This window comes from Helicobacter pylori SA221C (genome assembly GCF_000476855.1).
Lineage (GTDB): Bacteria > Campylobacterota > Campylobacteria > Campylobacterales > Helicobacteraceae > Helicobacter > Helicobacter pylori_DK.
Genome location: NZ_CBPT010000002.1, coordinates 1 through 115,343 on the forward strand (window position 1 = coordinate 1; position 115,343 = coordinate 115,343).

The 115,343-nt window shown below is 39.0% G+C and carries 109 protein-coding genes, 1 tRNA gene, 1 other RNA gene and 6 pseudogenes; 75 read left to right on the plus strand and 42 right to left on the minus strand.

From position 1 onward, the window contains the following. Positions 1–276: 276 nt before the first annotated feature. The 3 genes from QU01_RS01460 (at position 277) to QU01_RS01470 (ending at position 3,114) form a co-directional block, all read left to right on the plus strand. The gene (locus tag QU01_RS01460) at positions 277–1,794 is read left to right on the plus strand and encodes a catalase (RefSeq protein WP_033761859.1); all 1,518 of its coding nucleotides are present in this window, start codon (positions 277–279) and stop codon (positions 1,792–1,794) included. 144 nt (positions 1,795–1,938) lie between these two features. Further along, complete coding sequence (locus tag QU01_RS01465) at positions 1,939–2,814, plus strand: twin-arginine translocation signal domain-containing protein (protein WP_033761857.1); 876 nt, start codon at positions 1,939–1,941, stop codon at positions 2,812–2,814. A gap of 84 nt (positions 2,815–2,898) precedes the next feature. After that, on the plus strand, positions 2,899–3,114 hold the full coding sequence (locus tag QU01_RS01470; protein ID WP_001206523.1) for a hypothetical protein: 216 nt from the start codon (positions 2,899–2,901) through the stop codon (positions 3,112–3,114). Between the two features lie 57 nt (positions 3,115–3,171). Here QU01_RS01470 and QU01_RS01475 read toward each other — a convergent pair whose 3' ends face one another. Continuing rightward, positions 3,172–3,501, minus strand: a complete 330-nt coding sequence (locus tag QU01_RS01475; RefSeq protein WP_033761855.1) for a zinc ribbon domain-containing protein YjdM — start codon at positions 3,499–3,501, stop codon at positions 3,172–3,174. Positions 3,502–3,768: 267 nt separating this feature from the next. Between QU01_RS01475 and cdh the strand changes: the two are divergent. The 15 genes and pseudogenes from cdh (at position 3,769) to gmhA (ending at position 17,029) form a co-directional block, all read left to right on the plus strand. After that, a pseudogene (gene cdh, locus QU01_RS01480) lies at positions 3,769–4,586 on the plus strand (CDP-diacylglycerol diphosphatase). A gap of 201 nt (positions 4,587–4,787) precedes the next feature. Then, positions 4,788–6,944, plus strand: a complete 2,157-nt coding sequence (gene flgE, locus QU01_RS01485; protein WP_033621383.1) for a flagellar hook protein FlgE — start codon at positions 4,788–4,790, stop codon at positions 6,942–6,944. A gap of 58 nt (positions 6,945–7,002) precedes the next feature. Beyond that, positions 7,003–7,356, plus strand: a complete 354-nt coding sequence (gene hypA, locus QU01_RS01490; protein ID WP_000545280.1) for a hydrogenase/urease nickel incorporation protein HypA — start codon at positions 7,003–7,005, stop codon at positions 7,354–7,356. 6 nt (positions 7,357–7,362) lie between these two features. Further along, positions 7,363–7,824: a nickel-binding protein Mua gene (gene mua, locus QU01_RS01495; protein WP_033761851.1), complete on the plus strand. Its 462-nt coding sequence runs from the start codon at positions 7,363–7,365 to the stop codon at positions 7,822–7,824. Then, entirely contained in the window at positions 7,824–8,906 is a 1,083-nt protein-coding gene (gene lpxB / locus QU01_RS01500) for a lipid-A-disaccharide synthase (protein WP_033761849.1), read from the plus strand. Before mua ends, lpxB begins: the two co-directional genes overlap by 1 nt. A gap of 40 nt (positions 8,907–8,946) precedes the next feature. After that, a complete protein-coding gene (gene greA, locus QU01_RS01505) occupies positions 8,947–9,441 on the plus strand; it encodes a transcription elongation factor GreA (RefSeq protein WP_001031343.1) in 495 nt (164 codons plus the stop codon). Continuing rightward, positions 9,431–9,868: a dUTP diphosphatase gene (gene dut / locus QU01_RS01510; protein WP_000694129.1), complete on the plus strand. Its 438-nt coding sequence runs from the start codon at positions 9,431–9,433 to the stop codon at positions 9,866–9,868. The genes greA and dut overlap by 11 nt, the downstream gene beginning before the upstream one ends. Further along, entirely contained in the window at positions 9,865–10,521 is a 657-nt protein-coding gene (locus QU01_RS01515) for a hypothetical protein (protein WP_033761847.1), read from the plus strand. The genes dut and QU01_RS01515 overlap by 4 nt, the downstream gene beginning before the upstream one ends. 4 nt (positions 10,522–10,525) lie before the next feature. Further along, complete coding sequence (gene pgbB / locus QU01_RS01520; RefSeq protein WP_033761845.1) at positions 10,526–12,151, plus strand: plasminogen-binding protein PgbB; 1,626 nt, start codon at positions 10,526–10,528, stop codon at positions 12,149–12,151. Positions 12,152–12,155: 4 nt separating this feature from the next. Next, a complete protein-coding gene (locus tag QU01_RS01525) occupies positions 12,156–12,827 on the plus strand; it encodes a type III pantothenate kinase (protein ID WP_033761844.1) in 672 nt (223 codons plus the stop codon). After that, positions 12,818–13,558, plus strand: a complete 741-nt coding sequence (locus QU01_RS01530) for a sulfite exporter TauE/SafE family protein (RefSeq protein WP_033761841.1) — start codon at positions 12,818–12,820, stop codon at positions 13,556–13,558. The genes QU01_RS01525 and QU01_RS01530 overlap by 10 nt, the downstream gene beginning before the upstream one ends. Continuing rightward, positions 13,548–14,069: a D-glycero-beta-D-manno-heptose 1,7-bisphosphate 7-phosphatase gene (gene gmhB / locus QU01_RS01535; protein WP_033761839.1), complete on the plus strand. Its 522-nt coding sequence runs from the start codon at positions 13,548–13,550 to the stop codon at positions 14,067–14,069. The genes QU01_RS01530 and gmhB overlap by 11 nt, the downstream gene beginning before the upstream one ends. Before the next feature lie 8 nt (positions 14,070–14,077). Beyond that, on the plus strand, positions 14,078–15,070 hold the full coding sequence (rfaD, locus tag QU01_RS01540; protein WP_033761836.1) for an ADP-glyceromanno-heptose 6-epimerase: 993 nt from the start codon (positions 14,078–14,080) through the stop codon (positions 15,068–15,070). Beyond that, the gene (rfaE1, locus tag QU01_RS01545) at positions 15,067–16,458 is read left to right on the plus strand and encodes a D-glycero-beta-D-manno-heptose-7-phosphate kinase (RefSeq protein ID WP_033763522.1); all 1,392 of its coding nucleotides are present in this window, start codon (positions 15,067–15,069) and stop codon (positions 16,456–16,458) included. The genes rfaD and rfaE1 overlap by 4 nt, the downstream gene beginning before the upstream one ends. Next, the gene (gmhA, locus tag QU01_RS01550) at positions 16,451–17,029 is read left to right on the plus strand and encodes a D-sedoheptulose 7-phosphate isomerase (RefSeq protein ID WP_033761831.1); all 579 of its coding nucleotides are present in this window, start codon (positions 16,451–16,453) and stop codon (positions 17,027–17,029) included. Before rfaE1 ends, gmhA begins: the two co-directional genes overlap by 8 nt. A 2-nt stretch (positions 17,030–17,031) precedes the next feature. Here gmhA and QU01_RS01555 read toward each other — a convergent pair whose 3' ends face one another. The 3 genes from QU01_RS01555 to guaC form a co-directional block, all read right to left on the minus strand. Continuing rightward, entirely contained in the window at positions 17,032–18,126 is a 1,095-nt protein-coding gene (locus QU01_RS01555) for a hypothetical protein (protein WP_033761829.1), read from the minus strand. Positions 18,127–18,135: 9 nt separating this feature from the next. After that, complete coding sequence (gene patA / locus QU01_RS01560) at positions 18,136–19,674, minus strand: MBOAT family peptidoglycan O-acetyltransferase PatA (protein ID WP_033761906.1); 1,539 nt, start codon at positions 19,672–19,674, stop codon at positions 18,136–18,138. Positions 19,675–19,819: 145 nt separating this feature from the next. Continuing rightward, on the minus strand, positions 19,820–20,797 hold the full coding sequence (gene guaC, locus QU01_RS01565) for a GMP reductase (RefSeq protein WP_033761827.1): 978 nt from the start codon (positions 20,795–20,797) through the stop codon (positions 19,820–19,822). Positions 20,798–20,999: 202 nt separating this feature from the next. Between guaC and QU01_RS01570 the strand changes: the two genes are divergently transcribed. After that, positions 21,000–22,601, plus strand: a complete 1,602-nt coding sequence (locus tag QU01_RS01570; RefSeq protein ID WP_033761825.1) for an ABC-F family ATP-binding cassette domain-containing protein — start codon at positions 21,000–21,002, stop codon at positions 22,599–22,601. After that, positions 22,598–23,539, plus strand: a complete 942-nt coding sequence (locus tag QU01_RS01575; protein WP_033761823.1) for a COG2958 family protein — start codon at positions 22,598–22,600, stop codon at positions 23,537–23,539. Before QU01_RS01570 ends, QU01_RS01575 begins: the two co-directional genes overlap by 4 nt. A 23-nt stretch (positions 23,540–23,562) precedes the next feature. Here QU01_RS01575 and QU01_RS01580 read toward each other — a convergent pair whose 3' ends face one another. Further along, entirely contained in the window at positions 23,563–24,249 is a 687-nt protein-coding gene (locus QU01_RS01580; protein ID WP_033761820.1) for a phosphatase PAP2 family protein, read from the minus strand. A 178-nt stretch (positions 24,250–24,427) separates the two neighbouring features. On the opposite strand from QU01_RS01580, the gene QU01_RS01585 reads away from it, so the two are divergent. The 6 genes and pseudogenes from QU01_RS01585 (at position 24,428) to thiE (ending at position 32,649) form a co-directional block, all read left to right on the plus strand. Continuing rightward, positions 24,428–26,026 carry a type I restriction-modification system subunit M gene (locus QU01_RS01585; RefSeq protein ID WP_033761904.1) on the plus strand — a complete coding sequence of 533 codons (1,599 nt, stop codon included), beginning with the start codon at positions 24,428–24,430 and terminating at the stop codon, positions 26,024–26,026. 11 nt (positions 26,027–26,037) lie between these two features. Further along, positions 26,038–27,315, plus strand: coding sequence for a restriction endonuclease subunit S (locus tag QU01_RS01590; protein ID WP_033761818.1), 1,278 nt, complete (start codon positions 26,038–26,040; stop codon positions 27,313–27,315). 1 nt (position 27,316) lies between these two features. Further along, positions 27,317–30,316, plus strand: a complete 3,000-nt coding sequence (locus tag QU01_RS01595; RefSeq protein WP_033761816.1) for an HsdR family type I site-specific deoxyribonuclease — start codon at positions 27,317–27,319, stop codon at positions 30,314–30,316. Positions 30,317–30,412: 96 nt separating this feature from the next. Continuing rightward, positions 30,413–31,191 (plus strand): annotated as a pseudogene (gene thiM, locus QU01_RS01600) (hydroxyethylthiazole kinase). Continuing rightward, complete coding sequence (gene thiD / locus QU01_RS01605; protein WP_033761813.1) at positions 31,188–31,997, plus strand: bifunctional hydroxymethylpyrimidine kinase/phosphomethylpyrimidine kinase; 810 nt, start codon at positions 31,188–31,190, stop codon at positions 31,995–31,997. The pseudogene thiM and the gene thiD overlap by 4 nt, the downstream one beginning before the upstream one ends. Next, positions 31,990–32,649 carry a thiamine phosphate synthase gene (gene thiE, locus QU01_RS01610; protein ID WP_033761812.1) on the plus strand — a complete coding sequence of 220 codons (660 nt, stop codon included), beginning with the start codon at positions 31,990–31,992 and terminating at the stop codon, positions 32,647–32,649. Before thiD ends, thiE begins: the two co-directional genes overlap by 8 nt. Before the next feature lie 8 nt (positions 32,650–32,657). Here thiE and QU01_RS01615 read toward each other — a convergent pair whose 3' ends face one another. The 9 genes from QU01_RS01615 to der all read right to left on the minus strand — a co-directional run bounded on the left by QU01_RS01615 (position 32,658) and on the right by der (position 41,153). Next, positions 32,658–33,395 (minus strand): hypothetical protein, encoded by a 738-nt coding sequence (locus QU01_RS01615; protein WP_033761810.1) that lies wholly within the window; start codon positions 33,393–33,395, stop codon positions 32,658–32,660. Then, complete coding sequence (gene coaBC / locus QU01_RS01620; protein ID WP_033761807.1) at positions 33,395–34,672, minus strand: bifunctional phosphopantothenoylcysteine decarboxylase/phosphopantothenate--cysteine ligase CoaBC; 1,278 nt, start codon at positions 34,670–34,672, stop codon at positions 33,395–33,397. The genes QU01_RS01615 and coaBC overlap by 1 nt, the downstream gene beginning before the upstream one ends. Next, the gene (gene pseB, locus QU01_RS01625) at positions 34,669–35,652 is read right to left on the minus strand and encodes a UDP-N-acetylglucosamine 4,6-dehydratase (inverting) (protein WP_033761902.1); all 984 of its coding nucleotides are present in this window, start codon (positions 35,650–35,652) and stop codon (positions 34,669–34,671) included. Before pseB ends, coaBC begins: the two co-directional genes overlap by 4 nt. A gap of 21 nt (positions 35,653–35,673) precedes the next feature. Then, positions 35,674–37,437, minus strand: coding sequence for an OmpP1/FadL family transporter (locus tag QU01_RS01630; RefSeq protein ID WP_033761805.1), 1,764 nt, complete (start codon positions 37,435–37,437; stop codon positions 35,674–35,676). Continuing rightward, positions 37,434–38,051, minus strand: a complete 618-nt coding sequence (locus QU01_RS01635; RefSeq protein ID WP_033761802.1) for an HP0838 family lipoprotein — start codon at positions 38,049–38,051, stop codon at positions 37,434–37,436. Before QU01_RS01635 ends, QU01_RS01630 begins: the two co-directional genes overlap by 4 nt. Before the next feature lie 19 nt (positions 38,052–38,070). Further along, positions 38,071–38,676 carry an LPP20 family lipoprotein gene (locus QU01_RS01640; protein ID WP_001236623.1) on the minus strand — a complete coding sequence of 202 codons (606 nt, stop codon included), beginning with the start codon at positions 38,674–38,676 and terminating at the stop codon, positions 38,071–38,073. 534 nt (positions 38,677–39,210) lie between these two features. Further along, a tRNA-Arg gene (locus QU01_RS01645) sits at positions 39,211–39,287 on the minus strand. A gap of 51 nt (positions 39,288–39,338) precedes the next feature. Then, positions 39,339–39,623 carry an HU family DNA-binding protein gene (locus QU01_RS01650; protein WP_001029077.1) on the minus strand — a complete coding sequence of 95 codons (285 nt, stop codon included), beginning with the start codon at positions 39,621–39,623 and terminating at the stop codon, positions 39,339–39,341. Between the two features lie 141 nt (positions 39,624–39,764). Then, complete coding sequence (gene der, locus QU01_RS01655; RefSeq protein ID WP_033761800.1) at positions 39,765–41,153, minus strand: ribosome biogenesis GTPase Der; 1,389 nt, start codon at positions 41,151–41,153, stop codon at positions 39,765–39,767. A gap of 76 nt (positions 41,154–41,229) precedes the next feature. Between der and QU01_RS01660 the strand changes: the two genes are divergently transcribed. The 7 genes from QU01_RS01660 to QU01_RS01690 all read left to right on the plus strand — a co-directional run bounded on the left by QU01_RS01660 (position 41,230) and on the right by QU01_RS01690 (position 48,195). After that, on the plus strand, positions 41,230–42,099 hold the full coding sequence (locus QU01_RS01660) for a hypothetical protein (RefSeq protein WP_033761798.1): 870 nt from the start codon (positions 41,230–41,232) through the stop codon (positions 42,097–42,099). 86 nt (positions 42,100–42,185) lie between these two features. Continuing rightward, positions 42,186–42,974 (plus strand): spermidine synthase, encoded by a 789-nt coding sequence (locus QU01_RS01665; RefSeq protein ID WP_033761795.1) that lies wholly within the window; start codon positions 42,186–42,188, stop codon positions 42,972–42,974. Between the two features lies 1 nt (position 42,975). After that, entirely contained in the window at positions 42,976–43,566 is a 591-nt protein-coding gene (gene coaE, locus QU01_RS01670) for a dephospho-CoA kinase (RefSeq protein WP_033761792.1), read from the plus strand. Positions 43,567–43,623: 57 nt separating this feature from the next. Further along, positions 43,624–44,985, plus strand: coding sequence for an Asp-tRNA(Asn)/Glu-tRNA(Gln) amidotransferase subunit GatA (gene gatA, locus QU01_RS01675; RefSeq protein ID WP_033761789.1), 1,362 nt, complete (start codon positions 43,624–43,626; stop codon positions 44,983–44,985). Positions 44,986–44,995: 10 nt separating this feature from the next. Then, complete coding sequence (gene guaB, locus QU01_RS01680; RefSeq protein WP_020972460.1) at positions 44,996–46,441, plus strand: IMP dehydrogenase; 1,446 nt, start codon at positions 44,996–44,998, stop codon at positions 46,439–46,441. 121 nt (positions 46,442–46,562) lie between these two features. Next, positions 46,563–47,243 carry a F0F1 ATP synthase subunit A gene (locus QU01_RS01685; RefSeq protein WP_033603697.1) on the plus strand — a complete coding sequence of 227 codons (681 nt, stop codon included), beginning with the start codon at positions 46,563–46,565 and terminating at the stop codon, positions 47,241–47,243. Between the two features lie 703 nt (positions 47,244–47,946). Then, entirely contained in the window at positions 47,947–48,195 is a 249-nt protein-coding gene (locus QU01_RS01690) for an RNA-binding protein (RefSeq protein ID WP_000790557.1), read from the plus strand. 218 nt (positions 48,196–48,413) lie between these two features. Here QU01_RS01690 and QU01_RS01695 read toward each other — a convergent pair. The 7 genes and pseudogenes from QU01_RS01695 to QU01_RS01730 form a co-directional block, all read right to left on the minus strand. Beyond that, positions 48,414–49,234 (minus strand): annotated as a pseudogene (locus tag QU01_RS01695) (glycosyltransferase family 25 protein). 352 nt (positions 49,235–49,586) lie between these two features. After that, entirely contained in the window at positions 49,587–50,522 is a 936-nt protein-coding gene (gene trxB / locus QU01_RS01705; protein ID WP_000564447.1) for a thioredoxin-disulfide reductase, read from the minus strand. A gap of 5 nt (positions 50,523–50,527) precedes the next feature. Then, positions 50,528–50,848, minus strand: coding sequence for a thioredoxin (trxA, locus tag QU01_RS01710; RefSeq protein WP_000020199.1), 321 nt, complete (start codon positions 50,846–50,848; stop codon positions 50,528–50,530). Between the two features lie 91 nt (positions 50,849–50,939). Then, complete coding sequence (locus tag QU01_RS01715) at positions 50,940–51,284, minus strand: YraN family protein (protein ID WP_033603698.1); 345 nt, start codon at positions 51,282–51,284, stop codon at positions 50,940–50,942. Then, positions 51,285–52,550, minus strand: coding sequence for a homoserine dehydrogenase (locus QU01_RS01720; RefSeq protein WP_033761783.1), 1,266 nt, complete (start codon positions 52,548–52,550; stop codon positions 51,285–51,287). A 10-nt stretch (positions 52,551–52,560) separates the two neighbouring features. Continuing rightward, entirely contained in the window at positions 52,561–54,345 is a 1,785-nt protein-coding gene (gene uvrC / locus QU01_RS01725; RefSeq protein ID WP_033761780.1) for an excinuclease ABC subunit UvrC, read from the minus strand. Further along, complete coding sequence (locus QU01_RS01730; RefSeq protein ID WP_024114939.1) at positions 54,346–54,807, minus strand: hypothetical protein; 462 nt, start codon at positions 54,805–54,807, stop codon at positions 54,346–54,348. Between QU01_RS01730 and QU01_RS01735 the strand changes: the two genes are divergently transcribed. Next, the gene (locus QU01_RS01735; RefSeq protein ID WP_000468791.1) at positions 54,799–54,978 is read left to right on the plus strand and encodes a hypothetical protein; all 180 of its coding nucleotides are present in this window, start codon (positions 54,799–54,801) and stop codon (positions 54,976–54,978) included. The two genes, QU01_RS01730 and QU01_RS01735, sit on opposite strands and share 9 nt — an antisense overlap. An 11-nt stretch (positions 54,979–54,989) precedes the next feature. Here QU01_RS01735 and egtV read toward each other — a convergent pair whose 3' ends face one another. The 7 genes from egtV to QU01_RS01770 all read right to left on the minus strand — a co-directional run bounded on the left by egtV (position 54,990) and on the right by QU01_RS01770 (position 60,801). After that, the gene (gene egtV / locus QU01_RS01740; RefSeq protein ID WP_033761777.1) at positions 54,990–55,631 is read right to left on the minus strand and encodes an ergothioneine transport ATP-binding protein EgtV; all 642 of its coding nucleotides are present in this window, start codon (positions 55,629–55,631) and stop codon (positions 54,990–54,992) included. Position 55,632: 1 nt separating this feature from the next. Beyond that, a complete protein-coding gene (gene egtU / locus QU01_RS01745) occupies positions 55,633–57,294 on the minus strand; it encodes an ergothioneine transport permease/ergothioneine binding protein EgtU (RefSeq protein ID WP_033761774.1) in 1,662 nt (553 codons plus the stop codon). A 113-nt stretch (positions 57,295–57,407) separates the two neighbouring features. Then, on the minus strand, positions 57,408–57,854 hold the full coding sequence (locus QU01_RS01750; RefSeq protein WP_001081239.1) for a hypothetical protein: 447 nt from the start codon (positions 57,852–57,854) through the stop codon (positions 57,408–57,410). Then, complete coding sequence (motB, locus tag QU01_RS01755; protein ID WP_001085355.1) at positions 57,851–58,624, minus strand: flagellar motor protein MotB; 774 nt, start codon at positions 58,622–58,624, stop codon at positions 57,851–57,853. Before motB ends, QU01_RS01750 begins: the two co-directional genes overlap by 4 nt. Positions 58,625–58,626: 2 nt before the next feature. Beyond that, on the minus strand, positions 58,627–59,400 hold the full coding sequence (gene motA / locus QU01_RS01760; RefSeq protein WP_000366184.1) for a flagellar motor stator protein MotA: 774 nt from the start codon (positions 59,398–59,400) through the stop codon (positions 58,627–58,629). 15 nt (positions 59,401–59,415) lie between these two features. Continuing rightward, positions 59,416–60,183, minus strand: coding sequence for a HesA/MoeB/ThiF family protein (locus QU01_RS01765; RefSeq protein ID WP_033761771.1), 768 nt, complete (start codon positions 60,181–60,183; stop codon positions 59,416–59,418). After that, a complete protein-coding gene (locus tag QU01_RS01770) occupies positions 60,184–60,801 on the minus strand; it encodes an MBL fold metallo-hydrolase (RefSeq protein WP_033761769.1) in 618 nt (205 codons plus the stop codon). A gap of 126 nt (positions 60,802–60,927) precedes the next feature. Between QU01_RS01770 and QU01_RS01775 the strand changes: the two genes are divergently transcribed. The 6 genes from QU01_RS01775 to QU01_RS01800 all read left to right on the plus strand — a co-directional run bounded on the left by QU01_RS01775 (position 60,928) and on the right by QU01_RS01800 (position 66,795). After that, positions 60,928–61,932 carry a class I SAM-dependent methyltransferase gene (locus QU01_RS01775; protein ID WP_033761899.1) on the plus strand — a complete coding sequence of 335 codons (1,005 nt, stop codon included), beginning with the start codon at positions 60,928–60,930 and terminating at the stop codon, positions 61,930–61,932. A gap of 460 nt (positions 61,933–62,392) precedes the next feature. Then, complete coding sequence (locus QU01_RS01780) at positions 62,393–62,719, plus strand: hypothetical protein (protein WP_033761896.1); 327 nt, start codon at positions 62,393–62,395, stop codon at positions 62,717–62,719. After that, positions 62,698–63,300 (plus strand): 16S rRNA (guanine(966)-N(2))-methyltransferase RsmD, encoded by a 603-nt coding sequence (gene rsmD, locus QU01_RS01785; RefSeq protein WP_033761766.1) that lies wholly within the window; start codon positions 62,698–62,700, stop codon positions 63,298–63,300. Before QU01_RS01780 ends, rsmD begins: the two co-directional genes overlap by 22 nt. An 8-nt stretch (positions 63,301–63,308) precedes the next feature. Continuing rightward, on the plus strand, positions 63,309–63,860 hold the full coding sequence (fliL, locus tag QU01_RS01790; RefSeq protein WP_000797017.1) for a flagellar basal body-associated protein FliL: 552 nt from the start codon (positions 63,309–63,311) through the stop codon (positions 63,858–63,860). A 6-nt stretch (positions 63,861–63,866) separates the two neighbouring features. Continuing rightward, entirely contained in the window at positions 63,867–64,226 is a 360-nt protein-coding gene (acpS, locus tag QU01_RS01795; RefSeq protein ID WP_033761764.1) for a holo-ACP synthase, read from the plus strand. 193 nt (positions 64,227–64,419) lie between these two features. Continuing rightward, positions 64,420–66,795 (plus strand): TonB-dependent receptor family protein, encoded by a 2,376-nt coding sequence (locus QU01_RS01800; protein WP_033761761.1) that lies wholly within the window; start codon positions 64,420–64,422, stop codon positions 66,793–66,795. A 3-nt stretch (positions 66,796–66,798) separates the two neighbouring features. On the opposite strand, the gene QU01_RS01805 is transcribed toward QU01_RS01800, so the two are convergent. Further along, positions 66,799–67,419: a M48 family metallopeptidase gene (locus QU01_RS01805; protein ID WP_033761758.1), complete on the minus strand. Its 621-nt coding sequence runs from the start codon at positions 67,417–67,419 to the stop codon at positions 66,799–66,801. An 81-nt stretch (positions 67,420–67,500) separates the two neighbouring features. Here QU01_RS01805 and QU01_RS01810 point away from each other — a divergent pair, with 81 nt between their 5' ends. The 16 genes and pseudogenes from QU01_RS01810 to QU01_RS01885 form a co-directional block, all read left to right on the plus strand. Continuing rightward, positions 67,501–68,334, plus strand: coding sequence for a glycosyltransferase family 25 protein (locus QU01_RS01810; protein ID WP_033761756.1), 834 nt, complete (start codon positions 67,501–67,503; stop codon positions 68,332–68,334). An 85-nt stretch (positions 68,335–68,419) separates the two neighbouring features. After that, a complete protein-coding gene (locus QU01_RS01815; protein WP_033761755.1) occupies positions 68,420–69,454 on the plus strand; it encodes a bifunctional 3,4-dihydroxy-2-butanone 4-phosphate synthase/GTP cyclohydrolase II in 1,035 nt (344 codons plus the stop codon). A gap of 188 nt (positions 69,455–69,642) precedes the next feature. Continuing rightward, positions 69,643–70,380: a DUF3943 domain-containing protein gene (locus QU01_RS01820; protein WP_229260230.1), complete on the plus strand. Its 738-nt coding sequence runs from the start codon at positions 69,643–69,645 to the stop codon at positions 70,378–70,380. An 88-nt stretch (positions 70,381–70,468) separates the two neighbouring features. Then, entirely contained in the window at positions 70,469–71,047 is a 579-nt protein-coding gene (gene ribA / locus QU01_RS01825) for a GTP cyclohydrolase II (protein WP_000825060.1), read from the plus strand. A gap of 77 nt (positions 71,048–71,124) precedes the next feature. Beyond that, a complete protein-coding gene (locus QU01_RS01830) occupies positions 71,125–71,346 on the plus strand; it encodes a MoaD/ThiS family protein (RefSeq protein WP_001922515.1) in 222 nt (73 codons plus the stop codon). Next, positions 71,347–71,784, plus strand: coding sequence for a molybdopterin synthase catalytic subunit (locus QU01_RS01835; protein WP_033761749.1), 438 nt, complete (start codon positions 71,347–71,349; stop codon positions 71,782–71,784). It begins immediately after the preceding gene. A gap of 12 nt (positions 71,785–71,796) precedes the next feature. Beyond that, the gene (gene mog, locus QU01_RS01840) at positions 71,797–72,327 is read left to right on the plus strand and encodes a molybdopterin adenylyltransferase (RefSeq protein WP_021173737.1); all 531 of its coding nucleotides are present in this window, start codon (positions 71,797–71,799) and stop codon (positions 72,325–72,327) included. 8 nt (positions 72,328–72,335) lie between these two features. After that, complete coding sequence (moaC, locus tag QU01_RS01845) at positions 72,336–72,812, plus strand: cyclic pyranopterin monophosphate synthase MoaC (RefSeq protein ID WP_033761745.1); 477 nt, start codon at positions 72,336–72,338, stop codon at positions 72,810–72,812. A 118-nt stretch (positions 72,813–72,930) separates the two neighbouring features. After that, a complete protein-coding gene (hpaA, locus tag QU01_RS01850) occupies positions 72,931–73,713 on the plus strand; it encodes a flagellar sheath lipoprotein HpaA (protein WP_033761743.1) in 783 nt (260 codons plus the stop codon). A 29-nt stretch (positions 73,714–73,742) separates the two neighbouring features. Further along, entirely contained in the window at positions 73,743–74,579 is an 837-nt protein-coding gene (locus QU01_RS01855) for an outer membrane protein (RefSeq protein ID WP_033761741.1), read from the plus strand. A gap of 111 nt (positions 74,580–74,690) precedes the next feature. Continuing rightward, positions 74,691–76,046, plus strand: coding sequence for a trigger factor (gene tig, locus QU01_RS01860; RefSeq protein ID WP_033761739.1), 1,356 nt, complete (start codon positions 74,691–74,693; stop codon positions 76,044–76,046). A gap of 20 nt (positions 76,047–76,066) precedes the next feature. After that, positions 76,067–76,654, plus strand: coding sequence for an ATP-dependent Clp endopeptidase proteolytic subunit ClpP (gene clpP, locus QU01_RS01865; RefSeq protein ID WP_000540573.1), 588 nt, complete (start codon positions 76,067–76,069; stop codon positions 76,652–76,654). A gap of 4 nt (positions 76,655–76,658) precedes the next feature. Next, positions 76,659–77,183, plus strand: coding sequence for a peptide deformylase (gene def, locus QU01_RS01870; protein WP_033761738.1), 525 nt, complete (start codon positions 76,659–76,661; stop codon positions 77,181–77,183). Positions 77,184–77,188: 5 nt separating this feature from the next. Further along, positions 77,189–78,709, plus strand: a complete 1,521-nt coding sequence (locus QU01_RS01875; RefSeq protein WP_033761737.1) for a YifB family Mg chelatase-like AAA ATPase — start codon at positions 77,189–77,191, stop codon at positions 78,707–78,709. Positions 78,710–78,733: 24 nt separating this feature from the next. Beyond that, positions 78,734–80,794 carry a heavy metal translocating P-type ATPase gene (locus QU01_RS01880; RefSeq protein ID WP_033761735.1) on the plus strand — a complete coding sequence of 687 codons (2,061 nt, stop codon included), beginning with the start codon at positions 78,734–78,736 and terminating at the stop codon, positions 80,792–80,794. A gap of 51 nt (positions 80,795–80,845) precedes the next feature. Then, positions 80,846–81,448 (plus strand): annotated as a pseudogene (locus QU01_RS01885) (restriction endonuclease subunit S); the annotation flags it as partial. Positions 81,449–81,723: 275 nt separating this feature from the next. Here the strand turns inward: QU01_RS01885 and hofF are convergent. The 3 genes from hofF to secA form a co-directional block, all read right to left on the minus strand. Continuing rightward, positions 81,724–83,223 carry an outer membrane beta-barrel protein HofF gene (gene hofF / locus QU01_RS01890; RefSeq protein WP_033761731.1) on the minus strand — a complete coding sequence of 500 codons (1,500 nt, stop codon included), beginning with the start codon at positions 83,221–83,223 and terminating at the stop codon, positions 81,724–81,726. A 280-nt stretch (positions 83,224–83,503) separates the two neighbouring features. After that, positions 83,504–84,736: an ABC transporter permease gene (locus QU01_RS01895; RefSeq protein WP_033761729.1), complete on the minus strand. Its 1,233-nt coding sequence runs from the start codon at positions 84,734–84,736 to the stop codon at positions 83,504–83,506. Beyond that, positions 84,726–87,323 (minus strand): preprotein translocase subunit SecA, encoded by a 2,598-nt coding sequence (gene secA, locus QU01_RS01900; protein WP_033761727.1) that lies wholly within the window; start codon positions 87,321–87,323, stop codon positions 84,726–84,728. Before secA ends, QU01_RS01895 begins: the two co-directional genes overlap by 11 nt. A gap of 145 nt (positions 87,324–87,468) precedes the next feature. Here secA and lolA point away from each other — a divergent pair, with 145 nt between their 5' ends. From lolA to QU01_RS01915, 3 genes are all read left to right on the plus strand, one after another. Beyond that, positions 87,469–88,023, plus strand: a complete 555-nt coding sequence (gene lolA / locus QU01_RS01905; RefSeq protein WP_033753322.1) for a LolA-like outer membrane lipoprotein chaperone — start codon at positions 87,469–87,471, stop codon at positions 88,021–88,023. A 66-nt stretch (positions 88,024–88,089) separates the two neighbouring features. Further along, positions 88,090–88,475: a transfer-messenger RNA gene (ssrA, locus tag QU01_RS07930) on the plus strand. 42 nt (positions 88,476–88,517) lie between these two features. After that, positions 88,518–89,045, plus strand: a complete 528-nt coding sequence (locus tag QU01_RS01915; protein ID WP_001168786.1) for a hypothetical protein — start codon at positions 88,518–88,520, stop codon at positions 89,043–89,045. A gap of 6 nt (positions 89,046–89,051) precedes the next feature. Here QU01_RS01915 and hofE read toward each other — a convergent pair whose 3' ends face one another. The 4 genes from hofE to acnB all read right to left on the minus strand — a co-directional run bounded on the left by hofE (position 89,052) and on the right by acnB (position 94,974). Beyond that, positions 89,052–90,419 (minus strand): outer membrane beta-barrel protein HofE, encoded by a 1,368-nt coding sequence (gene hofE / locus QU01_RS01920; RefSeq protein ID WP_033761725.1) that lies wholly within the window; start codon positions 90,417–90,419, stop codon positions 89,052–89,054. Between the two features lie 92 nt (positions 90,420–90,511). Continuing rightward, on the minus strand, positions 90,512–91,801 hold the full coding sequence (locus QU01_RS01925; RefSeq protein WP_033761723.1) for a DDE transposase: 1,290 nt from the start codon (positions 91,799–91,801) through the stop codon (positions 90,512–90,514). Positions 91,802–92,068: 267 nt separating this feature from the next. Beyond that, complete coding sequence (locus QU01_RS01930) at positions 92,069–92,335, minus strand: hypothetical protein (protein WP_033761721.1); 267 nt, start codon at positions 92,333–92,335, stop codon at positions 92,069–92,071. Between the two features lie 80 nt (positions 92,336–92,415). Further along, the gene (gene acnB / locus QU01_RS01935) at positions 92,416–94,974 is read right to left on the minus strand and encodes a bifunctional aconitate hydratase 2/2-methylisocitrate dehydratase (protein WP_033761719.1); all 2,559 of its coding nucleotides are present in this window, start codon (positions 94,972–94,974) and stop codon (positions 92,416–92,418) included. A 130-nt stretch (positions 94,975–95,104) separates the two neighbouring features. On the opposite strand from acnB, the gene QU01_RS01940 reads away from it, so the two are divergent. From QU01_RS01940 to QU01_RS01980, 8 genes and pseudogenes are all read left to right on the plus strand, one after another. Then, complete coding sequence (locus QU01_RS01940) at positions 95,105–95,788, plus strand: MqnA/MqnD/SBP family protein (RefSeq protein WP_033761717.1); 684 nt, start codon at positions 95,105–95,107, stop codon at positions 95,786–95,788. A gap of 116 nt (positions 95,789–95,904) precedes the next feature. Continuing rightward, positions 95,905–96,627: a UMP kinase gene (gene pyrH, locus QU01_RS01945; RefSeq protein ID WP_001148049.1), complete on the plus strand. Its 723-nt coding sequence runs from the start codon at positions 95,905–95,907 to the stop codon at positions 96,625–96,627. Positions 96,628–96,668: 41 nt separating this feature from the next. After that, positions 96,669–96,893: a DNA-directed RNA polymerase subunit omega gene (locus QU01_RS01950; protein ID WP_000712202.1), complete on the plus strand. Its 225-nt coding sequence runs from the start codon at positions 96,669–96,671 to the stop codon at positions 96,891–96,893. Next, positions 96,880–99,207: a RelA/SpoT family protein gene (locus tag QU01_RS01955; protein WP_033761715.1), complete on the plus strand. Its 2,328-nt coding sequence runs from the start codon at positions 96,880–96,882 to the stop codon at positions 99,205–99,207. Before QU01_RS01950 ends, QU01_RS01955 begins: the two co-directional genes overlap by 14 nt. A gap of 23 nt (positions 99,208–99,230) precedes the next feature. Then, positions 99,231–100,439: a tyrosine--tRNA ligase gene (tyrS, locus tag QU01_RS01960; protein WP_033761713.1), complete on the plus strand. Its 1,209-nt coding sequence runs from the start codon at positions 99,231–99,233 to the stop codon at positions 100,437–100,439. A gap of 16 nt (positions 100,440–100,455) precedes the next feature. Then, the gene (fabX, locus tag QU01_RS01965; RefSeq protein ID WP_000255245.1) at positions 100,456–101,547 is read left to right on the plus strand and encodes a decanoate oxidase/trans-2-decenoyl-[acyl-carrier protein] isomerase FabX; all 1,092 of its coding nucleotides are present in this window, start codon (positions 100,456–100,458) and stop codon (positions 101,545–101,547) included. Between the two features lie 6 nt (positions 101,548–101,553). Continuing rightward, positions 101,554–103,022, plus strand: a pseudogene (locus QU01_RS08355) (N-acetylmuramoyl-L-alanine amidase family protein). Positions 103,023–103,040: 18 nt separating this feature from the next. After that, entirely contained in the window at positions 103,041–103,778 is a 738-nt protein-coding gene (locus QU01_RS01980; RefSeq protein WP_033761711.1) for a hypothetical protein, read from the plus strand. A gap of 87 nt (positions 103,779–103,865) precedes the next feature. Here QU01_RS01980 and flhB read toward each other — a convergent pair whose 3' ends face one another. Both flhB and mobA read right to left on the minus strand, forming a co-directional pair. Continuing rightward, positions 103,866–104,942, minus strand: coding sequence for a flagellar biosynthesis protein FlhB (gene flhB / locus QU01_RS01985; protein WP_033761710.1), 1,077 nt, complete (start codon positions 104,940–104,942; stop codon positions 103,866–103,868). Beyond that, positions 104,935–105,540 (minus strand): molybdenum cofactor guanylyltransferase MobA, encoded by a 606-nt coding sequence (mobA, locus tag QU01_RS01990; protein ID WP_033761709.1) that lies wholly within the window; start codon positions 105,538–105,540, stop codon positions 104,935–104,937. The genes flhB and mobA overlap by 8 nt, the downstream gene beginning before the upstream one ends. Positions 105,541–105,625: 85 nt before the next feature. Between mobA and moaA the strand changes: the two genes are divergently transcribed. The 6 genes and pseudogenes from moaA (at position 105,626) to QU01_RS02020 (ending at position 108,924) form a co-directional block, all read left to right on the plus strand. Continuing rightward, the gene (moaA, locus tag QU01_RS01995; RefSeq protein ID WP_033761706.1) at positions 105,626–106,591 is read left to right on the plus strand and encodes a GTP 3',8-cyclase MoaA; all 966 of its coding nucleotides are present in this window, start codon (positions 105,626–105,628) and stop codon (positions 106,589–106,591) included. 211 nt (positions 106,592–106,802) lie between these two features. After that, positions 106,803–106,937, plus strand: coding sequence for a hypothetical protein (locus QU01_RS08425; RefSeq protein WP_267864687.1), 135 nt, complete (start codon positions 106,803–106,805; stop codon positions 106,935–106,937). Positions 106,938–107,007: 70 nt separating this feature from the next. Further along, positions 107,008–107,253, plus strand: a pseudogene (locus QU01_RS08360) (hypothetical protein); the annotation flags it as partial. Between the two features lie 57 nt (positions 107,254–107,310). Beyond that, on the plus strand, positions 107,311–107,574 hold the full coding sequence (locus tag QU01_RS02010; RefSeq protein ID WP_033761892.1) for a hypothetical protein: 264 nt from the start codon (positions 107,311–107,313) through the stop codon (positions 107,572–107,574). 144 nt (positions 107,575–107,718) lie between these two features. Beyond that, on the plus strand, positions 107,719–108,543 hold the full coding sequence (locus tag QU01_RS02015) for a hypothetical protein (RefSeq protein ID WP_033761704.1): 825 nt from the start codon (positions 107,719–107,721) through the stop codon (positions 108,541–108,543). Positions 108,544–108,603: 60 nt separating this feature from the next. Beyond that, positions 108,604–108,924, plus strand: coding sequence for a YkgJ family cysteine cluster protein (locus QU01_RS02020; protein WP_033761703.1), 321 nt, complete (start codon positions 108,604–108,606; stop codon positions 108,922–108,924). Positions 108,925–108,932: 8 nt separating this feature from the next. On the opposite strand, the gene ftsY is transcribed toward QU01_RS02020, so the two are convergent. Both ftsY and QU01_RS02030 read right to left on the minus strand, forming a co-directional pair. Then, on the minus strand, positions 108,933–109,811 hold the full coding sequence (ftsY, locus tag QU01_RS02025; protein ID WP_033761701.1) for a signal recognition particle-docking protein FtsY: 879 nt from the start codon (positions 109,809–109,811) through the stop codon (positions 108,933–108,935). A 5-nt stretch (positions 109,812–109,816) separates the two neighbouring features. After that, a complete protein-coding gene (locus QU01_RS02030; protein WP_033761699.1) occupies positions 109,817–110,374 on the minus strand; it encodes a hypothetical protein in 558 nt (185 codons plus the stop codon). A 97-nt stretch (positions 110,375–110,471) separates the two neighbouring features. On the opposite strand from QU01_RS02030, the gene QU01_RS02035 reads away from it, so the two are divergent. Next, positions 110,472–111,140 (plus strand): 5-formyltetrahydrofolate cyclo-ligase, encoded by a 669-nt coding sequence (locus QU01_RS02035; protein WP_080248321.1) that lies wholly within the window; start codon positions 110,472–110,474, stop codon positions 111,138–111,140. Further along, positions 111,118–112,629: a ribonuclease Y gene (gene rny, locus QU01_RS02040; RefSeq protein ID WP_033761890.1), complete on the plus strand. Its 1,512-nt coding sequence runs from the start codon at positions 111,118–111,120 to the stop codon at positions 112,627–112,629. The genes QU01_RS02035 and rny overlap by 23 nt, the downstream gene beginning before the upstream one ends. Here the strand turns inward: rny and QU01_RS02045 are convergent, their stop codons facing one another. Together QU01_RS02045 and QU01_RS02050 are read right to left on the minus strand one after the other, a co-directional pair. After that, positions 112,630–113,946, minus strand: coding sequence for an MATE family efflux transporter (locus QU01_RS02045; RefSeq protein ID WP_240444956.1), 1,317 nt, complete (start codon positions 113,944–113,946; stop codon positions 112,630–112,632). Beyond that, on the minus strand, positions 113,946–115,259 hold the full coding sequence (locus tag QU01_RS02050) for a Na+/H+ antiporter family protein (protein ID WP_033761693.1): 1,314 nt from the start codon (positions 115,257–115,259) through the stop codon (positions 113,946–113,948). Before QU01_RS02050 ends, QU01_RS02045 begins: the two co-directional genes overlap by 1 nt. Between the last annotated feature and the right edge of the window lie 84 nt (positions 115,260–115,343).

Consider the following 115,343-nt stretch of genomic DNA (forward strand, 5'->3'; position numbering starts at 1 on the left):
AAAAAAAAAAAAACAAATCCGTCAATGCATTGAGATAGAATAGTATGATAATTATTATTAAAACCAGATTAAAATAAAATTTTGTTTTTAATCTTTATTATTTTCATTAATTGTTACAAATAGAAATACTTAAGGGGGTTTTTTATTCTTAAAAAAAAGATTTTTTAAGGAAATTGAATCTTGTTAGTCTTTGTATAACAAATTATGTAATAATCACCACAAGTAATTGGCTTAGTGTCAGATTACGAAGATTTAAGATCAAACAAAGGAAAAAAGATGGTTAATAAAGATGTGAAACAAACCACTGCTTTTGGCGCTCCCGTTTGGGATGACAACAATGTGATTACGGCCGGCCCTAGAGGTCCTGTTTTATTACAAAGCACTTGGTTTTTGGAAAAGTTAGCGGCATTTGACAGAGAAAGGATCCCTGAAAGGGTAGTGCATGCTAAAGGAAGCGGGGCTTATGGCACTTTCACTGTGACTAAAGACATCACTAAATACACTAAAGCGAAAATTTTCTCTAAAGTGGGCAAAAAAACAGAATGCTTCTTCAGATTTTCCACTGTGGCTGGTGAAAGAGGCAGTGCGGATGCGGTAAGAGACCCTAGAGGTTTTGCGATGAAGTATTACACTGAAGAAGGTAACTGGGATTTAGTAGGGAACAACACGCCCGTTTTCTTTATCCGTGATGCGATCAAATTCCCTGATTTCATCCACACTCAAAAACGAGATCCTCAAACCAATTTGCCTAACCACGACATGGTGTGGGATTTTTGGAGTAATGTTCCTGAAAGCTTATACCAAGTAACATGGGTTATGAGCGATAGAGGGATCCCTAAATCTTTCCGCCACATGGATGGTTTTGGCAGCCACACTTTCAGTCTTATCAACGCTAAAGGCGAACGCTTTTGGGTGAAATTCCACTTTCACACCATGCAAGGCGTTAAGCATTTGACTAATGAAGAAGCCGCAGAAATCAGAAAGCATGATCCCGATTCCAATCAAAGGGATTTATTCGATGCGATCGCTAGAGGGGATTTCCCAAAATGGAAATTAAGCATTCAAGTGATGCCAGAAGAAGATGCTAAGAAGTATCGATTCCATCCGTTTGATGTAACTAAAATTTGGTATACCCAAGATTATCCATTAATGGAAGTGGGCATTGTAGAGTTGAATAAAAATCCTGAAAACTATTTCGCAGAAGTGGAGCAAGCGGCATTCACTCCGGCTAATGTCGTTCCTGGAATTGGCTATAGCCCTGATAGGATGTTACAAGGGCGCTTGTTCTCTTATGGGGACACACACCGCTACCGCTTAGGGGTTAATTACTCTCAAATACCGGTCAATAAACCAAGGTGTCCGTTCCACTCTTCTAGCAGAGATGGTTACATGCAAAACGGATACTACGGCTCTTTGCAAAACTATACGCCTAGCTCATTGCCTGGCTATAAAGAAGATAAGAGTGCGAGAGATCCTAAGTTCAACTTAGCTCATATTGAGAAAGAGTTTGAAGTGTGGAATTGGGATTACAGAGCTGATGATAGCGATTACTACACCCAACCAGGTGATTACTACCGCTCATTGCCAGCTGATGAAAAAGAAAGGTTGCATGACACTATTGGAGAGTCTTTGGCTCATGTTACCCATAAGGAAATTGTGGATAAACAATTGGAGCATTTCAAGAAAGCTGACCCCAAATACGCTGAGGGAGTTAAAAAAGCTCTTGAAAAACACCAAAAAATGATGAAAGACATGCATGGAAAAGACATGCACCACACAAAAAAGAAAAAGTAACCCTTTTCTTTAAGCGTTCTTATTTTTTAGGAACGCTTTGTCTTTCAAAATTTAGGTTTTTGGATACTCATCAATCCTTTGGTGGTGTGTCCTACTTTTTCATTCATTCAACGAATTTAAAAATTACAATAAAGAGTTATAGTTATGAAACGAAGGGATTTTATTAAAACGACTGCTTTAGGTGCTACAGGTGCTGTTTTAGGAGCACAGATTTTGCAGGCAGAAGAAAGCAAAGGGAGTGTTGCAAAATATAAAATAGAAGCTCAATACAGCATTGATTTTGATTCTGCAGAACACACTTCGCTTTTCATTCCCATGCCGAGTGTTGTAGCGAGCAATGTGCATTTACAAGGCAACCATGCCAGCTATAAAAGCATGCTCAATTTTGGAGTGCCTTATTTGCAAGTGGATTTTTTAAAAAGCGCTCAAAAAAAGCAAGTCCATTTGTCTTATGAGATCGCTAGCTATCAATTGAATGAGCGTTTGTTTGAAACGAGCGATTTTGTAGCAATGGGGCGTTATGAAAGAGACGATGCGAGCGTGGCTAACATTGCCAATCAGCTCAAGGGAACAACCCCTAAAGAAAGCGTCCATAACTTTTATGCGTTCATCAAGCATGAGATGCCCAAGAGACAAAAGGCTCTAGAGGGTAAAGAAAATTTGCCTAAACGAGATAGTTTGCCTTGGTTTGCAACCATTTCACAAGAGAGCATGTTTGTGTCCTTATGCCATGCGTGTGGGATTAAAAGCGCTGAAGTGCAAGGCTTGAAACTGGGTCAAAACAGCGTAGTGAAAAACGCTCCTAGAGTGGAAGTGTATTTGAAAGATTCATTTCTAGCGTTTGATTTTCAAAATAATCACAAGGAAGTCTTTATCCCGTTGAATCGCCATAAAGACATGCAGTTAGATTCTGCCTTATTGGCGACTTTTGGCGATGCCTTTGCCCTTGTAGATGGTAGGGATTTAGGCAATTACGAGAGTAAACTTTTTGAAAAAAGAGTGTCCTATACGATTGTCTAAAGGCATGAAATTTAGGAATATTCCTTGATAGCGGGCTTTCCTTTTTAGGGAGAGTTTGCAAAAAGGGTTTAAAGGGTTGTCTTTATGCGAGAATTTTTTAAGAAACTTGGCACAGAATACGCTTCTAAGTTGTTTTTGGTTTATTGGCTTAGATGGATGTTGAGCGCGTTGGTGATGCTGCCTTTTATGGAGGTTTTTTATTATTTCAATTTTCCGTTGTGGCTCAATCTTTTCTTGGGACAAACCATTGGAGCGGTGATTTTTTTCAAGCTGGATAAGTTGATTTTTTCTAAAAAATGATTTCTACAAGCTTAAAAAGCCACTAAGTTTTTCTTACTCTTAAGCTTTTGTATTTTCCTAAGCTTTTTTGAGGAATTCAGATTTTAAAGACAAACTCTGCCCTTCTATTTTACAATCCACATTGTGATCGCTATTGACAAGTTTGATGTTTTTGATTTTAGTGCCTTTTTTAAGCACTAAAGATGAGCCTTTAACCTTTAAATCCTTAATGAGAATGACCGAGTCCCCATTTTGTAAAAGATTATTATGGCAATCTTTAACGATCAATTCTTCATCATTAGCTTCATTTTCATTCCACTCATACAAACAGCTAGAGCAAATTAGTTGCGTGCCATCATGGTAGGTGTAAGCGTCGTTGCATTTAGGGCATGGAGATAAATCTTGCATGATAATCGTCCTTATTGTGGTATTAGTGTGATGATATTACCTAAATCAAGGTTATAAAACGCTTTATTTTGACAAGCACCAACCCCATAAGATCGCATGGTGAAAAATTATCGCCTGCTTAGTGCAAGCTATTTAATTTTTTAAAAAATTCTTTTAGCTTTTTTAATGTTATCAATTTAAGTTTTTCTCGTTGGTATTCAAAAAGCTCTTTCTAAAAATAGATTACCAAATGTTACTAATAAGTTAAAATTTGTTAAAATAATCATAATGATTAAAGATTTTAACCACTATTGTAGAAAAATAACAAGAGGGTTTGTAAAAACTCTCATTAAAAACAAGGAGCAAAAAAGATGAAAAAAGCGGGCTTTCTTTTTTTAGCGGTGGTAGCTATCGCTGTTATGAGTTTAAACGCTAAAGATCCGAATGTGTTGCGTAAGATTGTTTTTGAGGAATGTCTGCCTAATTATGAGAAAAATCAGAATCCTTCGCCATGCATAGAAGTCAAACCCGATGCCGGCTATGTGGTTTTAAAAGATATTAACGGCCCGTTGCAATATTTGTTGATGCCAACAACTCACATTAGCGGTATTGAAAGCCCTTTGTTGCTTGATCCTTCTACGCCTAACTTTTTTTATTTATCCTGGCAAGCGCGTGATTTTATGAGTAAAAAATACGGCAAACCCATTCCTGATAGCACGATTTCTTTGACGATCAACTCTAAAAAAGGGCGATCGCAAAACCATTTTCACATCCATATCTCTTGCATTAGCCTTGATGCACGCAAACAATTGGATAATCATCTAAAAAAAATCAACAGCCGTTGGTCGCCATTATCAGGTGGCTTGAACGGGCATAAATATTTGGTGCGTCGGGTAACAGAGAGCGAATTAGTGCAAAAAAGCCCCTTTATCATGCTTGCTAAAGAAGTGCCTAACGCGCATAAACGCATGGGAGACTATGGCTTGGCGGTGGTGCAACAAAGCGATAACTCCTTTGTCTTACTAGCGACACGATTTAACCCATTGACTTCCAATCGCGCTTCAGCTGAAGAGATTCAAGATCATGAATGCGCGATTTTGCGTTAAGGTGGGCTAGATTTTGAGCGATAACCTTTAAAAAGCGTTATGGGGGTAGTGTTACAAAACCCCCTATCCCCTTATGAATTTGACCGATCTTTTTGATTAACAAAACTTTAAAATCCGCAATCAATCGTTCTAAAAAGCTATTTAGGAACAACTTTTGCTTTGTTGTGCATAGATTGAATTTCTTTACATTAAAGGATAACCATGCTTAGGTCTTTATGGTCTGGTGTCAATGGGATGCAAGCCCACCAAATCGCTTTGGATATTGAGAGTAATAATATTGCGAACGTGAATACCACTGGTTTTAAGTATTCTAGGGCTTCTTTTGTGGATATGCTCTCTCAAGTCAAACTCATCGCTACCGCACCCTATAAAAACGGGTTGGCAGGGCAGAATGACTTTTCTGTGGGGCTTGGGGTAGGCGTGGATGCGACGACTAAAATCTTTTCACAAGGCAATATCCAAAACACAGATGTCAAAACCGATCTAGCGATTCAAGGCGATGGCTTTTTTATCATTAGCCCTGATAGGGGGATCACGCGCAATTTCACTAGAGATGGGGAGTTTCTTTTTGACTCGCAAGGGAGTTTGGTTACCACCGGCGGTCTTGTGGTGCAAGGGTGGGTGAGAAACGGGAGCGATACCGGTAATAAAGGGAGCGATACGGACGCTTTAAAAGTGGATAACACCGGCCCTTTAGAAAACATCAGAATTGATCCAGGAATGGTGATGCCAGCCAGAGCGAGCAACCGCATTTCTATGAGGGCGAATCTAAACGCTGGAAGGCATGCCGATCAAACAGCGGCGATATTCGCTTTAGATTCTTCAGCCAAAACCCCCTCAGATGGTATTAATCCGGTGTATGATTCAAGCACGAATTTAGCTCAAGTCGCCGAAGACATGGGCTCTTTATACAATGAAGATGGCGACGCTCTTTTATTGAATGAAAATCAAGGGATTTGGGTGAGCTATAAGAGTGCGAAAATGGTCAAAGACATCCTCCCTTCTGCAGAAAACAGCACGCTTGAATTGAATGGGGTTAAGATTTCTTTCACTAACGATTCTGCGGTGAGCAGGACTTCAAGCTTAGTAGCGGCGAAAAATGCGATCAATGCAGTCAAAAGCCAAACAGGGATTGAAGCTTATTTGGACGGCAAGCAATTGCGTTTGGAAAACACCAATGAATTAGACGGCGATGAAAAGCTTAAAAACATTGTGGTCACTCAAGCTGGGACCGGGGCGTTCGCTAACTTTTTAGACGGCGATAAAGATGTAACGGCTTTCAAATATAGTTATACGCATTCTATCAGCCCTAATGCGGATATTGGGCAGTTTAGGACCACTGAAGACTTGCGTGCCTTAATCCAGCATGACGCTAATATCGTTAAAGATCCTAGTTTAGCGGACAATTACCAGGACTCAGCGGCTTCTATAGGGGTTACAATCAACCAATACGGCATGTTTGAAATCAATAATAAAGACAATAAAAATGTCATTAAAGAAAATCTTAATATCTTTGTGAGCGGGTATTCTTCAGACAGCGTAACGAACAATGTTTTGTTTAAAAACGCGATGAAAGGGCTTAATACCGCTTCTTTAATTGAAGGGGGAGCGTCAGCGAGCAGTTCTAAATTCACCCACGCTACGCATGCGACAAGCATTGATGTGATAGACAGCTTAGGCACTAAACACGCCATGCGCATTGAGTTTTATAGGAGTGGGGGGGCGGAATGGAATTTTAGAGTGATCGTGCCTGAGCCTGGGGAATTAGTAGGGGGGTCAGCGGCTAGGCCTAATGTGTTTGAAGGAGGCCGTTTGCACTTCAATAATGACGGATCGCTTGCAGGCATGAACCCGCCTCTTTTGCAATTTGATCCTAAAAATGGCGCTGACGCTCCCCAACGCATCAATTTAGCCTTTGGTTCCTCAGGGAGTTTTGACGGGCTAACGAGCGTGGATAAGATTTCTGAAACTTATGCGATTGAGCAAAACGGCTACCAAGCGGGCGATTTGATGGATGTTCGCTTTGATTCAGACGGGGTGCTTTTAGGAGCGTTCAGTAATGGCAGGACTTTAGCGCTCGCTCAAGTGGCTTTAGCGAATTTCGCTAACGATGCGGGTTTACAGGCTTTAGGCGGGAATGTCTTTTCTCAAACCGGAAACTCAGGGCAAGCCTTAATCGGTGCGGCTAATACGGGGCGTAGGGGTTCGATTTCAGGATCTAAATTAGAGTCTAGTAATGTGGATTTGAGCCGGAGTTTAACGAATTTGATTGTGGTTCAAAGGGGGTTTCAAGCGAACTCTAAAGCGGTAACCACATCCGATCAAATCCTTAATACCCTATTGAATCTTAAGCAATAAACTAAAAGATTACTCTAATACAATATAATAGGGGCTAATTTAAAGATTAAGGTTTAGTATGCATGAATACTCGGTCGTTTCTTCTTTAATCGCTCTTTGCGAAGAGCATGCGAAGAAAAATCAAGCCCATAAGATTGAAAGAGTCGTGGTCGGTATTGGTGAAAGAAGCGCTATGGATAAGAGCTTGTTTGTGAGCGCGTTTGAGACTTTTAGAGAAGAATCTTTGGTGTGTAAGGACGCTATTTTAGACATTGTGGATGAAAAGGTTGAATTAGAGTGCAAGGATTGTTCGCATGTTTTTAAGCCTAATGCGCTAGATTATGGGGTGTGTGAGAAATGCCACAGCAAGAATGTTATTATCACTCAAGGCAACGAAATGCGTTTGTTGTCTTTAGAAATGTTAGCGGAATAAAAGCCGATGCAAGAAGAATTGAACGCTTACCAGCAAGAAATTGAAGACACTAGGGAAGTTTTAAAAAAAATCCGTTTGGAATTGAAGCAAGTCCAAGAAATCTTGCGTAAGAAAAAGAGCGTTTTAAAAGGTTTGAAGCAAGAAATCTATCAAAAAAAATTAGAAAAAGAAAACTCCCGCTTAAACAAAGAAACACAAAACACAGAAGAAGAATGGATTTTCCCTAAATCCCTTGAAGAAGTGGAGGTTTTCACTAGTGATAATCAGGTTATCATGGCAAAACCAAGCAAGCGCGTGTTTGATGAAGGGATTTATTTGCAATACCGCAGCGTTTTGCGCGAAAACAGGCTTTTAAAAAACCACCTCTCTAAAAAAGATTTTGAAAATTCGTTACTCAAAATTGAATTAAGGGATTTGCATAAAGAAATCAAGCTCTATCAAGTCCAAAACCTTTTGAAAGACAAATAATGCCCACGATTTTAGTGAGCGCTTTAGAAGCGAGCTCTAATGCTCATTTAGAGGCATTACGCCAAAATTTGCCTGAAGATTATCGTTTTATTGGCGTGTTTGAAGGGAAAAACGCGCTCTATAGCCCTAGGGAATTTTCTGTCATGGGTTTTAGAGATGTGATAGGCCGTTTGGGGTTTTTACTCAAAGCCCATAAAGAAATGGTCCAATTAGCCAAACAAGCGGATATGGTGCTTTTAATGGATTCTTCTTCTTTCAATATCCCCCTAGCCAAAAAAATCAAAAAACAAGACCCTCATAAAAAAATCATGTATTATATTTTACCGCAAGTTTGGGCATGGAAAAAATGGCGCGCTAAAAGCCTTGAAAAATACTGCGATTTTTTGGGAGCGATTTTGCCTTTTGAAGTGAGCTATTACCAAAAAAAAGCCCAATATGTAGGACACCCTTTATTAGATGAAATTAAATATTATAAAAAAGATATTAAGGGCGAAACTCTAGTGTTCATGCCAGGAAGCCGAAAAAGCGAAATCGCTAAAATGTTCCCTTTGTTTGTCAAAGTAGCTCAAATTTTAGAACAAAACGAAGGGTTTAAAAGGCGTGTGTTAGTGGTGCCGAGTTTCTTTAAAGGGTTGGATTTGAAAGCTCTTTATGGAGAATACATTCAATTATTTGAAATTTCTTATGATGCGCATAAGAGTTTGTTTGAAGCGGAGTTTGCGTTCATTTGCAGCGGCACAGCGACTTTAGAGGCCGCTTTGATTGGCACGCCTTTTGTGTTAGCGTATAGGGCTAAAACGATGGATTTTTTGATCGCTAGAATGTTGGTCAATTTGCATTATATAGGTTTAGCGAACATCTTTTATAACGCCCTAAATAATGAAACTCCAGGGCTTGGGGAGAGCCAATTACACCCAGAATTGATCCAACATTTTTTGAGCGTAGAGGGTTTGTTAAAAGCGTATGAAGAAATGGACAGAGAGCGCTATTTTAAAGAAAGTTTGAGATTAAGGGAATATTTAAAACATGGGAGCGCGAGAAAAGTCGCCGAAGAGATGGCTTTTTTGCTGAATTTAACTTAATTTTTACTATAATCTCTACTGAATAAGCTTAGGAGATTAAATGAATAAAGAACCTATGAGTATGCATGGATACAATAAAATTTGCGCAGAATTGAAGCAATTAAAAGAGGTGGAACGGCCTAATATTGTGAAAGAAATTGATATTGCTAGAGGGCATGGGGACTTGAAAGAAAACGCTGAATACCATGCCGCTAAAGAAAAACAACGCTTCATTGAAGCGAGAATCGTGGATTTAAGCGAAATTGTCGCTAACGCTCAAGTGATTGATCCGAGCGTTTTAGCCCATAATAAAGTGAGTTTTGGCAGCACGATTAAAATCCTTAATTTGGATAACGATAAAGAGTTTTCTTATACGATAGTAGGAAGCGTGGAGAGCGATCCGGCTAAAGGGTTGATCTCTTTTGGTTCGCCGATCGCTAAGAGCTTGATCGGTAAGAGCAAGGGCGATGCGGTGAGTATTCAATTGCCTAATGGCGAGAGCGATTTTGAAATTTTAGACATTTATTATAAAGAGATTTGTTTTGATGAAAATTAAAATCCAAAAAATCCACCCAAACGCCCTTATTCCTGAATACCAAACCGAGGGTTCTTCAGGCTTTGATTTGCACGCTGTAGAAGAAGTAATGATCAAACCTCATAGCGTGGGGTTGGTGAAAATAGGGATTTGTTTGTCTTTAGAAGTGGGGTATGAATTGCAAGTGCGCACCCGTAGCGGTTTGGCTTTGAACCATCAGGTGATGGTGTTGAATTCTCCTGGCACGGTGGATAATGATTATAGGGGTGAAATTAAGGTCATTTTAGCGAATTTGAGCGATAAAGATTTTAAAGTTCAAGTAGGGGATAGGATCGCTCAAGGGGTGGTTCAAAAAACTTATAAAGCCGAATTTATAGAATGCGAACGATTAGATGAAACTTCAAGGGGTAGCGGGGGGTTTGGCAGCACAGGAGTGAGCAAGGCATGAATATTAAGGAAAATTTAGAGCAAGTTAAAAACGAATTCAAAAGCGATGAAAAGCTTTTAGAGGGGGCGTTTAGGTTAGAAAAGTTTTTCAAACGCTACAAGTGGGTGTTGTTGTTTATTGTGGTGGCTTTTATCGCTTATTTAGGGGATACGAAATTGCAAGATTATAAGCATGAGCAAACTAGAGAGCGAATCACTCAAATTTATAATGAAGTGCTAGAGAGCCCTAATAATATAGCCTTGCAAAAAAGATTGAAAGAAGTCGCCCCAGAGTTGTATGACTTGTATCAGTTCGCCAGAGCGAGTGAGAGGAACGATGCAAACGAGTTTAAAAAACTTTCGCAATCTTCTAATGAAATCGTTAAAACTTTTGCAGAGTATTCTTACGCATCGCTCTCTAGAGATAAAAACCTGCTTAAAAAAAGCCCCATCCTTAAAGAAATGAGCGCTTTACAAGAAGTGAACTTGTTGTATGAAGAAAATTCTAAAGACGCAATCAAAAAAGCACATCAAAGTTTATCCACTATCCCTCTAAGTTCTTCACTCTATGCTATAATCTCTGTTTTAAAACACTATGGAATGTTAGAAGATATTCAACAAAACCCTTCCAAACCAACCAATCTAAAGAAAGAAACCATTCAAGGAACGCATTGATTTGATGAATAAACCATTTTTAATCTTACTCATAGCCCTAATTGCCTTTAGCGGCTGTAACATGAGAAAATATTTCAAACCCGCTAAACACCAAGTTAAAGGCGAAGCGTATTTCCCTAACCATTTGCAAGAAAGTATCGTTTCATCTAATCGTTATGGAGCCATTTTGAAAAATGGAGCGGTTATAGGCGATAAAGGTTTAACGCAGCTAAGAATCGGTAAGAACTTCAATTACGAAAGCAGTTTTTTAAATGAGAGTCAAGGGTTTTTCATCCTTGCGCAAGATTGTTTGAACAAGATTGATAAAAAAACAAGCAAAAACAAGGTGGCTAAAAGTGAGGAAACGGAGCTGAAATTAAAGGGCGTTGAAGCGGAAGTCCAAGATAAAGTCTGTCATCAAGTGGAATTGATTAGCAATAACCCTAACGCCAGCCAACAATCTATCGTTATCCCTTTGGAAACTTTTGCCTTGAGCGCGAGCGTTAAAGGGAATCTTTTAGCGGTGGTGTTAGCGGACAATTCAGCGAATTTATACGACATCACTTCTCAAAAATTGCTTTTTAGCGAGAAAGGTTCCCCGAGCACCACGATCAATTCTTTAATGGCGATGCCTATTTTTATGGATACGGTCGTGGTGTTCCCTATGTTAGATGGGCGCTTGTTGGTCGTGGATTATGTGCATGGAAACCCTACGCCTATTAGAAACATTGTTATCAGCAGCGATAAGTTTTTTAACAATATCACTTACCTTATCGTAGATGGCAATAACATGATCGCTTCTACAGGAAAAAGAATACTCTCAGTCGTGAGCGGTCAAGAGTTCAACTATGATGGGGATATTGTGGATTTGCTTTATGATAAGGGGACTTTATACGTGCTCACGCTAGACGGGCAGATTTTGCAAATGGATAAGAGTTTGAGGGAATTAAACAGCGTGAAACTGCCCTTTGCTTCGCTCAATACCATTGTATTAAACCATAATAAATTGTATTCTTTAGAAAAGCGTGGGTATGTGATAGAGGTGGATTTGAATGATTTTGATTCGTATAATGTCTATAAAACGCCGTCTATAGGCAGTTTTAAGTTTTTTTCATCCAATCGTTTGGATAAAGGGGTGTTTTATGATAAAAATCGGGTGTATTACGATCGTTACTATTTAGATTATAACGATTTTAAACCAAAACTTTATCCCGTTGTGGAAAAATCTGCATCTAAAAAATCTCAAAAAGGCGAAAAAGGGAACGCTCCTATTTATTTGCAAGAAAGGCATAAAGCTAAAGAAAAGCCTTTAGAAGAAAACAAAGTTAAGCCAAGAAATAGCGGGTTTGAAGAGGAAGAAGTTAAAACCAGAAGGCCTGAGCCTATTAAGGATCAAAATAACGCTATCCAAAAAGGCATAAAAGAAAATCAAGAAAACAAAAACGCTCCTGCTTTAAAAGAAAACGCCGCTAAAAAAGAAGCGCCAAAACCAAATTCTAAAGAAGAAAAACGCCGCTTGAAAGAAGAAAAGAAAAAAGCCAAAGCCGAACAAAGAGCGAGAGAATTTGAACAAAGAGCGAGAGAGCATCAAGAAAGAGATGAAAAAGAGCTTGAAGAAAGAAGAAAAGCTTTAGAAATGAATAAGAAGTGAGTCTATGCCAGCTAGGCAATCTTTTACAGATTTGAAAAACCTGGTTTTATGCGATATAGGTAATACGCACATCCATTTTGCACAAAACTACCAGCTCTTTTCAAGCACTAAAGAAGATTTAAAGCGTTTGGGTATTCAAAAGGAAATTTTTTACATTAGTGTGAATGAAGAAAATGAAAAAGCCCTTTTGAATTGTTACCCTAACGCTAAAAATATTGCAGGGTTTTTTCATTTAGAAACCGACTATATAGGGCTTGGGATAGACCGGCAAATGGCGTGTTTGGCGGTAAATAATGGCGTGGTGGTGGATGCTGGGAGCGCGATTACGATTGATTTAATCAAAGAGGGCAAGCATTTGGGAGGGTGTATTTTGCCCGGTTTAGCCCAATATATTCATGCGTATAAAAAAAGCGCTAAAATCTTAGATCAACCTTTCAAAGCCTTAGATTCTTTAGAAGTTTTACCTAAAAACACCAGAGACGCTGTGAATTATGGCATGATTTTGAGCGTCATTGCTTGTATCCAGCATTTAGCCAAAAACCAAAAAATCTATCTTTGTGGGGGCGATGCGAAGTATTTGAGCGCGTTTTTATCTCATTCTGTTTGCAAGGAGCGTTTGGTTTTTGACGGGATGGAAATCGCTCTTAAAAAAGCAGGGATACTAGAATGCAAATGATGCAGAATTTGAGTTTTTTGGGCATGTTTTTAGCCGCTTTGAGCATGTCTTTAGGGCATTGTGTGGGCATGTGTGGGGGGATTGTGAGCGCGTTTAGTCAAATAAGATTTTCTAAAGTTACAAGCTTTTCTTACCAGCTCACTTGCCATGCCCTTTATAATATAGGGAGGATCAGCACCTACATGCTCTTAGGGGCTATAACGGCAGGTTTAGGGCATAGTCTTAGTGTGAGCATGGGCTTTAGGGGTGTTTTATTGATGAGTATGGGAGTTGTTTTAATCCTTTTAGCGCTCTTGGGAGCTAAAGCGGAAAAATTAAGCTTTCAAATCCCTTTTATCTCTTTTTTGATGAAAAAAACCTTGCAATCTCAAAACATTCTAGGGCTGTATTTCTTAGGCGTGTTGAACGGGTTTTTACCTTGCATGATGGTGTATTCGTTTTTAGCGAGCGTGATTCTCAGTCATAGTGCGTTTATGGGAGCGATGCTAGGCCTTTCTTTTGGGCTTGGCACTAGCGTGCCGTTGTTTTTAATGGGGATTTTTTTGAGCAAGATTTCCATTTCTTACAGGAAATTTTTCAATCTTTTGTCTAAAGGTTTAATGGGGGTTTTTGGGCTTTATGTCCTTTATATGGGGATCATGCTCATTAATCATAAAATGCCTCATGCGATGCATCATCAAAACAACACCACTCAGCATGATCATAAAGGAGCGCATTCGCATGAACACTAACAAAGCCCTTTTTTTGGATAGAGACGGCATTATCAATATTGATAAAGGCTATGTGAGTCAAAAAGAAGATTTTGAGTTTCAAAAAGGGATTTTTGAATTACTAAAACATGCGAAATCTTTAGGCTACAAACTGCTTTTAATCACCAACCAATCTGGGATCAACCGGGGCTATTACACCCTTAAAGATTTTGAACAACTCACTGAATACCTCCAAGAAAGCTTGCTTAAAGAATTAGGTTTTAATCTAGATGGCATCTATTTTTGCAGGCACGCCCCAGAAGAAAATTGCGCTTGCAGGAAGCCAAAGCCCTCTTTGATTTTACAAGCCGCTAAAGAGCATCAAATTTGCTTGGATCAATCTTTTATGATAGGCGATAAAGAGAGCGACATGTTAGCCGGCTTGAACGCTAAAGTTAAAAATAACCTTTTATTGAGCTCAAATTTTTTAAAAACTCCTCATTCTTGGGTACAATGTAAAGATCTTAAAGAGATGATGGAACTAATCAAATAAGGATAGTAATGCGTTATATTGATGATGGATTAGAAAATCAAACGATTTTAATCACCGGTGGGGCTGGCTTTGTAGGCAGTAATTTGGCCTTTTATTTTCAAGAGAACCACCCTAAAGCTAAAGTAGTCATTTTGGATAAATTCCGCAGTAACACGCTTTTCAGTAATAACCGCCCCAGTTCTCTAGGGCATTTTAAGAATTTAATCGGTTTTAAGGGTGAAGTGATCACGGCTGACATTAATAACCCCTTAGATTTAAGGCGTTTAGAAAAATTGCATTTTGATTATTTGTTCCACCAAGCGGCTGTCTCTGATACGACCATGCTCAATCAAGAATTAGTGATGAAAACCAATTATCAGGCTTTTTTAAACCTTTTAGAAATCGCTCGATCAAAAAAGGCTAAAGTGGTTTACGCTTCTTCAGCGGGCGTTTATGGCAACACCAAAGCCCCCAATGTGGTGGGCAAAAACGAAAGCCCTGAAAATGTTTATGGCTTTTCCAAGCTTTGCATGGACGAATTTGTCCTCTCTCATTCAAATGACAATATTCAAGTGGGCTTAAGGTATTTTAATGTCTATGGGCCCAGAGAATTTTATAAAGAAAAAACCGCTTCCATGGTTTTGCAGCTTGCTTTGCAAGCGATGGCGTTTAAGGAAGTCAAGCTTTTTGAATTTGGCGAGCAATTAAGGGATTTTGTCTATATTGAAGACGTGATCCAAGCGAATGTGAAAGCGATGAAGGCTCAAAAAAGCGGGGTTTATAATGTGGGCTATTCGCAAGCCAGAAGTTATAATGAAATCGTTAGCATTTTAAAAGAGCATTTAGGGGATTTTAAAGTGAGCTATATTAAAAACCCTTATGCTTTCTTCCAAAAGCACACCCAAGCGCACATTGAGCCTACTATTTTGGATTTAGATTACACCCCTTTATATGATTTGGAAAGCGGCATTAAAGATTATTTGCCCCATATCCATGCGATTTTTAAAGGACAGCACGCATGAAAAAAATCTTAGTCGTAGGCGATCTAATCGCTGATTATTACCTGTGGGGGAAGAGCGAACGCCTTTCGCCTGAAGCCCCTGTACCTGTTTTAGAAGTCAAAAAAGAGAGCAAGAATTTAGGCGGAGCGGCCAATGTGGCTAATAACCTCACCTCTTTAAAAGCTAAAGTTTTTTTATGTGGGGTCGTGGGCGATGATTTAGAGGGCGAACATTTTTTGAACGCTCTCAAAGCCAGGAATATTGACACTTCAGGCGTTTTAACAGATAAAACCCGTTGCACCACGCTCAAGACGCGCATCATCGCGCAAAACCAGCAAATCGTGCGCGTGGATAAGGAAATCAAAGACCCCTTAAACGCTGATTTAAGAAAAAAACTTTTAGATTTTTTCACAGAAAAAATTAAAGAAATAGATGGCGTTATCCTTTCAGATTACAATAAGGGCGTGTTGGATTTTGAACTCACTCAAACACTGATCGCTCTAGCCAACCAACACCGCAAGCTTATTTTATGCGACCCTAAAGGGAAGGATTATAGCAAATATTCTCATGCGAGTTTGATCACGCCTAATCGTGCGGAATTAGAGCATGCGCTCCATTTGAAGTTGGACAGCCATGCGAATTTATCAAAAGCGCTCCAAATCTTAAAAGAAACTTATCAAATCGCTATGCCTTTAGTCACTTTGAGCGAACAAGGCATCGCTTTTTTAGAAAAAGGCGAGCTAGTCAATTGCCCCACTATCGCTAAAGAGGTTTATGATGTCACGGGAGCTGGCGATACGGTGATCGCGTCTTTAACGCTCTCTTTATTAGAATCAAAGAGCCTAAAAGATGCTTGCGAGTTTGCCAATGCGGCGGCGGTGGTGGTGGTGGGTAAAATGGGGAGTGCGTTAGCGAGTTTAGAAGAAATCGCTTTGATTTTAAACCAAACGCACCCTAAAATCCTCCCTTTAGAAAAGCTGTTAGAAACTTTAGAACACCATCAGCAAAAAATCGTTTTCACCAATGGCTGTTTTGACCTCCTCCATAAAGGGCATGCGAGTTATTTGCAAAAGGCTAAAGCTTTAGGGGATATTCTCATTGTGGGGTTAAATAGCGATAATTCCATTAAAAGGCTTAAGGGGGATAAACGCCCCATAGTGAGCGAAAAAGACAGAGCGTTTCTTTTAGCGAGTTTGTCTTGCGTGGATTATGTCGTGGTATTTGAAGAAGACACGCCCATCAAATTAATTCAAGCCCTAAAGCCTGATATTTTAGTCAAGGGAGCAGACTATCTCAATAAAGAAATCATAGGGAGCGAGTTTGCTAAAGAAACCCGCTTGATGGAGTTTGAAGAAGGTTATTCCACAAGCACTATCATAGAAAAAATTAAAAGGACATGCAATGATTGATGGTTTGATTCAAAAAGAATTTTTAGCCCATAAGGAAGCGTTAGAAAAAAGTTTAGAAAGTTTGCAAGAAGCGTTAAAACAAAGCGTTCGTCTTTTGATAGAAACTTTAGAAAATCAAGGGAAAATCCTTATTTGCGGTAACGGGGGGAGTGCTAGCGATGCGCAGCATTTTGCCGCTGAATTGACCGGGCGCTATAGACTAGAAAGGAAAGGCTTGAGCGCAATAAGTTTAAGCACGGATACCTCAGCCCTTACCGCCATTGCGAACGATTATGGTTATGAAGAAGTGTTTGCCAGACAAGTGGAAGCGTTGGGGGTAAAAAACGATGTTTTGATAGGGATTTCTACAAGCGGTAATTCCAAAAATGTCCTAAAAGCTTATGAAAAAGCCAAAGATTTAGGGATGAAAACGCTTAGCTTAGTGGGGCGTGATGGGGGGAAAATGAAGCCTTTAAGCGATATGGCTTTGATTGTCCCTAGCGATGACACCCCACGAATCCAAGAAATGCACATTCTTATGATCCACATCTTATGCGATTGCATTGAAAGGCATTTCGCTCATAAAAGTTAGCCCTAATTTTGGATTTCTTTAGGGATTTGATAGTTTTCTATCGTTTGGATGAGTTGTTGCTTGAAGGAATCAATGTTATTGGGAGTGAGTAGGTATTTCTTGCTCGCTATGGCTTGCAAGACTTCTTTGGAACCTATGGGATCATAATGCCCTATATCCTTATAGCGTTTTATCTCTTTAGCTAATGGCATGGTGCGTAGGTCATGGATTTCTACATTAGGGTATTTTAAAAGCGCTTTTAAGGCGTTGTGGATGGCGTTTAAATTGCGCGTTAAAATGGTATGGTTATAAACCTTATATTTTAAAAGCGAGTCCGTTCTTGTCCATAAAATAAAATGTTTATCGCTGTGTTTTTGAATAAAATCCCCTAGCTGTTTGGTGATTTTATAAGCATTTTCTTCATCTATGGCTAATTGATTAGGATTTTTTAACGCTGATAAATAGGATCTTTTCACATTATCCAGCGTATAGTCATAGGGGTTATTATGACCAAACATGAAATTATAATCATAACGATTTAAAACGCTATTGCAAAAATCATATAATTGGAACCAAGAATTGAGTTTGCAAAAAGATTTTTCTTTAATTTTGAGGTAATCTTTAGAAAAGTAGAACAATACGTTTTTAAAGACTCTAAATTTGTATAAATACACAAAACCTCCAGTAAAATAGGGGTATTCAAAAAAGTATTTGGATTCCTTGTTCAAAATAAATTCAAAAAAAGCCAAATCCATGGCAACGGTATTGACTGGTTGGTGCTTGAAAGCAAAAGGAAGCAATGATAATATTTCTCCAATATTCATGCCAGAGACGGTGAGTTTGATAGGATCTTTCAACCCCAACAAGTCATGGATGTCTTTTAAACTAAAATTCAAGCTTATGCTTGTTCCTATTAACAAGCTGTTATAAGGGTAATGCTTGATCACTCCTTCAAAATGCGATAAATTCGCCCCAACTCTTTCATGCCAATCAATGGGGTATTTTGCTTTCCTGAAATACTCAAAAGGATCGATTAGGTAATTAAACAATCCAACGCTTATAAGAAGAGAGAGACAAAAAGAAACAATGATTAAAGTCTGTTTTTTATAAAATTCTATAGCAGTGTCCTAAAAATTAAAATACAAAAATACCGATTGAGAACTGGCAAAAATAAATAAAAAACCTACAGAGAGCAACAAACAAGTGCTTGTTGTTTTAATCCAATCCATTTGATTGGATTGGTATAAATGGGAACTATTCTTTAAACAAAAAGAGATGATTACCATCAAAACACACATTTTGAATGTGGGGGATGCATACATCATGGTGTGCATGATCATGTTATCATTGACACGATTTAAAAACTCTGATGTCTCTTGTGAAAGATGACAAAGCGAAACGCCATTCAAACCAACCATCCCCTTTAAAACCTTCAAAGCGCTTTCTAAATTTTTGGCTCTAAAAAACACCCATGCAAGATTGATGAAATTAAAAGTGATGAGCCATGCTAAAATCTTTGGCATAGTGAAATGGAATTTTCTAGCGGCATGAGAATACGCTCTATGAACGCTCAAAGCAATCCCATGCAATAGCCCCCAAATGATAAAAGTCCAACCAGCCCCATGCCAAAACCCCCCAATCAAAAACACTAAAATTAAATTCCTATACACGATTAATTCTTTCACCCTATTACCCCCTAAAGGGATATACAAATACTCTTTTAAGAAGCGGCTCAAAGTGATATGCCACCTCCTCCAAAAATCTTGGATATTCAAAGCCTTATAGGGGCTATTGAAATTGATAGGGAGTTTGATATTAAAAAAGAGGGCAATGCCTATAGCCATATCACAATAACCGCTAAAATCAAAATACAGCTGGAACGAATAAGATAAAGACGCCATCCATGCTTGAATAAAACTTAAGCTAGCCGCCTTATCAAATCCAAAATCAGCAAAATGAGCGGTATTATCCGCAATCACGACCTTTTTAAACAAACCGATAGAAAAGATAAACAAGCCTAAAGCGATATTTCTGTAATTCAAAAATTGATTGTTTTTATCTTTAAATTGAGGCATCATCTCACTATGATGCACAATGGGTCCTGCAATGAGTTGAGGGAAGAAACTCACAAATAAAGCGTAATCTAAAAAATGCGAAAATGAAAAAAATGAAGTAGGGGGATTTAATAAAATAGGAGCGTTTTCACTCTCTCTCTCTCTCGTTTTGGGCTGCATGATTTGATTTTGCTTATAAGTGTCCATCAAGTAAGCGATTTGTTGCAAAGTGAAAAAGCTGATCGCTAAAGGCAAGATTAAATGCAAGGTTTCAAAATGGCTCTTCCATATTAGATTGAAATTGGTTAAGAAAAAATCAGTGTATTTGAAAAATCCTAAAAGTGAAACATTAGCGATCAAGCCCAAAATAAGCCATAATCTTTTATATGCATTGGGCTGGGTGATTTTCAAAGCCACAAAATAATTAAAAATAATAGAGCCAACCAATAAGGGCAAATACTTCACATTCCAAAAAGCATAAAAAAACAAACTAGCCAATACGAGCCATAGTTTAGGGAACAGGGGATTTTTAGCATAAGCTTGCAAGATAAAATACCCTAAAAAGACAACAGGCAAAAAAGCAAAGATGAATAACGGCGTGTTGAATAACAAAACAAATACCCTTAAGATTGAGATGATGGAAGCTAACATTATATAAAAAAAAAAAAATGATCCAACAAGATGCGATGAAAATAAAGAAAGGATCAAAAAACAACAAAAACCCAAGTCAAAGCAAATCGCTTTTCATTGATCTTTTTTAGATTGTGTCCCCATTGAAAATTGAATTTTTCACAATCACATAATCCACTTTTCGAATCGCTTCAAGGTCTCTCCCACCTGCATAGGAGATTGAAGATTGCAAATCTTGATGCATTTCAACCAGCGTGTCTTTTAATGATCCTTTATGTTGGATCCAAATTTTCTTACCTTCAACATTTTTCCTTTCACCTTTTTGGAACTCTGATGCCGAACCGAAATATTCTTTGTATGCGATACCATTTTCTATTTTTGTTTCTCCAGATGATTCTTCATGCCCTGCAAAAAGCGATCCAATCATCACCATTGTCGCGCCAAAGCGTATGGATTTTGCAATATCCCCATGCGTGCGAATGCCGCCATCTGCAATAATGGGCTTTCTTGCTGCTTTAGCGCACCACCTAAGAGCCGCCAGCTGCCAACCACCCGTGCCAAAGCCTGTTTTGATTTTAGTGATACACACTTTCCCAGGCCCGATGCCAACTTTCGTAGCGTCAGCACCGGCGTTCTCTAATTCACGGACTGCTTCTGGCGTACCAACATTCCCGGCAATCACAAAAGTTTCGGGCAAATGCGTTTTGATGCGTTGGATCATTTCAATGACAGAATTTGAATGGCCATGCGCAATATCGATTGTGATATAGTCTGGCGCTAATCCTTGTTTGGCTAACTCTTCTACAAAAAGATATTCTTCCTTTTTCACCCCAACACTGATGGAACTGATCCACTGGCGTTCTTTCATTTTTTTGACAAACGGGATTCTTGTCGATCCATTAAAGCGGTGCATGATATAGAAATAGCCATTTTCTGCTAGAAATTCTGCGATCGATTCGTTGATGATTGTTTGCATGTTGGCTGGAACTATGGGCATTTTAAACGCATGTTTGCCTAGAATAACAGTCGTATCACACTCTGAACGGCTATTCACGATGCATTTATTAGGAATGAGTTGGACATCTTCGTAATCAAATACTTTCAATGACTTGATCCTTTTTTGCTTTAAAACATTATTTTTACCTTAAATTGAATAAAAAATCAAGAGGAAATGATATAGGCTCGATCAAATTTTGGGCGTCAAAAACCTTATGAATAACCATAATAAGCAAGGGTTACAATATTGCAAAGAAAACGCTACAATAAACTTTCTATAAGTCTGATCACAAAAATAAGGAAATCATAAGATGCTACAAACCATCAACTTAACGCAACGCTATGCGACTAAAAAATTGTTTGAAAACGTGAATATCAAGCTGGATAAAAACAAGCGCTACGGGCTGATTGGGGCTAATGGCGCAGGAAAGTCCACTTTTTTAAAGATTTTAAGCAAGAGCATTGATTGTAGCAGTGGGGAAGTTATCATCACAAGCGGTATGAGAATGGGGGTTTTAGGGCAGGATCAATACGCTTTTGAAGATTTGAGCCTTAAAGATGCGGTTTTGATAGGTAATAAGCGTTTGTATGACGCTATCAAAGAAAAAGAGTGCTTATACACTGAAGGCGATTTGAGCGATGATAAAGTGAATGCGAGATTAGGGGAGTTAGAAACCATTTGCGTAGAAGAAGATCCCATGTATGAATGCGAAGTGGTGATTGAAAAAATCCTAGAAGATCTAGGCATTCCTAGCTATAGGCACAACGATTTGATGAAAACCTTGCCAAGCAGCGATAAATTTAAAATCCTTCTCGCTCAAGTCTTGTTCCCTAAACCGGATATTTTGCTTTTAGATGAGCCGACTAACAACCTGGATTTAAACGCCATTGAATGGCTAGAAAACAACCTCAAACGCCATGAAGGCACGATGGTAGTCATCAGCCATGACAGGCATTTTTTAAATGCGGTATGCACGCATATTTTGGATTTGGATTTTTACAGCGTGCGCGAATTCAGCGGGAATTACGACGATTGGTATATCGCTTCTACTTTGATGATTAAACAGCAAGAGGCCGAACGCAATAAAAAACTCAAAGAAAAAGAGGAGCTAGAAAAATTCATCGCTCGTTTTAGCGCTAACGCTTCCAAAGCCAAGCAAGCCACCAGCCGCCAAAAACAACTGGATAAATTAGACATTCAAAATTTAGCGGTATCTAGCAGGAGGGATCCTAGCATTATTTTTAAACCCAAACGCACCATTGGTAATGAAGCTTTAGAATGCGAAAACATCTCTAAAAGTTATGACGGGCAAATCGTTTTAAATCAAGTGAGCTTGAAAGTGATGCCTAAAGACAAGATCGCTCTCATAGGGCCAAACGGCGTGGGTAAATCCACGCTTTGTAAGATTTTAGTAGAAGAGTTAAAGCCAGATACAGGCGTGGTGAAATGGGGAGCGACCGTTTCAAAAGGCTATTTCCCTCAAAACGTGAGCGAAGAAATCAGTGGGGAAGAAACCTTGTATCAATGGCTCTTTAATTTCAATAAAAAGATTGAAAGCGCCGAGGTGAGAAACGCTTTAGGGAGGATGCTTTTTAATGGCGAAGAGCAAGAAAAGTGCGTGAACGCTTTAAGCGGAGGCGAAAAACACCGAATGGTTTTATCCAAGCTCATGTTAGAGGGGGGGAATTTCTTAGTCTTAGATGAGCCAACCAACCACCTGGATTTAGAGTCTATTATCGCGCTAGGTGAAGCGCTCTTTAAATTTGATGGGGCGCTGATTTGCGTAAGCCATGACAGAGAGCTTATTGATGCGTATGCTAACCGGATCATTGAATTAGTCCCAAGCCCTAAAGGTGCTTCAATCATTGATTTTAAAGGCAGTTATGAAGAGTATTTAGCGGGCAAAAAATGAAACCACGAGATATTCAAATCATTCAAAGCGTTTTAGAGATCACAGGACCGATTAGCCCTACTGAAGTGTATGATAAAGCCAAAGAGCTTTTTGAAAAAGGCGAGATTACAAAAATGTTTGATTATGGGGGCAAAACCCCACACCAAAGCGTTAGCTCCCCTATTTATACAGCCTTAAACAAGGGCGAAGAACTGCCTTTTTTGAAAGTGCAAGAAAACCCAGTTTTAATCGCTTTAAAAGGCGCGGCTAAAGAGCCGGTTTTAAACATAGAAAAGCCCAGCGTTTCAAGCGTTAAAATTGCGCATGAAAGGGATTTGCACCCCTTTTTAACTTACATGGCTTTTCATAATGAAAATTTGAAATGCTACACGAAAACCATTTTTCATGAAGAGAGTTCAAAATCGCCAAAAGGCATGGACAGGTGGCTTTATCCGGACATGGTGGGGGTTAGGTTTTTACATGCTGAATTATCTAATGAAAATTTAATCGCTTTTTCTAAGAAATTTGACACTTTACCCGTTAAACTGGTGAGCTTTGAATTGAAAAAAGAAATCAGCGTGAATAATTGCAGGGAGTGTTATTTTCAAGCGATTTCTAACAGCTCGTGGGCTAATGAGGGGTATTTAGTGGGCCGTCATATTGATACGCATAATTCTAAACTCATGGATTTATTGAAGCGTTTGCATGCGAGTTTTGGGATTGGCGTGATTGATTTAAGAACTGATGAGGATAAAAGCGCTATTTTATTGAACGCTAAATACAAAGAAAAAATTGATTACACCGTGGCTTCAGAGCTTAGCGACAAAAATAAAAAATTCAGCGGTTTCTTAAAAAGCGTTGTGGATTATGACCCGGATTTCCCAAACCGCTATAAAGATGAATTTGATGAGGTTAAAAAGAAAGAGGAGTTATACCCTAACCCATCGCTTTCTTTTTAAAAAACGAGATTTTAAAAAACGCTTTAAGCGGCTTTATAAGGGCGTTTCAAAAACCCCAAATAAAGCGCTAAAGAGCAACACGACCAAGCAATCCCTAATAAAAACCCTCCTAAAACATCGCTAGGGTAATGCACCCCTAAATAAACCCTATCATACGACATTAAAACAATCCAAAAGAGTAAAATAATAGCGCCAATCGTTTTAATGCGATTGTTGGCGTTAGAATAGCATAACAACAACGCCAAAGAGCCGTAAAAAAGCGCTGAAGCTAAAGCATGCCCGCTGGGGAAACTAAAGCCATGCGCAAAAACCAATTCGCCATTGGTTACAGGCCGTGGGCGCGCCACTAAAAGCTTAAGGGATTTTAAGGTGAATTCACCTAATAAGATGCTAAAGAAAAACCACACCCCCAAAGCGATGCGTTTTTGAAACCCAAACCACAAGCCAATGAGTAAGGCTATAGGAGTGGTGAGCTTGCTTTGCGCAAACCATGTGCTAAAAAACACGAAAGAAAGCCACGCGCTCCCTTGAATGGGGGCAGGGTTGCGGATCAAGTCTATAAAAAATAAATCCAATTGTTGCACCCACTCTTTTTGAAAGGCCACCCCACTTATCATTATGCCAAACAAAATAAAAAAGACCACCCCAATAATCCCAAGCGTTTTAGCCGCTTTTTTTTCTCTTACGCTGATTGTTCTGTCAAATACCATTCAAACCCCTTTTAAAAAATGAATTTTAAAAAGGCGATTATAGCTTATTTGCCGCGCAAAACGCATGGAAAATGCAAGGAATAAAAAAATAATATTCTTTGCTATAATGAAACCTTTAAAGGGTGCGCTGACAACGCCAAACAGAACCGCCAATCAAAACACAAAAAAGGGGCTTATTATGGAAAACACCCAAAACACCCAAGCAAACGAGAAAAACAACGGCCATTCATCTTCTTCATTAGAGCGCAACGAATTGCACAACACCATTTGGAAAGTGGCGAACGAATTGAGAGGCTCAGTGGATGGCTGGGATTTCAAGCAATACGTTTTAGGCATTCTTTTTTACCGCTACATTTCAGAAAACATGACCGATTACATCAATAAGCAAGAGCGAGAGATTGATCCGAACTTTGATTACGCTTCATTGAGCGATGAAGAGGCCAAGGGCGCGAGAGAAGGGCTTATTGAAGAAAAAGGCTTTTTCATCCCGCCTAGTGCTTTATTTTGTAACGTGTTAAAAAACGCACCCAATAACGAAGATCTCAATGTAACCCTACAAAACGTTTTCACCGAAATAGAAAAATCCAGCCTTGGCTTTAAATCAGAAGACAATGTCAAAGGCTTGTTTGCGGATTTAGACGTCAATAGCAACAAATTAGGGAGCTCTCATCAAAATAGGGTGGAAAAATTGACTAAAATCCTTCAAGCCATAGGGGGCATGCAATTAGGCGACTACCAACAAAGCGGGATCGATGTTTTTGGCGACGCTTATGAATATTTAATGGCGATGTATGCGAGCAATGCCGGCAAAAGCGGAGGGGAATATTTCACCCCCCAAGAAGTGAGCGAACTGCTCGCTAAAATCACCCTGCACAACCAAGAGAGCGTCAATAAAGTTTATGACCCATGCTGCGGGAGCGGATCATTGCTTTTGCAATTTTCTAAAGTGCTGGGCGATAAAAATGTTTCCAAAGGGTATTTTGGGCAAGAAATCAATTTGACCACTTACAACCTCTGCCGTATCAACATGTTTTTGCATGACATCAATTATTCTAAATTCCACATCGCGCTAGGGGACACGCTTTTAGACCCCAAGCATGAAGACGATGAGCCTTTTGATGCGATCGTTTCTAACCCTCCCTATTCCACTAAATGGGTGGGCGATAAAAACCCTATTTTAATCAACGATGAGCGTTTTAGCCCGGCCGGCGTGCTAGCGCCCCAAAAAGCCGCCGATCTCGCTTTCACCATGCACATGCTTTCTTATCTTTCCAATCAAGGCACTGCTGCGATCGTAGAATTTCCCGGGGTGCTTTATAGAGGCGGTGCGGAAAAGAAAATCAGAGAGTATTTAGTGAAGAATAATTTCATTGACTGCGTGATCGCTTTGCCTGAAAACCTCTTTTTTGGAACGAATATCGCTACTTGCATTTTAGTGCTTAAGAAAAACAAAAAAGACGACACCACGCTTTTTATTGATGCGAGTAAGGAATTCCTCAAAGAAGGCAAGCAAAACAAGCTTAAAAAGCACAACCGAGAAAAGATTTTGCAAACCTACACCGAAAGGAAAGCCATCAAGCATTTTTCGGCTCTAGCAAGCATGGAGCAAATACAAGAAAACGATTACAACCTCTCAGTGAACCGCTATGTGGAGCAAGAAGACACGAAAGAAATCATTGACATCAAAGCGCTCAATTTGGAGATTTCTCAAGTGGTGGGAAAGCAAAGCGCTTTACGAAACAGCCTTGATCTAATCATCAAAGAGCTAGAAGCTTAAAAGGGGCAAAAATGAACAAAATAGAACAATTACTCCAAACTCTAGCGCCTGATGGGGTGGGGTTTAAAACGCTTGAAGAGGTTTTTGAAATTAGAAATGGTTACACCCCATCAAAAAACAATCCTGAATTTTGGAAAAATGGGACTATCCCTTGGTTTAGAATGGAAGACATTAGAGAAAATGGGAGGATTTTAAAAGACTCTATCCAACACATTACCCCAAAGGCTTTGAAAGGTAAGAAATTATTCCCTAAAAATTCTATTATTATTTCTACAACAGCAACGATAGGAGAGCATGCCCTTTTAATCGTTGAGTCGCTAGCGAATCAACAATTCACTTTTTTAAGCAAAAAAGCGAATTGTGATATTGCTTTAGACATGAAATTCTTTTTTTATCAATGTTTTCTTTTAGGGGAATGGTGTAAAAATAATACCAATGTTTCAGGTTTTGCTTCTGTGGATATGACTGCTTTTAAAAAATATAAGTTCCCCATCCCACCCCTAGAAATCCAACAAGAGATCGTTAAGATTTTGGACGCCTTCACAGAATTAAACACAGAATTAAACACAGAATTAAACACAGAATTAAAAGCGCGAAAAAAGCAATACGAATATTATAGAAACATGCTTTTAGACTTTAACGACATTAACCAAAGCCACAAAGACGCTAAAGAAAAATTAGCGCACAAAACCTACCCCAAACGCTTGAAAGCTTTACTCCAAACTCTAGCGCCTGATGGGGTGGGGTTTAGGAAGTTGGGGGAGGTGTGTGAAATAATTAGAGGTAAAAGAGTTACAAAAAAAGAAATACTAGATAAAGGAAAATATCCCGTTGTATCTGGTGGAATAGGATTTATGGGGTATTTAAATGAATACAATAGAGAGGAAAATACAATCACTATAGCTCAATATGGAACCGCCGGATTTGTTAATTGGCAAAATCAAAAGTTTTGGGCGAATGATGTTTGTTTTTCTGTTATTCCAAACGAAACCCTAATAATCAATAGATACCTTTATTATGTATTAACAAACATGCAAAATTATTTATATTCTATTTCAAATAGAAGCGCTATACCTTATAGCATTTCTAGTAATAACATTATGCAAATAACCATCCCCATCCCACCCCTAGAGATCCAACAAGAGATCGTTAAGATTTTGGACGCCTTCACAGAATTAAACACAGAATTAAACACAGAATTAAACACAGAATTAAAAGCGCGAAAAAAGCAATACGAATATTACCGAGAAAAACTATTGACTTTCAAAGCGCTCCAAAACAAGGGATAACATGAATTACGAAACGATCGCAGAAAGCAATGAAAGCACGGTAATAGCGGAATTTCATAGCGATAATGAAAGGAAAAGCGCTTATGAGAGCGAGGCGCAATTAGAAAGGGAATTTATCGCGCTTTTAGAAAAACAAGGCTATGCATTTAAAAACATCCACAATGAAAAAGAATTGAAAGAGAATTTAAAAGAGCAGTTAGAAAAGCTTAATAATCATCATTTCACGCCCAAAGAATGGGACACTCTTTATTCTCAATTCATCGCTAATAAAAACGATGATTACAAAGCCAAAACGAGGAAAATCCAAGAAGATCCGATTTTTAACCTAACCCTTGAGAATGGCAAAACCAAAAACATTAAAATCATTGATAAGAAAAATATCTATAAAAACGCCTTGCAAGTGATCCACCAATACAGCGCTAAAGGGGGGAAATATGCGAACCGCTATGACGTGAGCATCCTTGTGAATGGCTTGCCTTTAGTGCATGTGGAATTGAAAAAAAGGGGCGTGGCGATTAGAGAGGCGTTTAACCAAATCAAACGCTATAAAAGGGATAGTTTTAGCGCCGAAGACGGGCTTTTTGAGTTTGTGCAGATTTTTGTCATCAGTAACGGCACGAGCGCTAAATACTATTCAAACACCACAAGAATGGCGCAAATTGAGAAAAACAACAAGGCCGATACTTTTGAATTCACGAATTATTGGGCGGATAGCAAGAATTGCAATATTGAAGATTTAATGGATTTTACTAAGGCGTTTTTTGCAAAGCATAGCCTTTTGAATGTTTTAACGCGCTATTGCGTTTTTACCAGCGATGAGGTTTTATTGGTGATGCGGCCTTATCAAATCGTGGCAGCAGAAAGGATTTTAGAAAAAATCAAAGCCACGCATAATCATAAAACTTATGGGAAAAGCCAAAGCGGAGGCTATATCTGGCACACCACAGGGAGCGGTAAAACTTTAACGAGTTTCAAAAGCGCGACTTTAGCCAAAGAATTAGAACACATTGCAAAAGTTTTGTTTGTGGTGGATAGAAAAGATTTAGACTATCAAACCATGAAAGAATACGATAAATTCCAAAAAGATTGCGCTAACTCTAACACCAGCACCAAGATTTTAAAAGAACAGCTTGAAAACCCTAACGCTAAAATCATTATCACCACGATCCAAAAATTAGACAAATTCGTTAAATCGCACCTTAAGGGGCATGCGATTTTTAATGAAGAAATTGTGATGATTTTTGATGAATGCCACAGGAGTCAATTAGGCTCAATGCATCAAATCATCACCAAAGCGTTTAAAAAATACCACCTTTTTGGGTTCACCGGCACGCCCATTTTGAAAGACAATTGCGATAAAAACAACCCGCTAGGCACGACAGAGCAGAAATTTGGGAAATGCCTCCACCAATACACCATTATTGATGCGATCAGGGATAAAAATGTCTTGCCCTTTAGAGTGGAATACCACAACACCATTAAAGCTAAAGAAAACATTAAGGATAAAGATATTAGAGCCATTGATGCGCAAAACGCCCTTTTAGACACTAAAAGGATCAAAGAAATCGCTAAATGCATTGTAGAGCGTTTCAATCAAACCACTAAAAATAAAAAATTCAATTCCATTCTGGCATGTCAAAATATAGAAATGCTGAAAAAATACTATCAAGCCTTTAAAGAAGAAAAACATGACCTTAAAATCGCTACGATTTTTAGTTATAGCCCTAATGAAGATTTTGATGCATTAGAAGATGAAAACAATGAAAACACCTCTGGGCTAGACAAAAGCTCAAGGGATTTTTTAGAGGGCGCGATTGCGGATTATAATCAAATGTTTAGCGCTTCTTATGACACTTCGGATCAAAAATTCCAAAGCTATTATAAGGATCTTTCTCAAAAAATGAAAAATCGTGAGATTGATCTTTTAATGGTGGTGAATATGTTTCTTACCGGGTTTGACGCTACTAGGCTTAACACCCTTTGGGTGGATAAAAACTTGAAATACCATGGGCTAATTCAGGCTTTTTCACGGACTAACCGCATTTTAGACAGCGTTAAAACGCATGGGAATATCGTTTGTTTTAGGGATTTGGAGCAGGATTTGAATGCCGCGCTCACGCTTTTTGGCAACAAGGACGCTCAATCCATTGTGTTGTTAAGAAAATATGAAGACTATTTGAAAGGCTATGTTGATGAGAATAAAGAATATGAGGGCTATGAGGGTTTAATCAAAAGGCTTTTAACCGATTTCCCCCTAAAAGAGCCAATCATTTCAGAAAGCCAGAAAAAGGATTTTATCAAGCTTTTTGGCAAGATTTTGAAATTGGAAAATATTTTAAACAGCTTTGAAAATTTCAATAAAGACGATTACATCAGTCCTAGGGATTTTCAAGACTATCAAAGCAAATACCTTGATTTTTACGATGAAATGAGGCCAGAAAAAAGAGGGGATAAAGAAGAGATTAACGATGATTTGATTTTTGAAATTGAACTCATTAAGCAAGTGGAAGTCAATATTGACTATATTTTAAACTTGATTGAAGAGTTCGCTAAAGAGCATCATTTAGAGATCCAAGGCGTTAAAAATAAAATAGAGCCTGTCATTAACTCCAGCATAGAATTAAGGAATAAAAAAGATTTGATCATGGATTTCATTGACCAATACAACAGCCAGGATCAAAAAGTCCATGAATATTTTCAAAGCTATATCCACCAAAAACGAGAAGAGGAATTCCAAAATATCATAGAAGAAAACCGCTTGAATGAAGAAAAAGCCTATTCGTTCATGCAACATGCCTTTGAAGGGGGCGAAATCAGCTTCAGCGGGACAGAATTCCCTAAAATCATTGAAGAAAGACCCTCCATGTTTAGTTCGCGCTATGCAGAGGTGAAAGAAAAAGTCGCTGCAACCCTTTCTCGCTTTTTCCACCGCTTTTGCGATCTCACTAGCGCTATCTTTAAAAAGAATGGGGTTAAAAAAGATGAGGTCAATGAAAAATAGTTCATTTTTTTGAACGCTCTTATATTAAATTTTAAAGACAAGCACCGCCTGATGGATTTTTTTGTAAAATACAAGAAATTTTAAGGAGGTTTTAAAATGTTAAAAGAATTACGCCAAAAACGCCCCTTAGTGCATAATATCACTAATTATGTGGTGGCGCAATTTGTGGCTAATGGCTTGTTAGCCTTGGGGGCATCGCCTTTAATGAGTGATGCGATTGATGAAATGCAAGATTTAGCAAAAATTTCTGACGCGCTCGCTATCAATATTGGCACTCTTAATGAACGCATGATTTTATGCGCTAAAGAGGCTATCAAACATTACAAGGCTTTGAATAAACCCATCGTGTTAGATCCTGTGGGGTGTTCAGCGAGCGCTTTGCGTCATGACACAAGTTTGGAGCTTTTAGAAAGCAAAGGGATTAGCGTTCTTAGGGGTAATGCTGCAGAATTAGGCTCTTTAGTGGGTATTTCTTGCAAAAGTAAGGGGTTAGACTCCAATGATGCCGCCACGCCTGTAGAAATAGTCAAACTAGCGGCTCAAAAATATTCTGTGATAGCGGTAATGACGGGTAAAACAGATTACGTGAGCGATGGGAAAAAGGTTTTTAGCATTACTGGGGGGAGCGGGTATTTAGCGCTCATTACGGGGGCTGGGTGTTTGCATACAGCAGCGTGCGCGAGCTTTTTAGGTTTGAAAAAAGACCCCTTAGATTCTATGGTGCAACTTTGCGCGCTCTATAAACAAGCCGCTTTTAATGCGCAAAAAAAGTGTTGGAAAATAACGGCTCTAATGGTTCGTTCTTGTTTTATTTTTTAGACGCTCTAAGCTTGCCCATAAAGTTAGAAAATAGCCTTATTAAGGAAGAGTGGTGAAAATTTACCCGCAAGTTTTAAGCATTGCTGGCAGCGATAGCGGTGGGGGCGCTGGGATACAGGCCGATTTGAAAGCGTTCCAAACTTTGGGCGTGTTTGGGACAAGCGTGATCACTTGCATCACCGCACAAAACACACAGGGCGTGCATGGAGTTTATCCGTTGAGTGCAGAGAGCGTAAAAGCGCAAATCTTAGCTATTAGAGATGATTTTTCTATCAAAGCGTTCAAAATGGGAGCGTTATGCAATAATCAAATCATTGAATGCGTAGCGGACACTTTAGAAACCTGTGATTTTGGGTTTTGTGTATTAGATCCGGTGATGGTGGCAAAGAATGGGGCCTTGCTTTTAGAAGAAGATGCGATTTTAAGCTTAAAAAAACGCCTTCTACCTAAAGCCAATTTACTAACCCCTAACCTCCCTGAAGTTTATGCGCTTACAAGCATTCAAGTGCAAGACGATAAAAGCGCTTCAAAAGCGATGGGCATTTTAAGAGATTTAGGCGTTAAAAACGCTGTGATTAAAGGGGGGCATACAGAACATTTTCAAGGGGAATTTAGCAACGACTGGGTGTTTTTAGAAGACACTGAATTGATCCTAAACGCCAAGCGCTTTAACACGAAAAACACGCATGGCACGGGTTGTGTTTTATCTAGCTTGATTGTGGGCTTACTCGCTCAAGGGTTGGATTTAAAAAACGCTATCACAAAGGCTAAAGAGCTTTTAACCATCATCATTCAAAACCCCTTAAACATTGGGCATGGGCATGGGCCTTTGAATTTATGGAGCGTTAAAAATCTTGTTTGATGCGGATTGTTTGAAACTCATGTTTGTGGCCGGCTCGCAAGACTTCTACCACATAAAGGGCGGCAAAAACGATAGGATAAACGCGCTTTTAGAGACTTTAGAATTGGCTTTAGAATCTCAAATCACAGCGTTTCAATTCCGCCAAAAAGGCGATTTAGCCTTACAAGATCCTATTGAAATCAAACAATTAGCCCTAGAGTGTCAAAAATTATGCAAAAAATACGGCACGCCTTTTATTGTCAATGATGAGGCAAAACTCGCGCTAGAATTAAAGGCTGATGGCGTGCATGTGGGACAAGAAGACATGGCTATAGAAGAGGTGATAACTTTATGCAAAAAGCGCCTTTTTATCGGTTTGAGCGTCAATACTTTAGAGCAAGCCCTAAAAGCGCGCCATTTAGATCATATAGCCTATTTAGGGGTAGGCCCTATTTTCCCCACACCATCTAAAAAAGACGCTAAAGAAGTTGTAGGCGTCAATCTTTTAAAAAAAATACGAGATAGCGGGGTAAAAAAACCCCTCATAGCGATTGGGGGCATCACGATGCATAACGCTTCAAAATTGCGCGAATATGGGGGTATCGCAGTCATCAGCGCGATCACGCAAGCCAAAGATAAAGCCTTAGCAATTGAAACACTTTTAAAAAAATGAAAATTTTTCTACCCTAGTGTGTCTAATAAGCGCTCTTCAAAGGCAAAAAGCATGGGGGTTTTTTCGCACGCAATTTCCACGCAAGAAAAGCCTAAAAGGGTGTTTTGAGCCTCTTTTAAAATCTCTTTAGTCCTTTGGAGGGTGGTTTTTAAAAAAAGTTGTTTTTCTTTTTCTTTCAAATAAATAACGCCGCTAATTTCGCCTAAATTAGGATAGAGGGCGTAAAAATCAACGCTTTGTTTTTTGGCCTTCATTTGCAAAAAGGCTTTTTTGCGCTCGTTCTGAACCACAAAACTTAAAACCTGCGATTGCAAGCTTAAAAGCATGTTGGCTATATTCAAAAACTCTTGAGAATTTTTAGCATGGACTAATTTTTCGCTTAAAAGTTCTTTGTATTCTTTTAAGGGGGTGCTGTCTTTAGCGCTTAAGATTTCTTTGATTTTTTTCATTTCAAGCCCGGGCAAGTCGTCCAATGCATCTAAGATTTTTGGGGCAGGAACTAAATTTTTAAGCACAATATCGCCCAATTGGTTTCTTTGCATGGTCGCAAAATAGGGCTGATTGATTTTTAATTCCTGTTCGCTTCTGGTGGGGATAATTTTATTACCCACTTGCAAAAGAAAAAGATCTTTATCTTGTTTTTCTAAAACCTTTAAAAGAATGGGTAGGGTAGCGTTAAAATGGTGCGCGGCGTTTTTGGAATGAAGAGCGTTAAGCTGGTTTAGGGCGTTTAGGGCTTCTAGCATTAAAGGGCGTTGTCTTTGATAAAATCAAGGATTTTAAAGCCCGCTTCTAATTTGTTCATAGAAGGGATTTTTTGGGTTTTATGATGGCTAAAAAGCCACAATTCATTCTCTAATGAACCAAAAGGGCGCGAATCTTTAATGAGATTCAAAGCGGCCATGGAGCAATCCTTGCCGTTATCTTTAAAAGGTTTTAAAAGATTTTGAGCGTTTTTGATGGCGTTTTGTTGATTATCTTCGGCTTTAAAACCGATTTTAACGAATTGATTAGGATTGATAGAAGCCAGTAAATCCTTATTTTGAACGCATTCAATATTTAGGGTTTCGCCCAGTTCGCTTTTTTTAAGCTTATGGTTAAAAGAAGTTTTAGGCACATAATCGCTAATGGCGGCTAAATTGAAGAGTAGGGGTTTTAAGGCATGTTTTTGCAGGTTTTTAGCGGCGTTATTTAAGGCGTTTTCATAAGAAGCGGTGTCGCTAACTAAAACGCTTGCGATTTCTTTGGGCAAAGGAGTGGGGAAGCTTGATGCAATCAAAGTCACTTTCGCTCCCTTAAAATATAACGCTAGGGCTAAAGTGCTCGCTTGAATCCCGCTAGAAAGATTGCTGATGACTCTAACGCTGTCAATCTTTTCTATGCTCGCGCCACCCATGACTATGACTTCTCTGTTTTCAAAATAAGCGTCTTTTAAGAGCGTTTGAGAGGCTTTAAAAAGGATTTCTAAAGGCTCAGCCATCGCCCCGTCGCCTTTAGTGTCGCATGCTAAAAGCGCGTTTTTGGTGTCTAAAATAATGTGATTGGAATCTTTCAAGCGTTTTAAATTACTTTGAATGATAGGGGAATTGAGCATGTTAGTGTTCATGCTAGGGGCTAGGATTTTAGGGGAAGCGCAAGCTAAAAAAGTCGCGCTGATGGTATTATCCGCTAAAGCGTGAGCGATTTTAGACAGGCTGTTAGCGCTTAAAGGAGCAAAGATGAGTAAATCAGCACTAGCAGCGCATGCGATGTGGTTATGGTGCAATTTGTTTTGGTGGTTGTAATACCATTTTTCATTACGATCATGCAAGACTTTATGGTGGCTCAAAGCTTCAAAGCTTAAGGGTTTGATGAATTTTTTTGCGCCCTTACTCATCACCACTTGAATACTGGCCCCACTCTTAAACAACAAGCGCGTTAATTCTAGGGATTTATACGCCGCAATAGATCCGCTCACGAGCAATAAAACGCGCTTGTTTTCTAACAATCTTAAGGGGTAAAACAAATCTTCTAAAAAATTCATAGTAATTTTAACAAATCATCAGGCTCTAGCCATTGGTTATTAGTATGGCTGCTGTATTCAAAATCAGGGGCGACTTTTTGGCCTTTTTCGTGGAGTCTGGTGAGCGTGTAATCTTTAGGCGTTTGGAAGCTTATGGTGGGCTGAATGATAAAAAAGTCTTCAAATTCTAGGGCCAAATGGCTCTCATCTTTAGGGATCATCACTTCATGGAGTTTCTCGCCCGGGCGAATGCCTATGATTTTAGTAGGAGTATTAGGAGCTAGGGCTTTGGCGAGATCAGTCATTTTCATGCTAGGGATTTTAGGCACAAAAATTTCACCCCCATGCATTCTTTTCAAGCTTTTAAGCACAAAAGAAACCCCCTCATCTAAGGTGATCCAAAATCGTGTCATGCGGATATCGGTAATGGGGATTTCACTCGCTTGGTTTTGGACTAATTTTTTAAAAAACGGCACCACGCTCCCACGACTCCCCACCACATTACCATAACGCACCACGCCAAATTGCGTTTGAGAAGAGCCTTTAAAGTTGTTCGCACTCACAAAGAGCTTGTCGCTGCACAATTTGGTTGCTCCATAGAGGTTAATGGGGTTAGCGGCTTTATCGGTGCTTAGGGCGATGACCTGGCTCACTTCATTTTTTAAGCATGCGTTAATCACATTGCTCGCTCCCATGATATTGGTTTTAATGCATTCTAGGGGGTTGTATTCAGCGATAGGCACATGCTTGAGCGCGGCCGCATGGATACAAATATCCACGCCCTCTAAAGCGTAATTCAAGCGCTCTAAATCCCTGACATCGCCGATAAAAAAACGCATTCTAGGATCATTAAATTCCATGGCCATTTCGCTTTGCTTTAATTCATCTCGGCTATAAACAATGATTTTTTTAGCGTTGGTGGTGTCTAAAACTTGACGCGCAAAGCGTTTGCCAAAACTCCCAGTGCCACCGGTGATTAAAATCGTTTGGTTGTCTAGCATGTTTTGATGATTTGGCATGTTTTACCAGCGATAGCCTAAGGAAGCGCTAAAGATTCTCAATTGACCAATGGTTGGGGATTGATACAAACTGGAGCGGTTGCTTTTAAAAGTGAAACTTCCCGCTACGCCTAAATCAAAGCCCCTAAAATTGTATTTAGTCCCAAAAGCCACGGTATAGCCATTAGAATCCGGGATACCTATCGCGTCTTGGGGGCTTGGAGCTTGGTCATAATCAATAGCGCCCATCAAACGCAAGCTTTTACCCATGTAAGTTACCCCTAATCTAAAGGTGTTGGTGTCCCTCCAGCCAGCCCCCATGTTCATCACGCTTTTAAAATTCGCTAAGCCTACCATTTTTTTAAGCGTCTCAGAGTCTAGTGAAGCCACTGTTCCGCTCAAGCCCTTGTAAGTGGCGTTCGCAAAATCAGGGGTTACTAAAAATTTATTCCCTTGACTCCAAAAAGTGCGCTCAAACACCCCCTCTATTCTTAAATGGTCTTTAAAAAATTGGTGGGCGTAGGCTAGGCTTAGGGTTTGTGGGAGTGAAACATTGATATTCAAGCTGCCTTTAGTCAAAACGCTCCCTAAAGAAGGGCCAAGCTCTGTGATAGCCACTAGATCGCCTTTCATGTTGAATGTAACTGAAGAATTATACACCACAGAAAACATGCCATGATCAAACACACGCAAACTCGAACCCACTCTATAGCCCCCTGATACGCCTTGCCCGTTGGATTTTTGCACGACTTGAGTCGTGCCATAAAGATTCGCGCTCGCTTTGATTAAGCCACTATAGCCCATGATTTTTTTCAAGCCGTTGTAAAACTCTTGACAGCTCTGATCGTTCATATCCCCACCGGCTTTTTGGCAATTAAGCGCTGGTTGGTAGCCGATATTGCCCAATAAAGTCATCATGTTGCTTGGCACTTGATCGGCAAAAACATTGTTGGGTAGATTTAAAATCTGTTCCGCACTCAAAACCGAAGCGCCCTCTAAAGGCACATAAACGGTGTTATTAAAGCTCCCGGTCGCATAAAGCCCCCTTAAGCCCACGCCCACAGAAAAGCGCTTATTAACAGTATAGCTCATGCTAGGGGCAAGCTCTACCATCATGATAAACACATCATGCAAAAATTCCCCCCCTTTACCATTCCATTTCATGCCCAACCCACTAGGAGCGGTAAAACTCCCCCCAAAAGTGAAGCCGTTATGCGTGCGCGTTTTATAAAAGAATTTGGGTAAAACAAAATTAGTCGTGCCCGTCCAACCATTCACGATTTGAGTATCAGGTTTTGAAGCGAGGGTTACGACTTTTTGATTGGTTAGATTCATAAGCCCTTGAACACGATTGATTGCTTGTGATAAGCCATTAGTAGCGGCTGTGTTGCCAAGCGCTTTAAGGATATTGCCAAGCCCTATAGTGTTGATGATGCCTAAAATATTTTGTTGGCTTTTATCAATTTCTAAACTCGTAACCGAATACAAGCCTTGATTAGTCGTGGGGACTTTAAAGCTAAAGGCCGGAATGTTAATCACGGTGGTGGTCATTTCAAATTCGCTTCTGTTTTCACCCCAATCGTTAGTAAAGCCCATATTCGCTGGGTTATAAAAGGAAGCGTCAGCCCCCCTAGCCCCAGCGACATACGCCGAGCCTAAAGCCGTGCCATTCAGGCTTTGCTCTTGGATTTTAAAGCCATTGGCATAAGAAAGCAAGGGCAGGCTCAAAGCGATTAAATGGCGTTTTTTGAGCTTTTTAAAACAACAAAGTGGGGAAAAGTTTTTCATTGGAGCTCGCTGTCAGCGTTTTCATTATCTTCTAAATCTTGCAAAGAAGGCTCATAGGGTTCAATCCTGATAGCGATTTTTTGAGTCAAATTCTGGAAAGAAATCAAGCCATTTTTTCTTTCATAAAGGATAATTTCCCCGCTTTTTTGAAACCTTTGGATCACATATTCAGGGGTTAAGTGGCGCTTGCCTAAACCTTTAAAAATATCCCTCCCTAAAACAATGTCATCAAACAAATCCCCATAGCTCACTTTACCAAACAAATCCCTTGCAGCAATCCATTTAGCCGAACATTTTTGGCTAAAACAAATGTTTCGTTTAGTCATATAAATATCGCCCACTCTTTGGCTGAGCTTATAAAGGGTTACTTCAATATTATGGTCTTTATCGGTTTTGATTGTGCCGTAATCATAAAAGCGAAAAACCGGCGTGTTAATATAAATGAGCCTAAATTGGCGCAAGGCATTCAAAGTCTCTTCTCTTTTTTTATTGGCTTCTTCTTGTCTGATTTGCTCCCTAGTTTTGGGGGTTTGCTTAGAAAAAGGGTGCTTGGAGCAAGAGACAAAAAAAAGCGTCATGAAAAATAACAAAAAAGTGCTTCTAAAATACCGCATGATTATAGAGTAAGAGGGTTTATCCTCTCGCTCCGCTCAAAATACGATACCAAATCCTGCCGTCTAATTTAAGCTCCATGCTCACTTGACACAAGCCGTCTTTATAGATGGTTTCAGTGATTTCAGCGTTACGAATGAGGGCATTGACTCTGGTTTTAATCACGGAATTTTGTAAAACCATGTCTTTGACGGTGTCTTGAGCGTTCACTCTAATACCATACATTTTTTCACCCAATTGGCGGTAGCCATCAACAATAGCCGCCCGCTTGGCCAAAGCCAAGGCTTGAGAGGGCGAAATGGTGGATTCTGGAGCCACACCCATGCCCACTGCGTTCAATTCAATGACATTATTAGGCGTGAGAATGGGGGTGTTAGGGATAGCGTTAGTGGGATTAGAGCTAATAATGGGTTGATCGTTATTCTCAAGGCGAGGGCTTGGGAGAGGCTGAATGCTCTTTCTAGGGGTGAAATTGGTTGGGGGATAAATGGGGGCTTGCAAGCCATTAGCTGAAGGGGGGATTAACTGAGCGTTAGTGTTACGCTTTTTAAAAAGACTGCAACCACTTATCAAAAGAGAGACAACAAGCAATGAATTAATACCAAAAAAGGCAGTGTGCAAACGCATGGGCATTTTCCTTAAAATGAGTTCATCAAGGCTATTATATCATTTTTGAAGGGATTTGTCATGCGGATATTCTTATTAAGCTTATAAGGCTAGTGAGCTTTAAGTTTAAAGTCTAGGGGGTTATGATTTATTTTTGGCTTTCCTAAAATTTTTAATAGGGATCACTCAATTTTTTAAAAAGGGGGGATTTTAATGGCTTATCGTTTTAAGATTTTATTTGATGATAAAACTCATTTTCTAAGTTTGATTTTTAAATTCATTTTCTTAAGGGGGTAGGAGGCATTTTGAAAATTCCACCCTACAACCCTTAAAACCCCCTAAAGAGCGCTTTCTTAAGAGATTACGGCTTGATTTTATTTTTTTAATTGTAAAAAATGCTTTGAATATTTTTTAAATAAGATAAGAAATAAAATAAAATTTTTTGAGTGCTTTTTAAGGATAAGGTTAAATTTTTAATTTCTTTTAATTACCTTTTTCATCAACAACACAAACAACGACTATTTTAAATCCCTATGATAGTAAAAATAATGCGAGTGGTGTCCTTGGCGGGATTCGAACCCACGACCTTACGATTAGGAATCATACGCTCTATCCAGCTGAGCTACAAGGACATAAGAAAGCAAGAAACTTTATTGATAAGCCCCTTGCTGAGTGGATCAAATTCACTTGCCTTCTTCAACTTTTTGTTTAAGGATTTTGCCGGGTTTGAATTTAGGTACTCGTTTGTCTTCGGTTTTATAAGTTTTATCGCTTCCTGGCACTTTACCTTCTTTGCCTTTTTGCTCTGCGGTTTCAAATTTGCCAAAACCGATCAACTCCACGCTTTCACCCTTGCTTAAAGCTGTCTCTACCGCTAGAGTAAAGGCGCTGATCGCTTCTTCAGCTTCTCTTTTGCTGTTGTATTTACCCGCTTCTTTAACCAAATCAATAAATTCCGCTTTGTTCATGTGGATAACCCCTTTTCTAATAGATGCTAAAACCAAGCGATTCAATCGCCTAGCTTGACTGATTGAGCGGTAATTATAATCAAATCCTAAAGATAAATCAAGCAAAAACGCTTTTTTAAGGGGGTTTAACGCATAAAAAATTTAATTTTGTTGGGCGCTTTTTTTATCTTTAGCGTTAAGGATTAAAGGCGTGCCTAAAAAATTAAATTCTTTCCTTAAGGTGTTGATCAAATAGCGTTTGTAACTGAAATGCAAGGCTTTAGGGCGATTCATTACGAGCGAAATTTGAGGGGGTTTGGTGGCAAATTGCGTGGCGTAATACACTTTCACCAATTTCCCTCCATCGCTTGGCAAGGGGTGTTTTTGGGTGGCTTGAGAAATCACGCTATTGAGTAGGCTTGTGGGAATGCGTTTGGAAAAACACTCATAGACTTCTATGATTTTATGCTTGATCTCATCTATATGGCGCGCTTTTAAGCAGCTGGTTGTGATCACGGGGGCGTATTCTAAAAAGCGGAATTTCCTTTTTAAAGTTGCCATGATCTCTTCATAAGGGGCGTAGCGGATGTCCCATTTGTTTAAAATAAGAATGATGCCTAAAGAGTGTTTATCCGCTAAAGAGCTGATCTTTTCGTCCAATTCCACAAAAGGAGCGCTCACGTCTAAAACTAAAAGCGCGATGTGGGATTTCTCTAAGGCTTTTTGCGTGCGTTCTAGGGCGTATTTTTCAATGCCTAAAATCTTACCCCTATGCCTGATGCCAGCGGTATCCACAAAGCAGATTTTCTGATCGCCTATGAGAATGGTTTCATCTATGGGGTCAATAGTCGTGCCAGCCACGCTAGAAACAAGGCTCCTTTCTTTTTTCGTGAGCGCGTTTAAAAGCGAGCTTTTACCCACATTCACCCTCCCAATGATGCCTACTTGAATGATCTCTTCTTCTTTATTTTCTTCTAAAGCGTTATTAGGGGTTTCTAAGCTTTCTAAAATATCCACATCCAGATCTTGATCTATGATTTGGTTTAAATTCAGTGCGTTCAATACCGCATCAATTAACGCGCTAATGCCCCTATTGTGCGAAACGGAGATGTTAAAACTCTTGGGAATGCCAAAAGAAGAAAACGCATAAGCTCGCTCTTTTTCTTTGTCGTTATCAATCTTATTGATCACTAAAAAGCAGTTAGGGTTGATCTTAAAAACCTCTCTAAAAAGCTTGATGTCTTCATCGCTAGGGATAGACTTGCCATCCACAACGTATAAAATCAAATCGCTCATTTGAGCGGCTTTTAGATTAAGGGCTTTGATTTCTTTAGACAAAAGAGCGTCTTTAGCCATGCCCCCTGTGTCTAGCAATTCCACTTCATGACCATTTAGTGCGATTTTTCGTTTGTTGATGTCTCGTGTAGTGCCTGCAAAATCTGAAGTGATAGCGATCCTTTCTCTAGCCAAGCGGTTAAATAACGAGCTTTTCCCCACATTAGGCTGGCCTAAAATCGCAATGGTTTTTAAAGTTTTAGGGCTTGTATTCATCTTTTTTATCGCTTCAATTTAATCAAAATTAGATTACAATATTATAGTTATTTAAAGCTTAAATAAGGGTCTAGCGTTGTTTTTAGTCAAAAAAATAGGCGTGGTAGTAGTGGTTTTAATGTGCTTTTTAGCTTGCTCGCAAGAGAGGTTTATCCAATTGCAAAAAAAAGCCCAAGAGCAAGAAAATGACGGCTCTAAACGCCCCAGCTATGTGGATTCGGATTACGAAGTCTTTAGCGAAACGATTTTTTTAAAAAACATGGTGTATCAGCCTATAGAGGAAAGAAACGCTTTTTTCCAACTGACTAAAGATGAAAATAATTCTTTTAACCCTGAAACTTCTGTGATTTTGTTGAATGAGCCAAGCGATAATAATGAAAAAAACCCGCCCCTATACCAAAACGATCCCAACAACAACGCTAATAATGAAAAAAGCCCGTTCCTTTACAAAAAAAGAAAAACCAAAAATCCAAAACTCATTGAATATTCCCAACAAAATTTCTACCCCCTAAAAAATGGGGATATTGTGATGAGTAAAGAAGGGGATCAATGGTTGGTAGAAATCAAATCCAAAGCCTTGAAGCGTTTTTTAAAAGATCAAAACGATAAAGATCGCCAGATCCAAACTTTCACTTTTAATGACACTAAAACGCAAATCGCGCAATTTAAGGGCAAGATTTCTTCGTATGTTTATACCACCAATGACAGCGATTTGAGTTTAAGGCCTTTTTATGAATCCTTTTTGTTAGAAAAAAAGAGCGATGATCTTTATACGATAGGGGATAAGGCTTTAGACGCCATTGAGGTTTCAAAGTGTCAAATGGTGTTAAAAAAGCATTCAACCGATAAATTAGACAGCCAGCATAAAGCCATCAGTATTGATTTGGATTTTAAAAAAGAGCGCTTTAAGAGCGATACGGAACTTTTTTTAGAATGCCAAAGTTAGGGCGTTTATTACGACAATTTAGATTTTTTTGGGTAGCATGTTAGCGTTTCAAAGGCATGGATATTATTAAAAAGTAAGGAATGTTTATGTGGATCACCCAAGAAATCACGCCGTATTTGCGTAAAGAATACACCATAGAAGCGAAATTATTAGATGTTAGAAGCGAACATAATATTTTAGAGATTTTTAAATCTAAGGATTTTGGCGAAATTGCGATGCTTAACCGCCAACTGCTGTTCAAGAATTTTTTGCACATTGAAAGCGAGTTGCTCGCTCATATGGGGGGTTGCACCAAGAAAGAGCTTAAAGAAGTTTTGATTGTGGATGGGTTTGATTTGGAATTAGCCCACCAGCTTTTTAAATACGACACGCATATCGATTTTGTGCAAGCGGATGAAAAGATTTTGGATAGCTTCATTAGTTTTTTCCCCCATTTCCATGAAGTGAAAAATAATAAGAATTTCACGCACGCTAAACAACTCTTAGATTTAGACATTAAAAAATACGATTTGATCCTTTGCTTGCAAGAGCCGGATATTCATAAAATAGATGGTTTAAAAAGAATGCTTAAAGAAGATGGGGTGTTTATTTCGGTAGCCAAACACCCGCTATTAGAGCATGTGAGCATGCAAAACGCCCTTAAAAACATGGGCGGAGTTTTTTCTATTGCTATGCCTTTTGTAGCTCCTTTAAGGATTTTAAGCAATAAAGGTTATATTTACGCTTCTTTTAAAACCCACCCCTTAAAAGATCTAATGACGCCAAAAATAGAAGCGCTAAAAAGCGTGAGGTATTATAACGAAGACATTCATAGGGCCGCATTCGCTTTGCCTAAAAATTTACAAGAAGTCTTTAAAGACAATATCAAATCTTAAAATGATCTTAAAAAACGCTATCGCTCTCACAGGGGGGATAGGCACCGGCAAAAGCACCACCATTAAAATATTGGAATCGCAAGGCTATCAAATTTTAGATGCGGATAAGATCGCTCATCAATTATTGCAAGAGCACCGGTTTAAAATCGCCCAACATTTTGGATCAGAGATTTTAGAAAAAGACATTCTTAACAGAAAAAAACTTGGTGCGATCGTGTTTAAAGACCCTAATAAATTAAAATGGCTAGAGGATTTTTTACACCCCTTAATCCGTGAACGCATGCTTAAAAAAGCCTATGAATTAGAAAAAAATCATCAAGCGTATTTTTTAGACATTCCTTTGTTTTTTGAAGTGGGAGGTAAAAAACGCTATCCTGTGAGTAGGGTGGTGTTAATCTATGCGCCTAGGGCTTTACAAATTGAGCGCCTTTTAGAGCGAGACAAACTCAAAGAAACTGAAATCTTGCAACGATTAAATTGCCAAATGGATATAGAGCAAAAACGCGCCATGAGCGATTATGTTATAGACAATAGTTCTAGTTTAAAAGATTTAGATAAGCGAGTTGAATGTTTTTTAAAAACGCTCTTATAAGCTCGTTTTACATGTAAGCATGTTAAACTACCATTAAATTTTTTGTAAGGCTAAAACATGATCACTTTAAAACAAGCCCTTTCTTTATCCCAAGATGAATTAGAAACCCTTAAAAACGAAATTGATGCTAAGGTTAGAGCTTCAGATTTGAACGCTTACATTAAAGCCCCTAGTCTTAATGGCGCTAGCGCTAAGGGTGTGCCTATCCTTATTAAAGACAATATCAGCGTTAAGGGGTGGGAGATCACTTGCTCCAGTAAGATTTTAGAAGGCTATGTCGCTCCTTATTGTGCGAGCGTGATTGAAAACTTGCACCAAAACAGCATGGCAGGGTTTGGGCTTTCTAACATGGACGAGTTTGCGATGGGAAGCACCACGGAGTCTAGTTGCTATGGCATCACTAAAAACCCACGAGATAAAAACAGAGTGCCTGGAGGGAGTAGTGGGGGGAGTGCGGCAGCGGTAGCCGGTGGCTTAGCGGTAGCGGCTTTAGGGAGCGATACGGGCGGATCTATTAGGCAGCCGGCGAGCTATTGCGGGTGCGTGGGGTTAAAGCCCACTTATGGGAGGGTGAGCCGTTATGGTTTGATCGCATATTGTTCTAGTTTTGATCAAATCGGGCCTATCACGCAAAATGTAGAAGACGCTTCTATTTTATTTGACGCAATTAGTGGGCATGATAGCAAGGACTCCACGAGCGCGAATCTCAAACCCACGCAAACCTTTAAAAACCTTAACAGGGACAAACGCTTTAAAATCGCTATTTTAAGAGATCACATTAAAGATGCGAGCCATGAAGTGCAACTTGCTTATGAAAACACCCTTAAAGCCTTGAAAGAAATGGGGCATGAGATTGTGGAAAAAAAGATGCTGGATTCGCATTATCAAATCTCTGTCTATTATATTATCAGCATGGCTGAAGCGAGTTCGAATCTGGCCAGATTTGATGGGGTTCGTTATGGGAGGAGGGCTCAAAATATTAAAGATTTGAAAGAATTGTATCTCAAAAGCCGCGCTGAAGGTTTTGGCGATGAGGTGAAACGGCGCATCATGTTAGGGAATTTTGTCTTAAGCAGCGGGTATTATGACGCTTATTATTTGAAAGCCCAACAAATGCGTTTGATAATCAAAGAGCAATACAACAAGATTTTTGAAGAAGTGGATTTGATTTTCACTCCTGTAGCTCCCACGAGCGCCCACTTATTCAACTACCATGCAAGCCCTTTAGAAATGTATTTGAGCGATATTTACACGATCGGAGCGAATTTGAGCGGTTTGCCAGCCCTTTCTTTGCCGGTCGCTAAAGATCCTTTAGGCTTGCCCATAGGGATGCAATTCATTGCTAAGGCTTTTGATGAGCAAAGTCTTTTAGACGTTTCCTACGCTTTAGAGCAGGAATTGGATTTAAAATTAGATTAAGGATACAAAAATGAGAATTTTACAAAGGGCTTTGACTTTTGAAGATGTGTTGATGGTGCCTAGAAAATCTAGCGTTTTACCTAAAGATGTGAGTTTAAAATCTCGCTTGACTAAAAACATTCGTTTGAATATCCCCTTTATTAGTGCGGCTATGGATACGGTTACGGAGCATAAAACCGCTATCGCTATGGCGCGCCTTGGAGGGATTGGCATTGTGCATAAAAACATGGACATTGAAACGCAAGTTAAAGAAATCGCTAAGGTGAAAAAAAGTGAGAGCGGGGTGATTAATGATCCTATTTTTATCCACGCGCACAAAACGCTAGCGGACGCTAAGGCTATAGCGGATAATTACAAGATTTCAGGCGTGCCTGTGGTAGATGATAGGGGCTTATTGATTGGGATTTTAACCAACAGAGACGTGCGTTTTGAAACGGATTTGAGTAAAAAAGTGGGCGATGTGATGACTAAAATGCCTTTAGTTACCGCTCATGTGGGCATTAGTTTAGATGAAGCGAGCGATTTGATGCACAAGCATAAGATTGAAAAATTGCCTATTGTGGATAAAGATAATGTTCTAAAAGGCTTGATTACGATTAAGGACATTCAAAAACGCATTGAATACCCTGAGGCGAACAAAGATGATTTTGGGAGGTTAAGAGTAGGGGCGGCTATTGGAGTGGGGCAACTAGATAGGGCTGAAATGTTAGTTAAGGCTGGGGTGGATGCGTTGGTGTTGGATAGTGCGCATGGGCATTCGGCGAATATTTTACACACTTTAGAAGAGATTAAAAAAAGCTTGGTGGTGGATGTGATTGTAGGGAATGTGGTAACTAAAGAGGCCACAAGCGATTTGATTAGCGCGGGAGCGGACGCTATTAAAGTGGGGATTGGGCCAGGAAGCATTTGCACCACTAGGATTGTGGCTGGAGTAGGAATGCCTCAAGTGAGCGCGATTGATAATTGCGTAGAAGTGGCGTCTAAATTTGATATTCCTGTGATTGCAGATGGAGGGATCCGCTATTCAGGCGATGTGGCTAAGGCTTTGGCTTTGGGGGCATCAAGCGTGATGATAGGCTCTTTACTCGCTGGCACAGAAGAATCTCCTGGGGATTTTATGATCTATCAAGGGAGGCAATATAAAAGCTATAGGGGCATGGGCAGCATTGGGGCTATGACTAAAGGGAGCTCTGATAGGTATTTTCAAGAGGGCGTAGCGAGTGAAAAATTAGTCCCTGAAGGCATTGAGGGGCGTGTGCCTTATCGTGGTAAGGTTTCAGATATGATTTTCCAATTAGTAGGGGGCGTGCGCTCTTCTATGGGGTATCAGGGGGCGAAAAATATTTTGGAATTGTATCAAAACGCTGAATTTGTAGAAATCACAAGTGCGGGGTTGAAAGAAAGTCATGTGCATGGCGTGGATATTACTAAAGAAGCCCCTAATTATTATGGGTGAATTTTAAAAGAAAGCAAGACAAATCGTTAAAAAACTCGTTAAAAAGCTTGGTTTAATGAGTTTTTAAAACTTAATTGCTACAATTAAGAAAATTTTCAATAAGGCTTAGAGAAACTTTTTCATGGAACACAGAGTATTTACTATTGCTAATTTTTTTAGCTCCAATCATGATTTTATCACCGGTTTTTTCGTTGTTTTGACAGCGGTTTTAATGTTTTTAATTTCTCTTGGCGCGTCGTGCAAAATGCAGATGGTGCCTATGGGGTTGCAAAATGTGTATGAAAGCATTATTAGCGCGATTTTGAGCGTGGCTAAGGATATTATAGGCGAAGAATTGGCCCGCAAATACTTCCCCCTAGCTGGCACGATCGCTTTGTATGTCTTTTTTTCTAACATGATAGGCATCATTCCTGGTTTTGAATCCCCCACGGCTAGCTGGAGTTTTACGCTGGTTTTAGCGCTGATTGTGTTTTTTTATTACCATTTTGAAGGCATTAGGGTGCAAGGCTTTTTTAAATATTTCGCCCATTTTGCAGGCCCTGTGAAGTGGCTCGCCCCTTTCATGTTCCCTATTGAAATTATTTCGCATTTTTCTAGGATCGTGTCTTTATCGTTTCGTTTGTTTGGGAATATCAAGGGCGATGACATGTTCTTACTCATCATGCTCTTATTAGTGCCTTGGGCTATTCCTGTAGCGCCTTTTATGGTTTTGTTTTTCATGGGGATTTTGCAAGCTTTTGTTTTTATGATTCTCACTTATGTGTATTTGGCAGGGGCTGTTTTAACCGATGAAGGGCATTAAATAAATATTTTTGTTTGGGTATTGCAAGCCAAAGTTTTATTTGGCTTTAATATTTTTTAAGAGTTAAAATAACTTAAGCTCTCATCAAAATCATCAAACCAATTCAAAAATTTAATGAGAATGTGAAAATACCATTTAATTAAATGGTAGAAGTGGGGTAGATGAAAGTATCATTTATGGCGGTAATTGGAAGTCTTATGGTGGGTTATGGGCTATAAAGTAAAACGCTCAAAAAACGAATTTGTAAAAAGAAGAAACCATACCATTAAAGATAGTGAGCTTTTTAAAGGATTGTTTGAGTGAGGATAAAAAACGCTTTTCACTCCATTAAAAAGAGTGTGAGTTTGGGTATAGCAAAGCTTGTATCAAGGGATACGAGAAATCCGCTTAAACTATCTTAACTTTTGTTTTTTAAAACTTTGTTTATGGTAAAACTTTTAAAAGGATAGGGGGTAATTTTGAGATCATGCTTTCCTTATCCCTTAATAACGCTTTTTAAAATCACCGCTTGCTTGCGTAGGTTCTTTTGTATTTTATTATCAATACTCAATTTTAATAGCTTTTATAATTTTTTAAGCAATCATTGGATACAATCCATCATACTTCTGTTTTGGATGTGTTTGGGTTTTAGAAGTGTTACTTTTTTATAACTTTTTCATATTCTTATGGGTATGTTGTTATTTTTTTAGTGGAGAATTTTATCTTGAAAAACATTTATGTAGGGAATTTGGTTTATAGCGCTACCAGCGAGCAAGTCAAGGAGCTTTTCAGTCAATTTGGCAAAGTTTTTAATGTCAAGCTAATTTATGACAGAGAAACGAAGAAACCCAAAGGTTTTGGCTTTGTAGAAATGCAAGAAGAGGGCGTTAGTGAAGCGATCGCTAAATTGGACAATACGGATTTTATGGGCAGAACGATTAGGGTAACCGAAGCTAATCCTAAAAAATCTTAATCTTAATAGCATTAGAAAATTAGAAATCGTTTTCTAATGCACTTCATTCTCTTAATGCGTCTTATTTAAATTGTGCGTAGAAGCCAAAAGGGGTTGAAACTCTTTTGAAATCCATTTAAAACTTTAATCCATTCTCAAAAGCGATTAAAAATCAGTCTTGTTCTAATCAAAAATTAAAGCTTTAAATGTTTTTTAGTATTTTTATCATCTTTTTCAAGTCATACAAACTGCCACCATTTCAAATATTTAAAATGGAGTTTTCTCATTAAGGCGATTTTGGGGCTATAAGGCTCTTCTTTTCGCGCTATCGTAGAAATTTGATTATCATCAGCGATCACAAAAGATTGTAACACCAGGTTTTTCACGCCATGGATAAAAGTAGCGTCCATTATCGTATCCACAGGAACAACCCACCTTTGGCTGTATTTTAAAAAACTTTGGCAATTTTAGGCGTGATCACATAGCCTTGCGTCCCCACCCCTTCGCTATAAGCCTTAATGATCCCTATATATTCCTGTATCTTTTGGTTTTGATGATCTAATGGCTCACTTTTGACATTGGGGTCATATAGTAAATGCATCAAACGCACATAGCCTAATTCTTGAATGTGTTTTTCTAAAAAATCCAAGCCCTCTTTAAAATTTTCTTTCAAAGTGATGTCATCTTCTAAAATACAAATCGGCTCATTCAAATCTATGCATTTTTCCCATAAAGAATAATGGCTCGCATAACACCCAAGCTCTCCTAAACTCATAAATTTCGCATGGTATTTTAAAGCGTAATAAAACTTAGAAATCCTGCTGATAGGATCGATTGCAATCCCCATGTCTTTGATGTTTTGCGCGATGAAATAGGGGTGCAAACGCTTTTTAACTAGGGGGTGCAATTCGCCTTCAAAAGTCTTAGAATAAATCGCATCAAAAATTTCGGCTTTGTGGTGGGTGGCGTTGATATTATTGAGTAGAGTTGTGGTGTCTCTAAAAACTAAACCAAATGTGTCGCACACTTTTTGATTTAAAGAAATGATAAAAACACGCAAGCTAAACTCCCATAATTTTTAATAGAGTATATCGTTTTTAGGCTCTATTTTACAATAAAACTCTTAAGAGAATAGGGGGTATTAAAATAGTTCTCCCCCTACAACCCCCAACTAAATCCCCACAACCCCCTAAGGAGCGCTTTTTTAATCAAACAAGTTCTTTTATTATATTGATTGTAAAAAATGTTTTGAGCGTTTTTAAATTTTGTGATCAATATTTAATTAAAACAAAGCAAGAGAACGAAATCGCATTGCAATTAAACAAAAAACTAAAATGCCTTACAAGCTTTGAAAATCCAATTAATGTTGAAGCGAGGACTCATAACCCTAAATCTAGGGTTATAAGCCTGATTTAATGGTGTTCTAAATAAGAAATCACGCTTAAAGCCGCCGTAGCGCCATCGCTTGCCGCGCAAACCACTTGTTTAGGGGCAAAAATGCGAATATCTCCCGCCGCAAACAAACCTTGAACATTTGTTTTCATGGAAAAATCCACGACTATTGAGCCGTATTCATCGCATTTGCACAGCATGGAGCCGTCTTCTTGCTTCAATACCGCATTATTCACATCATAACCCACAAAAACAAAAAGCCCCGGCACAACCAATTCGCTTGTTTTGTTAGTGGCTGTATTTTTAACGCTTAAAGAAGACACACCGGCACTATCGCCCTTGATTTCTTCAACCACATAAGGGGTTAAAAACTCAATTTTATCGTTCTTTTTAGCATGCTCTAAAGTGATAGGTGCACACCTGAAGCCATCTCTCCTGTGGATAAGATAGACTTTTTTGCAGATATTGGCTAAATAAATCGCCTCTTCTACGGCGGTATCGCCCCCACCAAGCACCGCTACTTCCTTATTTTTATAAAAGAAGCCATCGCATGTCGCGCAAGTGCTCACGCCTTTGCCCCAATATTCTGACTCGCCTTTAATGCCTGTGCGTTTAGGGCTACCGCCGGTAGCGATGATCACGCTCTTAGCTTCAAAAGTCTTGCCGTCTTCTGCTAAAATAACAAAATGAGAGTCTTTTTTGGAAACCCTTTGAATAGCGGTCATTTCGTGCTTTAAGCCAAAGCGAAAGCATTGCTCTTGCCACGGCTGCATGAAATCCAACCCACTCACCACTTCCTTCACGCCCGGATAGTTTTCAATCTCGCTACTGCTAGTGATTTGCCCTCCAGGCATTCCTTTCTCAAACAAAACGGCGTTTTTAACACCGCCTCTAGTGGCATAAAGCCCCGCACTCAAGCCTGCAGGACCACCTCCAATAATCGCGCAATCTATCATGGCTACTAGCCTAAAAGTTTGTTCAATTGTTCTTTTAAAGCGACTTTAGTTTGCACGCCCACCAACTGATGGACGACTTCGCCATCTTTTGTGAATAAAAGGGTAGGAATGCTTCTAATCCCAAATTTCGCGCTCAATTCTTCTTGCTCATCGGTATTGACTTTACAAATCTTAGCCTTACCTTCATATTCGCTAGCCAGTTCATCAATCACAGGGGATAGCATCTTACAGGGACCACACCATGGCGCCCAAAAATCCACTAATGCAACCCCTTTTTTAATGGTGCTTTCAAAATTTTCTTCAGTTAATTCAATATAGTGACTCATTGGTTACTCCTAATTATTCTATGATTTTGATTAACGAGAATTATATTAGCTTAATAATGTTAATGAAAACGCATTTATTTCCTGTAAAAATCTAAAAAGTGATATTTTCTAAAAGCTCAAAATTACCTTTTTTCACAATGAGGGCGTCAATGCAAAAATCGCTATTAGGATCTTTTTGAGACAAATAACAGCGGATCGTTTGAATGATTTTTTGTAATTTACTCGGCGTGATCGCATAAATGGGATCAAAATTTTCCCCGCTTTTGACTTCAATGAAATGCAAAACCCCTTTTTTAAAAGCGATAATATCAATTTCGCCAAATTTTGAAAAAAAGTTCCTTTCTATGATTTCAAAACCTAACGATTTTAAAAACTCGCAAGCTTCTTCTTCGGCCTTTAAGCCCTTTTCTTTATGCTTGTTGTTGAAAAATTGCATTCAATTTTCCAAGCGGATCATTTTAGGGGTATCCAACACGCTTTTTAAATTTTCAAGCTCTTTCAGGGCGTTTAGAAACGATTTTTCGCTCGTGGTGTGCGTGGAAAATAAGATTTTAGCCTTGTTGGAATGCAAGATTTCTTTTTGCAAAACATTGTTGAGCGAAATATCGTTTTTGGCTAAAATCGCGCTGATTTGAGAAAAAACCCCTTTTTCATCGCTCACCAACAAACGCGCATAATAAGCGCATTGGATTTCTTCTTTGGGTTTTAGGGGGAGTTTTTGGGGGGTTTCAAAGCCTAGCATTAAAGAGCTTTTTTTCCTTGCGATTTCTATAATATCGCTAATGACCGCGCTTGCGGTAGGCTCTCCCCCAGCCCCAGCCCCATAATACAAAGTCTCGCCCACCTTATCCCCTATGACGCTGATAGCGTTCATCACCCCATCCACTTTAGAAAGCATGGATTCGTTTTTAATCATGCTTGGATGCACCCTTAATTCAATGCAATCTTGGTGTTTTTTAGCGATGCCTAAAAGTTTGATGCTATAACCAAACTCTTTTGCAAATTCCATGTCATCTGGCTCTATTTTTTCAATGCCTTCAATGAGAATTTCTTCTAATTTCGCATCAATGCCATACGCTAAAGACGCTAAAATCAAAAGTTTGTGCGCTGCATCAATGCCTTTAATGTCAAATTCAGGGTTCAATTCCGCATAGCCTAAATGTTGTGCATCTTTTAAAGCGTCCTTAAAACTCGCTTGATTTTTAAACATCTGGCTTAAAATGTAATTGCTTGTGCCGTTTAAAATACCTTTAAAAGAAAGGATATGATTAGCGCTCAAGCCGTCTTTTAAAGCCTTGATAATAGGGATCCCTCCGCACACGCTCGCTTCAAAGCCTATGGGGGTGTTTTTGGCGATTTGCTCTAATTCATAGCGGTGATACGCCAACATGGCTTTATTGGCTGTAACGAAAGCTTTTTGTTTGGCTAAAGTTTTTTTAGCTAAAAGATAAGGCGCTTCAACCCCACCCATAAGCTCCACGATAATATCAATTTCTTCATCTTCTATCAAGCTTTCTAAATCGTTACTGATTTCAAAAGTATAACCCTTGTGTTTTTGAATGTCTCGCACCACCGCTTTTTTAATGGCAATTTCCACACCGGCCCTGTCTTTAATAATCTCTTGATTTTCTTGTAAGATTTTAGCGACCGCGCTCCCCACACACCCTAAACCCACAAGCCCTATATTCAATCTTTTTTTCATGCTTTTTCCTTTAATTTCGTTTTTTTAAAACGGCGTTTTTTTCCTGATCGCTCGCTTTTTCTATCGCTTCAAAACTCCCAAAATAATCCAATAATTTTTTCACGCTAGCTTCTCCTATGCCCTTTTCTTTTAAAAGAGCGATTTGTTTCATGTTTTTAATTTTAGTGGATCGGTGGAAGTTTATCGCATACTGGTGGCTTTCATCACGCAATTTTTGCACCCACTGCAAGCGTTTGTCGCTAGGGAGCAATTTAAAAGTATCGTTTATCGTATGGATAATGTCTTTAGCGCCCCCTTTAGAGCGATAAGCTTTAGAATCCCTTTTTTCTTTAGAAATAGCGATCACTTCTACAAAACTCCCGCTGCTTTTTAAAATTTCTAAAGCGATGTTTAATTGCACCCTCCCTCCATCTATCACCCACAAATTAGGCGGTGGCTCTTTAATAAAATCTAAAGCCCTTCTAGTGAGCAATTCACTCATTTGAGCGTATTCGTTAGAGCCTTTTAAATGGTAGCGCCGATAAGAGTTTTTTTGGAATGCATTATTTTCATACACGACCATTCCCCCCACGCATTGGCTGTTTGCATGGTGGCTTGTGTCAAAGATTTCCACCCTATAAGGCACGCACTCTAATTTTAAAAGCGAGCGCACCTCTTCTAAAACTTCTTCTTCATTGGAGGTTTTTTCTTGATTAAAAATTTCTTGAGCGTTTTTCATAGCGATTTCTATTAAAGCGAGTTTATCGCCCTTTTTAGGGATATTAAGAGTGATTTTTTTAGAGTGTTTATGATTGATAAACTCTTGCAATTCTTTAAGCGTTTCATTAGAGCAAGCGCTCAATAGAATTTGTTCAGGCATTAAAGGCAAATGCGATTGGTAATGGTTAATGATCGCTTGTTTCATCGCTTCATCAGCGTCAAACTCGTTGAGGGAGTGGATTTTTTCAAACGCTGAAGAAATGATTTTACCTCCACGCATGAACATTTTCACTAACACCGCCTTGTTGTTTTTGCCATAAAAAGCAAAAATATCCAAATCATAGAGTTTGGCTAAATCCATGCAAGTGAAAGGGGCGATTTTTTGGATTTTAGAAATCCTATCTCTATAGATTAGAGCTTCTTCAAAACGCAAGTTACTAGAAAGGCGATCCATTTTTAATTGAAGTTCTTTGATGAGCTTGTCTTTATTTTCAATCATTTCTAAACATTCTTTAGCGATTTTTAAATATTCTTCTTTGGTGATTTTATCCTCGCATGGGGCTTTACAACGCTCTATTTGATAAAACATGCATGCCTTTTTATCTTTAATGCAATTTTTCTTTTGAACCAAAGGGAGCAATTCATACAAACTATCCAAAATATCTTTAGCCCCGCTAGTAAAAGGGCCAAAATATTTAACGCCAGGCTGTTTTAAAATTTTTCGTGTGATTAAAGGGATAGGGAAATCAGTGGAAAAATCCATATAAATATAAGGGTAAGTTTTATCGTCTCTTAAAAGAATGTTGTATTTGGGTTTGAGCTGTTTGATTAAAGAATTTTCTAAAATCAAAGCGTCTTGCTCGTTTTCTACCACAATCGTTTCTAAAAAAGCGATTTGTTTGACCATCATTTGAATGCGCAAACTTGCACGATGGTTGGGTGCAATTTCATTATTATGGATAGAAAAATAGCTTTTGATGCGCTTTTTTAAATTTTTCGCTTTACCGATATAGAGTAACTGGCGGTTTTTATCAAAATATTGATACACCCCACTGCTATTAGAAAGGTTTTTCAAACTGGATAATAAATCAGCCATTCATTCCTCAAAAAAACTGCGTTGGTAGTGGATCAAAGAGCGCGCTTTTTCAAAACATTCATGCAAACGAGCGTCTTTAATGGGGTTATGGAACAACCCTAAAGCGCTAGGGCGAAAAAAACGGGCTTGTTTTTTAATGGGGGCATAAAAATTGGCTTTTTCTAGCGCGTCTTTAGGCACATAACCTAAAATTTCTAACCCATTCAACCCGTCAAACCCATAAGCATGCCCTTGCGTGTTTAAAAAATGGCTGATTTCTTTAGCGAATCGTTGGTTAAATTCTTTAGAAGCCCAAAGATCTTTAAACGCAAAAAGCAATTTAGAGTCTTTTATGAAGATAAAAAGCAAATTTTCTTGTAAACTTAAAGGCATAAAAACCTTAAGCTTTTTGAGTTTCAAAAGGGTTTCAAGCTTTTTATAAGACTTTTTTTGAATGAGTAAGGAGAAAATATTTTGTTCCATAAACTGATCTTAACATGCTTTTTAATACTTGTAGCGATAACGATTCAAGCTTGCGGCTATAAAGCCCCCCCATTCAATGAAAAACCCGCTAAAAAAACTTCAAACAGCTCTAATTCTTCTATGCAAACGCCCACCAATAACACCACGCCAGAATTTTTAAACGAGCCTTAAAATCATTGCCCTTATTTAAGGGCTTTGATTTCTAGGGTTTTTGTGGCTAACTTTTGCGCCTCTTCCTCATCATGCGTTACCATAATGAAAGTAGCGCAAGAATTTTGGTGTATCTCTTTGATGAGATCCTGTAAATTCTTACGATTAAAACTATCTAAAGCGCTAAAAGGCTCATCTAATAAAATGAGTTCTGGCTTGTGGATAATCCCCCTAATAATGCCCACTCTTTGGGCTTGCCCCCCACTCAATTCATTAGGGAATTTATCCATAAGGCTCTCGTCTAACCCCATTTTTAACGCTAAGGCTTTGGCCTCTTTTTGAGCGGCTTCTTTGTTTATGCCTTGTAAATTAAGGCAAAAGGTCATGTTTTGCATGGCGTTTAAATGAGAAAATAAGGAATTGCCTTGAGCGATATAGCCTATTTTTTGGCGTAAAAAAGCGTTGTTTGAAAGGGTCTCATTAAAGATTTTAACGCTCCCCAAACTGGGTTTTAAAAGCCCTAAAATCAAGCCTAAAAGCGTGCTTTTACCGCTCCCGCTCTCCCCTAAAACGCATAAAAAATCCCCTTTTTCAATGCTTAAATTAAAATCCTTAAAAACAGCGCGATTGTGGTAGTTAAAAGACACATTCTCTATTTTGACGATTTCTTTCATTCTATAACCCTAATCTTTCTAAAAAATCTTTAGCTACGATTTTAGGGCTTTTTTTCAACGCTTCCACCTGATAGTTTAAATCCTGCATTTTCTCGTCGCTAATTTTTGAATCCAATTTTTCTAAGATTTCTAGTGCTTCAGGATACTTTTTTACAACTTCTTTTCTCATAACAATACCGGCCTGATAATTAGGGAAAAACCCTTTATCGTCCTTAAGCACCTTTAAATCCAACTCTTTGATTTGAGCGTCTGTGGTGAAGACATCTAAAGCGTTGATCTTATGGGATTCAAAACTTTTATAACGCAAATTAATATCCATTTCATGCAAACTTCTAAAATGAAAGCGGTAAGCTTTCACTAATCCCTTAAAAGCGTCCTCTCTTTCAAAAAAGTCAAACTCCGCTCCAAAATCAAAATTCGGGCTATGAAAGGCTAAATCGCTGAAAGTTTCAATAGCGTATTTTTGAGCGTCTTCTTTAGAAATCGCTAAGGAATAGGTGTTATTAAAGCCCAAAAGCCCCACCCATAAAAGATTAAATTCCTTCTCATAACGCTTTTTAATCGTTTCAAAATCCACTTTTTGAGTCAAAGGGTTTTTGAGCGTGTTCACCCAAGCGGTGCCGGTGTATTCCACATACAAATCAAAATCGCCCCTAAGTAAGGCCGGATGGATATTCATCGTCCCCCCACCAATGCCAAACGCTCGCTTAATGGGAATGTGGTGTTTTTCTAACAAAAGGCTTAAAATCTCACCCAAAATATACTGCTCGCTGTTAGGTTTTGTCGCCACGACTAACGGCTTTTCTTCTATAGTGCTTCTAGGCGCTAGCCATAGTGCGCTCGCTAGCAATAAAAAGAGGAATACCGCTAAACTGACATAAACCCTTCTTTTTTGTTTTTTGGTGGCGTTTTGAGAAAGCAAGCGTTGCAAGGCGTTTTCATGCTGGAACACGCTCACAAATTGATCCGCTAAAATGCTAAAAAGAGCAATAATCAAGCTGCCCGCCACTAAAAGCGTGGTGTTTTGCGTGTTTAGCCCTCTAAAAATCGCTTGCCCTAAGCCTCCAGCCCCAATGAGCGCTCCAATCCCAGCCATCGCTACTAACATCACCACTGCAATCCTTAAGCCCACTAAAATTTGGGGGATAGCGAGCAAGAATCGCACCCTAAAAAACAACTCTTTGGGGTTACACCCTAGCCCAATAGCGGCCTTAATCACCTCTTCTCGCACCTCTTTTAAAGCGTTATAAGTGCTATGGACAATGGGTAATAAGCCGTATAAGACCAACACTAAAAGCGCGTTTTTTAACCCCACCCCAATCACAGGAATGAATAACGCAAATAACGCCAGCGATGGGATGGTGTAAAGGAAATTCACTATAGGGAGCAAGAACGCCCTAGCCTTTGAATTATAAAACACAAAAACCCCAATCAAAACCCCAAACACCAGCACGAGAAAGCTAGAAAGCGCAACGATGATAAAATGCTGCGCAATCAAGTCTATAAAATAAATGAAGCGATCATGAAATTCTTTTATCAAATATTTTACCACGCTTATTTTTAATACTATGGCAACTAAATGCTGCGTAATTACATCTACAGAATGGAGCAACCATTCATACAATTCTTTGATCAATTGTTTAAAAACGCCCATGTTTGGCATTATAACCAAACTTATTTGATATAAAAAGGTTTTTCTTAATTGGGTTTAAATCAAATTTTTACCATCAACAACAAGCGCAAACTTTTTTAAAACAAAGCCAAAAACCAATCAAATTAAAACTGAAAGGTGCGTTTGCCTAAATTCGTGCTCACTTCTATCCATAGCGGCTGGTTTTCGCATAAAATTTCATAGGCTACGCTTTGATTCCTCACTAAAGAAACGCTTTTAGGCGTGGGGTAGAGCGAGCAAGAACGCCCCTGATTGATGTCAATCTTTAAAATAACCACGCTCTCCACTACAGCGCTCACCTTTAAATAATACGACTCCCTAGCCCCTTGCCATTCTAAATAGGGCGTTTCTTGGGGGACAATCTCTAACGCCACTAAAGGGCTTTGAGCCAGTTTCAAGCGCGTTTTTTGCTCCTGCTCTTTTAGTTCTTGTTCTCTGTTGATCCCCTTATCAATCAAATCAAAAAGGTTTGAAGAAGCGTCCTTTTCTCTAGCAATAAGACTCGCTAACAACAAAAAGATTAAAAGATAATTTTTATTCATGCGATTCATTCTTGTTGTTTGTGGGGATTGAATTCTTCATCTAAAATAGAATGGATCTTGCTCAAATCGTTCGCATCGGTTGAAAAAAAGATTTCCACACGATTGTTTTTCATTCTGTTTTCTAGGGAATCATTAGGCGCGATAGGGTTGGTAGAGCCATAAGAAGAAAAAGACAATTGGTTAGGATTCACGCCGTATTGTATAAGGACTTTCATCACCCTATAAGCGCGATTGGCGGCTAATTCATAATGGCTTTTAAAACGGGTTTTATTTAAAGGCGTGTTGTCTGTAAAACCCCTTACATTAATATGCACCCTTTTAGGGAGTTTTTGAATGATTTTAGCAATCCGTTCAATATAGAGCATCATGTCTTGATTGATAGCATCTGATGTAGCGTTTTCAAACAACAAACTAGAGGGGAGCTTTAAAACAGAGCCTTGATCAATTTGCTCTAAAACACTGCCTTCGCCTTTGCGAGCGATAGTAGCTTTTGTTTCGGTATTTTGCGAAGCCGGTTTGGAGCTTTCGCTCGCCATTTGCTCTTCTTCTTTCCCTGAATCAGGGGGGATCACTACAACCGGCTGCATCGCCTCTGGCTTGGGAGCGTAATTAAAAATCTTAATAAATTCGGTCTTTAGGGCTTCCACTTTGGATTTATTGACCGCTGAAATGGCATAAAGAGCGATAAAAAGCGCGAGCAACAACGACAAAAAGTCCGCGTAAGGAACCGCCCATTTTTCACCAGCGGGGCATTCGGTGGGTTTGTTTTTCTTAGCCATGTTTAGCCCTCAAATTGAGATTTTTTAGGCTCACCGGGAGCGATGTAGTTTAAGAGTTTGTTTTCTAAATCCCTTGGGTTTTCCCCATTAGCGATGCCTAAAATCCCCTCTAAAAGAACGGTTTTTTCTTTGATAATGTCTTTAGACTTAGCCTTGAGCTTATGCCCAAAAGGGCCAAAAATCGCATAAGCGCACATAATCCCTGTAACAGTAGCCGTAAAAGCCCCAGCGATCCCTGCTGCCATTTCAGCCGGATTATCCAGTTTTTGCAAGGCTAGCATAAGCCCCATAACCGCCCCCACTAACCCCATAGTAGGAGCGGTCTCGCCGGCTGTTTCCCAATAATGAGCGGCACCGTGGTAATACTCTTCCATTTCTTCAATGCTGATTTCTAAGCTTTCCTTAACGGATTTTAAATCCTTGCCATCTATAATCATAGACAAACCATTACGGGTGAAATCGTCTTCAATTTGCGCCACTCGCCCCTCTAAACTCAACACCCCATCTTTTCTGGCTAAAGTGGCTAATTCCACTAAATTTTTGATGGTTTCGTTTAAATTGATTTTAGGGTTTAAAAAAACAATTTTTATCTCTTTGTAAGCGGCTTTCACGTAACGAGCATGCGTGCCTGTCATGGCGGCAAAAAGCGAAGTGGGCACGATGATGATGACTGAACTCAAATGGATAATGTGCAACGGGTTGCCATCTTCTAAAATATCGCCTAGCGAAATAGAAGCGACCGCCAATACCAAGCCTAATATGGTTGATAAATCCAAAACTTACCCCTTAATCTAAATTTCATAATCTTGTAAATGCGTGATTTTATGCGTGCCACAAACCCTACATTCAGGGTTTTTGGGTGCTTGAATTTTTTTAAAATCCATCGTTTTAATATCGGCTATAAGTAAAGTATTTATAAGTAAAGTTTCAAACCCTAAAAAATATTTAAGGCATTCGCTCGCTTGGATACACCCTAAAACTCCGGGTAAGACCCCAAAAAGCCCTGAAAGAGGATTTAACCCCTTTTTAGGGGGCTTATCAAAAACGCACGCTAAGCATGCGCTATGGGGTAAAACGCTCATGCTTTGCCCTCTGTATTTTAAAACCCCAGCATGCGAATAGGGTTTTTGGGCTAACACGCAAGCGTCATTGATCAAAAATTTAGCGTTGAAATTGTCTGTAGCGTCTATGATAAAATCGTAAGGCTCTATGAGAGAAAGAGCGTTATGAGCCTTAAAGCGTTCTTCAAAAGTTTCTATTTCAATACCAGCATTGAGTTGTTTTAAGCGCGCTTTCGCGCTAGAGGCTTTAGATCGGTTTAAAAAATCCTGTGAATGGATGATTTGGCGTTGCAAATTACTCATATCTAGCACATCAAAATCTACAATACCTATTTTTCCTATCCCAGCGGCACACAAATACATCAAAACCGCTGATCCAAGACCCCCAGCCCCAATAACTAAAACGCTAGATTTTAAAAGCTTCAATTGGCCTTCTTCGCCCACATCTTCTAGCATGATATGGCGCAAATAACGCTCTTTTTCTGGCCGGCTTAACAATTAAGCCATCCTTGAAACCCAAATTTTAGAATGCTCTCTTTCAGCAAAAAAACTTGTTTTATCCCCATGCCCTGGATAAATCTCTATGTCTTTAGAAAAATCTAAATTTTGAAACCTTATCAAGGACTCTTTCATGTCTTTTTCATTAGAATAAGGGAAATCATAGCGGCCAATGCTGCGATAAAAAATAAAATCCCCACTAAAAATCACCCCTTCTATTTCTATGATAGAGCAACCGGGCGTGTGTCCGGGAAAATGCCAGTATTTAATGGTGGTGTTTGCTATCTCTAAAGTGGTGCAACCCTTATTGCAAGGCACGCTAAAAGTGGGGCTAAAAACCGGCATGCCTAAATGAAAAATATCATTTTCTAACATGAACACATCGTCTTTTGGGGCGTAAATGGGGGTGTCTTTAAGGGCTTTTGACAATTGAGCGCTATCCCATACATGATCATAATGCCCATGCGTGATTAAAATCGCCTTAGGGTTTTTGGCGTTTTCTAACACCCATTCGCTGCTAGAAAATCCGGGATCAATAATAAAATCCACCCCACTAGAAAGCTTCACAATATAAGCGTTTTCTTCTACCGCCCCGCACTCTCGCCTTAAAATTTCCAAACCACTAACTCCCTACTAAACTAGCTTAAAAAATCATCAAATATCATAGCGCAAAAATAAGGCAATTTTGACTAGAATAGCGCTCTCTTATTGTTGGTTGAGATGAGTTTGAATGAAAGGAAAATCGTGCGATCGTTTGGAAATTACATGCAAGAGTGGCTTTATGGAAAAAAAGGGTATTACAGAAAGGCTACAATCGGTCAAAAAGGGGATTTTTACACTTCGGTGTCTTTGAGTAAATTTTTTGGGGGCGCTATGGCGTTTTATATCATCAAACTTTTAGAAGAAGAAAAATTATTTTTGCCTTTAAAAATTGTAGAAATTGGCTCTCATCATGGGCATTTTTTGAGCGATATAGCCAGTTTTTTAAACGCTTTGAGCGTGGGCGTGATGGAAAAATGCGAGTTTGTCAGCTGTGAGCCTTTAATAGAATTGCAAAAACTCCAACGAACCATTTTCAAACAAGCCACGCAATTGGATCTGATGATCTGCGATCTGAAAGATCTAGATTTCAAGGGGCATGAAAGCGCGTTTGTCGTCTCTAATGAATTGTTTGACGCATTCGCTTGCGAGATCATTAAAGATAACCAAATGCTTTTTATCACCCATGATCATCAGGGCGTTTGGAGCGCTATTGATGAACCCACTAAAGAACTTCTTAAAAATTTGGATTTAAAACAAGGGTGTGCGCCGTTATTTTTAGAGGCTTTTATTAAGGGTTTGTTAGAGAAATTAAATCAGGCTTCTTCTTGGGTGTTTTTGAGCTTTGATTATGGCGATGAAACAGAGAGAAAAGACATGCATTTAAGGGCTTTTAAAAACCACCAAGCGCTGGATTTTAAGGATATTTTAAACAATTTAGCTTCTTTGTATCAGCAAAGCGATTTGACCTATGATGTCAATTTTTCTTTGGTGCGTTTTTTGTTTGAAAAACACCATGCGCAATTTTCATTCTTCAAATCGCAAGCTAACGCTTTGCTTGATATGGGGCTTATGGAATTGTTAGAGGTCTTTTCAAAAAGCGTGAGTTATGAAAGGTATTTAAAAGAAGCCGCTAAAATCAAACCCCTAATTAGCTCCGGAGGTTTAGGGGAGCGTTTCAAGGCGGTGGAGTTTGTGAAAAAGAGGTGAAATATAAAAAATGATTAAAAGCATTTTTACAATCTATGCAATAAGAGCTTGCGTGTTTTTAAAGGGGGACTTGTATCTTGGAATTTTTAGAATATTAAACACTAAGTATTTACTATTAAATACTACGCTTTCAAGATTAGTTTGTTTGAAAAATGAGAGCGGCTAACCCACTTTCTCAATTTAAGGTAAGAGCATTAGGACATTTTAATGAAAAAGTTTATTAAAATGCTAAGTTTATAGTAAAGAAGGAAGGAATATAATACGCCTTTTGCTCTTACCTTACGCCCATTATACCAAAAAAAAAAAAGGTGTTACTTGAACCCTACTTTTAACATTCTATTTAACTTTTTTACAAAATGAAACAATTTTTAGCTTTATTTAATTAAGGTTGGTGTTTAAAAGAAAGAATTGCTATAATTTGAAACAATTTAAATCTATTGAAAGTAAAAAAGGGGTTTTTTTGAAAATTTTTCTTTCTTGCAAGTCTTTGTTGCACCAAAAAAGTTTGGAATTTTATTTGAGCGATTGCCTTTCTCCTGTGGAAGCTTGCGACTTTGTCTTAAGCGATGATGAAACGCTAGAGATTAGTAAGCCCCTATGCTCTATAGAAGAGCGCTTAAGAAAGCCTTTCACCAAACAGAGCGTGAAAGAAGATGTAAAAAATTTTTATTGCGCCTTAAAAGAGAGTGAAAAACCTTGCGAAGAAATCAAATATTCTAAAGAGCAAGAGATCCAAAAATTATTAGAAGAATACACTCAAAAATTATGCCAAATCATCAACCAGTAAAAAAATTTAAGATTATTGGGGGGGATTGCAAGGGGCTAGGGTTGAATTTGCCTAACATTTCTAGCACGCGCCCCACCAAAGCGATCGTAAGAGAGTCGTTTTTTAATACTTTGCAAGCAGAGATTAATGGAGCGCATTTTATAGAAGTGTTTTCAGGCAGCGCTTCTATGGGGTTAGAGGCTTTGAGTAGGGGAGCAAAAAGCGCGGTGTTTTTTGAGCAAAATAAAAACGCTCATGCCACGCTTTTAGAAAATATTTCTCTTGTTAAAAATCGCCTGAAAAAGGAAATTGAAATTCAAACCTTTTTAGATGACGCTTTCAATCTTTTGCCCACGCTGTGTTTAAAAAATGGCGTTTTGAATATCCTTTATTTGGATCCTCCTTTTGAAACGAGCGGGTTTTTAGGGATTTATGAAAAGTGTTTTCAAGCTTTAGAAAGGTTGTTGGAACGCTTTAATCCAAAAAATCTTTTAGTGGTTTTTGAGCATGAAAGCCTGCATGAAATGCCTAAAAGTCTTGTAACTTTAGCTATAATCAAACAGAAAAAATTCGGGAAAACCACTTTAACTTATTTTCAATAGGAATAGGCATGGCAGAAGAACAAGAAAATACCGCGCAACAACCCCCAAAAAAAAGCAAAGCCCTTTTATTTGTCATTATTGGAAGCGTGCTGGTGATGCTTTTATTGGTGGGGGTGATTATCATGCTGCTTATGGGGAATAAGGAAGAATCTAAAGAAAACGCTTCTAAAAACACCCAAGAAGTTCAAGCTAATCCTATGGCGAACAAGAATCAAGAAGCCAAAGAAGGCTCTAATATCCAGCAATATTTGGTGCTTGGGCCTTTGTATGCGATTGATGCGCCTTTTGCGGTGAATCTGGTCTCTCAAAATGGCAGACGCTACCTTAAGGCTTCTATCTCGTTAGAATTGAGTAATGAAAAGCTTTTGAATGAAGTCAAGGTTAAAGACACGGCGATTAAAGACACGATTATAGAGATTCTATCGTCTAAAAGCGTGGAAGAAGTGGTTACCAACAAAGGCAAAAACAAGCTTAAAGATGAAATTAAGAGCCATTTGAATTCGTTTTTGATCGATGGCTTTATTAAAAATGTCTTTTTCACTGATTTCATTATCCAATAATTTTAAATGATTGGCATAGATATTGTCTCTATTGCTAGGATAGAAAAGTGCGTAAAACGCTTTGAAATGAAGTTTTTAGAGCGTTTTTTATCCCCAAGTGAGATTGTTTTATGCAAGGATAAATTTAGCAGTATCGCCGGGTTTTTTGCGCTCAAAGAGGCTTGCTCTAAAGCCCTTCAAGTGGGCATTGGCAAGGAATTGAGTTTTTTAGATATGCATATTTCTAAAAGCCCTAAAAACGCCCCCTTAATCACCCTTTCCAAAGAAAAAATGGATTATTTCAACATCCAAAGCTTGAGCGCGAGCATCAGCCATGACGCTGGTTTTGCGATAGCGGTCGTGATGGTTTCTTCGTCAAATAGATAAATAACGCATTCTAAAACTAACATTCTGTTTTTAAAAAGCGCTTAGTAGTTGTTAAAAAACACTAAAAACCTTTTTCAAATCGTTTTGATAACGAATTGTAAATAAATAAAATCAAACTTCAAAATTTAAGTTAATTATAATAATTATTCTTATAGTATGCATCGGTTTGAATTAAATGAGAAAGGTTATCATAATGAATGGTTATTTGAGGGTAAAAACCCCTTATTTTTTAGCGTTGGGTGTTTTGACTTTTTCTTTTAGCTCTTTGGTGGGTGCAAAAGATAAGCACCATTTTTTAAAAAAAGTTACAACCACTGAGCAAAAATTCAATCCAAGCGCCCCGCTTTCATATCAAAGCGAAGAGGTGCGCAATTCCACAAGCTCTCGCACGGTGATTTCCAACAAAGAACTCAAAAAAACGGGGAATTTGAATATTGAAAACGCCTTGCAAAATGTGCCAGGGATTCAAATCAGAGACGCTACAGGCACAGGCGTGCTGCCTAAAATTTCGGTGCGCGGTTTTGGTGGGGGCGGTAACGGGCATAGCAATACGGGCATGATTTTAGTCAATGGTATCCCCATTTATGGCGCGCCGTATTCCAATATTGAACTGGCGATTTTTCCTGTAACCTTCCAGTCAGTGGATAGGATTGATGTGATTAAAGGTGGCACGAGCGTGCAATACGGCCCTAACACTTTTGGAGGCGTGGTGAATATCATCACTAAAGAAATCCCAAAAGAGTGGGAAAATCAAGCGGCTGAAAGGATCACTTTTTGGGGGCGATCCTCTAATGGGAATTTTGTCGATCCAAAAGAAAAAGGCAAGCCTTTAGCCCAAACTTTAGGCAATCAGATGCTGTTTAACACTTACGGGCGAACGGCTGGAATGTTTGGTAAGCATATAGGAATTAGCATGCAAGGCAATTGGATTAATGGGCAAGGTTTCAGGCAAAACAGCCCTACAAAGGTGCAAAACTACTTGCTTGATGCAATCTATAAGATTAATGCGACCAATACTTTTAAAGCTTATTACCAGTATTACCAATACAATTCTTACCATCCAGGCACTTTGAGCGCGCAAGATTATGCCTATAACCGCTTCATTAACGAGCGCCCTGACAATCAAGATGGAGGGCGAGCCAAGCGCTTTGGGATCGTGTATCAAAATTATTTTGGCGATCTGGATAGGAAAGTGGGGGGAGATTTTAAATTCACTTATTTCACGCATGACATGAGTAGGGATTTTGGTTTTTCCAACCAATACCAAAGCGTGTATATGAGCAGTCAAAATAAGATTTTACCCTTTAAAGGCAAGGGAGAAATTAGCGCGAAAAACCCTAATTGCGGTCTGTATTCTTATAGCGACACGAATAGCCCTTGTTGGCAATTTTATGACAATATCCGCCGCTTCGTGGTGAATGCCTTTGAGCCAAAACTCAATCTTATCGTCAATACCGGTAAAGTCAAACAAACTTTTAATATGGGAATGCGCTTTTTAACTGAAGATTTATACCGCCGATTCACCACCAGGAAAAACCCTAGCATGCCTAATAATAGCAGTGGGTTTGATGCAGGAACTTCACTCAATAATTTCAACAATTATACCGCCGTGTATGCCAGCGATGAAATCCATTTCAATAACGGCATGCTAACGATCACGCCAGGCTTGAGATACACTTTTTTAAATTACGAAAAAAAAGACGCTCCCCCTTTTAAAGAAGGCCAAACAGGAAAAACCATTAAAGATCGTTATAACCAATGGAATCCAGCGGTGAATATCGGCTATAAACCCATTAAAGATTGGTTGTTTTATTTCAATTATCAAAGAAGCTACATCCCGCCTCAATTCAGCAATATCGGTAGTTTTGTAGGCACAAGCACGGATTATTTTCAAATCTTTAATGTCATGGAGGGCGGCTCAAGATATTATTTTAACAATCAAGTGAGCTTTAACGCGAATTATTTTGTGATTTTTGCGAATAACTATTTTACCGGGCGCTATGGGGATAATAAAGAGCCGGTCAATGCAAGATCGCAAGGCGTGGAGCTAGAATTGTATTACACGCCTATTAGAGGGCTTAATTTCCATGCGGCTTACACTTTCATAGGCGCTAATATCACCAGCCACACGATGGTTACTAACCCTGCCAATCCTAAAGGGCCTAAAAAAGATATTTTTGGCAAAAAACTCCCTTTTGTAAGCCCGCACCAGTTTATTTTAGACGCGAGTTACACTTACGCTAAAACCACGATTGGGTTAAGCTCTTTCTTTTATAGCCGAACTTATAGCGATGTGTTAAACACCGTGCCTTTCACTCAATACGCACCCACGATTAAAAATGGGGCTATCACTACCAAAACAGCGGGCATGACGCCGTGGTATTGGGTGTGGAATTTGCAAATTTCTAGCACTTTGTGGGAACGCAAAAAGCAAAGCGTGAATGCGAGCTTGCAAGTCAATAATATTTTTAACATGAAATATTGGTTTAGCGGGATAGGCACTAGCCCTAATGGTAAAGAAGCCGCGCCTCCTAGAAGCATCACGGCGTATGTGAGCTATAATTTTTAAAATTTAGGGTTTCAATGGTTTGAGCAGTTGGGAATAAAAAATAATATTTTGCTTTAAATGATTTCTTAAGGTTTGGTAATTGGGGCAAAACGATTCCACGCAACGCCAAAAATTTTTAGAATGGTTTTTGTGGATCGTGTGGGCGAGCTCATGGATGATGACATAATCAATGGCTTCTTTTTGAGCGCCAATCAACAATAACGCAAAACTCAAGCGGTTATGATAAGAGCAGCTCCCTAAAACTTTGGCGTTGTTTCTAATATTAAAACTAGTGTATGCAGTTTGCATTTTTTGCGCGATTAAGGGGAGTTTGTGATCCAAGTAAGTTTTTAGGATTTTTTTAAGATCTTTTAGGGTGTAATCGTTAGCGTTTTTCACCTCATCAAAGATGAGAATTTTGTCTTTATAAGTTTGTAGGTTAGTTTGTAGGAGTGAGTATTTTTCTCGCATGCTTAAAAGGGTTTTTTTTAACCAAATTTCTTGCTCTTTTAAAAAAGCGTTCGCCCTGGCTTGAGAGCAAGAATGGGGCATTTTGAGAAACACTTCTAAAGAGGGCGTTACGCTCAAGCTTAAGGTTTTAATCTTTTTACTTTTTTGAATGGTGATAGGAATATTTTCTAACATGATGCGTATTTTACTAAAATTTGCGCTAGAATGTAAGTCTGTTTAATATTGATTTTATTTGCATTAAGAATTAAGGCTAACATGCGTGTTTTTATTATTCATTTAAGCCCCAAAACCTGTCAAAATTTTTCTTTAAAAGAAACTCATATAACCCCTCTTTTAGAGAGCCTTAAACTTCAAGGGATCTCTTATGAAATCTTTGATGCGATCTATTCTAAAATCTCTCCCACTCAATTACACCCCTTGATTTTAGAGCATTTGCACCCTTCTTTTATGGTTGAAGATTTATTGGCTTTTTGTAAAAATAAAAAACACCCCCCTTGCGCGTTCAAAAATTTCTTTTACGCGCTCAAGCATTGCGGGAAGAGGATGGGGTTTGGGGAGCTTGGGTGCTATGCGAGCCATTATTCCTTGTGGCAAAAATGCATAGAACTCAATGAAGCGATCTGTATTTTAGAAGATGATATTATTATAAAAGATCGTTTTAAAGAGAGCTTGGAGTTTTGTGATAAACACATTAACGAGTTAGGCTATATCCGTTTGATGCATTTAGAAGAAAATGTGGCTAAACAAAAGACTCCCGTTAAGGGGGTTTCTCAAATCTTAAATTTTAAAGATGGCATTGGCACTCAAGGGTATGTTTTAGCCCCCAAAGCCGCGCAAAAATTATTGAAATACAGCGCGAAAGAATGGGTGATGCCTATAGATTGCGTGATGGATAGGCATTATTGGCATGGGGTCAAAAACTATGTGTTAGAAGAATTTGCGATTTTTTGCGATGGAATGAACGCTCAAAATTCCAACACAGAAAAACAAAGGCCTAAAAAATTACCTTTAAGCATTAGGATAGGCCGCTTTTTGCATAAAGGCGCGATCAAACAATGGAATATTTTGAAATTGCTTTTTCCTCACTAACAATAAAGTAATAATCGTTATTAAACATGCTATATTTCTTATTTTTATGACACTCAATACTATTGAATGAAACTAGGGAGTTAGAATGGTTTTAAAACGAGTTACTGAAGCTTTAGAAGCGTATAAAAATGGCGAAATGCTGATTGTCATGGACGATGAAGACAGAGAAAATGAGGGGGATTTGGTTCTAGCCGGGATTTTTTCCACCCCTGAAAAAATCAATTTCATGGCCACGCATGCCAGGGGGTTAATCTGTGTGTCTTTAACCAAAGATCTAGCGAAAAAATTTGAATTACCCCCTATGGTTAGCGTGAATGATTCTAACCATGAAACCGCTTTCACGGTATCCATTGACGCTAAAGAAGCCAAAACCGGGATTTCTGCTTTTGAAAGGCATTTAACGATTGACTTATTGTGTAAAGACACCACAAAACCGAGCGATTTTGTGCGCCCGGGGCATATTTTCCCTTTAATCGCAAAAGACGGAGGCGTGTTAGCGCGCACGGGCCATACGGAAGCGAGCGTGGATTTATGCAAATTAGCTGGATTAAAACCCGTGAGCGTGATTTGTGAAATCATGAAAGAAGACGGATCTATGGCGAGGAGAGGGGATAAATTTTTGAGCGATTTCGCCATTAAACATAATCTTAAAACCCTCTATGTTTCTGATTTGATCAGCTATCGTTTGGAAAATGAAAGTTTGCTGAAAATGTTTTGCCAAGAAGAAAGGGAATTTTTAAAACACCAAACGCAATGCTACACTTTTTTAGACCACCAGCAAAAAAAACATTACGCTTTTAAATTTAAAGGCGCAAAAAACCATGATTTGGCCCCTTTAGTGCGTTTCCACCCTATCAAAGAGGATTTTGATTTTTTAACGACTGATGCGTTTGAAGTGTTTTTTAAGGCTTTAGAATATTTAAAACGCGAAGGGGGTTATTTGATCTTTATGAACACGCATTCTAAAGAAAATAATATCGTTAAAGATTTTGGGATCGGAGCGTTAGTGTTAAAAAATTTGGGGATAAAGGATTTCAGGCTTTTAAGCTCTTCTGAAGACAGGCAGTATAAGGCTTTGAGTGGGTTTGGGCTTAAGCTTGTAGAAACGATTAGCCTTTAAAGGCTTGTTAAGTTTCATTGAATGTGTTGTAATGTTTTTAAGGTATAATAAACTCTTTTAAGTCAAGCAATAAAGTTTGCAACCTGATGAGAGTAATAATAGAGTTTATGCTGATTTCATTAAAAACATTCCTAAAAATATTATTGAAAATATTCCTAAAAACCTTCCAAAAGATTTGGGTAGTTTGCGTGGTTATTTGGGGGTTGGGCTGTAGTTTTTTAAACGCTAACAGCATTCAATTAGAAGAAACGCTCAGACGCCCTTCTAAAAATCTCTCATGGCATTATTTTAAAAAGAAGTTTAAAAAGAGCAACACGATCCCTTATGCCCCAAATAGCCGTTGGAAATATTTAGGCACGAGTGTTGGGATTTTAGGCGTGTCGTTGGTGATAGGGATTGTGGGGTTGTATCTCATGCCAGAGAGCGTAACGAATTGGGATAGAGAAAAGTTTGGGATCAAAAGTTGGTTTGAAAATGTCCGCATGGGGCCAAAACTGGACAATGATAGTTTTATTTTCAATGAAATTTTGCACCCTTATTTTGGGGCTATGTATTATATACAACCGCGCATGGCTGGGTTTGGCTGGATGGCATCAGCGTTTTTTTCTTTTATCACTTCCACGCTTTTTTGGGAATATGGTTTGGAAGCGTTTGTGGAGGTGCCTAGCTGGCAGGATTTAGTGATCACGCCTTTATTAGGCTCCATTTTAGGGGAAGGGTTTTACCAGCTCACGCGCTATATCCAACGCAACGAAGGCAAGCTTTTTGGCTCTTTATTTTTAGGGCGTTTGGTTATCGCTCTTATGGATCCTATCGGTTTTATCATTAGGGATTTAGGGCTTGGGGAAGCTTTAGGGATTTATAATAAACATGAAATCCGTTCTAATTTAAGCCCCAATGGTTTGAATTTGACTTACAAATTTTAAGAGCTTAAAATTTAAGAAAATTATAAAGAGTTTTGATAGAATACCTTTTTTTAAAAGACGCGTTTTAAAACTAATTTTAGGAGTATCCTTGAAACGATTAGAAGTCTCTAACCAAGCCAAATTACCCACTCAATTTGGGGAGTTTTATATCCAGTGTTTTAGAGAAAAGGGTTCTAATGGCTCTAAAGATCATTTAGTCATTTTCACCCCTAATTTTTCTCAAAACCCCTTAGTGCGTTTGCATTCAGAATGCTTAACGGGTGATGCTCTAGGCTCTCAAAAATGCGATTGCGGAGGGGCGTTGCAAATGGCGTTAGAAAGGATTTCTAAAGAAGGGGGGCTAGTGATTTATTTGCGCCAAGAAGGGCGTGGGATAGGACTGTTTAATAAAGTCAATGCCTACGCTTTGCAAGATAAGGGCTATGATACCATTCAAGCCAATGAAATGATAGGGTTTAAAGACGATGAAAGGGATTATAGTGTTGCGGGTGAGATTTTAGAATATTACCATATTAAAAAAATGCGCTTACTCACGAATAACCCTAAAAAAATCGCCGCTTTAGAAAAATACGCTGAAGTAACAAGAGAGAGCTTGATCGTGTGCGCTAACGAACACAATCAAGGGTATTTGGAAGTTAAAAAGCTCAAAATGGGGCATTTATTGTGAAAACTAAAAGCGCTTTTCAAAGAGGTTTTAAAAATATTTAAAATCATGCTTTAAAAGATTGAATATAAGGGTAAATGATGGTAGAAGTGCGATTTTTTGGACCCATAAAAGAAGAAAATTTTTTCATCAAAGCGAGTGATTTAAAGGAATTAAGAGCGATTTTACAAGAAAAAGAGGGCTTAAAAGAGTGGTTGGGCGTTTGCGCGATAGCCCTTAATGATCATTTGATAGACAATTTAAACACGCCTTTAAAAGATGGCGATGTGGTAAGTTTATTGCCACCGGTTTGTGGGGGCTAGGTGTTAAAAATCATTCAAGGGGCATTAGATACTGACAAGCTTTTAAAAGCCTATCAAGAAGAAGCTTGCGCGAAAAACTTTGGAGCGTTTTGTGTGTTTGTGGGGATTGTGAGAGGAGAGGGTAACATTCAAGGCTTGAGTTTTGATATTTATGAGGCGCTATTAAAGACTTGGTTTGAAAAATGGCACCATAAAGCCAAAGATTTGGGCGTGGTGTTAAAAATGGTGCACAGCCTGGGCGATGTTTTGATAGGACAAAGCTCATTTTTATGCGTTTTAATGGGAAAGAATAGAAAAAATGCCTTAGAACTATACGAAAATTTTATTGAAGATTTTAAGCGTAACGCTCCTATTTGGAAATACGATTTGATTGATAATAAACGCATTTACGCTAAAGAAAGAAGCCACCCTTTAAAAGGGAGTGGGCTTTTAGCTTAAAAAGGAGTTCAAATGCAAACGATTCATATAGGCGTTTTGAGCGCGAGCGATAGAGCGTCAAAAGGGATTTATGAAGATTTAAGCGGGAAAGCGATACAAGAAGTGATGAGCGAATATCTGCTCAATCCTTTAGAATTTCATTATGAAATTGTCGCTGATGAAAGGGATTTGATTGAAAAATCGCTGATTAAAATGTGCGATGAATACCAATGCGATCTAGTTGTTACTACAGGAGGCACAGGCCCTGCTTTAAGAGACATAACCCCAGAAGCCACAGAAAAAGTGTGCCAAAAAATGCTTCCTGGTTTTGGAGAGCTTATGCGAATGACTAGCTTAAAATACGTGCCTACAGCGATCCTGTCGCGCCAGAGCGCTGGCATCAGGAATAAGAGTTTGATTATCAATCTTCCTGGTAAGCCAAAAAGCATTAGAGAGTGTTTAGAAGCGGTTTTTCCAGCGATTCCTTATTGCGTGGATTTGATTTTAGGGAATTATATGCAAGTGAATGAAAAAAACATTCAAGCGTTTCGCCCCAAACAATAAGGTAAAAAATGCCGCTCACTCATTTGAATGAAGAAAATCAGCCTAAGATGGTGGATATAGGGGATAAAGAAACCACTGAAAGAATCGCTCTAGCAAGCGGTCGTATCAGCATGAATAAAGAGGCTTATGACGCTATTATCAATCATGGCGTTAAAAAAGGTCCGGTGTTACAAACTGCTATTATTGCTGGGATCATGGCGGCTAAAAAGACAAGCGAGCTTATTCCCATGTGCCATTCAATCATGCTCAATGGGGTGGATATTGATATTTTAGAAGAAAAAGAGACTTGCAGTTTTAAACTCTATGCGAGAGTCAAAACTCAAGCTAAAACGGGCGTAGAAATGGAAGCGCTAATGAGTGTGAGCATAGGGCTTTTAACCATTTATGACATGGTGAAAGCCATTGATAAGAGCATGACAATTAGCGGTGTGATGTTGGAGCATAAAAGTGGAGGCAAAAGCGGGGATTATAACGCTAAAAAATAGAAAAAGACTGATAATCTAAAGATGTTAGGGTAAAATAACATTTTGACAACAAAAGCGTGTTGGTTGCTTCGGATTTGTTGTTATAGAAGTCTAAAATATTACAATCAAGGATAGAACGATGAAAGCAAATAATCATTTTAAAGATTTTGCATGGAAAAAATGCCTTTTAGGCGCGAGCGTGGCGGCTTTATTAGTGGGATGCAGCCCACATATTATTGAAACCAATGAAGTCGCTTTGAAATTGAATTACCATCCAGCTAGCGAGAAAGTTCAAGCGTTAGATGAAAAGATTTTACTTTTAAGGCCAGCTTTTCAATACAGCGATAATATTGCTAAAGAGTATGAAAACAAATTCAAGAATCAAACCACGCTCAAGGTTGAACAGATTTTGCAAAATCAGGGCTATAAGGTTATTAATGTAGATAGCAGCGATAAAGACGATTTTTCTTTTGCGCAAAAAAAAGAAGGGTATTTGGCCGTCGCTATGAATGGCGAAATTGTTTTACGCCCCGATCCTAAAAGGACCATACAGAAAAAATCAGAACCTGGGTTGTTATTCTCCACTGGTTTGGACAAGATGGAAGGGGTTTTAATCCCGGCCGGGTTTATTAAGGTTACCATACTAGAGCCTATGAGTGGGGAATCTTTGGATTCTTTTACGATGGATTTGAGCGAGTTGGACATTCAAGAAAAATTCTTAAAAACCACCCATTCAAGCCATAGCGGGGGGCTAGTTAGCACTATGGTTAAGGGAACGGATAATTCTAATGATGCGATCAAGAGCGCTTTGAATAAGATTTTTACAAGTATTATGCAAGAAATAGACAAAAAACTCACTCAAAAGAATTTAGAATCTTATCAAAAAGACGCCAAAGAATTGAAAAACAAGAGAAACCGATAAAGACAAATAACGCATAAGATAAAGAACGCTTGAACAAACTGCTTAAAAAGGGGTTTTTAGCGTTCTTTTTGAGCGTGTATTTAAGGGCTGATGATTTGGTTACTTATACGATCGCCAAAGAAGAAGATCTAGGATACCAGCGGTTTTTAGCCAAGAAGTGTTTAAGGGGTAAAACCCACCCCCCATGTTTTGCTGAGCCTAAAAAGCCCAAAAAAAAACTTTTTAACACAGACAAAAGCTCCCATTATTACGGCACAAGTGTGGTGCAAATGTCATGGCTGCAGAGCAGGGAAAAATTTGAAAACCATTCAAAATACCGAGACATTCCTTTTGCTGAAGTCAGTTTGATTTATGGCTATAAACAATTTTTTCCTAAAAAAGAGCGCTATGGTTTGCGCTTTTATATTTCTTTGGATTATGCTTATGGATTTTTTCTTAAAAATAAAGGCGTATTGGGCGATAGTTTGAGGGAGAGTTCGCAAATCCCTAAAAGCTATAGAGAAAAATTGCAAAGAAAAGAGACTTTTATTAACGCTATTTTTTATGGCGTGGGAGCTGACTTTTTATACAAACGCACTTTTGGAACGCTGATTTTAGGGATGAATCTCGTGGGAGAAACCTGGTTTTATGAAACAAAGATTTTTAAAAAGTGGGCTAAGGATCCTTCAAGCGTTTATCGCCCTTACATGTTTCAAGTGATGTTAAATGTGGGGTATCGTTACCGCTTTTCAAGGTATAAGAATTGGGCGATAGAATTTGGCACGCGCATCCCTTTTTTAACCAATGATTATTTTAAAACCCCTTTATACACCCTTCATTTCAAGCGCAATATTTCTGTCTATCTCACTTCAACTTATGACTTTTAGTTTTTTAAATTTTTGAAAACCAGAATTAAAACCGCTTTTTATCAACCGGAATTAAAACAAATTAAGCTATAATGATACAAAAATTTAATTTTTTAGCCATTAAGGAAAAAAATGAATCTTGAAGTGAAAAAGATTGACACCGCTAACGCCCGTTTGAGCGCTAAACCTTCCATTGAGAATTTAGAAAAGCGTTATGATAAAATCGCTCAAAAAATCGCCCAAAAAGTTAAAATTGATGGCTTTAGAAGAGGTAAAGTCCCCCTTAGTTTAGTGAAAATCCGTTATCAAGCCCAAATTGAACAAGACGCTCAAGAAGAAATGATTCAAGAGGTTTTAAAAAACGCTTTTAAGGAATTAGGGATTGAAAATAAGGATCTTATCGGTAGCCCCAATCTCACTAAATTTGAAAAAAAAGACACGCATTTTGAAATAGAAGCGGACATCGGCTTAAAACCCACGATTGTTTTAGACAAGATCAAAGAGTGCGTGCCTAGCGTGGGAGTGGAAGTTCCCAATGAAGAAAAAATTAATGAGCGTTTGAAACAGCTCGCTAAAGATTACGCGAAATTTGTGGATGCTGACGCTCAAAGAAAAGCCCAAAACGACGATAAATTGACGATTGATTTTGAAGGCTTTATAGATAATGCACCTTTTGAAGGAGGCAAGGCTCAAAATTTTAATTTGATTTTAGGCAGTAAGCAAATGCTAGAAGATTTTGAAAAGGCTCTTTTAGGCATGCAAGCTAGCGAAGAAAAAGAATTCCCTTTGACTTTCCCTAGCGGATACCACGCAGAGCATTTAGCCGGCAAAGAAGCCCTTTTTAAAGTGAAATTGCACCAGATTCAAGCGCGTGAAGCGTTAGAAATCAATGACGAACTCGCTAAAATCGTGCTAGCCAATGAAGAGAATGCGACCTTAGAGCTTTTAAAAGAAAGGGTTAAAGGGCAGTTGTTTTTAGAAAATAAAGCCAGGCTCTATAATGAAGAGTTGAAAGAAAAATTGATTGAAAATTTAGATGAAAAGATCGTTTTTGATTTGCCTAAAACGATCATAGAGCAAGAAATGGATTTGTTATTCAGGAACGCTCTTTATTCCATGCAAGCTGAAGAAGTCAAATCCTTACAAGAAAGTCAAGAAAAAGCCAAAGAAAAGCGTGAGAGCTTTAGAAACGATGCGACAAAAAGCGTGAAAATCACTTTTATCATTGACGCTTTAGCGAAGGAAGAAAAAATTGGCGTGCATGACAATGAAGTCTTTCAAACTTTGTATTATGAAGCGATGATGACAGGGCAAAATCCAGAAAGTCTCATTGAACAATACCGCAAAAACAACATGTTAGCGGCGGTGAAAATGGCGATGATTGAAGATAGGGTGTTAGCTTATTTGTTGGATAAAAACCTGCCTAAAGAGCAACAAGAAATTTTGGAAAAAATGAGGCCCAACGCTCAAAAAATTCAAGCGGGTTAAACGGCTAAAAAGGAGAGATGATGGGATACATTCCTTATGTAATAGAGAATACCGATCGTGGGGAACGCAGCTATGATATTTACTCGCGCCTTTTAAAGGATCGCATTGTTTTATTGAGCGGTGAGATCAATGATAGCGTGGCGTCTTCTATCGTGGCCCAACTCTTGTTTTTGGAAGCTGAAGACCCTGAAAAAGACATTGGCTTGTATATCAATTCTCCCGGTGGGGTGATAACAAGCGGTCTTAGCATTTATGACACCATGAATTTTATCCGCCCTGATGTTTCCACGATTTGCATCGGTCAAGCGGCTTCTATGGGGGCGTTTTTACTGAGCTGTGGGGCTAAGGGCAAGCGCTTTTCATTGCCCCATTCAAGGATTATGATCCACCAGCCTTTAGGGGGGGCTCAAGGGCAAGCGAGCGATATTGAAATCATTTCTAATGAGATTCTCAGGCTTAAGGGTTTGATGAATTCTATTTTGGCTCAAAACTCAGGGCAGAGTTTGGAGCAAATCGCTAAAGACACGGACAGGGATTTTTACATGAGCGCTAAAGAAGCTAAAGAGTATGGCTTGATTGATAAAGTGTTACAGAAAAATGTGAAGTGATTGCATGGCGTTATTAGAGATTATCCATTACCCTTCTAAAATTTTAAGAACGATTTCTAAAGAAGTCATTTCTTTTGATTCAAAACTCCACCAACAGCTAGATGACATGCATGAGACTATGATCGCTAGTGAAGGGATAGGTTTAGCCGCTATTCAAGTGGGTTTGCCTTTAAGAATGCTCATCATCAACCTCCCGAAAGAAGACGGCGTGCAACACAAAGAAGACTGCTTGGAAATCATTAACCCTAAGTTTATAGAAACTAGGGGATCAATGATGTATAGAGAAGGGTGCTTGTCTGTGCCGGGATTTTATGAAGAAGTGGAGCGTTTTGAAAAGGTTAAGATAGAGTATCAAAACCGCTTCGCTGAAGTGAAAGTTTTAGAAGCGAGCGAGCTTTTAGCGGTAGCCATTCAGCATGAGATCGATCATCTTAATGGCGTGTTATTCGTGGATAAATTATCCATTTTGAAGCGTAAGAAATTTGAAAAAGAACTCAAAGAGCTGCAAAAACAACAAAAACACAAGTAACAACCATGATTAACACGATATTTTGTGCGACCATGCAAAGGGGAGTGGCGGAAATCGTGGCCGTGGAAGCGACTTTCACAAGGGCTTTGCCGGCGTTTGTGATTTCAGGCTTGGCTAATAACTCTATCCAAGAAGCCAAGCAACGGGTCCAATCGGCTTTACAAAATAACGATTTCACTTTCCCGCCTTTAAAAATCACCATCAACCTTTCCCCTTCAGATTTGCCTAAATCCGGGAGCCATTTTGATTTACCTATCGCTCTTTTAATCGCTTTGCAAAAACAAGAGTTGGCTTTTAAAGAGTGGTTTGCTTTTGGGGAGTTAGGGCTTGATGGCAAGATCAAACCCAATCCTAACATTTTCCCCATGCTTTTAGACATTGCCATTAAGCGCCCCCATGCTAAAGTCATTGCGCCTAAGGCGAATGAAGAGCTTTTTTCGCTCATTCCTAATTTGCAATGCTTTTTTGTGGGGCACTTTAAAGAAGCGTTAGAAATCTTACAAAATCCTGAAATCAAAGCAGACACCCACACGAAAAAACTACCCTTTAAAACAATAGAATTAAACGATAAAGAGTATTATTTTTCAGACGCCTATGCCTTAGATTTTAAAGAAGTTAAGGGGCAAGCTGTCGCTAAAGAAGCCGCTTTGATCGCTAGCGCTGGGTTTCATAATTTGATCTTAGAGGGAAGTCCAGGGTGTGGGAAAAGCATGATCATTAATCGCATGCGTTATATTTTGCCTCCATTGAGCCTGAATGAAATCTTAGAAGCGACAAAATTACGCATTTTAAGCGAGCAAGACAGCGCCTATTACCCCTTAAGGAGCTTTAGAAACCCTCACCAAAGCGCTTCAAAATCCAGCATTTTAGGCTCAAGCTCTTTAAGAGAGCCAAAACCTGGCGAAATCGCGCTAGCGCATAACGGCATGCTTTTTTTTGATGAATTGCCTCATTTTAAAAAGGATATTTTGGAAGCTTTAAGAGAGCCTTTAGAAAACAATAAATTAGTGGTTTCAAGAGTGCATAGCAAGATTGAATACGAAACCTCTTTTTTATTTGTGGGGGCTCAAAACCCTTGCTTGTGCGGGAATTTACTCAGCGCAACCAAAGCATGCCGTTGCCAAGACAGAGAGATCACGCAGTATAAAAACCGCTTGAGCGAGCCTTTTTTGGATAGGATTGATTTGTTCGTGCAAATGGAAGAGGGGAATTATAAAGACACGCCGTCGCATTCTTGGACTTCAAAAGAGATGCATGAGTTAGTGTTATTAGCTTTCAAACAGCAAAAGTTAAGGAAACAGAGCGCTTTTAATGGTAAGCTTAATGAAGAGCAGATCGAACGATTTTGCCCTTTAAATTTTGAAGCGCAAAAGTTGTTAGAGCAGGCGGTTGAAAGGTTTAATCTGTCCATGCGCTCTGTTAATAAGGTCAAAAAAGTCGCTAGGACGATTGCGGATTTAAACGCTTGCGAGAATATAGAAAAATCTCACATGCTTAAAGCGCTGAGTTTTAGAAAGATTTCTTAAAAGGATTTTTATAAGGGAGAGAAAATGCAAGAATACCACATTCACAATTTGGATTGCCCTGATTGCGCGTCTAAATTAGAGAGGGATTTAAATAAATTAGACTATGTGAAAAAAGCTCAAATCAATTTCAGCACCAGTAAGCTGTTTTTGGATACGAGCGATTTTGAAAAAGTTAAGGATTTTATCAAGCAAAATGAACCGCATTTGAGCCTGTCTTTTAAAGAGGCTACAGAAAAGCCCTTGAGTTTTACGCCACTCATCGCTACGATCGCTGTCTTTTTAGGCGCGATTTTAATCTTACACCTAGATCCTAGTCCTTTCATTGAAAAAGCGGTGTTTGTGGTGCTTGCTTTAGTGTATCTAGTGAGCGGTAAAGATGTGATTTTAGGGGCGTTTCGTGGGCTTAGGAAAGGGCAATTTTTTGATGAAAACGCTTTGATGCTCATTGCGACTATTGCGGCTTTTTGCGTGGGGGCTTATGAAGAGAGCGTGTCTATTATGGTGTTTTATTCAGCGGGCGAATTTTTGCAAAAACTCGCTATCGCTCGCTCTAAAAAATCCCTTAAGGCTTTGGTGGATGTCGCTCCTAATCTGGCTTATTTGAAAAAGGGCGATGCGCTAGTGAGCGTTGCACCTGAAGATTTGCAAATCAATGACATTGTGGTGGTGAAAGTCGGCGAAAAAGTGCCTGTGGATGGCGTGGTGATCAAGGGCGAAAGTTTGCTAGATGAAAGGGCGTTGAGTGGGGAGTCTATGCCTGTTAATGTCAGCGAACGCTCTAAAGTTTTAGGGGGGAGCTTGAATTTAAAAGCGGTCCTTGAAATCCAAGTAGAGAAACTTTATAAAGATTCTTCTATCGCTAAAGTGGTGGATTTGGTCCAACAAGCCACGAATGAAAAGAGCGAAACGGAGAAATTCATCACTAAATTTTCACGCTACTACACCCCAAGCGTTTTATTTATTGCTTTAATGATCGCTGTATTACCGCCCTTGTTTTCTATGGGGAGCTTTGATGAGTGGATTTATAGGGGGCTTGTGGCTTTAATGGTGAGCTGCCCTTGCGCGTTAGTGATTTCTGTGCCTTTAGGGTATTTTGGGGGCGTGGGAGCGGCGAGTAAAAAGGGCATTTTAATGAAAGGCGTGCATGTTTTAGAAGTGCTTACCCAAGCTAAAAGCATCGCCTTTGATAAAACCGGCACTTTGACTAAAGGCGTTTTTAAAGTAACAGATATTGTGCCGCAAAATGGGCATTCTAAAGAAGAAGTTTTGCATTACGCTTCTTGTTCGCAGCTTTTATCCACGCACCCGATCGCTTTATCCATTCAAAAAGCATGCGAAGAAATGTTAAAGGATGATAAGCACCAGCATGACATTAAAAATTACGAAGAATTGAGCGGAATGGGGGTTAAAGCGCAATGCCATACGGATTTAATCATCGCAGGGAATGAAAAAATGCTCGATCAATTCCATATCGCGCACAGCCCTTCCAAAGAAAACGGCACGATCGTGCATGTGGCTTTTAACCAAACTTATATAGGCTATATCGTCATTAGCGATGAGATTAAAGATGACGCCATAGAGTGCTTAAGGGATTTAAAAGCGCAAGGGATAGAAAATTTTTGCATTTTGAGCGGGGACAGGAAAAGCGCAACTGAGAGCATCGCTCAAACTCTAGGCTGTGAATATTATGCGAGCTTGTTGCCTGAAGAAAAAACGAGTGTGTTTAAAACCTTTAAAGAACGCTATAAAGCCCCGGCGATTTTTGTAGGCGATGGCATCAATGACGCTCCGACTCTAGCGAGCGCTGACGTGGGGATTGGCATGGGGAAAGGCTCAGAATTGAGCAAGCAAAGCGCAGACATTGTGATCACCAATGACTCCTTAAGCTCTTTGGTGAAAGTTTTAGCGATCGCTAAAAAAACTAAAAGCATTATTTGGCAAAATATCTTGTTCGCTTTAGGGATTAAGGCGGTTTTTATCGTGCTAGGGCTTATGGGGGTAGCGAGCTTGTGGGAGGCGGTCTTTGGCGATGTGGGGGTTACGCTTTTAGCCTTAGCCAATTCCATGCGCGCGATGAGGGCTTAAAGCCTTGATCTGATTATCAAAGAGTTAGAAGCTTAAGGGAGCCAAATGCATAAAATAGAGCGACTGCTCCAAACCTTAGCGCCTAAGGGGGTGGAGTTTAGGAAATTGGGGGAGGTAATAAATATTCTTAAAGGAAAACAACTTAATAAAGAGCTTCTTTTGGATTATGGAGAATATCCTGTTATGAATGGAGGAATTCATGCTTCTGGTTATTGGAATGAATATAATACAGATTATCCAAAGATTATCATAAGTCAGGGCGGTGCTTCTGCCGGTTATGTAAATTACATGACTTCAAAATTTTGGGCGGGCGCTCATTGCTATGCGATTGATTTAAATTCAGAAAAACTCAATTATAAATTTTTATATTATTTTTTAAAAAATTCTCAAAGCATTCTTATAAAATCTCAATTTGGTGCCGGTATCCCCGCACTCAATAAAGCAGATATTGAAAATTTAACAATCCCCATCCCACCCCTAGAGATCCAACAAGAGATCGTTAAGATTTTGGATCAATTTTCACTTTTAACCACCGATTTATTAGCCGGTATCCCCGCTGAAATAAAAGTCCGAAAAAAGCAATACGAATATTACCGAGAAAAACTATTGACTTTTAAGCCACTCACCCCCCACAAAGAAGTTAAAAAATGCTAAAAGCGTTTTTACAATCAATAATAAAAGAGCTTGCGTAAAATGAATTTGAAATATTTTTTAAAAGGAGTTTTAAAATGACAAAACAAAGCAAATAAAAGCCCATTTTTAAAAATAAAAGTTTTAGTAATAGAGCCAAAAATAGCGTAATAAAAAAGTTTAAAAATTCTAACGCTTTTTTAAAAGCAAGCCCTAAAATAGGCGATAGAGTGGTTTTTATGGCTGTTTTTTGCTAGGCGTTTTAACAAACCCTTAAAGGGTTGTTATTTAAAGAGGGTTTAAAGCTTCCACACGATCTCGGTAAAAATGTGGCTTCTGTCTTGATCGGTTGCAGGCTGGCTGTCTAATTTTGGCCCGTTCCACCCCATTTTATAGCCTTGATGCATCAACACATTATAATATTCAAATTTAATGTCGGCTGAGAAATTTTTAGTGAATTTATAGCCCAAGTTGAGCGATAGGACTTGTTCGTTCGCCCTAGGCCCATAAGTCAAACGCCCCAATAAACCCCAAAGGAATTTCCTATGCACCCCACCGCCAAAGGCAAACACGGTAAAAGCGTTCGCGTCCATCATGTAAGACAAAGAGTTAAGGGTGTTTGCATAAACGGTGTTCGTCCAAAAGTCAAAGCCTAAGCGGTTACCATGGTAGCCTATCATCCAGTTAGCGTTCCCAAAGGATTTATAAATCCCAAAACCAAAATTGTATTCATTCCATTCAAACTTTTGTTTGATCATCAAGCTATGCGCGTTCTTACCGGCTGGCATGCCAAATTGATAGGTGTCCCAAAATCTTTTAGCGTAAAAAGGATTAAGCACGGTAACATCGGTTTGAGAGCGAAACCCTAATCCGGTAAAAGTGGGGTTGCTATCATAAGTGATCGTAAAGTTAGGGTCGTATTCGTTAAAGGGTGAAAAATAGACAAAAGGCTGAATGCTCCAACCCTTGTAATTCCAAATGATATAAAAGGCATGCACCCCAGGGTTTATGGTTTGCCCGTTTTTAAGAGTGTAGGTTTTAGGCGAATAGAAGTTATAAAGCCACTCGTTATAGGCAAAGCCACGGCCAAAAGAGCTAAACCACCAGAATTTGAAATTCCCTAAGTTTAAGGTCATATCCAAGCCTTGGTTGTAACCACTCATATAATCCGCTGGGGATTCGTATCTCCCGCCCCTAATTTGAAAAATATCTTTGTAGTTGTAGCGCAAGTAAGCGTTATAAATCACATAGTTTCTGGTGTGATCGGCATAAGATTTTGCGCAAGTGGAAGCCTCTAAAGCTTCTTGATTAGACAACTGCGTCATTTCAGCTTGAGTCATCTTATCGTATTGGCCTTGAGTCAAATTCCCTGTGGCTAACCCGCAACTAGCCCATGGTTTTTGCCCCACAAGACCGCCCCAATAGCCCACATAGTTCCAAGCCATAGCCCCATAGGTTTTCCCTGTAACTTCGTTAATAAAATCCTTAGTGGTATCATAAATTACAGCACCCCCCCAACCCCCAAGACTCCCGTCTAAATGGTGCCCGTTAGCCGTAGCGCTTTTGGGCAAAAGCTCCGTAAAATCCACTTGCATGTAAGCCATGATCGTCATAAAGGTTTCGGTAGGGTAAAGCCCTTTATTAGTGTTGATAGGTTTGTTATTGAAACCGACTTTAGAGAAACTTTCAGCACCCGCTTTGATTTTAGCGATTTTACCCAAATCAAGAGCTTGACTTTGAGAAGAGAATAAAAAAAGAAGCGTTGCAATATTTTTAGCAGATGCAACTTTGTAGTTCATGTGTTTAACCTTTAGTATAAACCAAAAATTCTAAATAGAGTAAGCCAACACCATTCAAAGAAAATTTTTTCTTACAGATCTTAAACATCTAATCAGTCTGTTCATCTTCCGTCCTTTTTTCTACGAAGTCCGACTTGCAAAGTTAATCTTAACTAAGTCGTTCCTTATACTAGCATAATATTATGGTTTTTTTTAATTTTGAGAATAAAATTTTTCTTTGTTAATCAAATACAGACACTCAAAAGCTTTATTTAATCTCAATATTATTTATTTTTTTAATTTATTCATTCCTTAACACGCTTAAAGCGTCAATAGTAGAAGCTTTTTTAGACGGGTAATAAGAAGAAAGGGCTACGATAATGATAGAGCCTATTAGAGTGAGCATAAAATCCATTAAAGACAAATCCAAAGGCAAGGTGTTAATGCCATAGACATCTGCCGGGAGCGAGATGATAGGGAACACGCTTAAAAGATACATGCTTAAAAACGCTAAAATCACCCCAAGCGCCACACCGCCTAAACCAATGATATTGCCCAAATAAAAAAAGGTTTTTTGGATTTCTTTTTGACTGCTCCCCATGCTAAAGAGTAGGGCGATTTCTTTACGCCTGTTCATCACCACCATTAAAAGCGAGCTGATGATATTCAAAGACGCCATTAAAATAATGAGCATGAGCACAATGAATAACGCTCTTTTTTCTAATTCCATAGCCGAGAAAAAATTCCCGTTTTGTTGCCACCACCCTTCAATGCCTATACCATGGTGGTTGATGGTTTTTAAAGCGTTGCGTAAATTTTCAATATCCTTCATGGGCGTTTTAGAATAGACATGCACCCCATCATAAAGCCCTAAGGGCAACCTCCTGATCGCGCTTATGGCTTGAAGGCTAGTATACATGTAGCTCATGTCATAAGATTTTAGCCCTGAATCAAAATCGCCTTTGATAGTAAAACGCTTCATGATAGGGGAGAGCGTGAGACCGGTTGGCTCCAATTCAGTGAAAAACAAATCGGCTTTTTGGTTGAGATCTAAATTCAAGCTGTATCTCAAGCTTTTCCCCACAATCAAATTAAAAGGGTTTTTAAAAAGATCGTTTGTATTGGTGTTTTTTAAAGCGTCGTTTAAAACTCCATTGATGCGCCTTTCTTTAGAAAAATCAACCCCAAACACCACGCCGCCATTCATGGAATGCGCGCTTTTAATCAGGCTTTGAGTTTGCAAATAGGGGCTAAAAAGCAAATTGGGGAACTTTTTTTCTAAAGCTTGAACCACTTCTTCGCTGATCCCATAAGGGCTTGTGGTGTAGAGCGTTAAGGGGTAGTTCATCACAAAAAGCTTTTTTTCAAATTCCTTACTCATGCCGTTCATGATCGCCATAGCCACAATTAAAACCATCACGCCAACCGCCACGCCAAAAAAAGCCAACAAAGCGGTGATGCTAATAAATGGCTGGCTTTTATCAAAACGCAAATAACGCTTGATAAGGAAAAAGATTAAGGATCTATTTGGCAAATAAGCCCTTTTTAGGCCCGCTTTTAGCGCAACAATCTTTATATTTTTTGCCGCTTTGACAAGGGCAAGGCTCGTTTCTTTTAGGGGTTTTAGCGAAAGCTTTCATCGCCACATTCAGATCTTCATCTAAGGCTTCTTCATGGCGGTAAGTTACGCTCTCATGCTCTCTTTCTTCGCTAAAGTTATCCAAATAACGCTCCGCATCGTTAGAATCTTGCTCATTTTCAAACTGGATCTTAGAAAAGGTTTTGATCGCTTCTATTTTAATGTCTTCAATGAATTCTAAGAAAAGGTTGTAACTCTCTTTTTTGTATTCTACGAGAGGGTCTTTTTGGTTATAGCCTCTTAAATTAATACCGGTTTTGAGATTATCCATCGTGTAAAGGTGCTCCCGCCATGCGTTGTCTAAAATCTGCAAATACACGATGCGTTCAATCCGGCTCCTTTGTTCGCTATCTAAAACTTTCATTTTGTTTTCATAATCGCTTTTTAGTTTTTCAGCGACAAAATTTTCAATAGGAGAGGCTTTTTTTAAATCTTCTAATGAAACATGAGCGTTAAAATCTTCTTTTAAGATGTTTTTAAGCCCTAAAAGTTCCTCTTTAGATAGGTTTTGATGGTCAAAGGCTTTGAGTTTGGAAAAGATTTGATTGAGCGCGTATTCTCTGTTTTCAGCGATTTTAGCGCTAATATCGTAATTGGAATCTAATAATTCATCTCTAAATTTATACACGCTTTTTCGTTGCTCATTAGCCACATCATCGTATTCTAACAAATGCTTACGGCTTTCAAAATGCAAGTTTTCCACTTTTTTTTGCGCATTTTCCACCGCTCTTGTAACAAGCTTTGATTCAATGTGTTCGCCGTCTTTAAGCCCTAATTTTTCCATCACCCCCTTAATCCTATCGCTCCCAAAAATGCGTAACAGATTGTCTTCTAAACTCAAATAAAATTGGCTTGTTCCCGGATCACCCTGGCGCCCGCTTCGCCCCCTTAATTGGTTGTCAATCCTGCGGCTCTCATGCCTTTCAGTGCCAATGATATACAACCCCCCAAGCTCTTTAATTTCATCAGTGAGTTTAATATCAACGCCTCTGCCTGCCATGTTAGTCGCAATCGTAACCGCTCCTTTAAGCCCGGCGTCTTTGATGATTTCAGCTTCTTTGGTGTGCTGCTTGGCGTTTAAAACGGTGTGAGGGATGCGTTCTTTTTTGAGTAAAGCGTGCAGGGTTTCACTCTTTTCAATGCTGGCCGTGCCGACTAAAACGGGCTGACCCTTATCGTGCAATTCTTTAATTTTAAGGATCACCGCGTCAAATTTTTCTTTTTCACTCTTATAGATCAAATCGTTCAAATCTTTGCGCTTGATCGCTAGATTAGTAGGGATAGACACCACTTCTAAATTGTAGATTTCTAAAAATTCTGTGGCTTCGGTTTGAGCCGTGCCGGTCATGCCAGCGAGTTTGGAAAACATCCTGAAATAATTTTGGAAGGTAATATCGGCTAAGGTTTGGCTCTCTTCTTTAATGCTCACGCCCTCTTTAGCCTCTAAAGCCTGGTGTAAGCCCTCACTAAAGCGCCTCCCCTCAGACAAACGGCCGGTAAATTCATCTACAATCACCACTTCATTATTGGCTACAATATAATCTTTATCAATAAAAAAGAGGTAATTCGCTTTCAAAGCTTGGTCTAAATGGTGCGATAAGGCGGCGTTTTCAATCTTGTATAAATTATCCACGCCAAAGAGGTTTTCGGCTTTTTTAATCCCCTCTTCAGTGATTAAAATCGCACGGTTTTTTTCATCTATGGTGAAATCGGTTTCCACTTGCATGCTTTTAGCGACTTCATCAGCCTTGTTGTAATTTTCCATGCGCCTATCCACAGGCCCTGAAATGATTAAAGGGGTTCTCGCTTCATCAATTAAAATGGAATCCACCTCATCAACAATAGCGAACGCATGCGATTTTTGCACTTTATGCTCTAAAGAATATTTCATGTTATCCCTTAGATAATCAAAGCCAAATTCATTATTAGTGCCATAAACAATGTCTTTAGAATAAATTTCTAAGCGCTCATCATCATCTCGCACGCTCGCAGTGATCGTTCCTACGCTATAACCTAAGAATTGATACAACGGCTCCATTTCTTTAGAATCCCTATGAGCTAAGTAATCATTGACCGTTACCACATACACGCTCTCGCCCTTTAAAGCGTTCAAAGCCACCGCTAAAGTAGCGACTAAAGTTTTACCCTCTCCGGTTTTCATTTCAGCGATTTTGCCATCGTTTAAGACCATGCCCCCAATGAGTTGCACGTCAAAATGGCGCATCTTTAAGATCCTTTTGCTCGCTTCTCTAGTGATAGCAAAGCTTTCTGGTAAAACTTCTAAAAGGGTTTTTTCTTGCAAATCTTTTTCTGTGGATCGCACTCGTTTTTTTAATTCTTCAAAAGCGTTTTGCAGCTCATCATCGCTCATTTTTTCATAAGCAGGCTCTAAGGCGTTAATGGCTAGGACTTGTTTTTTGTATTGTTTGATCCAACGATCGTTTCTGGTGCCAATGATTTTTCCAATGATTGCTTTTATCATAGTAGTAATAACCTTATTAAGAGTGCTTCAATATTTTAATATAATAAAGCGTCAGTTTTTAATCCCATTTTAGCATGGATAAAATAAAAGTCTTGTAAAATAAGGGGTTTTATTAAAGATGAGAGATTGTTTTAAGGTTTGAATAATGAAAGCTTTTTTAAAGATTTTAATGGTTTTGATTTTTATGAGCGTTGCTTATGCTAAAAATCCTTCAACGCTTTCTAAAGAAGAAGAGGTTTTGCAGCATTTGCAAAGTTTTAGCGCGCATTTCAGGCAGGTTTTAAAAAATGAAAAGCCTTTAGTTTATTATGGGGTTTTAAAGGCTAAAGCCCCTAATTGGGCTTTATGGGTTTATGAAAAGCCTTTAAAAAAAGAAATTTACATGAACGATAAAGAAGTGGTGGTTTATGAGCCTAATTTGTTTCAAGCGACCATCACGCCCTTAAAGGACAAGACGGATTTTTTCACCATTCTCAAGCGCTTAAAAAAGCAAGATGACGGATCTTTTAAAACGACTATCAACAAAACCACTTATCGTTTGGTTTTTAAAGACGGCAAGCCTTTTTCGCTGGAATTTAAAGATGACATGAACAATCTTGTAACGATCACTTTTTCTCAAGCAGAAATCAACCCCACCATTGCTAATGAAATCTTTGTTTTTAAGCCTAAAGATGAAAATATTGATATTGTGCGCCAATGATTTTTGATGATTCATTGCGTTTTGTTAGCAAAAGTTAGCTAAAATAGAAAAGCCTTTAGAAATCATGGGGCTGACTTGGATTTCGACAGATTTCTTGTCGCGCAGATAGCATGCCAAGTGCTACTTGTAAAACAGCAACAAAAATAACTGTAAACAACACAGATTACGCTCCAGCTTACGCTAAAGCTGCGTGAGTTAATCTCCTTTTGGAGCTGGACTGATTAGAATTTCTAGCGTTTTAATCGCTCCATAACCTTAAGCTAGACGCTTTTAAAAGGTGGTTCGCCTTTTAAACTAAGAAATAAGAACTCTTGAAACTACCTCAAGGTTTTAGAAAGTTGGACCAGAGCTAGTTTTAAGGCTAAAAAATTAACCAATTTTCTAAGCATTGTAGAAGTTTGTGTTTAGGACAAGATTTTTGGACTGGGGTTCGATTCCCCACAGCTCCACCATATTAAAAAGTATCATTTTTATAGCGTATTTAAGGAAGGTGAATGCAGAAGTTTTTCTCTCGTTTTAGAAGGTGGGCGTTGCCCTTTTATTTTGTGAGCGCTTTAGCAGCGATTGATATTGATGAAGTGACAGAAGCTCAAGCTAACAGCGTTAAATTAAGCGATCAGTTAGTCAGCCTGAGCGATAAGCTTTTAGAAAAAGCGGTTGATAGGGGGCGCAATACCGATCACTTAAAAGATCTTAGCGATTTGCATGAAAAAATCAAACATTTGCGCTTGATTTTAGAGCCTAAGCCTAAGGACAAAGAAAATAACCCTAACTTAAAAGATCATCAAGGCTCTGAAACGATTGAAATCGGCGAAGCGGTTAAGAAGGCTTTAGGCGAGCCGGTATTCCCCCAAGACGCGCTAGACGCCGCTTTGCAAATTGACAAACAGCTAGATTCCTTCAAGCAAGACAATTTGGTTGATGTTAAGCCCTTAAAAGATGTTTTAGCCCAGCTAGAAGCCGAATTGAGAAAAGCCATTAATTTCCAAAAACAATGGCTCAATTCTACCAAGCCTAATTGATAGGGTTTAAAAAAAGAATTTCAAACTCACCAGGAGATTGCTCCTGTCTTGTGTGTTCGCCTTAAAGGCTTTATCAAAAGGGCTAGTGAGATCATTAACCTTATAGCCAGTGTGCATGCTCACCGCATAGTATTGTAAATTCACATCAACGCTAGCAAAAGAACCCCATTTATAGCCCAAGTGCAAGTTAATGGATCTTTCGCTCGCTCTAGTGGCGTAAGTGTATCGGCCTAAAATACCCCATAAAAATCCCCTATACACCCCCCCACCAAAGACATATCCGCTAACAGAGTCTGCGGTAACAGCGTTACTAAAAACCAAACCATAAACGCTGTTACTTCTTATGTCAAAAGGGATCGGGTTACCATACCAGCCAATCCTTGCGTTAGCGTTGCCAAAATTCTGGTAATAACCAAAGCCAAAGTTAAATTCGTTGCAGTCAAAGCGTTGGTGGATCAAAAGCGATGAGCCCCACTCGCCAATCTTAGAGTTACGCCAATACACATCGTATAAATCTTTGGCATAAATGGGGAAAATCACATTGATAAGGGTTTGAGATCGTAACCCTAAACCTCTAAATTTCGGGTTGCTATCAATATGGATTTTAATCCCGGGTGCTTCGTAAGTCTTAGGTGAAAAATAAAAAAAGGGCGTGGCTTGAACATGTTTGCTAGAAAAATAGAGTTGCACCGCATGGATGCCATAATCAACATCTTTTCTGCCATCTTCAGTAACAATAGGGGCATACCAATCTCGTATCCATTGCCCCGCGGCTAAAGCCCTCCCAAAAGAGCTGAACCATTTTAACGCTATTTTAGAGTTGATTTTATAATCCAGTTCAAAGCCTTGCGTATAACCGCTCATAAAATCCATGTTAGAAAGGTAACGCCCTAGCTTTAGGTGGAATTTATCGCCATAAGAATAAAACAAATAGGAATTATACAGCACATAATTACGAGTGTGAGCGTCAGATTCTATGCGAGAGTCTTTCCAAGGAGCGTTGCCTAAATACCCCCACCAACGCCCTATGAAGTAAAAAAGTTCTGAGCCATAGACTTGATGCGTGGCTTGATCGATGAGCGTTTTGGTAGAATCGTAAGCGAGCGCTCCTAAAATCCCGCCAACGCCTATTTTTAAGCTGTGTTTTTCAATGTTTTTAGGGAGCAGATTGGAATCCACTTGAAGCTTGATCGTGGCGGTTACAAAAGTGGCTGTAGGGAAAATCCCTTCTTTGGAATTGAGTTTGGAATGGTTAAACCCCACTTTAGAAAAGGATTCCGCTACCCCGCTAAACTTATAATCAAAAGCCAACAAAGGGCTTTGATTGTAAAGAATGGAAACAAACAATAGAGGTAATTTTTGAAATTTTAACACAGAATAACCTTTGTTTAATTTTCGCTCGTATAATACTCCAATTTTATTAAAAACCGATTAAAAATGAAAGTATTCAAATAATTATCTAAATATTATTCTTTTTTTGTTCCGCTTTCATTTTTTATCGGCTCAAAAGAATACCCTAAAGCCTGATAAATTTGATTGTGGTAACGGACTTGATTGTCTTCTAAACTCTCTTGAAAAGACTTTTTAAAATGCGGGTCTAGCGTGTTTAAAAACACCTCTAGCCCAATTGCGCTGGAATAATTCACCCAATCATGCCTTAAATCGCTCTCCAATAAGGAAGCGTATTCTATAAGCGTTTCATCGCTATTTTGCAAGGCATTGACAATGAATAAATCTTTTCTGTCTTTAGGCTGGGTGAGTAAGAGTAAAGAGGGGTTGAAATTGATTTGTGTGGAAAGGATTTTAAAGGGCTTGTATTCTAAAAGCCCTATTTGAGAAAGGATCAGACCGCTTTTAGTGGTAGGGGTGTTTAAAATCAAGGTAGAATTTTTAAAAAACGCATCGTTTTTTCTAAAATTTTTAGAAAAACTCGTGGCTTGCTTGTAAGAAATATTTTCTTGGTGTTTGACTTCAATGTTTAAAGACTCCGTGATTTGCCTCAAGCGTTCGCCTATTAAGCCATCGTCATCGTATTCAATCACGGGCGAATTAGGGTTAATGAAAGCCGTGAGCATGCCTAATTGCTCTTTATAGTCAATCCCCCCAAAATACAAGCGCTCGCTTAAAGAACGCTCAGTTTGATTTGCTAATTGCGTTTTATTCACCGTAGGCACATAAGTAGGGGTGCTAATGGTGGTGTTTTGGAGCAAATTTTCCACGCCCTCTTTAGTCAATAAGGCTATCACAAAAGGGAATTTTTCTTTTTCAATTTCTTTATAGGTTTGCTCTAATTTTTCAGGGCTTTCTTCATCGCTGTCAAAGACTTGGATATTGAAATCGTTGTTTCTGGTGTTCAAATACGCTAAAAGGGTGTTCATCACCGAAATGGCATAACGCCCCACCACCTTTTTAGGCAGTAAAACCGCTAATTCAATCTTAGGCTCATAGCTTTCTTTAGCTGGAGTTTGAGAAGCGATGGATACGGGGTTGAGTTTGTTGAGTATGTCATGATAATAAGTTTTAAGGCTCTCATCTTGGTTGTTGTTATCGTATTGAGAAACAAAAGAAAAGATTTGATTTTGCAACATCAAGTCTTTCAAGCACTCCAAAGAGCAAGGCTCTGTCTTAATGATTTGCTGGTGCGCTGGGGGCAGTGGGGAAAACAGATAGCTTTTAGCGCTCAAACTTATCGCGCAAAAAGTGGAAACAATCAGCGCAAGGCGTTTGAAAAATCTTTTTCTTAAGGCGTATGGCATTTTTTAATATCTTTTAAACTGAATTTCCTAAAATTTTATTATTATAGAATAATTAACCCTAACAAGGGGACTGATTTTACCCCTACAATCCAACAAGAGAACTTTTTTCAAGGCGTGTGGGATCAAACGCGCTTTTAAACACTCAAACTCTGTGAAATCCCCATTACATGAACACAAAGCGAAAACCAAACCCCCACCAACTTTAATTTTCAACCATTAAAGGATTGCATCATTGAATGGCGCATGCTCTCATGCTTTGATGATCCCCTAGCGCCAATTATAGATATAAGGCCTTAAGCTGATGCAATAATCTCTAGTGCTTAATATATCCTTACGCATGTCCCCTAATTGTCCAGACAACACTTCTTGCACTTTTCTTAAATTGTTGATCTCAGTGTTTTGTGCGCTGATGACTTTTTTTAAATCCCTTATTTCTTTAATCAAATCCGCATTGCTGATCGCTTTATTGGCTTGTTCTGGATCTGCGCTTAAAAAAGCCAACGCCACACACCAACCCACAACGATTTTTTTCACCGCCACTCTCCTTTTTTATCCTCTCTCAACACTCAACCATAGCTCAATAAAAGGGATCACCCCTTTTAATGAAAACAAAACTAAAGCCTGAAATTCTCCATTAAGTTAAAATTCATGTAGCGATAGATCTTGTCTTTTTGGCTCTCTAGCTTTTCGCTCACTAAATTCATGTATTCTTCTTTAGTGGGGATTCTCCCTAGTAAAGCGCACGCCGCCCCAAGCTCTGCGCTGCCTAAATACACTTTAGCCCCTCTGCCCATACGATTATCAAAATTCCGTGTGGAAGTAGAAAAGACGACCGCATTATCCCTAACCCTCGCTTGATTGCCCATGCACAAGCTGCAGCCTGGGACTTCAGTCCTTGCCCCGGCAGCCCCAAAAATCGCATAATAGCCCTCATTAATCAGCTCTTGTTCGTCCATTTTACTGGGTGGCACTACCCAAAGGCATGCTTGACTGGGAGGAGCGTTTTTAACGATTTCGCCAAAGGCTCTAAAATGCCCAATATTCGTCATGCAAGATCCAATAAACACTTCATCAATAGCGTGCGGTCTTTTGCCGGTCGTATCCGCTAAAACTTCGCTCAAAGTAGCGACATCATCAGGGTCATTAGGGCATGCCAAAATAGGCTCCGTGATTTCTGCCACATCAATTTCAATGACAGCGGCGTATTGAGCGTTACTATCTGGCTCTAACAATACCGGATTATCCACCCAAGCTTGCATCGCATCTCTGCGTTTTTTCAAAGTCTCTTTGTCTTCATAACCGCTCGCAATCATCTCATCAATAAGCTTGATATTGGATTTCAAGTATTCAATCATCGGCTCTTTATTCAAACGCACCACGCAAGCAGCTGCACTCCTTTCCGCGCTCGCATCGCTTAGTTCAAAGGCCTGCTCCATTTTAATATCAGGCAAGCCTTCAATTTCTAAAATACGCCCATTAAAGACATTGATTTTACCCTTTTTCTCCACCGTGAGTAACCCTTTTTTAATCGCATAATAAGGGATCGCATTCACTAAATCCCTTAAGGTGATCCCAGGATTCATTTCCCCTTTAAAACGCACTAACACGGATTCTGGCATGTTCAATGGCATCGTGCCTGTAACCGCTGCAAAAGCGACTAACCCGCTCCCTGCCGGGAAACTAATGCCTAAAGGGAAACGGGTGTGGCTATCCCCCCCTGTGCCTAAAGTGTCAGGCAATCCCATGCGATTCAGCCATGTGTGGATCACGCCATCGCCCGGATGCAACGCCACGCCCCCTCTTTGAGTGATAAAGCTAGGCAAGGTTGCATGCAAACTCACATCGCTAGGCTTTGGGTAAGCGGCGGTATGGCAAAAACTCTGCAACACAAAAGGCGCATCAAATTTCAAACTCGCTAATTCTTTAACCTCATCTCTGGTCATCGCCCCTGTGGTGTCTTGACTGCCCACGGTGGTAACCTTTGGCTCACAATAAGCACCGGGTAAGATCCCTTTTACCCCGCAAGCATGGCCTACAATTTTTTGGGCTAAAGTGTAGCCTTTAGCGTCGCTTTTAGGAGCGGCTGGCTTTTTAAACGCTTCAGATTCGCCTAGCCCTAAAAATTTACGCGCTTTATTCGTCAAACCCCTACCAATGATTAAAGGGATACGCCCAGAAGCCCTAACTTCATCTAACAAAGTTTCAGGCTCTAGCTTAAAGGTGCTGACCACTTTATCGTTCAGCGTGATTTCGCCTTTATAAGGATAGATTTTAATCACATCGCCCTCTTTTAAATCCTTAACATCAGCCACAATGGGTAACGCCCCGCTATCTTCACAAGTCGCAAAGAAAATCGGAGCGATCACCCCCCCAATCACAATACCTCCACTCCTTTTATTAGGCACAAAAGGAATGTCCTTACCAAAATGCCACATGATAGAGTTTGTCGCGCTTTTTCTGGAGCTTCCTGTGCCAACCACATCGCCCACATACGCCACAGGAACGCCTTTAGTTTTAATGGCTTTGATGCGTTGTTCGTAATTTTCAATCCTGTTTTTTAGCATGGCTTTGGCGTGTAAAGGAATATCGCTTCGTGTGAAAGCATCGCTCGCTGGGCTTAAATCATCGGTATTGGTTTCGCCATCAATTTTAAGCACGCACGCTTCAATGCATTCGCTCAAAGGCTCTTTATTCAAAAACCATTCAGCGTTCGCCCAAGACTCTAGCACCTCTTTAGCTAAAGCGTTAGTTTGGCTCATTGCAGCGATTTTATCAAACGATCCATAGACTAAAAGAGTGGTTTTTAACGCTTTCGCGCTCTCTTTAGCGATGTTTTTATCTTGACTTTCTAAGCCCACAATCAAAGGCTCTACATTATACCCTCCAAGCATCGTGCCTAAAAGAGTGGTCGCTTCTAAAGCGCTAATGTGCGTGCATTCTAGTTTTTTTTGAGACAATTTAGCCAAAAATTCCGCCTTGACTTTCGCCCCCTCATCAACCCCAGGGCTTACTCTGTGAATGAGTAATTCTTTAGCGAAAGCGGCGTTTGTGGGATCTTTCATTAAAATTTCAACGACGGCTTCCACTTGCTTAGCGCTTAAGGGGAGTGGCGGGATACCCTCGCTTTCTCTTTCTGAAACGCTTTTTTTATAATCTTCTAAAAAATCTTTCATCATTTCTCCTTTTTAAATAGCATTATTGACTAATGCCCTAATCATTTGCCCCATGATAACAAAACTCTTTTTACTTTTAGTTAAGTTGTAAGAAACTTTAGCTACCATGCGATACAAAAAAGGATTTTAAGTGCGTTTTGGTAAAATTGATTATTTGAACATGCTCCCTTTTGATGTGTTTATCAAATCCTACCCCACCCCTTGTTATTTCAAGCAATTTTTACGGCTTAAAAAAACCTACCCTTCCAAACTCAATCAAAGTTTTTTATTCAGGCGTATTGATGCGGGGTTTATTTCTTCTATCGCCGGCCATTCATTCGCTCTTCATTCCCATTCTCTAGGCATTGTCGCTTATAAAGAAGTTTTAAGCGTGCTGGTTGTGGATACAAAAAACGCTTTTGACAAAGAAAGCGCTTCTTCAAACGCCCTCTCTAAAGTTCTAGGGTTAAAAGGCGGAGTGTTAATCGGCAATAAAGCGCTGCAGTTTTATTATTCCAACCCTAAAAAAGATTTTATAGATTTAGCCGCTCTTTGGTATGAAAAAAAACGCTTGCCGTTTGTTTTTGGGCGTTTGTGTTATTATCAAAACAAGGATTTTTACAAGCGTTTGTCTTTAGCTTTCAAACATCAAAAAACAAAAATCCCTTACTACATCCTTAAAGAAGCCGCTTTAAAAACCAACTTGAAACGCCAAGATATTCTAAACTACTTGCAAAAAATTTACTACACTTTAGGCAAAAAGGAACAATCAGGCTTAAAAGCGTTCTATCGTGAATTGTTATTCAAACGCATTCAAAAACCCAAGCGGTTTTAGCGATTCGCTGAGAATATGAGAATGTAGGCTTAAAATTCAGAAAGGGTGTTTTTAAGCAAGATTAGGTTACAATCACAAGTTTTATTAAAATTTTATTAATTAATTAAGAAGGGATCATGCAAGCAAAAATAAAAAACAAACGGGTTTTGGTGAAATTTTCTGGGGAAGCGTTAGCTGGGGACAACCAGTTTGGGATTGACATTCATGTGTTAGATCACATCGCTAAAGAGATCAAAAGTTTAGTGGAAAACGCTATTGAAGTGGGTATTGTGATTGGTGGAGGCAATATCATTAGGGGGGTTAGCGCGGCTCAAGGGGGGATTATCAGGCGCACTAGTGGGGATTATATGGGCATGTTAGCCACCGTGATTAATGCGGTAGCCATGCAAGAAGCTTTAGAGCATATCGGCTTAGACACAAGAGTGCAAAGCGCGATTGAAATCAAAGAGATTTGCGAAAGTTACATTTACAGAAAAGCGATCAGGCATTTAGAAAAGGGTAGGGTGGTGATTTTTGGCGCTGGCACGGGAAACCCGTTTTTCACTACGGATACGGCGGCTACTTTAAGAGCGATTGAAATTGGATCGGATTTAATCATTAAAGCGACTAAAGTGGATGGCATTTATGACAAAGACCCTAACAAATTCAAAGACGCTAAAAAATTAGACACTTTAAGCTATAACGATGCCTTGATAGGGGATATTGAAGTGATGGACGATACCGCTATTTCTTTAGCTAAAGACAATAAGCTCCCCATCGTGGTGTGTAACATGTTCAAAAAAGGGAATTTATTGCAAGTGATCAAGCACCAACAAGGCGTATTTTCTATGGTAAAATAAGCCCTTTAAAATTGGATAGAGTTCAAAATAAAAGGATCAGTTTGAAAAAAGAGAGAACAGAGAGTTTAGTCGCTCAAGCCTTAAAAAATATTGGGAACGACCGCTACATGCTAGATAATTTAGTTTTCGCTCGTGTGAAGCAATTAAACGCCGGAGCCAAAACTTTAGTGAATATGGACCCTAAACGCCATAAATTAGTGGATATTGCCATCAGAGAAATCGCTGAAGGGAAAATTGATATAGACAGGATAGATGAACGAAATTGATAAATCCGTTGATATCGGATTCTTACGGATTCTGGATGTTATCAAAAAAGTTACGACCCCAAAGGGTGGCATTGAAATCTTAAGGACTTTAATTGATTTCACGCCCAAAATTGAAAACGCCCTAAATTTAGCAACCAAAAGCCATAAGGGGCAATACAGAAAAAGCGGCGAGCCTTATGTTGTCCATCCTATTTGTGTGGCAGGCTTGGTGGCGTTTTGTGGGGGCGATGAGGCGATGGTGTGCGCTGCGCTTTTGCATGATGTGGTAGAAGACACGCCTTGTGAGATTGAAACGATTGAGCAAGAATTTGGGCAAGATGTGGCTAATTTAGTGGATGCGCTCACTAAAATCACTGAAATCAGGAAAGAAGAATTAGGCGTGAGCTCTCAAGATCCCAGAATGGTGGTTTCAGCGCTCACTTTTAGAAAGATCCTTATTAGCGCGATACAAGATCCAAGAGCCTTAGTGGTAAAGATTAGCGACAGGTTGCACAACATGCTCACCTTAGACGCCTTGCCTCATGACAAGCAAGTGCGTATTTCTAAAGAGACTCTAGCAGTGTATGCCCCCATAGCGAGCCGATTGGGCATGTCTTCAATCAAAAATGAATTAGAAGACAAGAGCTTTTATTATATTTATCCAGAAGAGTATAAAAATATCAAGGAATATTTGCACAAAAACAAGCAGTCTTTACTCTTAAAACTCAACGCTTTTGCGAGCAAGCTAGAAAAAAAACTTTTTGATAGCGGGTTTAGCCATTCGGATTTTAAACTCGTTACAAGGGTGAAACGCCCCTATTCTATCTATCTTAAGATGCAACGAAAGGGCGCAGTCAATATTGATGAAATTTTAGACTTGTTAGCCATTAGGATTTTATTGAAAAACCCGATTGATTGCTATAAGGTTTTAGGGATTATCCATTTGAATTTCAAACCCATTGTCTCTCGTTTTAAAGATTACATCGCTTTACCCAAAGAAAATGGTTACAAGACGATACACACGACCATTTTTGATGAATCTTCTGTTTATGAAGTGCAGATCCGCACCTTTGATATGCACATGGGGGCGGAGTATGGTAATTCAGCCCACTGGAAGTATAAAGCCGGGGGCGTGGATCATGAAGATCATCATGAGGGCATGAGATGGTTGCAAAATTTTAAATACCATGACAGCGATTTGAAAAACGACCCTAAAGAATTTTACGAACTCGCTAAGAACGATTTGTATCGTGAAGATATTGTCGTTTTTTCGCCTCATGGGGACACTTACACTTTACCGGTGGGTGCGATCGCTTTAGATTTTGCTTACATGGTGCATAGCGATTTGGGCGATAAAGCCACGGACGCTTATATCAATAGTAAAAAAGCCTTACTCAACCAGGAATTAAGAAGCGGGGATGTGGTTAAAATCGTTAAAGGCGATAAAATAATACCTCGTTTCATTTGGATGGATCAGCTTAAAACTTCTAAGGCTAAAAACCATTTGCGCATCCAAAGAAGAAACCGCTTGAAAGAGATTGATACTAAGAGCATGGTAAATATTCTAACGACTTTTTTTGGGCGTTCTGTTTTTGAAGATGTGGATTTAAAAGATTATAAAAACTTTGAAGAAAAATTAACAGATTGCGGGGTGGAGATTACCTTAACAGAAGCGATGAAAAGCTTTGAGAATTTAGCCAAACTCACTGAAGAAATTGAAAATAAGGTGTTTTCTTTAAAAGAAGATGCGATTTTAGAATACCAAGAGATGAGTTTATGGACTCGAGGTTTGAGGTATTTGGGTTTTAAAACCAATGTCTTGAATTTTTTAGCCCCCAATCGGCAGTGGCAGTGTAAGGAATTAGAACATTTTAGCGTTTGTTCAAGCAACGCTTTAGAAATCAAACAGGTGTTGTTGAATGATTGTTGTTACCCTAAATATGGCGATGAAATCATTGCGATTGTAACGGATTTGAAAGATCCAAAGGCGGTTGCGCACCATAAATTTTGCAAAAAAGCGATAGCGGAAGTGGACGCTAAAGCGCCTATGGTTTATATAGAATGGCACAAGCGGGATCGAACGATTTATAAAATGATGTTTTATTTAGGCGAAAAAAAGTCGGTTTTAGCGGGTTTATTGACTTTTTTAAACAGGAATGAATGCAATATTGTGGGCGTGTCTTACTTAGGCTATAAAGACAAATATTCTAGCCATTGTGAAGTGAGTTTTGAAATAGCCACGGATAAGGCGGATTGGATCAGAGCCTTAATCAATCGCAAATATCAGGATAGGATTGTAGAATTATCCAGTCTAGATGACGCTTATGAATCATAATAAGCCCTAATTAAGGAATAAACATGGAACAAAAAATCAGTATCGCCTTAAAAGAGATCGCTAGAGGCACTAATGAAATCATTGGGTTAGAATATATTGAAAAGCTGGTGAGAAAATATTACGAAACCAATGAGCGCTTTATCGTTAAAGCCGGGTTTGATCCTACCGCTCCCGATTTGCATTTAGGGCATACGGTATTGATCCAAAAATTAGCTTTATTGCAGCGATATGGGGCTAGAGTTAAGTTTTTGATTGGGGATTTTACCGCTATGATAGGCGATCCTACAGGGAAAAATGAAACCAGAAAGCCCTTAAACCGGGAGCAAGTCTTAGAAAACGCTAAAACTTATGAAGAGCAAATCTATAAAATTTTAGATCAACAACACACCGAAGTGTGCTTTAATTCCACTTGGTTGGATGCTTTAGGTGCAAAGGGCATGATAGAATTGTGCGCGAAATTTTCAGTCGCTAGAATGCTAGAAAGGGACGATTTTGCTAAACGCTATAAAGAAAACCGCCCCATTAGCATCGTGGAATTTTTATACCCTTTGTTGCAAGGCTATGATTCAGTGGCGATGGATGCGGATATTGAGCTTGGGGGCAATGATCAAAAGTTTAATTTGCTGGTGGGGCGTTTTTTGCAACGATCTTACGGCTTGAATAAAGAGCAGTCTATCATTACCATGCCTTTATTAGAGGGGCTTGATGGGGTGCAAAAAATGAGTAAAAGCTTGGGGAATTATGTGGGGATCACTGAAGAGCCTAATGCGATGTTTGGGAAGATCATGAGCGTGAGCGATGATCTCATGTGGCGCTACTACACCCTTTTGAGCACTAAGACTTTAGAAGAAATTGAAGACTTAAAACATGGTATTTTAAACCAAACCCTGCACCCTAAAGCCGTTAAAGAAGATCTCGCTAGTGAAATCGTGGCTCGTTATTATGATAATGAACAAGCGATTAAGGCTAAAGAGCAATTTTCTAAAGTGTTTAGCGCAAACCTTTTGCCCGAAATTTTATCAGAGAGCGATTTTGATGAGGGGGTTGGGATTTTAGATGTTTTAAAACAGATTGGCTTTTGCCCATCCACTTCACAAGCCAGGCGCGATATTCAAGGGGGAGGGGTAAAGATTAATCAAGAAGTGGTAAAAGATGAGAGTTATCGTTTTGTTAAAGGAAATTATGTTATACAGCTTGGTAAGAAAAGATTTATAAAATTAAATATTAACTAATATTAAGGAAAGAGCTATGGTATCAACACTCAAACCGCTAAAAATCGGTAAGCACACCATAAAATTCCCTATCTTTCAAGGGGGAATGGGTGTGGGGATTAGCTGGGATGAACTAGCTGGAAATGTTGCCAAAGAAGGGGCTTTAGGAGTGATTTCAGCCGTAGGGACTGGTTATTATAAAAACATGCGTTTTGTAGAAAGGATTGTGGCTAAAAAACCCTTTGAAGCCTTGAATTTTTACTCCAAAAAAGCGTTGAATGAGATTTTTGCAAACGCTAGGAAGATTTGTGGGAACAACCCTTTAGGAGCGAATATTTTATACGCTATCAATGACTATGGCCGTGTTTTAAGGGACTCTTGTGAAGCGGGAGCGAATATCATTATTACAGGGGCTGGTTTGCCCACTAACATGCCTGAATTCGCTAAGGATTTTAGCGATGTGGCGCTCATCCCTATTATTTCTTCAGCGAAGGCTTTAAAAATCCTTTGTAAAAGATGGAGCGATCGCTATAAAAGAATCCCGGACGCATTCATTGTGGAAGGGCCTTTGAGTGGGGGACATCAGGGCTTTAAATACGAAGATTGTTTCAAAGAAGAATTCCGATTAGAAAACTTAGTGCCTAAAGTCGTGGAAGCTTCTAAAGAATGGGGGAATATCCCTATCATCGCTGCTGGGGGGATTTGGGATAGGAAAGATATAGACACCATGTTAAGCCTTGGAGCGAGTGGGGTGCAGATGGCGACTCGTTTTTTAGGCACGAAAGAATGCGACGCTAAAGTGTATGCCGATCTTTTGCCCACGCTCAACAAAGAAGATATTTTACTCATTAAATCGCCTGTAGGCTATCCGGCTAGGGCTATTAATACGGGAGTGATCAAGCGCATTGAAGAGGGTAATGCGCCTAAAATCGCATGCGTGAGCAATTGTGTAGCGCCTTGCAACAGGGGTGAAGAGGCTAAAAAGGTGGGTTATTGTATCGCTGATGGCTTGGGGCGCAGTTATTTAGGAAACAGAGAAGAGGGGCTTTATTTTACTGGGGCTAATGGCTATAGAGTGGATAAGATTATCAGCGTGCATGAATTGATCAAAGAGCTTACAGAGGGTTAATTTGTAGTGCTTGTGAGATTAGGGGTTGTTGCATGTCTTTTGTGGTTGCATTTTGCTTATGCTACAACCCTTAAAATTACCAACATTGTGCCTTTTGGTTCTAGCAGCGTTAAAATTCTGTTCAATCAAGAAATTAAAAAATTCAAAGAAGTTTCGCTCAAAAATTTCAAGAGTTATTTGGAATTAGAAGCCATTTTAACCATTCCTAAAAAGCATTACCAATTTTCCAAACAATCTTTTATCACGATCGCGCAATTCAGCCCTAAATTAGCGCGAGTGGTCATTAGCCATGCTCCTAAGATGACTTATGAAGTTAAAATCTTTAAAGACAAGCTCTATGTTTCTATCGTGGAGAAAAAGCCCTTAATTAGGCATCAAATGGTGCTAAAACCACCCAAACACCATGCACTCAAACACACAACGCCAAAACCCACCCCTAAGACCATTAAAAAAGAGGCTAAAAAGTCTAAAGAGACTAAAGAAAAAACGCCTATTAAGCATGCACGCTCAAAACATGCGCACTCTCCATTGAACGAAAGGAGCGCTAAAAAAGAAATTCCTAAAAAAGAAATTCCTAAAAAAGAAATTCCTAAAAAAGAAATTCCTAAAAAAGAAATTCCTAAAAAAGAAATTCCTAAAAAAGAAATTCCTAAAAAAAGAAATTCCTAAAAAAAGAAATTCCTAAAAAAGAAATTCCTAAAAAAGAAATTCCTAAAAAAGAAGCGGAAAATGAGAGTAAGAACCAAGTCTTTATAGCAGAAAAAAATGACACTTTCATCAAAACCAAGCGTAAAAAACACAAAAAAATCGTTTTAGACGCTGGGCATGGGGGGAAAGATTGTGGGGCGATGAGCGCGAATTTGGTGTGTGAAAAAGACATTGTTTTAGAAGTGGTGAAGTTTTTATACAAAGAGCTTAAAAAAAGAGGCTATAGCGTTTTATTGACAAGGGATAAGGATATTTATATTGATTTAGTGGCTCGCACGGAACTAGCCAATAAAAAAGGGGCGGATTTATTCATCTCAGTGCATGCCAATTCCATCCCTAAACATTCCACTTCTAACGCTCATGGTATAGAGACTTATTTCTTATCCACCGCAAGGAGTGAAAGGGCTAGGAAAGTGGCTGAGCAAGAAAATAAAGACGATGTGAATTTGATGGATTATTTTTCTAAAAGTTTGTTTTTAAATTCATTGAACACGCAGCGACTGATTGTTTCTAACAAACTGGCGATTGATGTGCAATACGGCATGCTCCAAAGTGTCCGCAAAAATTACCCTGATGTGGTGGATGGGGGTGTTAGGGAGGGGCCTTTTTGGGTGTTAGCCGGGGCTTTAATGCCTTCAATCTTAATAGAAATTGGTTATAATTCCCATGCGATAGAATCTAAACGCATCCAAAGCAAACCGTATCAAAAGATCTTGGCTAAGGGCATTGCTGATGGCATTGATAGTTTCTTCAGCAAGAATGATTAGGCAATGATTAGGTTGTAGATGAATTTTTATCAAAAAATATACACGCATAAAGTCGTTTTTTCTTCATTGTTTTTTTTGTTGTTTTTGTTCAATGTGGAAACTTTGTTGTTTTCGCATTTCAGCGATGATTTTTCCCAATTGTTTTTTTTGTTTGAAAACCATGTTTATGATTTCATTGTCAAATTAGATTACTTGGGGCTAATAGGCGTTTCTTTAATTTATCTGCTTGTGCTTATTGTTAAGCCTTTCACCCTCACGCGCCAAAAATGCGCTTGTATAGGGATCTTATGCCTTTCTTTCTACGCTTGGAATTTTCCTGTTAAACATTCTTTAATAGCGCTTTATCTTTTCTATTTTGCGCTGTTAGCGACTTTATTGTGGCGTTTTTTAGGGGCTAGTATGAAGCAATCTTTCTTGCCCTCTATGAATATTTGCATCGTGTGGGTTTTTGCTTCTTCTTTACAGAGTTTTAGATTTTTAAGCGTGTCTGATTGCGTGGATTTTTCCCTTTTTATCCTCGCTCTTATTTTATTGATACTGGTTTTAATCTATCATAAACGCCTTTTTGGGCTGTATGAATACGCTAACACGCTTATTTTGATTGTGGGGCTTAGCGTGGTGGTGCTATGCTCTAGCATGTTCATTCAAACTAAAGAATATTATGGCATGCGGTTGGGTTTTTACTTTTTAGGCCTGTTGGGGTGGCTTTTAGAATACATCCATAACACTTTAAGGCGTTTGGAGCATAAGATTTAAAGCTTTCATCAAATAGGGATAGCTAAAGTTTTTTGAGTGTCTTTGATTGAGTGTCTTTTTGGGGCTTAAAAGCGGGTTTAAGAAATCTTAAAGAGATTTGATGATCTTTTGTTTTTGGCGTTCTTGCTCTAATTTAGCCACTTGAGCGAAGACAATCGCCACCGCTTCAAACAATTCTTCTGGTATGGCAGCGTTTAATTTCACATCCCTATAAAGCTCTCTGGCGAGCGTTTTATTTTCTATAATTTCTATGTCATGCTCTCTGGCGATTCCCTTAATCCTAATAGCTAAATAATCCGTGCCTTTAGCCACCACCACAGGCACAGGGTGTTCTTCATCAAATTTGAGAGCGACGGCATAATGGGTGGGGTTAGTCACCACGACATTGGCTTTAGGGATTTCTTGCATCATTTTATTCGTGGCGTTTTTTACCATCATCTGGCGGATTTTGGCTTTGATTTCTGGGTTTCCTTCTTGCTGTTTGTATTCGTCCTTAACTTCTTGTTTAGTCATTTTTAAAGAGTTAGTGTATTGGCGGCGCTTGATTGCTAAATCTATAAAAGCCAAGACAAAAAATAAAAACAAAAGCGAAGAAATGAGTAATAACGCCTTATTTTTAAACCACAACAACTGGCCTTGCAAATTCAAAAGAGCCGCATGGTTTAATTCCCCTAAAAATAAGGAAAAGATGAAAAACCCCAGAAAAAAAGCTAAAAAAACTTTTAAGGTGATCAAACTCCCATCAAGGAGCTTTTTTAAAGAAAAAAGGTTTTTGACGCCATTGATAGGGTTGATTTTAGAAAATTTAGGCTCAATGACTTTAGGGGAAAAGAGCCAGCCAAATTGCAAGACATTAGATAAAAACGCCACTACCATTAAAATGATTAAAATCGGTAAAAGCAATAAAAAAGTGTCTTTAGCCAGCTGGTTAAACAGCTCTTGAACGCTTTCTTTACTGAAATCTAGGGAAAAATCTTTCAACACATGGCGATACATTTCGCTAAAGCCATCCACCCACCATATAAAAAAAACAAAAATACTCATTAGCCCGGCCAATAACCCCAAAAACCCCACCACTTCCATGCTCTTAGGCACATTGCCTTCTTCTCTGGCTTTTTGGATTTTTTTCGCGCTAGGGAGTTCGGTTTTTTCTTCTTCAGCCATTGGCCCTCTCTTTTAAAATTTGAACGGCTAATTCATAGTCTTTTAGGGTGTTTAGGTTTAAAAATTCTTCTTCTTTGTCAAAATGGATAGCGACTGAAGAGGCGTTTTTGATAAGATTGCTAAGGCGATAATTTTGCGTTTTAAGAGCGTAACTAAGGGCGTTAAGGGTATTTTGATGCCACAGAGAAATCAAATAATGCTCTTTTGTAGGGCTTTTAGCATAGACTACGCTAAAATTTTTAATTTCACAAAGAGTTTTAATGCTTTCAAAGGACACTAAAGGCGTATCTATAGGGATAAAAAAAATATAAGGGGTTTGCAGCGTTAAAAAAGCGTTATGAATGCCAAAAAGGGGTGAAAAAAGACCGCTTTCTCTTTCTAAAAGGTAGGGAGCGTTTAGTTTATACGATTTTTTAGTGCTGATAATAACTTTTTTGAAAAGTTTTAAAAGGCGCGAGTATTGGTATTCTAAAAGGCTAGGATACGATTTTAAAGGCATGAGAGCCTTATTGATTTGAATATTATTGATGATAAAACGAGAGCTTTTGCCCCCAGCCAGTAAAACGCAAGGAATGTTATCAATGATAGGGTTTTTCAAAAGATCTATCCATGTTTATGTTGTTAAGTTATGGTTTATTATGTTACACTAAAAGCTTAAATAAAAGGGCATAAGGGAAAAGGGAGTGTTAGTAGATAGTTTTAATAGGGTTATTGACTATATTAGGGTTTCTGTAACCAAACAATGTAATTTCAGGTGTCAGTATTGCATGCCTACTACGCCATTAAATTTTTTTGATGATGAAGAATTATTGCCTTTGGATAATGTTTTAGAATTTCTTAAAATCGCCATTGATGAAGGCGTTAAAAAAATTAGAATCACGGGTGGGGAGCCGCTATTGCGTAAAGGATTAGATGAATTTATCGCTAAACTACACGCTTACAATAAAGAAGTGGCGTTAGTTTTAAGCACTAATGGTTTTTTACTCAAAAAAATGGCTAAGGATTTAAAAAATGCCGGGTTATCGCAAGTGAATGTTTCATTAGATTCTTTAAAAAGCGATAGGGTTTTAAAAATCTCTCAAAAAGACGCTCTTAAAAACACGCTAGAAGGGATTGAAGAGTCCTTGAAAGTGGGTTTAAAACTCAAATTAAACACGGTTGTGATAAAAAGCGTTAATGATGATGAAATCTTAGAGCTTTTAGAATACGCAAAAAATAGGCGCATACAAATCCGCTACATTGAATTTATGGAAAACACGCATGCTAAAAGTTTGGTTAAAGGCTTGAAAGAGCGAGAAATTTTAGATTTGATCGCTCAAAAATATCAAATCATTGCGACAGAAAAACCTAAACAAGGGTCTTCTAAAATCTACACGCTAGAAAATGGCTATCAATTTGGCATTATCGCTCCGCATAGCGATGATTTTTGCCAATCTTGCAATCGTATCCGTTTGGCTTCTGATGGCAAGATTTGCCCATGCTTATACTATCAAGACGCCATAGACGCTAAAGAAGCGATCATAAATAAAGATACAAAAATGATGAAAAGGTTTTTAAAACAATCTGTCATCAATAAACCAGAAAAAAACATGTGGAATGATAAAAACAGCGAAACTCCCACAAGGGCGTTTTACTACACAGGGGGGTAGGGGAAAATATTTATTATTTTAAACATTTTTATAAAAAATAAGGCGGTCTTTATGGAAAAAGTCCTAGCGTTTTTTATTTCCGGCTTTTTTAGTTTCCGGTCTTTCGGGGGGGGGGGTTACTTATAAGCCTATCCTAAACCTTTTAAAATCCCCAAAATCTCTCGCTTTTTTTAAATCTCACCTATTAACACCGCTAAAGAGAGGGTAATTCATGTTAGAAAACATGCAAAATATTTCGTTACAAAGCTCTCATGAAGCAGGGGTGGATATTACAGAGAGCAAAATGCTTATAAAATTTGCACCATTATTATTGATGAATTTAATTATTATTGATGAATTTATATGAACATGTTGGAAATGGCAAGGATTCCAAAGAAGTGTTCGATCAAGCCATGAAAGATGCAAAGGATGTGGTGCTTATCAAGCTGTTAGAGGTGTATCAAAATCAATTTAAGGAGGTGTTTGAGCGATATTTTCATGAAACTACCAAGTTTTTCAATCAGAGTTTTGACGAGCTTTGGAGAGCAAGTTATACAGGGGATGCAGATTTAGGTATAGGAATCAATAACAAGATCCAAGAAAGACTAGGTCAAAAGGCGTTATTTGATAATTCCAAAGAGGGTTGGGATTTCATAACTAGCCGTGGAAGAACAGAAATTTAAAGGAGAAGTGTGATAAAGTCATTTGTAGCCACTGTGATAGAGTTATCTATAACCGCTATGATAGAATCATTGGAAAAGGGTGGTTCTTTCAGTCAAAGAGATCGTGAGAAATTCGTGCAAGCCGCTAGAACGCATGGGACTGAAGATGGCGTTATTGAAGAAATTATTGATATTGGTCAAACGCTCAGCCTTATCTACCGCCATGAAGATCTTATTGATGCAAGCGATTTATCAAGAGAACAAAAGAAAACCATGCGTGCTGAGCTCCAAAAAAGCATTGATGAAAATCTAGAAGCTTTAAGAAATATCATAAACACATAAAGGATAAAACATGCCATTGCCATTTATTATAGCAGCTGGAGTGGCCCTAGCGGCAGCAGGATACGGAGTCAAAAAAAAGTTGATGCAGACATTCTCAGCGAAGAGACCAATGAATATATTAAGTATATCAATGAAGGCAATGATTTGCTAGAGGAAGCAGAAGAAGTTATTAAAGCTGTGGCTTCTGATTGCGAGTTTGCTCTTGCGAGATTTGAAGAGAAAAAGTGTTATATTAGAAATCAAGTAATTTCAGAATTTTCGCACCATTTTAATCAATTAAAAGGATTTGAACTTAGCAACAAAAAAGATAGCATGGAAAATATCCAACTCTCTGTGTCAGATACACTAAAAATTATTGATAAAAATCTCAAGATGAGTTCCTTTGATATCTTTGGTGTCGTTGGAAATGCTGTGGGAAATTTCTCTGTGGGATTTGGTTTGGCTACTGGAGGTATAGTTGGAAGTATGGGGCTTTTAGCCGGACCCGCACTCGCTATTTTTGGAGCTTTGAGAGCCGCTGAAATGGAAAAAAAGCTAGAAAATGCTAAGGCTCGCTACGAAGAGATCAGAGTGAGATTTGAGGAAGCGGTTGTGATGATTGATCAGTTTCAAGCTATTGAAAAAATGGCGAGGCTTTTCACCAGGCAGATCACAAAATGTGACATGCTATTTTTCTCGCTTTCTCAAGACGCCATCGCCACGATGAAAAAGCATCACTACGATACCTCTCTTTACAATCAAAAAGAAAAAGATCAGCTCTGCGTTACCGTTTCAACGCTCTCGACTTTGAGCGCTTTTTTGAAGGTGTCTATCATGGACGAACACCAAAAGCTCAATAAAAAAGCGCAAAAAGCCCTTAATCTCATGCGAAAACAGATGGATAGCTTAGAAAATGGGCATTATAGCTTGCGTGATATTAGTTTTAGGCAGGCACAGCTTGAAGATCTAAGAGACGATAAGACTTCTTAGGACTATAGAGATTTGAAAGAGGAAAAAAGGGCGTGAAATAGAGGGTATAAAGAAGCGAGCATGGAAGAATCAAAAAAGCGAACAACTCTTAATCGTTTCCCTTGCACCTCTTGTGGGCTTTGTTGCAAGAATATCACCGGGATTATTGAGCTTATTGGGTTTGATGCCGGCAATGGGGTGTGCAAGTTTTTGGATTCAGAAACCAATCTGTGCAAGATTTATGAATCGCGCCCGTTAATTTGCAGGATTGATGAAGCACACAAAAAGCTTTATCCCCACATCCCGCTTAAGGAGTTTTATGCCAAAAACGCAGAGATTTGTAACGCTTTACAAGAAGCAAACCACATGGATATAAGTTTTAGGGTTATTCTTAATCAATAATTTTTAATTTATTGTCCCACAAACACCGCATCAACCAAATCTGCTATAAAGCGTTCTTCATCAAAAGCGATCAAATCGTCTTCTTTTTCGCCCATTCCTAAATAAAGAATGGGTAATTTCAACTCATACAGCACGCTTAAAATCGCTCCGCCTTTAGAAGTGCCATCAAGCTTAGTCATGATCACGCCGTCTAACGCCAAAGTCTCATGGAAAATTTTGGCTTGCGTTAGCCCAGAACTCCCTTGCGTGCCGTCTAAAATAAGGAATTTATAAAAGGGGGCGTCTTTTAAAACTTTAGAGCAGGTGCGCGCGATTTTAGAAAGCTCGTTTTTAAGGTTGGTCTGGTTGTGTAATCTCCCAGCGGTGTCTATAAAAACTTCATCTATATTTTTAGCGATCGCGCTTTCTATGGTGTTATAAGCTAGAGAGCTTGGATCGCTCCCTTCTTTAGCGCTAATGACTTGAACGTTAAGCTTTTCGCCCCATAATTGGAGCTGTTTGACTGCGGCCGCTCTAAAGGTATCGCCGGCTCCTAAAAGCGCTTTTTTATGCTGTTTTAAAGAGAGTTTGGCTAATTTAGCGATCGTTGTGGTTTTACCCGCCCCATTAACCCCCACGATGAGATGCACTAAGGGTTTTGTGGTGATAGTTTTTAGGCGGGTTTTATCATAATAGCTTTCCCCACGCACAAAACGCAACAAGGCGACTTCCAATTGCTTGGGCGTAACTAAATCGCCTAAATGCTTTAACAAGCTCTCTATCAAATCGTATTGAATATCAAAGCCAATCAAAATTTCTTCTAATTCCTCTTTAGGGATATTTTCACGCTTTTTTTCTTTCTCTTCGCCCTTAATCTTATTGACAATTTTTTTGAAAAAATTAAACATTAAATTCAGTCCTTTAAATTGGAAATATCAAATTGGAGCATTTCTGCTGGCACAATCCCCTGATACACTTTAATCAATTGGTGTTTGTCATATAAGAGCATGTTAAAAGAATGGTTTAAAGCGTCATGGTTTAAATGATCAAAAAGAGCGGTATCTTTAGGGTTTAAAATCATCAAATCAGTTTGAAAAGGCGCAATAAAGTCTTTGATTGCATCGCTTGAATAGGGTTGATTGAGTAAAATAAGCACCCTCAAACGATCTTTAAAAGTTTTTTTTAAGACGTTAAAGGTGGGGGCGTAATCTTTTAAAGAATTATCTAAAGCGCTTAAAACTAATAGGGTAGGGGCGTTAGAATCTGGGCTGATGTTTAGGGAATCTAAATCGCCTGTGATCGTGTATTCTTGGTTATTCAAATCCATAGCGGTGTAGGTTTTAGGGCTATCTTGTTGGGTGGTATTGTTTTGAGAATCTTGAGATTTTTGAGAATTTTTACAAGCGCTAAAACCCAACAAAACAATCAAAACCAGCGCGATAAAACGCAAAAAATAAGCCTTAATTCTCATTATAAACACATCCTTAAGAATAATAAAATGGTAACTAATAACCTAAAATTATACTATAATGTAAGTCTAAAATTTAAGGATTATAACCATTAAAACGATTTTTAGAGATTTTTGTAAAGAACGCTTGAAAAGGGCTAAAGCAAAAAATAAAGTCAGGGATAAATTGGCTTGCAAGCTTTTGTTTTGGAAACTCAAAGATTATCAAAATATTTTATTGTATAGCCCATTAGGGCATGAGCTTGACATCAGGCCTTTGATTTTTAGGTTAAGACAAAAAAATAAGCGCGTGTGGTTGCCTAAAAGCATCAAAAAAGGCGCTGATTTTTCCAAAGAGGTTTTCAGTATCGTGCCCTTTAGGTTGCCCTTAAGGCGTTTGGGGTGGTTTGATGAGCCGAGTTTGTCGTGCTGTTATAAGCGAGAATTGGATTGTATTGTCGTGCCGATCTTAGGAATGGATACAAGCTTTAGGCGCGTGGGTTTTGGGCTAGGCATGTATGATAGGAGTTTGCCCCAATTATTCAAAAGGCGACTGAAACGCCCCTTAATCGTGTTTGTGAGCAGGGAGTTAGCGATAGCTAATGGTGTTCTTACAGATGCCCATGACATTGAAGCGGATCTTTATATGAATGCTCGTATCGTTATGAAGAATGATAAAAGGAAACATTATGAGCATGGGGTTAATTTACATTTCATTAGAAGTCTTGGTAGCGTGTTTGATTACCGCTCTAGCCATGTATTATGTGATGAAAAAGATCTATTATGCTAGAGCGCAAGCCGTTTTAAAAGGCGCTTCAGCTAAAGCCAAATTGATGGAGTTTCAAGCGAAATCTTTCGTGGAAGCTGAAGAGATGCGCATGAAAAGCCAAGAATGCAAGTTGCAACAGCAATATGAAAACAAAAATTTGCAGCTCAAAACCCATTTTGATAAAAAAGAAGCGCATTTGAAGCATTTAGAAGCGCAACACAAAGAATTTGTAAGAGATGAAAAACGCTATTTGGAAAAGGAAAAAAAAGAGCTTGAAAAAGAACGCCAAATTTTAGAACAAGAAAAAGAAAATTTTAAAAAACAGCGTGCTGTTTGTAAAGAAGCTCAAGCCAAAACGCTAGACGCGATGCTCAATTACATGGCTTATACTAAAGATGAAATTAAAAACATGATTTTAGAGCAGTTAGAAGAAGAATTAGAAGCGCAAAAAAGCGCTTTAATCAGGCGTTATGAAAAAGAAGCCAAAGAAGAGGGCAAGAAAAAATCGTATGCCATTTTAGCGGAAGCGACAGCCCGTTTTGCGGGTAATTATGCGACAGAGAATTTAACAACTCGTATTGCTTTGCCCTGCTCAGATTATATCGGTCGTGTGATAGGCAAAGACGGGAAAAATATTGAAGCGTTTAAAAAGGTCAGCGGGGTGGATATAGAATTTAGCGAAGATAGTAGCGAATTGTGCTTGTCTAGTTTCAATATTTATCGGCGTGAAGTGGCGAGCGAGACGATTAAAATTTTAATAGAAGACGGCCGTATCCAGCCTAACAGGATTGAAGAGGTTTATCACAGAGTCGCGCGCAACATGGAAAAAGAATTGCTTTCTGAAGGGGAGAGCGTGGTGTTAGAATTAGAGCTTGGGGCTATGGAAGATGAGCTTAAAATTTTAATAGGCAAAATGCGTTACCGCTCTAGTTTTGGGCAAAACGCCTTACAGCATTCTAAAGAAGTCGCTCTTTTAGCCGGCTTGATTGCAGAGCAGCTTGGGGGGGATAAAAAACTCGCCAGAAGAGCCGGTATTTTGCATGATATTGGTAAAGCGCTCACTCAAGAGCTTGGGAGAGACCATGTGAATTTAGGGGTTGAGGTGTGCAAGCGCCATAAAGAAGATCCGGTTGTGATCAATGCGATTTATGCCCACCATGGGCATGAAGAGATTTTGAGCGTGGAGTGCGCGAGCGTGTGCGCGGCTGATGCGCTTTCTGCAGGGCGTCCGGGCGCTAGGAGAAAGAGCGATGAAGAATACGCTAAACGCATGCAAGCTTTAGAAGAGATCGCGTTAGAATTTGATGGGGTGGAAAAAGCGTATGCGATGGAGAGCGGGCGAGAATTAAGAGTGATTGTCAAATCCAACCAAGTTAGGGACAATCAAGTGCCTATTATTGCCAGAAAGATCGCTAAAAAGATAGAGGAGAGCGCTCAGTATGTGGGTGAAGTGGGCGTGCAAGTGGTGCGAGAAAGCCGTTTCAAAACGACCGCTACGCTCAAGCAATGATTAAGCCTTTTTCCCGCATCTTTTCCATATGCCTCTAGAAAAAACTTTATAATAGATGAATGAGCGCAAAAAAGTTTCTGATGCGATCACCACAAAAATAAATTCCACCTTAAAATGATGAATTAAAAGCAAGTAAATAGGCATGATCCTTAACCCCCATAAGCTTAGGGTGTTAATATATAGTGAGACTTTAGAAATGCCAGCCCCTCTAAAAACTCCATCTAGCACAAAATACCCAATTAAGGGGGCTTGAGAGAGACCCACAGCGATCAAATAAGATCGCGCCACTTCCAAAACTTCTCCATCTTGAGAAAAAAGGCTCGCGAATTCTTTAGCGAATAAGACTAAAACAATCCCTAAAACCCCCATTAAACCCATAGAGATTTTTAAAATCAAATGCGCGTATTCTGTGGCGATCTTTGGCTTGTTCGCCCCTAAATTTTGCCCTGTTAAAACCATCGCTGCGATCATAAACCCAAATCCGGGCATGAACGAAAAGGTTTCAACTCTAATGCCTATTTGCATGCCCGCTAACACCTTATCCCCATAGCTTGCTACAAATTTGGATAAGAGGATTAAAGAAAATAAGCTCAATAAGCGCTCAAACCCGGCCGGCCAACCCACTCTAAACATGGTTTTTAAAAAAGAAAAATGAAAGGTTATTTTGAATTTTAAAGGGATTTTTTTGATTTGTATCCAAACGCCAAGCGCGAGTAATTCCAAATAAGAGACAACCACATTCGCTAAAGCAGAGCCTACAATCCCCATTTTTTTAAAACCAAAATCCCCAAAAATCAAGGCTTGATTCAAAAAAATGCATGCGATGACCATGATGATTTTGACAATAAAGGGGGTTAAGGTGTCTGAAAAGCTAGCGAGCGCTGAAACTAAAACATTTTTTAAAAAAATACTCGGTAGCGCGATAACTAAGACTTCTAAATAATCTTGCGTCAATTGGCACGAAGGATTTTGTAATTGCATCCAATTTAAAAAAGGCTCAATCAAAAAATAAGAAACAAACAGCACGCCCAAACAGATCACAAACGCCCCTATAAAAATACTGGAAAAAGCGTGATTGATTTGAGCAAAATCCCTAGCTCCCACAAGCCTGGACAGAATGGCGTTGGTGCCGGTGTATAAAATCGTATTGATGCCATAAAAAAGCATCAAAAATTGCAAACCCACCCCTAAAGCCACAATGTGATGGTGCGAAATCTTACCCACAAAAAAAACCGAGAGCGCGACCACCAACACATCTAAAAAAGCATTAACCCCAGAGGGTAAGGCTAAAGAAAAGATTTTCTTAACTTGATAGATTAGCCTAATAGTAACGCTCCAAGAACTCCAAAAACAATCAAAGGAAGGTTATAGACTAAAAAAGTCGGCACGCATGTGTCATAGATATGATTGTGTTGGTTGTCTGCGTTAAGCCCGCAAGTAGGCCCCATGGTGCTATCGCTAGCCGGTGAGCCTGCATCGCCTAAGGCTGCGGCTATGCCGATGAGTAAAATCGTAGATTCTATGCTAAAACCTAATTTCGCGCATAAAGGGACATAAAACACAGCGATGATAGGGATAGTGCCAAAAGAAGTCCCTATCCCCATAGTGATAAAAAGCCCTACAACAAGCATTAAAAAAGCCCCTAAAAGCTTCCCTTGGACTACGCTTGTGATCGCATTCACTAAGCCCTCTATCGCATGCACTTTTTGCAACACTTCTCCAAACCCGCTAGCCACTAACATCACAAAAGCGATAAACGCCATCATTTTCACGCTATCATCCATAAGCGAGTCTGTTTCTTTAAACTTAATGCCACGGCCTAATAAGATGATCGCTAACGCTAAAAAGGCGGCTAAGGGCATCGAATCGGTGGCTAATTGGATCACAAACGCCACGATAACCCCTATAAAAGTCAAATAGTCATGGTAGTTTAATTGAAGCGAGGCGTAATTTTCTATGTTAAAAGATTTTTCTTTGTAGTGCCTGGGTTTTTTGTATAGCGTTAATACAGCCACAAGCAGCCCAACAACCATCGCTAACCCCGCTATCCACATCACTCCTGTGATTTGCGCTATGGTAGAGCTAACGCCATTAGCTTTTAATTGCTCTAAAATGGTGGTTTGAAAAATCAAGCCAAACCCTACAGGAAGCACCAAGTAGGGGGCTTGCAAGCCAAAGGTTAAAGCGCAAGCGACCGCTCTTCTATCCAGTTCTAGCCGGTTCATTAAATGCAAAAGAGGGGGGATTAAAATAGGGATAAAAGCGATATGCACCGGCACTAAATTTTGCGAAAAGCATGCGATGAAAGCGATCAAAAAGCAAAAAGTGGATCGTTTGTAATCCATTAAGCCTATTAATTTGCTCAAAGCGACTTTAATGAGGTTGCTTTTAGCGATCGCTACCGCCAAAGCCCCTAAAAGGATGTAGCTTAAAGCGATGTTTAAATTGCCTTTCATGCCGTCTATCATTACATTAAAACTCTCCGTGATCCCAAGCCCTCCCATAAGTCCTGCTATGAGAGTCGCGCTAATCATAGAAAGCATGACATTGAGCCTTAAAAGGCTAAGAACGCACATGCAAATGATAGCCACAAAGGCAGGATTGCTCCATATAGAGCTATTTTCTAGCATTTTTGCTCCTTGTTAAAATGAAAATACCGCGCAAAAATGATAGAATTTTTGCGCTTGTTTAGCGCAAAAAACCACACCTACCAT

Bases quoted from the DNA above. Each gene is read 5' to 3' on its own strand.
- QU01_RS01810 (WP_033761756.1), top strand. From the start codon at position 67,501: ATGCGTGTTTTTATTATTCATTTAAGCCCCAAAACCTGTCAAAATTTT.
- coaE (WP_033761792.1), top strand. From the start codon at position 42,976: ATGATCTTAAAAAACGCTATCGCTCTCACAGGGGGGATAGGCACCGGC.
- QU01_RS01640 (WP_001236623.1), bottom strand. From the start codon at position 38,676: ATGCGTTTGCACACTGCCTTTTTTGGTATTAATTCATTGCTTGTTGTC.
- moaC (WP_033761745.1), top strand. From the start codon at position 72,336: ATGCCGCTCACTCATTTGAATGAAGAAAATCAGCCTAAGATGGTGGAT.
- QU01_RS01635 (WP_033761802.1), bottom strand. From the start codon at position 38,051: ATGCGGTATTTTAGAAGCACTTTTTTGTTATTTTTCATGACGCTTTTT.
- QU01_RS01880 (WP_033761735.1), top strand. From the start codon at position 78,734: ATGCAAGAATACCACATTCACAATTTGGATTGCCCTGATTGCGCGTCT.
- motB (WP_001085355.1), bottom strand. From the start codon at position 58,624: ATGGCTAAGAAAAACAAACCCACCGAATGCCCCGCTGGTGAAAAATGG.
- dut (WP_000694129.1), top strand. From the start codon at position 9,431: ATGAAAATTAAAATCCAAAAAATCCACCCAAACGCCCTTATTCCTGAA.
- QU01_RS01665 (WP_033761795.1), top strand. From the start codon at position 42,186: ATGTGGATCACCCAAGAAATCACGCCGTATTTGCGTAAAGAATACACC.
- gmhB (WP_033761839.1), top strand. From the start codon at position 13,548: ATGAACACTAACAAAGCCCTTTTTTTGGATAGAGACGGCATTATCAAT.
- acnB (WP_033761719.1), bottom strand. From the start codon at position 94,974: ATGAAAGATTTTTTAGAAGATTATAAAAAAAGCGTTTCAGAAAGAGAA.
- QU01_RS01465 (WP_033761857.1), top strand. From the start codon at position 1,939: ATGAAACGAAGGGATTTTATTAAAACGACTGCTTTAGGTGCTACAGGT.
- QU01_RS01615 (WP_033761810.1), bottom strand. From the start codon at position 33,395: ATGCTAGAAGCCCTAAACGCCCTAAACCAGCTTAACGCTCTTCATTCC.
- lpxB (WP_033761849.1), top strand. From the start codon at position 7,824: ATGCCCACGATTTTAGTGAGCGCTTTAGAAGCGAGCTCTAATGCTCAT.
- fliL (WP_000797017.1), top strand. From the start codon at position 63,309: ATGGCAGAAGAACAAGAAAATACCGCGCAACAACCCCCAAAAAAAAGC.
- QU01_RS01515 (WP_033761847.1), top strand. From the start codon at position 9,865: ATGAATATTAAGGAAAATTTAGAGCAAGTTAAAAACGAATTCAAAAGC.
- trxB (WP_000564447.1), bottom strand. From the start codon at position 50,522: ATGATAGATTGCGCGATTATTGGAGGTGGTCCTGCAGGCTTGAGTGCG.
- pyrH (WP_001148049.1), top strand. From the start codon at position 95,905: ATGCAAGCAAAAATAAAAAACAAACGGGTTTTGGTGAAATTTTCTGGG.
- def (WP_033761738.1), top strand. From the start codon at position 76,659: ATGGCGTTATTAGAGATTATCCATTACCCTTCTAAAATTTTAAGAACG.
- hofF (WP_033761731.1), bottom strand. From the start codon at position 83,223: ATGAACTACAAAGTTGCATCTGCTAAAAATATTGCAACGCTTCTTTTT.
- QU01_RS01915 (WP_001168786.1), top strand. From the start codon at position 88,518: ATGCAGAAGTTTTTCTCTCGTTTTAGAAGGTGGGCGTTGCCCTTTTAT.
- gmhA (WP_033761831.1), top strand. From the start codon at position 16,451: ATGATTGATGGTTTGATTCAAAAAGAATTTTTAGCCCATAAGGAAGCG.
- mua (WP_033761851.1), top strand. From the start codon at position 7,363: ATGCAAGAAGAATTGAACGCTTACCAGCAAGAAATTGAAGACACTAGG.
- pseB (WP_033761902.1), bottom strand. From the start codon at position 35,652: ATGCTAGACAACCAAACGATTTTAATCACCGGTGGCACTGGGAGTTTT.
- mog (WP_021173737.1), top strand. From the start codon at position 71,797: ATGCAAACGATTCATATAGGCGTTTTGAGCGCGAGCGATAGAGCGTCA.
- acpS (WP_033761764.1), top strand. From the start codon at position 63,867: ATGATTGGCATAGATATTGTCTCTATTGCTAGGATAGAAAAGTGCGTA.
- greA (WP_001031343.1), top strand. From the start codon at position 8,947: ATGAATAAAGAACCTATGAGTATGCATGGATACAATAAAATTTGCGCA.
- hpaA (WP_033761743.1), top strand. From the start codon at position 72,931: ATGAAAGCAAATAATCATTTTAAAGATTTTGCATGGAAAAAATGCCTT.
- hypA (WP_000545280.1), top strand. From the start codon at position 7,003: ATGCATGAATACTCGGTCGTTTCTTCTTTAATCGCTCTTTGCGAAGAG.
- QU01_RS01580 (WP_033761820.1), bottom strand. From the start codon at position 24,249: ATGGTATTTGACAGAACAATCAGCGTAAGAGAAAAAAAAGCGGCTAAA.
- rsmD (WP_033761766.1), top strand. From the start codon at position 62,698: ATGCCAAATCATCAACCAGTAAAAAAATTTAAGATTATTGGGGGGGAT.
- tig (WP_033761739.1), top strand. From the start codon at position 74,691: ATGAATCTTGAAGTGAAAAAGATTGACACCGCTAACGCCCGTTTGAGC.
- coaBC (WP_033761807.1), bottom strand. From the start codon at position 34,672: ATGAATTTTTTAGAAGATTTGTTTTACCCCTTAAGATTGTTAGAAAAC.
- rfaE1 (WP_033763522.1), top strand. From the start codon at position 15,067: ATGAAAAAAATCTTAGTCGTAGGCGATCTAATCGCTGATTATTACCTG.
- QU01_RS01805 (WP_033761758.1), bottom strand. From the start codon at position 67,419: ATGTTAGAAAATATTCCTATCACCATTCAAAAAAGTAAAAAGATTAAA.
- QU01_RS01650 (WP_001029077.1), bottom strand. From the start codon at position 39,623: ATGAACAAAGCGGAATTTATTGATTTGGTTAAAGAAGCGGGTAAATAC.
- QU01_RS01955 (WP_033761715.1), top strand. From the start codon at position 96,880: ATGAACGAAATTGATAAATCCGTTGATATCGGATTCTTACGGATTCTG.
- der (WP_033761800.1), bottom strand. From the start codon at position 41,153: ATGAATACAAGCCCTAAAACTTTAAAAACCATTGCGATTTTAGGCCAG.
- QU01_RS01570 (WP_033761825.1), top strand. From the start codon at position 21,000: ATGCTACAAACCATCAACTTAACGCAACGCTATGCGACTAAAAAATTG.
- QU01_RS01590 (WP_033761818.1), top strand. From the start codon at position 26,038: ATGAACAAAATAGAACAATTACTCCAAACTCTAGCGCCTGATGGGGTG.
- gatA (WP_033761789.1), top strand. From the start codon at position 43,624: ATGATCACTTTAAAACAAGCCCTTTCTTTATCCCAAGATGAATTAGAA.
- QU01_RS01585 (WP_033761904.1), top strand. From the start codon at position 24,428: ATGGAAAACACCCAAAACACCCAAGCAAACGAGAAAAACAACGGCCAT.
- QU01_RS01475 (WP_033761855.1), bottom strand. From the start codon at position 3,501: ATGCAAGATTTATCTCCATGCCCTAAATGCAACGACGCTTACACCTAC.
- QU01_RS01720 (WP_033761783.1), bottom strand. From the start codon at position 52,550: ATGAAAAAAAGATTGAATATAGGGCTTGTGGGTTTAGGGTGTGTGGGG.
- QU01_RS01800 (WP_033761761.1), top strand. From the start codon at position 64,420: ATGAATGGTTATTTGAGGGTAAAAACCCCTTATTTTTTAGCGTTGGGT.
- QU01_RS01980 (WP_033761711.1), top strand. From the start codon at position 103,041: ATGAATTTTTATCAAAAAATATACACGCATAAAGTCGTTTTTTCTTCA.
- QU01_RS01525 (WP_033761844.1), top strand. From the start codon at position 12,156: ATGCCAGCTAGGCAATCTTTTACAGATTTGAAAAACCTGGTTTTATGC.
- QU01_RS08425 (WP_267864687.1), top strand. From the start codon at position 106,803: ATGTTAGAAAACATGCAAAATATTTCGTTACAAAGCTCTCATGAAGCA.
- QU01_RS01730 (WP_024114939.1), bottom strand. From the start codon at position 54,807: ATGGAACAAAATATTTTCTCCTTACTCATTCAAAAAAAGTCTTATAAA.
- ftsY (WP_033761701.1), bottom strand. From the start codon at position 109,811: ATGTTTAATTTTTTCAAAAAAATTGTCAATAAGATTAAGGGCGAAGAG.
- flgE (WP_033621383.1), top strand. From the start codon at position 4,788: ATGCTTAGGTCTTTATGGTCTGGTGTCAATGGGATGCAAGCCCACCAA.
- QU01_RS02050 (WP_033761693.1), bottom strand. From the start codon at position 115,259: ATGCTAGAAAATAGCTCTATATGGAGCAATCCTGCCTTTGTGGCTATC.
- egtV (WP_033761777.1), bottom strand. From the start codon at position 55,631: ATGAAAGAAATCGTCAAAATAGAGAATGTGTCTTTTAACTACCACAAT.
- guaB (WP_020972460.1), top strand. From the start codon at position 44,996: ATGAGAATTTTACAAAGGGCTTTGACTTTTGAAGATGTGTTGATGGTG.
- rny (WP_033761890.1), top strand. From the start codon at position 111,118: ATGAAAAAGATCTATTATGCTAGAGCGCAAGCCGTTTTAAAAGGCGCT.
- pgbB (WP_033761845.1), top strand. From the start codon at position 10,526: ATGAATAAACCATTTTTAATCTTACTCATAGCCCTAATTGCCTTTAGC.
- rfaD (WP_033761836.1), top strand. From the start codon at position 14,078: ATGCGTTATATTGATGATGGATTAGAAAATCAAACGATTTTAATCACC.
- flhB (WP_033761710.1), bottom strand. From the start codon at position 104,942: ATGGCTGAAGAAGAAAAAACCGAACTCCCTAGCGCGAAAAAAATCCAA.
- trxA (WP_000020199.1), bottom strand. From the start codon at position 50,848: ATGAGTCACTATATTGAATTAACTGAAGAAAATTTTGAAAGCACCATT.
- QU01_RS01470 (WP_001206523.1), top strand. From the start codon at position 2,899: ATGCGAGAATTTTTTAAGAAACTTGGCACAGAATACGCTTCTAAGTTG.
- QU01_RS01750 (WP_001081239.1), bottom strand. From the start codon at position 57,854: ATGAATCGCATGAATAAAAATTATCTTTTAATCTTTTTGTTGTTAGCG.
- QU01_RS02030 (WP_033761699.1), bottom strand. From the start codon at position 110,374: ATGAGAATTAAGGCTTATTTTTTGCGTTTTATCGCGCTGGTTTTGATT.
- QU01_RS02020 (WP_033761703.1), top strand. From the start codon at position 108,604: ATGGAAGAATCAAAAAAGCGAACAACTCTTAATCGTTTCCCTTGCACC.
- lolA (WP_033753322.1), top strand. From the start codon at position 87,469: ATGAAAGCTTTTTTAAAGATTTTAATGGTTTTGATTTTTATGAGCGTT.
- QU01_RS01460 (WP_033761859.1), top strand. From the start codon at position 277: ATGGTTAATAAAGATGTGAAACAAACCACTGCTTTTGGCGCTCCCGTT.
- QU01_RS01715 (WP_033603698.1), bottom strand. From the start codon at position 51,284: ATGCAATTTTTCAACAACAAGCATAAAGAAAAGGGCTTAAAGGCCGAA.
- clpP (WP_000540573.1), top strand. From the start codon at position 76,067: ATGGGATACATTCCTTATGTAATAGAGAATACCGATCGTGGGGAACGC.
- QU01_RS01530 (WP_033761841.1), top strand. From the start codon at position 12,818: ATGCAAATGATGCAGAATTTGAGTTTTTTGGGCATGTTTTTAGCCGCT.
- QU01_RS01685 (WP_033603697.1), top strand. From the start codon at position 46,563: ATGGAACACAGAGTATTTACTATTGCTAATTTTTTTAGCTCCAATCAT.
- tyrS (WP_033761713.1), top strand. From the start codon at position 99,231: ATGGAACAAAAAATCAGTATCGCCTTAAAAGAGATCGCTAGAGGCACT.
- QU01_RS01595 (WP_033761816.1), top strand. From the start codon at position 27,317: ATGAATTACGAAACGATCGCAGAAAGCAATGAAAGCACGGTAATAGCG.
- QU01_RS01875 (WP_033761737.1), top strand. From the start codon at position 77,189: ATGATTAACACGATATTTTGTGCGACCATGCAAAGGGGAGTGGCGGAA.
- QU01_RS01575 (WP_033761823.1), top strand. From the start codon at position 22,598: ATGAAACCACGAGATATTCAAATCATTCAAAGCGTTTTAGAGATCACA.
- QU01_RS01630 (WP_033761805.1), bottom strand. From the start codon at position 37,437: ATGAAAAACTTTTCCCCACTTTGTTGTTTTAAAAAGCTCAAAAAACGC.
- secA (WP_033761727.1), bottom strand. From the start codon at position 87,323: ATGATAAAAGCAATCATTGGAAAAATCATTGGCACCAGAAACGATCGT.
- uvrC (WP_033761780.1), bottom strand. From the start codon at position 54,345: ATGGCTGATTTATTATCCAGTTTGAAAAACCTTTCTAATAGCAGTGGG.
- QU01_RS01925 (WP_033761723.1), bottom strand. From the start codon at position 91,801: ATGCCATACGCCTTAAGAAAAAGATTTTTCAAACGCCTTGCGCTGATT.
- egtU (WP_033761774.1), bottom strand. From the start codon at position 57,294: ATGCCAAACATGGGCGTTTTTAAACAATTGATCAAAGAATTGTATGAA.
- QU01_RS01815 (WP_033761755.1), top strand. From the start codon at position 68,420: ATGGTTTTAAAACGAGTTACTGAAGCTTTAGAAGCGTATAAAAATGGC.
- QU01_RS02010 (WP_033761892.1), top strand. From the start codon at position 107,311: ATGATAGAATCATTGGAAAAGGGTGGTTCTTTCAGTCAAAGAGATCGT.
- fabX (WP_000255245.1), top strand. From the start codon at position 100,456: ATGGTATCAACACTCAAACCGCTAAAAATCGGTAAGCACACCATAAAA.
- QU01_RS01830 (WP_001922515.1), top strand. From the start codon at position 71,125: ATGGTAGAAGTGCGATTTTTTGGACCCATAAAAGAAGAAAATTTTTTC.